This window comes from Oceanicaulis sp. HTCC2633, from assembly GCF_000152745.1.
Classification (GTDB): domain Bacteria; phylum Pseudomonadota; class Alphaproteobacteria; order Caulobacterales; family Maricaulaceae; genus Oceanicaulis.
Genome location: NZ_CH672428.1, coordinates 69,075 through 179,620 on the forward strand (window position 1 = coordinate 69,075; position 110,546 = coordinate 179,620).

General features: G+C 64.5%; 113 protein-coding genes and 2 tRNA genes (2 of these 115 cut by a window edge). 38 read left to right on the forward strand and 77 right to left on the reverse strand.

All coding sequences use genetic code 11. The features are described from left to right. On the forward strand, positions 1-137 hold the final stretch of the coding sequence (locus OA2633_RS00370; RefSeq protein WP_009800475.1) for a type 1 glutamine amidotransferase domain-containing protein. It extends 547 nt beyond the left edge of the window; only the last 137 of its 684 coding nucleotides appear in the window; its start codon lies beyond the left edge, outside the window; its stop codon occupies positions 135-137. Positions 138-245: 108 nt separating this feature from the next. After that, a complete protein-coding gene (locus tag OA2633_RS00375) occupies positions 246-749 on the forward strand; it encodes a hypothetical protein (protein WP_156776004.1) in 504 nt (167 codons plus the stop codon). Between the two features lie 57 nt (positions 750-806). Here the strand turns inward: OA2633_RS00375 and OA2633_RS00380 are convergent, their stop codons facing one another. From OA2633_RS00380 to guaA, 3 genes are read right to left on the reverse strand one after another with little or no spacing between them, the layout of a single operon-like run. Next, positions 807-1,007, reverse strand: a complete 201-nt coding sequence (locus OA2633_RS00380) for a SlyX family protein (RefSeq protein ID WP_009800477.1) — start codon at positions 1,005-1,007, stop codon at positions 807-809. Beyond that, positions 1,007-1,321 (reverse strand): cupin, encoded by a 315-nt coding sequence (locus tag OA2633_RS00385; RefSeq protein ID WP_009800478.1) that lies wholly within the window; start codon positions 1,319-1,321, stop codon positions 1,007-1,009. Before OA2633_RS00385 ends, OA2633_RS00380 begins: the two co-directional genes overlap by 1 nt. A 25-nt stretch (positions 1,322-1,346) precedes the next feature. After that, complete coding sequence (guaA, locus tag OA2633_RS00390; protein WP_009800479.1) at positions 1,347-2,915, reverse strand: glutamine-hydrolyzing GMP synthase; 1,569 nt, start codon at positions 2,913-2,915, stop codon at positions 1,347-1,349. Positions 2,916-3,025: 110 nt separating this feature from the next. On the opposite strand from guaA, the gene OA2633_RS00395 reads away from it, so the two are divergent. The 3 genes from OA2633_RS00395 (at position 3,026) to OA2633_RS00405 (ending at position 6,277) form a co-directional block, all read left to right on the forward strand. Then, the gene (locus tag OA2633_RS00395) at positions 3,026-3,421 is read left to right on the forward strand and encodes a hypothetical protein (RefSeq protein WP_156776006.1); all 396 of its coding nucleotides are present in this window, start codon (positions 3,026-3,028) and stop codon (positions 3,419-3,421) included. Between the two features lie 73 nt (positions 3,422-3,494). Then, on the forward strand, positions 3,495-5,483 hold the full coding sequence (locus tag OA2633_RS00400) for a copper resistance system multicopper oxidase (RefSeq protein ID WP_009800481.1): 1,989 nt from the start codon (positions 3,495-3,497) through the stop codon (positions 5,481-5,483). Beyond that, positions 5,480-6,277, forward strand: a complete 798-nt coding sequence (locus OA2633_RS00405; RefSeq protein ID WP_009800482.1) for a copper resistance protein B — start codon at positions 5,480-5,482, stop codon at positions 6,275-6,277. Before OA2633_RS00400 ends, OA2633_RS00405 begins: the two co-directional genes overlap by 4 nt. Positions 6,278-6,328: 51 nt before the next feature. On the opposite strand, the gene OA2633_RS00410 is transcribed toward OA2633_RS00405, so the two are convergent. Further along, positions 6,329-7,645, reverse strand: a complete 1,317-nt coding sequence (locus tag OA2633_RS00410; protein WP_009800483.1) for an RsmB/NOP family class I SAM-dependent RNA methyltransferase — start codon at positions 7,643-7,645, stop codon at positions 6,329-6,331. A 288-nt stretch (positions 7,646-7,933) separates the two neighbouring features. Here OA2633_RS00410 and OA2633_RS00415 point away from each other — a divergent pair, with 288 nt between their 5' ends. Continuing rightward, complete coding sequence (locus tag OA2633_RS00415) at positions 7,934-8,689, forward strand: isocitrate lyase/phosphoenolpyruvate mutase family protein (RefSeq protein ID WP_009800484.1); 756 nt, start codon at positions 7,934-7,936, stop codon at positions 8,687-8,689. 61 nt (positions 8,690-8,750) lie between these two features. Here the strand turns inward: OA2633_RS00415 and guaB are convergent, their stop codons facing one another. Next, a complete protein-coding gene (gene guaB, locus OA2633_RS00420) occupies positions 8,751-10,223 on the reverse strand; it encodes an IMP dehydrogenase (protein ID WP_009800485.1) in 1,473 nt (490 codons plus the stop codon). A 169-nt stretch (positions 10,224-10,392) separates the two neighbouring features. Here guaB and OA2633_RS00425 point away from each other — a divergent pair, with 169 nt between their 5' ends. Continuing rightward, positions 10,393-10,770, forward strand: coding sequence for a hypothetical protein (locus OA2633_RS00425; RefSeq protein WP_009800486.1), 378 nt, complete (start codon positions 10,393-10,395; stop codon positions 10,768-10,770). Between the two features lies 1 nt (position 10,771). Here OA2633_RS00425 and OA2633_RS00430 read toward each other — a convergent pair whose 3' ends face one another. The 3 genes from OA2633_RS00430 to OA2633_RS00440 all read right to left on the reverse strand — a co-directional run bounded on the left by OA2633_RS00430 (position 10,772) and on the right by OA2633_RS00440 (position 13,527). Further along, positions 10,772-11,542, reverse strand: a complete 771-nt coding sequence (locus tag OA2633_RS00430) for a Coq4 family protein (protein ID WP_009800487.1) — start codon at positions 11,540-11,542, stop codon at positions 10,772-10,774. Between the two features lie 88 nt (positions 11,543-11,630). Then, the gene (locus OA2633_RS00435; protein ID WP_009800488.1) at positions 11,631-12,392 is read right to left on the reverse strand and encodes an RlmE family RNA methyltransferase; all 762 of its coding nucleotides are present in this window, start codon (positions 12,390-12,392) and stop codon (positions 11,631-11,633) included. Further along, positions 12,379-13,527: a Ppx/GppA phosphatase family protein gene (locus OA2633_RS00440; RefSeq protein ID WP_009800489.1), complete on the reverse strand. Its 1,149-nt coding sequence runs from the start codon at positions 13,525-13,527 to the stop codon at positions 12,379-12,381. Before OA2633_RS00440 ends, OA2633_RS00435 begins: the two co-directional genes overlap by 14 nt. Positions 13,528-13,740: 213 nt before the next feature. Here OA2633_RS00440 and hspQ point away from each other — a divergent pair, with 213 nt between their 5' ends. After that, entirely contained in the window at positions 13,741-14,070 is a 330-nt protein-coding gene (gene hspQ, locus OA2633_RS00445) for a heat shock protein HspQ (RefSeq protein WP_009800490.1), read from the forward strand. An 89-nt stretch (positions 14,071-14,159) separates the two neighbouring features. On the opposite strand, the gene OA2633_RS00450 is transcribed toward hspQ, so the two are convergent. The 8 genes from OA2633_RS00450 to OA2633_RS00485 form a co-directional block, all read right to left on the reverse strand. Next, complete coding sequence (locus OA2633_RS00450) at positions 14,160-17,441, reverse strand: S41 family peptidase (RefSeq protein ID WP_009800491.1); 3,282 nt, start codon at positions 17,439-17,441, stop codon at positions 14,160-14,162. Positions 17,442-17,749: 308 nt separating this feature from the next. Further along, positions 17,750-18,763, reverse strand: a complete 1,014-nt coding sequence (locus OA2633_RS00455; RefSeq protein WP_009800492.1) for a fumarylacetoacetate hydrolase family protein — start codon at positions 18,761-18,763, stop codon at positions 17,750-17,752. 82 nt (positions 18,764-18,845) lie between these two features. Beyond that, the gene (locus tag OA2633_RS00460) at positions 18,846-19,985 is read right to left on the reverse strand and encodes a homogentisate 1,2-dioxygenase (RefSeq protein WP_009800493.1); all 1,140 of its coding nucleotides are present in this window, start codon (positions 19,983-19,985) and stop codon (positions 18,846-18,848) included. 56 nt (positions 19,986-20,041) lie between these two features. Further along, positions 20,042-20,443 carry a hypothetical protein gene (locus tag OA2633_RS15040; RefSeq protein WP_009800494.1) on the reverse strand — a complete coding sequence of 134 codons (402 nt, stop codon included), beginning with the start codon at positions 20,441-20,443 and terminating at the stop codon, positions 20,042-20,044. A 5-nt stretch (positions 20,444-20,448) separates the two neighbouring features. Next, complete coding sequence (locus tag OA2633_RS00470) at positions 20,449-21,498, reverse strand: isoaspartyl peptidase/L-asparaginase family protein (RefSeq protein ID WP_040612324.1); 1,050 nt, start codon at positions 21,496-21,498, stop codon at positions 20,449-20,451. A gap of 142 nt (positions 21,499-21,640) precedes the next feature. After that, a complete protein-coding gene (locus tag OA2633_RS00475) occupies positions 21,641-22,225 on the reverse strand; it encodes a cysteine hydrolase family protein (protein WP_083783153.1) in 585 nt (194 codons plus the stop codon). After that, positions 22,222-22,875, reverse strand: coding sequence for a GNAT family N-acetyltransferase (locus OA2633_RS00480; RefSeq protein WP_009800497.1), 654 nt, complete (start codon positions 22,873-22,875; stop codon positions 22,222-22,224). Before OA2633_RS00480 ends, OA2633_RS00475 begins: the two co-directional genes overlap by 4 nt. Before the next feature lie 14 nt (positions 22,876-22,889). Next, the gene (locus OA2633_RS00485) at positions 22,890-23,474 is read right to left on the reverse strand and encodes a hypothetical protein (protein ID WP_009800498.1); all 585 of its coding nucleotides are present in this window, start codon (positions 23,472-23,474) and stop codon (positions 22,890-22,892) included. 101 nt (positions 23,475-23,575) lie between these two features. On the opposite strand from OA2633_RS00485, the gene OA2633_RS00490 reads away from it, so the two are divergent. Next, on the forward strand, positions 23,576-24,565 hold the full coding sequence (locus tag OA2633_RS00490) for a LysR family transcriptional regulator (protein ID WP_009800499.1): 990 nt from the start codon (positions 23,576-23,578) through the stop codon (positions 24,563-24,565). Here the strand turns inward: OA2633_RS00490 and OA2633_RS00495 are convergent. The 3 genes from OA2633_RS00495 to OA2633_RS00505 all read right to left on the reverse strand — a co-directional run bounded on the left by OA2633_RS00495 (position 24,562) and on the right by OA2633_RS00505 (position 27,998). Next, the gene (locus tag OA2633_RS00495; RefSeq protein ID WP_009800500.1) at positions 24,562-25,950 is read right to left on the reverse strand and encodes a serine hydrolase; all 1,389 of its coding nucleotides are present in this window, start codon (positions 25,948-25,950) and stop codon (positions 24,562-24,564) included. The genes OA2633_RS00490 and OA2633_RS00495 overlap by 4 nt on opposite strands. A 129-nt stretch (positions 25,951-26,079) precedes the next feature. After that, positions 26,080-27,054, reverse strand: coding sequence for an NADPH:quinone oxidoreductase family protein (locus tag OA2633_RS00500; RefSeq protein ID WP_009800501.1), 975 nt, complete (start codon positions 27,052-27,054; stop codon positions 26,080-26,082). Positions 27,055-27,224: 170 nt separating this feature from the next. Beyond that, the gene (locus OA2633_RS00505; protein ID WP_009800502.1) at positions 27,225-27,998 is read right to left on the reverse strand and encodes an outer membrane protein; all 774 of its coding nucleotides are present in this window, start codon (positions 27,996-27,998) and stop codon (positions 27,225-27,227) included. Positions 27,999-28,162: 164 nt separating this feature from the next. On the opposite strand from OA2633_RS00505, the gene OA2633_RS00510 reads away from it, so the two are divergent. From OA2633_RS00510 to OA2633_RS00520, 3 genes are read left to right on the forward strand one after another with little or no spacing between them, the layout of a single operon-like run. Further along, positions 28,163-28,774: a TetR/AcrR family transcriptional regulator gene (locus OA2633_RS00510; RefSeq protein WP_009800503.1), complete on the forward strand. Its 612-nt coding sequence runs from the start codon at positions 28,163-28,165 to the stop codon at positions 28,772-28,774. Continuing rightward, entirely contained in the window at positions 28,771-30,075 is a 1,305-nt protein-coding gene (locus tag OA2633_RS00515) for a pyridoxal phosphate-dependent aminotransferase (protein WP_009800504.1), read from the forward strand. Before OA2633_RS00510 ends, OA2633_RS00515 begins: the two co-directional genes overlap by 4 nt. 18 nt (positions 30,076-30,093) lie before the next feature. After that, positions 30,094-30,408, forward strand: coding sequence for a hypothetical protein (locus tag OA2633_RS00520; protein ID WP_009800505.1), 315 nt, complete (start codon positions 30,094-30,096; stop codon positions 30,406-30,408). A 54-nt stretch (positions 30,409-30,462) separates the two neighbouring features. Here OA2633_RS00520 and msrA read toward each other — a convergent pair whose 3' ends face one another. The 7 genes from msrA to OA2633_RS00555 all read right to left on the reverse strand — a co-directional run bounded on the left by msrA (position 30,463) and on the right by OA2633_RS00555 (position 34,651). After that, positions 30,463-30,993, reverse strand: coding sequence for a peptide-methionine (S)-S-oxide reductase MsrA (gene msrA, locus OA2633_RS00525; protein WP_009800506.1), 531 nt, complete (start codon positions 30,991-30,993; stop codon positions 30,463-30,465). Then, positions 30,990-31,463: a peptide-methionine (R)-S-oxide reductase MsrB gene (gene msrB, locus OA2633_RS00530; RefSeq protein WP_040612821.1), complete on the reverse strand. Its 474-nt coding sequence runs from the start codon at positions 31,461-31,463 to the stop codon at positions 30,990-30,992. The genes msrA and msrB overlap by 4 nt, the downstream gene beginning before the upstream one ends. Positions 31,464-31,572: 109 nt before the next feature. Further along, entirely contained in the window at positions 31,573-32,013 is a 441-nt protein-coding gene (locus OA2633_RS00535) for a phosphoribosyltransferase (RefSeq protein WP_009800508.1), read from the reverse strand. Positions 32,014-32,042: 29 nt separating this feature from the next. Beyond that, positions 32,043-32,282: a hypothetical protein gene (locus OA2633_RS00540; protein WP_009800509.1), complete on the reverse strand. Its 240-nt coding sequence runs from the start codon at positions 32,280-32,282 to the stop codon at positions 32,043-32,045. Then, positions 32,263-33,540, reverse strand: coding sequence for a serine hydrolase (locus OA2633_RS00545; protein WP_009800510.1), 1,278 nt, complete (start codon positions 33,538-33,540; stop codon positions 32,263-32,265). Before OA2633_RS00545 ends, OA2633_RS00540 begins: the two co-directional genes overlap by 20 nt. Before the next feature lie 43 nt (positions 33,541-33,583). Continuing rightward, complete coding sequence (locus tag OA2633_RS00550; protein WP_009800511.1) at positions 33,584-34,306, reverse strand: helix-turn-helix domain-containing protein; 723 nt, start codon at positions 34,304-34,306, stop codon at positions 33,584-33,586. A 269-nt stretch (positions 34,307-34,575) separates the two neighbouring features. Beyond that, a tRNA-Phe gene (locus OA2633_RS00555) sits at positions 34,576-34,651 on the reverse strand. Between the two features lie 203 nt (positions 34,652-34,854). Between OA2633_RS00555 and OA2633_RS00560 the strand changes: the two genes are divergently transcribed. Continuing rightward, positions 34,855-37,521 (forward strand): TonB-dependent receptor domain-containing protein, encoded by a 2,667-nt coding sequence (locus OA2633_RS00560; RefSeq protein WP_009800512.1) that lies wholly within the window; start codon positions 34,855-34,857, stop codon positions 37,519-37,521. Between the two features lie 36 nt (positions 37,522-37,557). On the opposite strand, the gene OA2633_RS15975 is transcribed toward OA2633_RS00560, so the two are convergent. From OA2633_RS15975 to OA2633_RS16270, 10 genes are all read right to left on the reverse strand, one after another. Further along, positions 37,558-38,187: a hypothetical protein gene (locus OA2633_RS15975; RefSeq protein ID WP_156776008.1), complete on the reverse strand. Its 630-nt coding sequence runs from the start codon at positions 38,185-38,187 to the stop codon at positions 37,558-37,560. Between the two features lie 53 nt (positions 38,188-38,240). After that, on the reverse strand, positions 38,241-38,438 hold the full coding sequence (locus OA2633_RS00565) for a DNA gyrase inhibitor YacG (RefSeq protein WP_009800513.1): 198 nt from the start codon (positions 38,436-38,438) through the stop codon (positions 38,241-38,243). Next, a complete protein-coding gene (locus OA2633_RS00570) occupies positions 38,435-39,499 on the reverse strand; it encodes a ribonuclease E/G (protein ID WP_156776010.1) in 1,065 nt (354 codons plus the stop codon). Before OA2633_RS00570 ends, OA2633_RS00565 begins: the two co-directional genes overlap by 4 nt. Continuing rightward, entirely contained in the window at positions 39,496-40,080 is a 585-nt protein-coding gene (locus OA2633_RS00575) for a nucleoside triphosphate pyrophosphatase (protein ID WP_009800515.1), read from the reverse strand. Before OA2633_RS00575 ends, OA2633_RS00570 begins: the two co-directional genes overlap by 4 nt. Positions 40,081-40,087: 7 nt before the next feature. Beyond that, positions 40,088-40,306 (reverse strand): translation initiation factor IF-1, encoded by a 219-nt coding sequence (gene infA, locus OA2633_RS00580; RefSeq protein ID WP_009800516.1) that lies wholly within the window; start codon positions 40,304-40,306, stop codon positions 40,088-40,090. Positions 40,307-40,461: 155 nt separating this feature from the next. Further along, complete coding sequence (locus OA2633_RS00585; RefSeq protein ID WP_009800517.1) at positions 40,462-40,884, reverse strand: low molecular weight phosphatase family protein; 423 nt, start codon at positions 40,882-40,884, stop codon at positions 40,462-40,464. Between the two features lie 2 nt (positions 40,885-40,886). Next, positions 40,887-41,360 (reverse strand): UPF0262 family protein, encoded by a 474-nt coding sequence (locus tag OA2633_RS00590; RefSeq protein ID WP_009800518.1) that lies wholly within the window; start codon positions 41,358-41,360, stop codon positions 40,887-40,889. 28 nt (positions 41,361-41,388) lie between these two features. Then, positions 41,389-41,835 (reverse strand): DUF2948 family protein, encoded by a 447-nt coding sequence (locus OA2633_RS00595; protein WP_009800519.1) that lies wholly within the window; start codon positions 41,833-41,835, stop codon positions 41,389-41,391. Next, a complete protein-coding gene (murA, locus tag OA2633_RS00600; RefSeq protein WP_009800520.1) occupies positions 41,836-43,113 on the reverse strand; it encodes a UDP-N-acetylglucosamine 1-carboxyvinyltransferase in 1,278 nt (425 codons plus the stop codon). It abuts the gene before it with no gap. 153 nt (positions 43,114-43,266) lie between these two features. Continuing rightward, on the reverse strand, positions 43,267-43,416 hold the full coding sequence (locus tag OA2633_RS16270; RefSeq protein ID WP_009800521.1) for a hypothetical protein: 150 nt from the start codon (positions 43,414-43,416) through the stop codon (positions 43,267-43,269). 116 nt (positions 43,417-43,532) lie between these two features. Between OA2633_RS16270 and OA2633_RS00605 the strand changes: the two genes are divergently transcribed. Both OA2633_RS00605 and OA2633_RS00610 read left to right on the forward strand, forming a co-directional pair. Then, positions 43,533-43,607, forward strand: a tRNA-Thr gene (locus OA2633_RS00605). Between the two features lie 154 nt (positions 43,608-43,761). Next, on the forward strand, positions 43,762-45,144 hold the full coding sequence (locus OA2633_RS00610) for a sensor histidine kinase KdpD (RefSeq protein ID WP_009800522.1): 1,383 nt from the start codon (positions 43,762-43,764) through the stop codon (positions 45,142-45,144). Here the strand turns inward: OA2633_RS00610 and OA2633_RS00615 are convergent. Next, the gene (locus tag OA2633_RS00615) at positions 45,141-45,545 is read right to left on the reverse strand and encodes a response regulator (protein WP_009800523.1); all 405 of its coding nucleotides are present in this window, start codon (positions 45,543-45,545) and stop codon (positions 45,141-45,143) included. The genes OA2633_RS00610 and OA2633_RS00615 overlap by 4 nt on opposite strands. Before the next feature lie 254 nt (positions 45,546-45,799). Between OA2633_RS00615 and OA2633_RS00620 the strand changes: the two genes are divergently transcribed. Beyond that, entirely contained in the window at positions 45,800-46,813 is a 1,014-nt protein-coding gene (locus OA2633_RS00620; protein WP_009800524.1) for an alpha/beta fold hydrolase, read from the forward strand. Positions 46,814-46,849: 36 nt separating this feature from the next. On the opposite strand, the gene OA2633_RS00625 is transcribed toward OA2633_RS00620, so the two are convergent. Further along, complete coding sequence (locus OA2633_RS00625) at positions 46,850-47,671, reverse strand: DUF2793 domain-containing protein (protein WP_009800525.1); 822 nt, start codon at positions 47,669-47,671, stop codon at positions 46,850-46,852. Between the two features lie 142 nt (positions 47,672-47,813). Between OA2633_RS00625 and OA2633_RS15045 the strand changes: the two genes are divergently transcribed. From OA2633_RS15045 to meaB, 8 genes are all read left to right on the forward strand, one after another. Further along, complete coding sequence (locus OA2633_RS15045) at positions 47,814-49,781, forward strand: methylmalonyl-CoA mutase family protein (protein ID WP_009800526.1); 1,968 nt, start codon at positions 47,814-47,816, stop codon at positions 49,779-49,781. Next, positions 49,778-51,919 (forward strand): methylmalonyl-CoA mutase, encoded by a 2,142-nt coding sequence (gene scpA / locus OA2633_RS00635; protein ID WP_009800527.1) that lies wholly within the window; start codon positions 49,778-49,780, stop codon positions 51,917-51,919. Before OA2633_RS15045 ends, scpA begins: the two co-directional genes overlap by 4 nt. A gap of 75 nt (positions 51,920-51,994) precedes the next feature. Then, positions 51,995-52,315, forward strand: coding sequence for a heavy metal-binding domain-containing protein (locus tag OA2633_RS00640; protein ID WP_009800528.1), 321 nt, complete (start codon positions 51,995-51,997; stop codon positions 52,313-52,315). 163 nt (positions 52,316-52,478) lie between these two features. Then, the gene (locus OA2633_RS00645; RefSeq protein WP_009800529.1) at positions 52,479-52,721 is read left to right on the forward strand and encodes a GIY-YIG nuclease family protein; all 243 of its coding nucleotides are present in this window, start codon (positions 52,479-52,481) and stop codon (positions 52,719-52,721) included. Between the two features lie 276 nt (positions 52,722-52,997). After that, a complete protein-coding gene (locus OA2633_RS00650) occupies positions 52,998-53,429 on the forward strand; it encodes a hypothetical protein (protein ID WP_009800530.1) in 432 nt (143 codons plus the stop codon). A 132-nt stretch (positions 53,430-53,561) separates the two neighbouring features. After that, positions 53,562-54,077, forward strand: coding sequence for a hypothetical protein (locus tag OA2633_RS15050; RefSeq protein ID WP_009800531.1), 516 nt, complete (start codon positions 53,562-53,564; stop codon positions 54,075-54,077). 66 nt (positions 54,078-54,143) lie between these two features. Next, the gene (locus OA2633_RS00660; protein WP_156776012.1) at positions 54,144-54,662 is read left to right on the forward strand and encodes a hypothetical protein; all 519 of its coding nucleotides are present in this window, start codon (positions 54,144-54,146) and stop codon (positions 54,660-54,662) included. 59 nt (positions 54,663-54,721) lie between these two features. Further along, on the forward strand, positions 54,722-55,702 hold the full coding sequence (meaB, locus tag OA2633_RS00665; protein WP_009800533.1) for a methylmalonyl Co-A mutase-associated GTPase MeaB: 981 nt from the start codon (positions 54,722-54,724) through the stop codon (positions 55,700-55,702). Here meaB and OA2633_RS15055 read toward each other — a convergent pair. The 4 genes from OA2633_RS15055 to OA2633_RS00685 all read right to left on the reverse strand — a co-directional run bounded on the left by OA2633_RS15055 (position 55,699) and on the right by OA2633_RS00685 (position 59,182). Next, positions 55,699-56,274 carry a helix-hairpin-helix domain-containing protein gene (locus OA2633_RS15055; protein WP_009800534.1) on the reverse strand — a complete coding sequence of 192 codons (576 nt, stop codon included), beginning with the start codon at positions 56,272-56,274 and terminating at the stop codon, positions 55,699-55,701. The two genes, meaB and OA2633_RS15055, sit on opposite strands and share 4 nt — an antisense overlap. Then, entirely contained in the window at positions 56,274-57,356 is a 1,083-nt protein-coding gene (locus OA2633_RS00675) for a hypothetical protein (RefSeq protein ID WP_156776014.1), read from the reverse strand. The genes OA2633_RS15055 and OA2633_RS00675 overlap by 1 nt, the downstream gene beginning before the upstream one ends. A 147-nt stretch (positions 57,357-57,503) precedes the next feature. Continuing rightward, on the reverse strand, positions 57,504-57,761 hold the full coding sequence (locus OA2633_RS00680; RefSeq protein ID WP_009800536.1) for a hypothetical protein: 258 nt from the start codon (positions 57,759-57,761) through the stop codon (positions 57,504-57,506). 17 nt (positions 57,762-57,778) lie between these two features. After that, positions 57,779-59,182: a short-chain fatty acyl-CoA regulator family protein gene (locus OA2633_RS00685; protein ID WP_009800537.1), complete on the reverse strand. Its 1,404-nt coding sequence runs from the start codon at positions 59,180-59,182 to the stop codon at positions 57,779-57,781. 145 nt (positions 59,183-59,327) lie between these two features. On the opposite strand from OA2633_RS00685, the gene aceA reads away from it, so the two are divergent. The 3 genes from aceA to aceB all read left to right on the forward strand — a co-directional run bounded on the left by aceA (position 59,328) and on the right by aceB (position 62,878). Then, positions 59,328-60,623 (forward strand): isocitrate lyase, encoded by a 1,296-nt coding sequence (aceA, locus tag OA2633_RS00690; protein ID WP_009800538.1) that lies wholly within the window; start codon positions 59,328-59,330, stop codon positions 60,621-60,623. Between the two features lie 152 nt (positions 60,624-60,775). Next, positions 60,776-61,261, forward strand: coding sequence for a ribonuclease E activity regulator RraA (gene rraA / locus OA2633_RS00695; protein ID WP_009800539.1), 486 nt, complete (start codon positions 60,776-60,778; stop codon positions 61,259-61,261). Positions 61,262-61,279: 18 nt separating this feature from the next. Then, positions 61,280-62,878 (forward strand): malate synthase A, encoded by a 1,599-nt coding sequence (aceB, locus tag OA2633_RS00700; RefSeq protein WP_009800540.1) that lies wholly within the window; start codon positions 61,280-61,282, stop codon positions 62,876-62,878. A 150-nt stretch (positions 62,879-63,028) separates the two neighbouring features. Here aceB and OA2633_RS00705 read toward each other — a convergent pair whose 3' ends face one another. Then, the gene (locus OA2633_RS00705) at positions 63,029-65,575 is read right to left on the reverse strand and encodes a TonB-dependent receptor (RefSeq protein ID WP_009800541.1); all 2,547 of its coding nucleotides are present in this window, start codon (positions 65,573-65,575) and stop codon (positions 63,029-63,031) included. Positions 65,576-65,971: 396 nt separating this feature from the next. Beyond that, positions 65,972-68,524 carry a TonB-dependent receptor gene (locus OA2633_RS00710; protein ID WP_009800542.1) on the reverse strand — a complete coding sequence of 851 codons (2,553 nt, stop codon included), beginning with the start codon at positions 68,522-68,524 and terminating at the stop codon, positions 65,972-65,974. Between the two features lie 326 nt (positions 68,525-68,850). Between OA2633_RS00710 and OA2633_RS00715 the strand changes: the two genes are divergently transcribed. The 3 genes from OA2633_RS00715 to OA2633_RS00725 all read left to right on the forward strand — a co-directional run bounded on the left by OA2633_RS00715 (position 68,851) and on the right by OA2633_RS00725 (position 72,785). After that, positions 68,851-70,020, forward strand: a complete 1,170-nt coding sequence (locus tag OA2633_RS00715; protein ID WP_156776016.1) for a hypothetical protein — start codon at positions 68,851-68,853, stop codon at positions 70,018-70,020. A 66-nt stretch (positions 70,021-70,086) separates the two neighbouring features. Next, entirely contained in the window at positions 70,087-72,150 is a 2,064-nt protein-coding gene (locus tag OA2633_RS00720) for a S9 family peptidase (protein WP_009800544.1), read from the forward strand. Then, complete coding sequence (locus tag OA2633_RS00725) at positions 72,147-72,785, forward strand: class I SAM-dependent methyltransferase (protein WP_009800545.1); 639 nt, start codon at positions 72,147-72,149, stop codon at positions 72,783-72,785. The genes OA2633_RS00720 and OA2633_RS00725 overlap by 4 nt, the downstream gene beginning before the upstream one ends. On the opposite strand, the gene OA2633_RS00730 is transcribed toward OA2633_RS00725, so the two are convergent. Together OA2633_RS00730 and OA2633_RS00735 are read right to left on the reverse strand one after the other, a co-directional pair. Next, entirely contained in the window at positions 72,776-73,405 is a 630-nt protein-coding gene (locus OA2633_RS00730; RefSeq protein ID WP_009800546.1) for a glutathione S-transferase family protein, read from the reverse strand. The two genes, OA2633_RS00725 and OA2633_RS00730, sit on opposite strands and share 10 nt — an antisense overlap. A gap of 26 nt (positions 73,406-73,431) precedes the next feature. After that, positions 73,432-75,156 carry an amidase gene (locus tag OA2633_RS00735; RefSeq protein ID WP_009800547.1) on the reverse strand — a complete coding sequence of 575 codons (1,725 nt, stop codon included), beginning with the start codon at positions 75,154-75,156 and terminating at the stop codon, positions 73,432-73,434. 234 nt (positions 75,157-75,390) lie between these two features. Between OA2633_RS00735 and OA2633_RS00740 the strand changes: the two genes are divergently transcribed. Both OA2633_RS00740 and OA2633_RS00745 read left to right on the forward strand, forming a co-directional pair. Next, positions 75,391-76,434: a hypothetical protein gene (locus OA2633_RS00740; RefSeq protein ID WP_009800548.1), complete on the forward strand. Its 1,044-nt coding sequence runs from the start codon at positions 75,391-75,393 to the stop codon at positions 76,432-76,434. Between the two features lie 71 nt (positions 76,435-76,505). Further along, positions 76,506-77,294, forward strand: a complete 789-nt coding sequence (locus OA2633_RS00745; protein WP_009800549.1) for a hypothetical protein — start codon at positions 76,506-76,508, stop codon at positions 77,292-77,294. Between the two features lie 16 nt (positions 77,295-77,310). Here OA2633_RS00745 and OA2633_RS00750 read toward each other — a convergent pair whose 3' ends face one another. From OA2633_RS00750 to OA2633_RS00760, 3 genes are all read right to left on the reverse strand, one after another. After that, complete coding sequence (locus tag OA2633_RS00750; protein WP_009800550.1) at positions 77,311-77,922, reverse strand: FMN-dependent NADH-azoreductase; 612 nt, start codon at positions 77,920-77,922, stop codon at positions 77,311-77,313. Positions 77,923-78,022: 100 nt separating this feature from the next. Then, positions 78,023-78,637, reverse strand: coding sequence for an FMN-dependent NADH-azoreductase (locus OA2633_RS00755; protein ID WP_009800551.1), 615 nt, complete (start codon positions 78,635-78,637; stop codon positions 78,023-78,025). Positions 78,638-78,750: 113 nt separating this feature from the next. After that, on the reverse strand, positions 78,751-80,193 hold the full coding sequence (locus OA2633_RS00760; RefSeq protein WP_009800552.1) for a M20/M25/M40 family metallo-hydrolase: 1,443 nt from the start codon (positions 80,191-80,193) through the stop codon (positions 78,751-78,753). Between the two features lie 108 nt (positions 80,194-80,301). Between OA2633_RS00760 and OA2633_RS00765 the strand changes: the two genes are divergently transcribed. The 3 genes from OA2633_RS00765 to OA2633_RS00775 are packed head-to-tail and all read left to right on the forward strand — an operon-like array spanning position 80,302 to position 83,098. Further along, complete coding sequence (locus tag OA2633_RS00765) at positions 80,302-81,240, forward strand: FkbM family methyltransferase (protein ID WP_009800553.1); 939 nt, start codon at positions 80,302-80,304, stop codon at positions 81,238-81,240. Between the two features lie 23 nt (positions 81,241-81,263). Beyond that, a complete protein-coding gene (locus OA2633_RS00770; RefSeq protein WP_009800554.1) occupies positions 81,264-82,205 on the forward strand; it encodes a pirin family protein in 942 nt (313 codons plus the stop codon). 2 nt (positions 82,206-82,207) lie between these two features. Further along, positions 82,208-83,098 (forward strand): HEAT repeat domain-containing protein, encoded by an 891-nt coding sequence (locus OA2633_RS00775; protein ID WP_009800555.1) that lies wholly within the window; start codon positions 82,208-82,210, stop codon positions 83,096-83,098. A 3-nt stretch (positions 83,099-83,101) separates the two neighbouring features. Here OA2633_RS00775 and OA2633_RS00780 read toward each other — a convergent pair whose 3' ends face one another. The 3 genes from OA2633_RS00780 to OA2633_RS00790 form a co-directional block, all read right to left on the reverse strand. Continuing rightward, entirely contained in the window at positions 83,102-84,514 is a 1,413-nt protein-coding gene (locus tag OA2633_RS00780; RefSeq protein ID WP_009800556.1) for an amidohydrolase family protein, read from the reverse strand. Between the two features lie 73 nt (positions 84,515-84,587). Beyond that, positions 84,588-85,937 (reverse strand): DEAD/DEAH box helicase, encoded by a 1,350-nt coding sequence (locus tag OA2633_RS00785; RefSeq protein WP_040612842.1) that lies wholly within the window; start codon positions 85,935-85,937, stop codon positions 84,588-84,590. A 384-nt stretch (positions 85,938-86,321) separates the two neighbouring features. Beyond that, the gene (locus OA2633_RS00790; RefSeq protein WP_009800558.1) at positions 86,322-87,152 is read right to left on the reverse strand and encodes a DNA adenine methylase; all 831 of its coding nucleotides are present in this window, start codon (positions 87,150-87,152) and stop codon (positions 86,322-86,324) included. A gap of 428 nt (positions 87,153-87,580) precedes the next feature. Between OA2633_RS00790 and OA2633_RS15980 the strand changes: the two genes are divergently transcribed. From OA2633_RS15980 to OA2633_RS00800, 3 genes are all read left to right on the forward strand, one after another. After that, entirely contained in the window at positions 87,581-87,733 is a 153-nt protein-coding gene (locus OA2633_RS15980) for a hypothetical protein (RefSeq protein ID WP_009800559.1), read from the forward strand. Positions 87,734-88,091: 358 nt separating this feature from the next. Then, positions 88,092-88,391 carry a hypothetical protein gene (locus OA2633_RS00795; RefSeq protein ID WP_009800560.1) on the forward strand — a complete coding sequence of 100 codons (300 nt, stop codon included), beginning with the start codon at positions 88,092-88,094 and terminating at the stop codon, positions 88,389-88,391. A gap of 193 nt (positions 88,392-88,584) precedes the next feature. Then, a complete protein-coding gene (locus tag OA2633_RS00800) occupies positions 88,585-88,866 on the forward strand; it encodes a DUF3892 domain-containing protein (RefSeq protein WP_009800561.1) in 282 nt (93 codons plus the stop codon). 82 nt (positions 88,867-88,948) lie between these two features. On the opposite strand, the gene OA2633_RS15060 is transcribed toward OA2633_RS00800, so the two are convergent. From OA2633_RS15060 to OA2633_RS00925, 25 genes are all read right to left on the reverse strand, one after another. Further along, on the reverse strand, positions 88,949-89,314 hold the full coding sequence (locus OA2633_RS15060; RefSeq protein WP_009800562.1) for a hypothetical protein: 366 nt from the start codon (positions 89,312-89,314) through the stop codon (positions 88,949-88,951). 65 nt (positions 89,315-89,379) lie between these two features. Then, entirely contained in the window at positions 89,380-89,640 is a 261-nt protein-coding gene (locus OA2633_RS00810) for a hypothetical protein (RefSeq protein ID WP_009800563.1), read from the reverse strand. Then, a complete protein-coding gene (locus tag OA2633_RS00815; RefSeq protein ID WP_009800564.1) occupies positions 89,606-89,998 on the reverse strand; it encodes a hypothetical protein in 393 nt (130 codons plus the stop codon). The genes OA2633_RS00810 and OA2633_RS00815 overlap by 35 nt, the downstream gene beginning before the upstream one ends. Beyond that, positions 89,995-90,183, reverse strand: a complete 189-nt coding sequence (locus OA2633_RS00820) for a hypothetical protein (protein WP_009800565.1) — start codon at positions 90,181-90,183, stop codon at positions 89,995-89,997. The genes OA2633_RS00815 and OA2633_RS00820 overlap by 4 nt, the downstream gene beginning before the upstream one ends. A 49-nt stretch (positions 90,184-90,232) precedes the next feature. Then, positions 90,233-90,847, reverse strand: a complete 615-nt coding sequence (locus OA2633_RS00825; protein WP_009800566.1) for a TIGR02594 family protein — start codon at positions 90,845-90,847, stop codon at positions 90,233-90,235. Positions 90,848-90,849: 2 nt separating this feature from the next. Then, positions 90,850-91,449: a hypothetical protein gene (locus OA2633_RS00830; protein WP_009800567.1), complete on the reverse strand. Its 600-nt coding sequence runs from the start codon at positions 91,447-91,449 to the stop codon at positions 90,850-90,852. 387 nt (positions 91,450-91,836) lie between these two features. Continuing rightward, a complete protein-coding gene (locus OA2633_RS00835) occupies positions 91,837-92,070 on the reverse strand; it encodes a hypothetical protein (protein ID WP_009800569.1) in 234 nt (77 codons plus the stop codon). A 52-nt stretch (positions 92,071-92,122) separates the two neighbouring features. After that, the gene (locus OA2633_RS00840) at positions 92,123-92,641 is read right to left on the reverse strand and encodes a hypothetical protein (protein WP_156776020.1); all 519 of its coding nucleotides are present in this window, start codon (positions 92,639-92,641) and stop codon (positions 92,123-92,125) included. A 5-nt stretch (positions 92,642-92,646) separates the two neighbouring features. Next, the gene (locus OA2633_RS00845) at positions 92,647-93,801 is read right to left on the reverse strand and encodes a hypothetical protein (RefSeq protein WP_009800571.1); all 1,155 of its coding nucleotides are present in this window, start codon (positions 93,799-93,801) and stop codon (positions 92,647-92,649) included. Further along, positions 93,801-95,006, reverse strand: a complete 1,206-nt coding sequence (locus OA2633_RS00850; protein WP_009800572.1) for a hypothetical protein — start codon at positions 95,004-95,006, stop codon at positions 93,801-93,803. The genes OA2633_RS00845 and OA2633_RS00850 overlap by 1 nt, the downstream gene beginning before the upstream one ends. A 10-nt stretch (positions 95,007-95,016) precedes the next feature. Next, entirely contained in the window at positions 95,017-99,345 is a 4,329-nt protein-coding gene (locus tag OA2633_RS00855; protein ID WP_009800573.1) for a hypothetical protein, read from the reverse strand. Then, positions 99,338-99,742 (reverse strand): hypothetical protein, encoded by a 405-nt coding sequence (locus OA2633_RS00860; RefSeq protein ID WP_156776022.1) that lies wholly within the window; start codon positions 99,740-99,742, stop codon positions 99,338-99,340. Before OA2633_RS00860 ends, OA2633_RS00855 begins: the two co-directional genes overlap by 8 nt. After that, positions 99,739-100,347 (reverse strand): hypothetical protein, encoded by a 609-nt coding sequence (locus OA2633_RS00865; protein WP_009800575.1) that lies wholly within the window; start codon positions 100,345-100,347, stop codon positions 99,739-99,741. The genes OA2633_RS00860 and OA2633_RS00865 overlap by 4 nt, the downstream gene beginning before the upstream one ends. After that, complete coding sequence (locus OA2633_RS15065; RefSeq protein WP_009800576.1) at positions 100,334-100,966, reverse strand: hypothetical protein; 633 nt, start codon at positions 100,964-100,966, stop codon at positions 100,334-100,336. The genes OA2633_RS00865 and OA2633_RS15065 overlap by 14 nt, the downstream gene beginning before the upstream one ends. 10 nt (positions 100,967-100,976) lie before the next feature. Beyond that, positions 100,977-103,220 carry a hypothetical protein gene (locus OA2633_RS00875; protein ID WP_009800577.1) on the reverse strand — a complete coding sequence of 748 codons (2,244 nt, stop codon included), beginning with the start codon at positions 103,218-103,220 and terminating at the stop codon, positions 100,977-100,979. Beyond that, positions 103,210-103,542, reverse strand: coding sequence for a hypothetical protein (locus OA2633_RS00880; protein WP_009800578.1), 333 nt, complete (start codon positions 103,540-103,542; stop codon positions 103,210-103,212). Before OA2633_RS00880 ends, OA2633_RS00875 begins: the two co-directional genes overlap by 11 nt. Positions 103,543-103,601: 59 nt before the next feature. Beyond that, complete coding sequence (locus OA2633_RS00885) at positions 103,602-104,000, reverse strand: hypothetical protein (RefSeq protein ID WP_206740481.1); 399 nt, start codon at positions 103,998-104,000, stop codon at positions 103,602-103,604. A gap of 89 nt (positions 104,001-104,089) precedes the next feature. Continuing rightward, positions 104,090-105,061 carry a phage tail tube protein gene (locus OA2633_RS00890; RefSeq protein ID WP_009800580.1) on the reverse strand — a complete coding sequence of 324 codons (972 nt, stop codon included), beginning with the start codon at positions 105,059-105,061 and terminating at the stop codon, positions 104,090-104,092. 284 nt (positions 105,062-105,345) lie between these two features. Then, complete coding sequence (locus OA2633_RS00895; RefSeq protein ID WP_009800581.1) at positions 105,346-105,753, reverse strand: hypothetical protein; 408 nt, start codon at positions 105,751-105,753, stop codon at positions 105,346-105,348. Positions 105,754-105,869: 116 nt separating this feature from the next. After that, positions 105,870-106,331 carry a hypothetical protein gene (locus tag OA2633_RS00900; RefSeq protein WP_009800582.1) on the reverse strand — a complete coding sequence of 154 codons (462 nt, stop codon included), beginning with the start codon at positions 106,329-106,331 and terminating at the stop codon, positions 105,870-105,872. 265 nt (positions 106,332-106,596) lie between these two features. Further along, positions 106,597-107,304 (reverse strand): DUF6441 family protein, encoded by a 708-nt coding sequence (locus OA2633_RS00905; RefSeq protein WP_009800583.1) that lies wholly within the window; start codon positions 107,302-107,304, stop codon positions 106,597-106,599. 200 nt (positions 107,305-107,504) lie between these two features. Further along, on the reverse strand, positions 107,505-107,846 hold the full coding sequence (locus OA2633_RS00910) for a hypothetical protein (protein ID WP_009800584.1): 342 nt from the start codon (positions 107,844-107,846) through the stop codon (positions 107,505-107,507). A gap of 243 nt (positions 107,847-108,089) precedes the next feature. After that, positions 108,090-109,169 (reverse strand): major capsid protein, encoded by a 1,080-nt coding sequence (locus tag OA2633_RS00915; protein WP_009800585.1) that lies wholly within the window; start codon positions 109,167-109,169, stop codon positions 108,090-108,092. 112 nt (positions 109,170-109,281) lie between these two features. Further along, positions 109,282-109,968, reverse strand: a complete 687-nt coding sequence (locus tag OA2633_RS00920; protein WP_009800586.1) for a head decoration protein — start codon at positions 109,966-109,968, stop codon at positions 109,282-109,284. 81 nt (positions 109,969-110,049) lie between these two features. After that, on the reverse strand, positions 110,050-110,546 hold the 3' portion of the coding sequence (locus tag OA2633_RS00925; RefSeq protein WP_009800587.1) for a S49 family peptidase. It continues 1,168 nt past the right edge of the window; the window shows 497 of its 1,665 coding nt (coding positions 1,169-1,665); its start codon lies off the right edge, out of view; it ends in the stop codon at positions 110,050-110,052.

Sequence of the window (110,546 nt, forward strand, 5' to 3'; positions counted from 1 at the left end):
AGCTGGGCGGAGACTATCACAAAGGCGATGACTGGGCGCCCTTCGCCGTGTCCGACCACCGCCTGATCACCGGCCAGAACCCGGCCTCCTCCAAACCGGTCGCCGAAGCGCTGATGGCCCAGCTCAAGATCGGCTAGGCCTTCCAGTGAAAGCCCTGGGTCGCCGCCCGGGGCTTTTTTTGAGGTCTCGTTAAATCCCCTCAGGCGATACTGAGCGCCGCCCGGCACTGACCCATGGGGGAAATGATGCGCGCCCTGACCCTGGCGTTCCTGTTCGTACTCACCGCCTGTCAGGACGCCTCTGCTCCGCCCCCGCCGCCGGACAATCCCGCCCCCAACCACCAGATCGCTCGTCGCGCCTATATGGCGGCGCTCCAGTTCGACGGACATGACAATCTGGCCAGTGAGACCCGCGCCGAGCGCATGTCCGCCTTCCGCTATCAGCTGGAGGTGCAGGAGGCGCGCCGCGAACGCACCCGGGAGGACACGCTGGTGGCGCTGGAGGCCCTGCGCCGGGTCGATGTGGAGAACTGCGGCTGGCGACGGCTGACCCGTGAGGACCTGCCCGACTGGGCGCGGGACCGGGTGCAGACCTTGCCGGAGGCGGCCTATGAGTGCGCCTTCACCCTCTATTTCCAGCGCTCGGGCCCGCCGCCCGGCCCACGCATGAACGAGACGGCCACCGGCCTCTTCTTCATGCGCGACGGCGAGTGGATGTATATGGGCCGCATGCCCAATCCGTATAACTGACGCAAAACGGGCGGCCCGATGGGCCGCCCGTTTCTGTCAGGATCGAGAGAGTGCGCTTCAATAGTGCGGCGGCTTTTCATTGCCCGGCGCAGGCAGGCCCGCCTCCAGCTCCGCAATGCGGTTGTCGGAAGCAGAAAGCCGCGCCTTCAGCGCCTCGATCTCCTTGGTCTGACGGGTCAGAACCTCAGAGAGGTCATCGAGCATCTGCTGCTGCTCGGCGACATGGATTTCAAGACGGTCGAGTCTGTCATTGCTCATCACACACTCCCTGGTCTTTCAATAACAAGCACGCGCGTTTCGCCCTGCGGATGGGCGACATGGGCGTCACCGGATTCGGCGTGGAAGACATCGCCTTCTTCCATCGACAGGACCGAAACCTCACCGGCGGCGTTCTTGACGTGCATATCAAGTTTGCCCTTCAGAAGAACAAACACTTCCGGTCCGTCATTGACGTGCCATTTGTACGGCTGATCTGTCCAGTGCATCCGAACGGTCGCCGCCTCAAAGCGCTCCACGTCGAGAGCGTCCCAGGCACGCTCGCCAGTATAGCTTTCTGGCTTGATCAGTCGCATTGGCGGCTCCGGACGCTCTGTGGGCTTATTCCCACTCAATGGTTCCCGGCGGTTTGGAGGTGACGTCGTAGACGACCCGGTTCACGCCACGCACTTCGTTGATGATGCGGGTGGCGACGCGGCCCAGGAAGTCATGATCGAACGGGAAATAATCCGCCGTCATGCCATCGGTGGAGGTCACCGCCCGGAGGGCCAGCACATTGTCATAGGTGCGGGCATCGCCCATCACGCCGACCGTCTGGACCGGCAACAGCACGGCGAACGCCTGCCAGATGCTGTCGTAAAGCCCCGCCTTGCGGATCTCCTCGATATAGATCGAATCCGCCTTGCGCAGGATGTCGGCCTTGTCCTTGGTGACCTCGCCCGGAATACGGATGGCGAGGCCCGGCCCCGGGAAGGGGTGACGACCGATGAAGCTTTCGGGCAGGCCCAGCTCGCGCCCCAGCGCGCGGACCTCGTCCTTGAACAGTTCGCGCAGCGGTTCGACGAGCTTCATGTTCATGCGCTCTGGCAGACCGCCCACATTGTGGTGCGACTTGATGGTGACCGACGGGCCGCCGTCAAAGCTGACGCTTTCGATCACATCCGGATAAAGCGTGCCTTGCGCGAGGAAATCCGCGCCGCCCACGCCCTTGGCCTTGTCTTCAAAGACGTCGATGAAGAGCTTGCCGATGGTCTTGCGCTTCTTTTCCGGATCGCTTTCGCCCGCCAGCGCCGAGAGGAAGCGCTCTTCCTCGTCCGCAGCCACGAGCGGGATGTTGTAGTGCTCGCGGAACAGGGTCACGACCTGATCGGCCTCGCCCGAGCGCATCAGACCGGTATCCACGAACACGCAGGTGAGCTGGTCGCCAATGGCTTCGTGGATCAGGACGGCAGCGACCGAGCTGTCCACGCCGCCCGACAGACCACAGATCACCCGGCCCGAGCCGACCTGTTCGCGGATCTTGGCGATGGCCTCTTCCTTGAAGGCGGCCATTGTCCAGTCGCCCTTCATGCCCGCAATCTTGTGGGTGAAGTTGCGCAGGATCAGCGCGCCGCGCGGCGTGTTCACCACTTCGGGGTGGAACTGCACGCCGTAAAAGCGACGCCCCTCATCCGCAATGGCGGCGAAGGGCGCATGGGTTGTGGCGGCGATGGGATGGAAGCCCTGCGGGATCGCGTTCACACGGTCGCCATGGCTCATCCACACGCGTTCGAGATGGCCCACCTCGCCAATGCCGTCAAACAGGGGGCTGTCCGCGACGATCTCGATATCGGCGCGGCCGAACTCGCGTTCCTCCGCCGCTTCCACGCTGCCGCCCAGCTGGGCGCACATGGTCTGCTCGCCATAGCAGATGCCCAGCACCGGCAGGCCGCGCTCGAACACGCTCTGGGTCGCGCGCGGGGTGCCTTCGCCATGGACGGAATTGGGACCGCCAGACAGGATGATCGCCTTGGGCGCAAAGGCGTCCAGGAAGGCGTCGTCCACGCGGTTGAAGGGGTGAACCTCGCAATAGACGCCACTTTCGCGGAGTCGGCGAGCAATCAGCTGGGTGACCTGACTGCCAAAGTCGATCACCAGCGCTTTTTCATGGTGGGCCTGAATCTCGGTCATGGCTGCGCATAGCGCAGACCGCGCCGTTTCGCCAGAGGGGATAAGCACGCGAGCGCGACATGTTTGCGCGCGCGGTTTTCCTGAGCCCGCAGGAGCGCTATGTTGGCGCCATGACTCGACGCTTCGACACGCCCCTGCCCCAGATCCTGACCGCGATGATCTTCATCGCGTGCTGGACAATGCAGGTGTGTGCGCAGCCAATGACGCCCGCTGCGGCGGATCATGCCGATGCTCATGCGCATCATCAGACGAGCGCCCACGCCCATCACGGCGCTCCGAGCCAGCAAGCCGATCCCGAGTGCGAGGAGAACGCCCTGTGCGGAGCGCCGCTGGTGCTCAATGACGCGCCCCAGTTCGATCTGCCGGTCATCCTGCCCGAAGCGCCGAAGCCTGACCTCAAGGCGCTACGTCTGGTGGCGACAAAGGCTCCGGTCTTTGATCCGAACCGGCCACGACCGCCGCCCTGGCCGACCCCGGTCCAGCTCTTCACCGTTCAGCTCAACTAGGCCCGGACAGGCGCCCCGCCCCCCTTGGCGGACAATGAACCCTGTCTGTTTGATGAGCTGAACGAGCTGACTGATGATTACGAGACGATCCTGGCTGACCGGCGCCGGCGCGCTGACAGCCGCAAGCCTGACGCCCGGCTGGGCGCAGGCCAGCCGCGCGCTGACCCAGCGCGCCCCCGACGCCCTGACCGGTACGGTCTTCAATCTGGATATCGCCCGCACGCCCTTCCGCGTGGATGGCCGCCGCGATGAAGCGATCACGGTCAATGGCGGCGTGCCCGCCCCGCTCTTGCGCTGGCGCGAAGGCGATGAGGTGACGCTCAATGTCACCAACCATCTCGATGTGGACAGCTCCATTCACTGGCACGGCATTCTCTTGCCGTTTCAGATGGATGGCGTTCCGGGCGTGAGCTTTCCCGGCATCCGCCCCGGCGAGACCTTCACCTATCGCTTCCGCCTGCGTCAGTCGGGCACCTATTGGTATCACAGCCATTCCGGGCTGCAGGAACAGGAAGGGCTGTATGGTCCGATCATCGTCGATCCGGCCCATCATGATCCGGTCGGCTATGACCGCGAGCACGTGCTGGTGCTGAGCGACTGGACCTTCCTGTCGCCCGAGGCGCTGTTCAACCGGCTCAAGACCAATCCCGAAAGCCTGAACTATAATCACCGCACGCTGGGCGATCTGGTCCGCGACATGAGCGAGGATGGCGTGCGCGCCGCCCTGTCTGATCGCGCCATGTGGGGCCAGATGCGCATGAAGCCCACCGACATCTCCGATGTGGGCGGGGAGACCTATACCTATCTCGTCAACGGCAAGGGACCGGACAGCAACTGGACGGGCCTGTTCGAGCCGGGCGAGCGGGTGCGCCTGCGCATCATCAACGCCTCGGCCATGACGATCTTCAATCTGCGCATCCCGGGCCTCGCGATGAGCGTCGTGCAGGCGGATGGCCAGAATGTCCAGCCCGTCGAAACCGACGAGCTGCAGATCGGCGTGGCGGAAACCTATGACGTGGTGGTCACCCCGCGCGAGGACCGCGCCTTCACGATCATGGCTGAAAGCATTGAGCGACTGGGCTACGCCCGCGCCACTCTGGCCCCGCGCGAAGGCATGACGGCTGAGGTTCCCGAGCTGCGTCCCTCCCCGCTTCTGACCATGCGCGACATGGGCATGGATCACGGGTCGATGGGGCATGGTTCAATGAGCGGAGACGGCATGGACCACAGCGCCATGGGTCATGACGGCATGAACCACGGGTCTATGGATCACGGCCAGATGGATCATTCCGCGCATTCCGGTCATTCCGCCATGGCGATGGAGGACAGCGCGCCTGTCACCCACAACCATACTGAGGGGCCGGGCGTCGCCAATCTCAACATGGCGCCGATCAGTCGCCTCGATGAGCCGGGGATCGGGCTGGAAGATGTGGACCATCGCGTCCTCACCTATTCCCAGCTGCGCAGCCTGGACACCAATCCCGACCTCCGCGCGCCGGGGCGTGAGATGCAGATCCATCTCACCTCCAATATGGAGCGCTATATGTGGTCGTTTGACGGCGTGCGCTTCACCGAGATCGACGCGCCTATCATTTTCCATGAAGGCGAGCGCCTGCGGGTCTCTCTGGTGAACGACACCATGATGCCCCACCCGATCCACCTTCACGGCATGTTCTTCGAGCTGGTCAACGGTGGCGGCGATCACAAACCGCGCAAGCACACCGTGATCGTCAAACCGGGCGAGCGTCTGGCCTTTGACGTCACGGCAGACGAGCCGGGCGATTGGGCCTTCCACTGTCACCTGCTCTATCACATGCATGCTGGCATGATGCAGGTCGTCTCGGTGCGGCCCGGCCCGATGGATCCCTCAAGCCATCAGGATCATTCCGCCCATCAGAGCCATTCCGGGCATCACCAGAGGGAAGCCGCGCCGATGGATCATTCCAGCCATTCCGGACATGGCGGCGGTCATCAGGGCCATCACGCCCCCGCGTCAGAGCCTGAACCGGCGCCCGCGCACCATAACCACCACTCCGGTCACCATGGCGGAGGCGCCCAATGATCCGCTCATTCCTTCTGGGCGCAGCCTGCGCTCTTATCGCCGCCCCGGTCTTCGCTCAGTCTCACGACAGCGGCCATGACGAACCGCTCTGGAACGCCGCGGACCGGTATTTCGACGCCGATGTGATGGCGCAGGCGCGTCATGACGTGCTGCATCATTCGGGCGCCACGAAGCATTCCATGCTGATGCTAGATCGCTTTGAATGGCAGGACGCGGATGGCGAGACCAGCCTGAAATGGGAGGGCGGCGTCTGGACCGGCGGCGACATCAATCGCCTCGTCATGAACGTCAAGGGCGCGTATCTGCCTGACGAGGACAGCTTTGACGGCGGCGAGGTGGAGCTTCTCTACAGCCGCGCTGCGACCCGCTATTTCAACGTCCAGACCGGCCTGCGCCATGAGTTCGGCCCGGACGAAACCCAGGGCGTGATCGGGATCGAGGGGCTTGCCCCCTACTGGTTCGAGGTGAACGCCCACGCCTATCTGGGCGGAGAGGCGGGCGCCGCCATCGAGGCGGAATTGGAGTACGAAATCCTCTTCACCCAGCGCCTGATCCTGCAGCCGGTCGTCGAGACACGCTTTGCCTTCGGTGACGCGCCAACACTCGATCAGGGCACGGGATTTACCGATGTCGAGGCGGGGCTACGCCTGCGCTATGAAATCCGCCGCCAGTTCGCCCCTTATGTGGGCGTCAGCTGGGAGCGCAAGCTGGGCGAAACCGCCAGCCTCGCCCGCTCCATGGGCGATGAGGTGGAGGAAACCGCCCTCCTCGCTGGCGTGCGGATCTGGTTCTAACGCAAAAGGCCCCGGCAGCGCCGGGGCCTTTTCATGTCGTGAGGCCTGAGCCTACTTCGCCCGCTCCATCACGCAGACATAAAAGCCGTCCGTGCCGGTGCGGTGCGGGGTGAGCTGGATCGCGCCGAAGCGGCCCTCGAGGACTTTGAGGCGCTCTTGCGCGCCTTCGGCGAGGCGACCGGACTGGGCTATGGCGTCGCTCGCGGGCACGGGCGTGAATTTGGGGTGCGCCTCAAGGAAGGCCGCGACGCGGTCTTCGTTCTCTTCGGGCAGGACCGAGCAGGTCACATAGACAAGCCGCCCGCCCGGTTTGACGAAGCGCCAGGCCTTGGACAGAACCTCGTCCTGTTCGGACTGACGGCGTTTGAACGCCTCTTCCTTGAGACGCCATTTGCTGTCGGGACGGCGCCGCCAGGTGCCCGAACCCGAGCACGGCGCATCCATGAACACGCAATCAAGCTTGCCTTCGAGATCGCCCAGCGTTTCCGCTTCCTTGCCGTCGCGCACCTGTACATTGCGCGCGCCCGAGCGTTGCAGACGCGGCCAGATCGCGCGCAGGCGGCGTCCGTCATAATCCCAGGCGTAGAGCTGGCCGGTGTTTTCCATCAGCGCCGAAAGAGCCAAAGTCTTGCCGCCCGCGCCGGCGCAATAGTCAAGCACCTGCGCGCCCTTGATATCGCCCGCCGCCAGCGCGGCGAGTTGGGAGCCGATATCCTGCACCTCGACCCAGCCCTTGCCGAAAGCGGGGATGCTTTCCGCCCCCGGCGCCTTGGCGCGCGGATCGGTTTCGGGGATGCGCAAGCCATCAAGCGTCAGGTCCGAGACTTCAATGGTTTTGATCTTGGAGGACACCGCGCCGAAGGCCTTGTCCGGCTCGGCTTTCAGACGGTTGACCCTGAGATCCACCGGCGCCCGACCCGCCATGGCCTGACCTTCGGCGGCGGCATCCGCGCCATAGGCGCGCTCAAAACTCGGCCCCAGCCATTCAGGCACATCGGCGAGGATGTGAAGCGGCGTATCCTCAGGCGCGCCGTTTGACAGGCCCGCAATCTCGGCCTCGGTCAGCGGATCGGGCGCATGCTCATCGCCCTCAAAAGTCGCAGAGATGGCAGTTGCATCCATGCCCCAGGCATAGCTGAGCGCGCCCAGCACCAGCGCGCGCGGCGTATCCTCGCCCATCACATGGCGCAGAAAGCCCCGGCGGCGCAGCGCGTCCAGCACCAGGCCCGACATCCAGGCGCGATCGCCCGACCCCGCAAAGCGGTGCGCCTTGCCCCAGTCACGCAGGGCGTCCTTCACCGGCTGGTGCCGGTTCATGACCGCGTCGAGCACTTCAATGGCGCCGGCGATCCGTCCTGCGTCACGCATAGGGTAGTCTCTCTTTTCTTTGGCCCTGCGGGCCGTTGTCAGTTCGGCCTCGTCGGCCGGCGCGCGGTCGCGCTTGCGGAGCAAAGCTCCGGGGGAGCGCCCTGATACACAGGCGCGGCGCAAGTTTCACGCGCTTCCCTCATCACGTCAAAAGCCCGACGGCAAGGCCCGGCACGATCCCAAGGGAAGCTTTAACGCTGAACCTGTTCAAATTCAGACCTGAAAGACACATAATCGAGCGTGCCCGCCCCTCCCCCTGGCGAACGCGCTCAGGACGGAGACGAGACAATGCCCAAATACGCCGCCTTCGCCGCCCTCCACGCCCCCGGCTCTCCGCTTGTGCTGTTCAATGCCTGGGATGCAGGCAGCGCCCTCGCCATCGAGCGCTCCGGCGCCAAGGCCATCGCCACATCGAGCTGGGCGGTCGCCGCCGCGCTTGGTTTCGAGGACGGGGAATCCCTGCCGCTCGAATGGCTGGAACGGATCACCCGCCGCATGGCCAAGACCATCTCCGTACCGCTGACCGTCGACATCGAGACCGGCTATTCGGAAAACCCTGCCGAGGTGGCCGACCACGCCTTGCGCGTGCGCAATACCGGGGCTGTCGGCATCAATATCGAGGACCGGGATCGCAAGACCTCCAGCCCGGTTCTGATCGAGAAATTCACCGCCAAGCTGCGCGCCATTGTCAGCGCCCAGGCCTCAGAAGGCGAACCACTCTTCATCAACGCCCGCAGCGAAGTCTTCTTTGATCCAGAAGACCCCAGCCATCACAGCGAACGGATCCATCATGCGGTGGAGCGCGCCCACGCCTATGTGGATGCGGGCGCGGACGGGATTTTCTTCCCCGGTCTCAAGGATCCCGACCTCGTCGCGAAACTGGTCGAGCGGATCGGCGCGCCCATCAATGTCATGGTGGGCGATATGGATCAGCTCCGGATCATGAAAGAGGCCGGCGCGCGGCGCCTGAGCTTCGGCCCCGCCCCCTATATCGCGGCCATGGAGATGCTGACCGAGCGCTCTCGCACGGCGCTGGCGCTCTGAGCCCGAAACAAAAAAGCCCGGCGAACGCGCCGGGCTTTTTCGTTCGGGACCAGTCCCATGCCTAGGACGGCGTGGGATAGTTCGGCGCTTCGCGAGTAATCGTCACGTCATGCACGTGGCTTTCCTTCAGACCCGCATTGGTGATGCGCACGAACTCGGCCTTCTGCTGGAAGTCCTTGATCGTCCTGGCGCCGGTATAGCCCATGGCCGCGCGCAGACCGCCCACCATCTGGTGCAGGATCGGCGCGACAGGGCCCTTGTACGGCACCTGGCCTTCAATGCCTTCGGGCACCAGCTTCATGCGATCGGTGACTTCCTTCTGGAAATACCGGTCCGCCGAGCCGCGCGCCATGGCGCCGACAGAGCCCATGCCGCGATAGGATTTGTAGGCCCGCCCCTTGTAGAGGAACGTCTCGCCGGGCGCTTCCTCGGTGCCCGCGAGCATCGAGCCCATCATCACGCAATCGGCGCCCGCCGCGATGGCCTTGGCCAGGTCCCCGGAATACTTGATCCCGCCATCCGCGATGATCGAGCCGTCAAACCCGTCGGCTGCGCGGCGGCATTCCATGATCGCGGTCAGTTGGGGCACGCCCACGCCCGCGACAATGCGGGTGGTGCAGATCGAGCCCGGGCCGATGCCCACTTTCACCGTGTCCGCACCCACATCAAACAGGGCGCGCGCGCCGTCATAGGTGGCCACATTGCCCGCCACGACCTGGGTCGAGTTCGACGCGGCCTTGATGCGCCGAACCTGCTCGAGCACCGAGGCGGACATGCCATGCGCCGTGTCGATGACGACCGCGTCCACCCCCGCATCGATCAGCGCCTGGGCGCGTTCAAAGCCGGCGTCGCCGACCGTGGTGGCCGCGGCGACGCGCAGACGGCCGTGCTCGTCCTTGGCGGCGTTGGGATAGGCTTCGGCCTTGACCATGTCCTTGACGGTCATCAGACCGACGCAATGGCCCTCATCGTCCACAACCAGCAGGCGCTCGATGCGGTGCTTGTGCAGGAGACGACGGGCTTCGCCCTGATCCACGCCCGGCTTCACCGTCACCAGACCCTCATGGGTCATCAGCGAGGAGACCGGTTGGTTCATGTCATCGGCGAAGCGGACATCGCGGTTGGTGATGATGCCCACCAGCTTGCCGTTCACGCCCTCGCCGCCCTCGACGACCGGGATGCCGGAAATCTTGTGATGGTTCATCAGCGCCTGAAGCTCGGCCAGGGTCGCCTTGGGCGAGATGGTGATCGGATTGACCACCATGCCGCTTTCATACCGTTTGACCCGGCGGACTTCTTCGGCCTGCTCTTCATTGGTCAGATTGCGGTGGATCACGCCGAGACCGCCATCCTGGGCCATGGCGATCGCCAGACCGGCTTCGGTCACCGTATCCATGGCGGCCGAGAGGATGGGAATGTTCAGGGTGATGGACGGCGTCAGCCGGGTCTGCACCAAAGCGTCAGCGGGCAAAACCTCAGACGAACCGGGCTGCAAGAGCACGTCGTCAAAGGTAAGCCCCTCGCGAATCTGCATGGGGAGGCCTCCTTGTCTCTTGCGGGGCCGCTTTAGCAGGTTTGAGCCTGAGCGCAAGGCTGTTTAGCCGCATCCCACCATGGATTGCTCCATATCGCGCACGGCGTTATGGTAAACCAACCTGAGCGCGAAATTCGCGCATTCCCCTGTCAGGTATAAGGAATTTTGCATGCGACGCGTTGCGGTGATTGACGATGACCCGGTCGAGATGACAATTCTGTCAGGTCTCGCCGAGCACGTCCCCGGTTCTTTCGAGTTTGACCATTACAGTTCAGTCAACGCCTTCTGCGAAGACAGCAAGGCCTCCGGATACGACCTTGTCTTCCTGGACCGACGGGTTCCGCCCCATAGCGACTATGTGGAAAGCCTGCCGGTTCTGGAAGGGTGCGGCTTTGAAGGCATCGTGGTGATGCTCACCGCCCGTCGCCTCGGCCCGGGAAAGCCCAAAAGTCGGCTGCGCCTTCTGGGCCCCTATGAGAAGCTCGACATCCAGGACCCCGAGGTCATGGAATACCTGCTGAACGGTCGTCCGGCGCCAGGTCTGTAGACTAGGCTTTCGCGCTGACCGGTTCCGGCCCGGTCCACGTATCGCGCACCTCGCGATAGAGCGGGTCCGGCACAAGGTTCAGACGCGCCCGCGCCTCTTCCAGCGGCAGATGCAGATACTGGGTCAGGTCCGTGGTCACCAGGTCCCGGCTTTCCCGCGCCATGCGCCTGGCGTTTGCCATCATGCGCCCCACGGGCCATTGCCAGATCTCCGAGCGGATTCGCAACCCCGCGAACATGCCCAGAAGGCGGGAACCGCGTGTGCCGTTCTGATTGCCGTTGAAGGTCAGCAAGAGCGCTTCGCCCAGCGGGTCCCGACCATAGCCTGTGAGAACATGGTGCAGGTCATGCGCCAGATGCAGCGTGTAGGTCATCGACGCAAACTCGGGATACTCCGCCTCAAGCTGGGCATAGAGCTCCGGCGCATTCTCGACCGCCGCCTCGTGCACGCCGAGCGGATTGAGATTCTCGGTATCGAGATAATGCAGATAGGCAGCAGCAAACGTGCCGCGCCCATGGGATTCCAGCATCTTGCGATCCAGCATCACATCGGCGAACCGGGTCCGGTCCTCGATCTGGCTGCGACCGAAATCGGAATTGGCGAACCGGTTGACGATATGGCCCATGGAGCGCCCGTTCACCGCCCGGAAAAAGGCGAAGACATAGCGCGTGTCATCCCGGTCCCCGACCAGCCCCCAGAAGGCCTTCCAGGCGCGGATCGGGTTGAAGGGCTCCCACGGATAGGGCGGGCATGCCGTCTGCTGGTCTGTCATGTCGATCCTCCCGGCGGTCTTTTCCATACCGCCCTGCATGGGAGTATCCACATATGAATGAAAACGCCAAGTCAAAAGTGAACGGCGTTTACCTTTGTTCGGGCGCACCCTTGGTCTCAGGTCTGAAACCGGTGGCGAGCAGGAAGGTTTCCGCACTTTCCGACCGGCTGGCCGGCGGCTTGTAATGGCGCACCTTCTCGAACCGGTGCTTGAGAAGGTCCAGCAATTCACCCGTCGCGCCGCCCTGAAAGACCTTGGCGATGAACCCGCCGCCAGGCTTGAGCACATCCAGGGCGAAATACGCCGCCGTCTCCACCAGCGCGACAATGCGCAAATGGTCCGTGGACTTGTGCCCGGTCGTCCAGGGCGCAAGGTCGGAGATCACCAGATCGGCCGGCCCGCCCAGCGCGGCCTTCAGCTTGTCCTCGGCGCCCTCTTCGGTGAAATCGAGCTGCATCAGGATGGCGCCCGCGATCGGTTCGATCTCCAGAAGGTCAACGCCGGCGACATGTTCGGCGCCGCGCTTGAGCGCGACCTGAGTCCAGCCGCCCGGGGCCGCGCCCAGATCCGCCACCCGCATGCCGGGCTTGATGAGGCCGAACTTGTCATCGAGCTCGATCAGCTTGTAGGCCGCACGAGAGCGATACCCCTCCTGCTTGGCGCGCGCCACATAGGGGTCATTGAGCTGTCGCTCCAGCCAGAGCTTGGAGGAGTATTTGCGGCCCCTCGCGGTTTTTACGCGCGTTCGGAACTGCTTGGCCGAGCGGGCGTCCCCGCCCTTTGTGACAGGGCCGGACCGGCGGCGGCGACGTTCGGGTTCGCCCTCGCCGTTTTCGTCATCCTTGCTCATGGCCGTCTCTCTTCCCGGTTTCAGATGTGGCGGCGTCCGCCCGTTTGCCGGCGCCCCGGCGTCCGCGGCGACGCTTGGGACGCATCAGGTTCAGCAGCATGCCTTCGCGCAGTCCCCTGTCGCCCACCCGGACGCGTTCTGTGGGCCAGGCTTCCATCACCGCTTCATAGATGGCGCAGCCTGCGAGCACCAGATCAGCGCGGTCATGCCCGATGCAGCCCTCCCGCGAGCGGCCGGCGCGATCCTGCGTGGCGAGGCGCTGACAGGCGGCGTGGGCCTCTTCAGTGGTCATCCACATCCCGTCGACCCTGTCGCGCATATAGCGCGTCAGGTTCAGATGCACCCCCGCCACCGACGTGACCGTGCCGGACGTGCCCACCATGTGGGCGCGCCCTGCCTCGAAGACCGGCCGCAAGCGCCGCGCGCCCTTGGGCGGCTTGAGATGCTTGCGCGCATACGCCTTCATCTGGCCGTACCATTCAGCCCGGGCGGCGTCATCGGCCTTCCTGGGTTCGGGGAAGCGTTCAGACAGCGTCACCACGCCCAGCGGCATGGAGGACCAGCCGCGCAGCGGCGGACGTCCGCCGCTGTCATAGCCGCCTCGATTGCGCCACTCCGCCAGATCCACCCAGCACAGCTCGGTGGATCCGCCGCCAATATCGACGACGACGGCCGCATCCATGCTTTCATCAAGCAGGTCCAGACTGCCCTGGACTGCAAGACGCGCCTCTTCCTCCGGCCCGATGATCTCCATATCAAGACCGGTCTGGGACTTCACGCGCTCCAGGAAAAGCTCGCCATTCTTGGCCTGTCGACAGGCCTCGGTGGCGATGGCTCGCATCTTGGTGACATTGCGCCGCTTGATGCGTTCGGCGCAGACGCCCAGCGCCTCCACGGCGCGATCCATCGCCGCTTCGGAAAGCTCGCCTGACGCCGTGATCCCCTCGCCCAGACGGACAATGCGGGAATAGGCGTCAACGACGCGGAACCCGCCCCGCGTCCGCCGCGCCAACAACATGCGGCAATTATTCGTGCCCAGATCGATGGCCCCGTAGATCGGGTCCTGGCGGGCGGATTTCCGGCCTCGATTCGGGCGCTGGCGCGCTGGCTCCGAGCCGGCCGCGTCCTTCGCCATGGTTTTCGTCCTCATCGCGCCCGCGGCGATCCTGCAGCGCGCCGGTATGGGCGCCGGCTGACAGGCCTGAGGCGGGCGATACTTCAGTTTGACGTTAAGGATAGCTCGCCTTTCACGCTTGTGAAAGCGCAGAACCCGGCTCTGACAGCGTCAGGCACTGGAATTGCATGTGCTGGCTACTACATTGACGGTCCCGAATTCAGGAGGTCCGGCTTGCGTGAGGCCAAGTTCACAATCGGCGATGTGGTGCGCCACCGTCTGTTCCCGTTCCGGGGCGTGATATTTGACGTCGACCCGGTGTTTGCGAACACCGAGGACTGGTGGCTGTCGATCCCTGAATCGCTGCGACCGGACAAGGACCAGCCCTTCTATCACCTGCTGGCGGAAAACGAGGACGGCCATTACGAGGCCTATGTCTCTGAAGGCAATCTGCTGCCCGACGCCGAGAACGGCGCAGTGGGCCATCCTGACACGGTAGAGATCTTTGAAGGGTTCGACGGCCAGCGCTACACGCTGAAAACCGGCGGCTTCGCGCCCAACTGATCATGCCGCGGCCCATCGAAGGCGCGCGCGGCTCAAGAAAAAGGGGCGCCTGACAGCTCAGGCGCCCCTTCTTGCGTCGAGGTCGGGACCTACTGCCCGACGGTCTCGGGCGCGGCCGGCGCAGTCAGCGGGACCGACGGCGTGGTCTGGGCCGCCATCATGCGCTCCAGCTCGGCCAGCGCGCGCTCCAGCTGGTTGTCCCGTCCGGCATTGGTCGCCACCGGGTCGAGATGAATCTCGATATCCGGGGCAACGCCTTCATTCTCCACGCGCCACTCGCCGTCAGGCGTGTAGAAGCGGAAGTAAGGCACCACCAGCGAGCCGCCATCCACAAGGCCCGGATTGGTGGAGATGCCGATCAGGCCGCCCCAGGTCCGGGTGCCGATGAGCGGCCCGATCTCGCGACGGCGGAAGGAATACGGCAGGAAATCCCCGCCCGAACCCGCGTCCTGGTCGATCATCATGACCTTCGGGCCATAGTGAGCGCCGAACGGCGTGTTGTAGGGCAGTTGATCGCCCCGGCTGAGCCAGCCCGCCAGATGGAAGGGTGACAGCACGTCGGTGATGTAATCCGCCGCCTGGCCGCCGCCATTGGAGCGCTCATCAAAGATCAGCGCCTGCTTGTTGGCCTGGGCGTAGTACATGCGGTTGAAGAAGTCATAGCCGGCGCCTGCCGTATTGGGCAGGTAGATGTAGCCGACACGACCATCGGTCGCTTCGTCCACGGCCTGGCGGTTGGCCTCGATCCAGCCCCACAGACGCAGGGCGTTCTCGTTGCCCACCGGTTCGACAATGATGTCGCGCGCACTTCGACCATTCGCCGTATCCGCAACGGTCAGGGTGATCTGGTTATCCACCGTGCCTTGCAGCAGGGCATGAATGTTGTCCGACGCGGTCAGATCCTGTCCGTTGATGGCCAGGATGAAATCACCGGCCGAGACATCCAGACCCGGAGACGCCAGAGGCGCAGTCAGGAACGGATTCCAGGATTCGCCGGAATAGATCCGCGCAATGCGATACCGTCCGCCTTCCAACGTGAAATCAGCGCCGAGAAGTCCGCCGGGAACGCCCTGCTCACGATGGACGTCGCCGCCGCCGGTCCGGTTATGGCCAACCTGGAATTCGCCGATCATGTCGACCATCAGCGCGTTCAGGTCCTCACGACGGCCCACATGGGCCAGGAGCGGCTCATAGCGTTCGCGCACGCCCTGCCAGTCAAGACCGTGCAGGTCCGGATCGTAGAAATAGGCCGCTTCCATGCGCCAGACTTCATCGAAGATATGCGCCCATTCCGCGCGCGGATCGATGCGAAGACGCATACCCGAGGTGTTCAGCCCCTTCAGCTCGAGGCTCGCTCCGGTTTCAGAATGCGCCCAGCCGCCCTCATTGCGGTCGACCAGAATCGTGGAGCCATCCTGGCTGAGAATGAACTGGTTGACGCCGCTAGCGAGTTCGGAAGCTTCCTTTTCCTCGAAATCGAACCGCATCAGACGGTTCTGCGCGTTCGGGCTTTCTCCGGGCGGCGTGTATTCCGCACCCGGCTGGGCCAGATCGAGGAACAGCAGCGAGCCATCCTTGGCGACGCCGAGATTGGCGTAATTGCGCTCGGCCACCGGCAGCGCCACGATCCGGTCCGACAGGCCGGCCGCATCCACGCGCGTTGCGGCGGCGGCGTCCGAATCCTCGTCATCAGACCCGTTCGAGCCGTCATCGGCGTTTTCATCGCCCGTGCCCGGCAGGAGCGGCGAGTCGCCGTTCGCTGCAAGGACCGCCGCGTAGAGGCCGTAACGCACCGGGCGTTCGCGGGTTTGCATGTTCAGCCCGACCTGTTGCGGGCCCACATTCGTGGAGGCCGCGAAGTACAGATAGGCGCCATCGCGGGAGAAGGCCGGCGCGCCGACATCCGCCATGCCGTCAGACACGGTGATCCGGGTTCCGTCTTCCAGATTGTACAGCATGAGGTCGCGCAGGAAGTTGGCCTGCTCGAGCGTGTAGGCGAGCCAGCGCCCGTCCGGGCTGACGGCCGTCTCGAAGCCGGACCGGCGCACCTCGGTGGCCACTCGCGTCGAGCGACCGGTCTCAAGGTTCAGGACATAGAGGTTGAGCAGATGGTCGGTGTAGACAATCCGGTTCGTCTCCGGCGTCCATGACTGCAGGAAGTAGAAGGAATCCTCTGCACCGCCGAGCGAGAGCGTTCGCGGGCTCTCAAAGCCCCGCTGATCGACAACCGTGAGCTGCTGGGCGCCGCCGGCATCCGTGATGTACGCCACGCGATTGCCGTCCGGAGACCAGATGGCGGTGTATTCGCGTACGCCGGACGTGCTTGACACATTGCGGGTGGAGCCTTCGTCCAGCGGCACCGAGAACACCTCGCCGCGCGCCGTGATCAGCGCACGCTGACCGGTCGGCGACAGGGCTGCGGACTGGATGGTGCTGGCGGCGTTTTCCCAACGCGGCGCCAGCTGGGGCAGATCGGCGTTCAGGGATACGCGAATCTCGCTGACCTGACCGGTGGCGACATCATAGCGCTTGAGACGGCCGCCCGCCTCGAAGACCAGGGTCTGGCCGTCAGAATCCATCCAGCGGATGTCCCAGGGCGCCTCGTCATGCAGACGGGTGCGCTCACCGGTTTCGGGATCATAGCTGTAGAGAGCGAGCTGTTCGCCATCCACATCCGAGAGATAATAGACCAGGTCGCCGACCCAGATCGGGTAGAATTCATTGATCCGGTCGCTCTCCAGAAGCGTCGAGCTTTCCCGGTCGGCGGAGAGGATGCGGATGGTGCCGGTGGAGCCGCCGCGGTGGATCCGCCAGCCCGAGCCGCCATCTGTGAAGAAGGAATGGGCCAGACGCGTCGGGTGATAGGCCAGGCGGCCATCTGCGCTCATGTCGCCGATCACGAAACGGGCGTCCATTTCCTTGCGCGGATAGCCTTCGCCCGGCGCGATCGACCAGAGCTGGTCGGAGCGTCCGTGATTGACCTCGCGATGGGAGGCGAACAGGACGCGTCCGTCAGGCGACCAGCCCGTGACCTGGTCATTTCCCGGATGCCAGGTGAGCCGCTGGGGCTGACCGCCCGTGATCGGCATCACATAGACGTCCTGATTGTTCTCATAGTCGGCGGTGAACGCCACCATCGTCCCGTCGGGGGAGATGTGCGGCGAGCGCTCGTCGGCCGCATGGGAGGTCAGACGAACCGGATCACGTCCGTCCAGCCCGGATCGCCACAGATCGCCGGCGTAGACGAAGACCAGCGTGTCTCCGTGAACAGCTGGCATGCGCAGCATCAAGGTCTGATCGTCCTGGGCCGAGGCGGCGGACGCCGCAAGGCCCAGAGCAGCGGCGGCAACCCCGCCGATAAGATGTTTCATGGTGGTCTCCCCTAGCGCATATCGTTGGATGCACGCGATGCGCCGCCCTCTCAAGGCAGCCTTATGCGGCAAGTTTGCCCACGCCAATGGGGGACGCAAGGAAAGAAAGATGACCAAACAGAAAGGAAAAAAGTCCGTACAAGGCGCTGTCTTTCAGGATCGCGAACTCTGCAAACCCGCCCCTCAACCGCTGTGAATCCGGTGAAGACCGCCAAGGCCCGCTGCCGCAAGCCCATGCAAGAAGGGCCGCGCGCGAGCGTTCGCGGCGGCCCTGATCCTCACGACGTTCAGACTCGCGCCCGTCGCTTCTAGCCCTCGTAACGGACCACTTTCTGCTCGATCGCGCCGAAGATGGACTTGCCGTCCTTGTCCAGCATCTCGATGCGCACGGTGTCGCCCGGGGTCATGAACGGGGTCTTCGCGGCGCCGTCATAGATCGTCTCGATCATGCGGATCTCGGCAATGCAGGAATAGCCCTTGCCGCCTTCCGCGACCGGCTTGCCGGGACCGTCGTCCAGCTTGTTGGAGATGGTGCCCGACCCGACGATGGAGCCCGCCGACAGCGGACGGGTTTTCGCGGCGTGTGCGACCAGCTGGGCGAAGTCGAAGGTCATGTCGACGGCGCATTCGGGTTCACCGAACTTGTTTCCGTTCAGCCAGGAATGAAGCGGCAGGTGCACCTTGCGGCCATCCCAGGCGTCACCGAGCTCGTCCGGCGTCACCGCGACCGGGGAAAAGGCGCTCGGCGGCTTGGACTGGAAGAAACCAAAGCCCTTGGCGAGCTCGCCCGGGATCAGCCCGCGCAGGGACACGTCATTGACCAGCATGATCAGACGGATCTGCTTGGCGGCGTCGTCCGCGCTCAGCCCCGTCGGGCCGTCGCCGGTGATGACCGCGACTTCGGCTTCAAAGTCACAGCCCCAGCTGTCATCGCCCAGCGGAATATCCTGACGGGGCGCCAGGAACTTGTCCGAGCCGCCCTGATACATTAGCGGATCGGTCCAGAAGCTGTCGGGCAGCTCCGCGCCGCGCGCCTTGCGCACGAGTTCCACGTGATTGACGTAGGCCGAGCCGTCCGCCCACTGGAACGCCCGCGGCAGGGGCGACAGAGCTTCGCGCTCATGGAAGCGCTCGCGCGGGATGGATTCGCGCTCCAGCTCATCGGCCAGCGAGCGCAGGGCCGGCTCCTTGGTCTCCCACTCATCGAGCGCCGCCTGCAGGGTCGGCGCAATATGGCTGGCGTCCGCGCACCAGGCGAGGTCCTTGGAGACGACCACCAGGCGGCCGTCGCGTTTTCCATTGTTCAGCGTGGCGAGTTTCATGAGGGGAGCTCTCCGCTAGTGTTGCCGGCGACGCCACAGCGCCACCGGATGCAGTCATTCAGGTCAGGCCGGTGCGCGAAGCTTATTTCGCCTTCGGCTTCCAGCTGTTCACATAGTCCAGATTCTCGACACGCGATGCGCCCTCGCCCACATCCAGCGGGTCACGAGTGTCGATCATCACGGCGTATTCGTCGGTCGCCGGCTTCTTCTGCTCGAGCATGTTGGCCAGCGCCTTGGGGTGCGGGCCATGGGTGAAGCCCGCCGGGTGGAAGGTCATCATGCCCGCATCGATATTGTCGCGGCTGAAGAAGTCGCCGGCATGGTAGAACAGCACTTCATCATAATCGTCATTATTGTGGAAGAACGGCACTTTCAGCGCGCCCGGATCGGTCTCGAACGGACGCGGGGCGAAGGTGCAGACCACGAAGCGATCGGACAGGAAGGTGGTGTGCGCGCTCGGCGGCAGATGGTAGCGATGGCTCATCAGCGGCCGGATATGACGCACATTCAGGCGCACCGGATGCAATTCGCCATGCCAGCCCACCGCATCAAGCGGATTGTAGGGATAGGTGATGGTGGAGACCTGACCGCGTTTCTTGATCAGCACCTTCCACTCATGGTCCTCATCGGACTGTTGCGCCTTGAAGGCGTCATCCATGGCGGGCACGTCGAACATGGCCGGGTCGAACACGGCGTGCGGACCGACAAGGCCCTTGTCCGGCAGGGTGTAGTGGGTGTTGGTGGCTTCCACCATCAGCACCAGGGTCGGCTCTGACGGGGACAGGCGCCACAGCGTGCCGCGCGGCAGCACGATGTAATCGCCCGCCTCATACTCGAGATGACCGAAATCGCAGAACAGCGAGCCCGCGCCGCGATGGATGAACAGAAGCTGGTCGCCATCGGCGTTGCGCGCCAACGTGGTCATCGGCTCGGCAAGCGACCAGAACCGGATGTCCGTAGCGTTGTTGAACAGCACGGAGGCGGACTCCCACGGCGTGTTCTGCGCCGCGCCCAGCTTGTTCAGGTCAAAGGCGCGCGGCTGCAGCGGGCCCTCGAAATTGACCCAACCGGTGGGCGGACGCTTGTGGTGCAGGAAGGCGGCGGGGCCGAAGAACCCCTCCTTGCTCATCTCCCGCTCATAGGTGCCTTCGGGCATGTCGGCGTGAGCCTGACGCGAGGCGTTGCCTTCCACACGAGATGCGTAAATCCATTTGCGAGCCATGAGGCGCTCCCTGACTGGCGAAAACCGTATCTCCGACAAGATAGTTACATTTGAAACTAAATGGAAGGCGTTCGGCGGAGCTGAATCCATGGAAACAGTGCAAACAGGATTTGCCCGAACAGTCCGAGCGCTCCGGCCAGGCTTGTCCAACGGATCACCTGGTCGGTCAGGCTGCGGTCGAACGCCAGCTTGCCCAGAGCCAACTCCGCGATCATGAGACAGGTGAAGGCCACCGCGCCCATGACAAGACCTGCCGCCGGAGTGGCGGAAGGCATGCGCCGGGTCAGGGCATGTGAAGTCAGCCAGCACGCGCCAAGCATGACCGGCAGCTCGAGCAGCACCGCGCCCAGCTCACCCAGAACGGGGGAGACCAGAAGAACGCGGAGACTGCCCAGACCGAACCCGATCGCAAAGACGATCACAAAATAGACAAGACCGGCACGGACGGCCTGTCCCATCGCGCCTAGTCCTCATCCCCATAGACCGAGACCACGGGATCAGACCCGGGGGTCCAGCTGGCGCGATACATGCCGGACGTGTTGAAGGCCCAATGCGGGCCGTCATTGGCGAGGATCACCACCCCGCCATCACCACCCATGGCGGTCAGGTCCTGCATGATGACCGAATCGAGGGCGTCGTCCGCATCCTGCCCGCTCTCGATATAGGTGCAGATGCGGGCCGCCACATTCAGGCGGATGAAGTATTCGCCCGTACCGGTGGCCGAAACGCCGCACTGGGGCGTGGCGTAGGTGCCGGCGCCAATGATCGGGCTGTCGCCCACCCGGCCCCAGCGCTTGGCGGTGGTGCCGCCCGTGGACGTGCCCGCCACGATCTCGCCGGTCGCATCGCGCGCGACAACGCCCACAGTGCCGAAAGCGTGCTCACGCTCCATCAGATCAAGCGCGCCTTCCCGAATGGGTTCGGGATCCGGGGCGCCTTCGGGGCGGGGCGGAACAGGCAAGCCCAGCTGACGCACTGCGCGCACCATCGAGGCCCAGCGGCGCTCGGTGAAGAAATAGGAATTGTCGACCAGTTCGAGATCCTGGTCCGCGGCGAAGGCCTCTGCGCCCTCGCTCTGCAGCATCACATGCGGGCTGTTCTCGAGCACCGCACGGGCCAGCGAGATCGGGTGGCGCACATTGGTGACGCCAGCCACCGCGCCAGCCTGCATGTCCGAGCCGCGCATGATGGAGGAATCAAGTTCGTTGCGACCGCCGGATGTGAACACCGCGCCACGCCCGGCATTGAACTTGGGATCATCCTCAAGGGTATGGATGACCGCTTCGACCGCATCCATGGCGCTGGCGCCGTCAGCCAGCATCTCTCCGCCCAGCCGGATGGCCGCATCCAGCGCTTCGCGATAGGCGGCTTCGGTCTCTGCATCCATGTCGCCGCGCTCAATGACGCCAGCGCCGCCATGCAGCACGATCGCCCAGTCTTCCGCCTGGTCCTGCGCCATCGCCGCTCCGCTCGCCAGAACCCCAGCACATACGCTCATCAAAAGACGCCGCATCAGTCTCTCCCCGGTCTGTTTGACGCTGAGAGGACCAGCTTGTCTGACCGATGGCAAGCATTCTGCGCGCAAGCCGGGCTCAAAATACGAAAGGCGAGGTCCCCCGACCTCGCCTTTCTCCGCACGATCAAGCTGCTGCAGTCTAGCTTAGTCGTGGCTGGGTCAGCATGTTGATGCGGCCAAGCGCATACTGGGATTTCTCACCGAAGAGCGCGCTGCGCGAGACAAGGCGATTGAGCTTGGCCGCCGTATCCATGCACAGGGCGCGGGCGTGATCGGCGGACCATTCGCCGACTTCAGCCGACCCGACGGCTTCCTCGATCAGATTGAGTGGATGCATGCGCTCCTCGGCGTCATACATCGTGGCGGTCAGCGAGGTCGGTGCAGAGAAGCCCATCAGATAGGCGGGCGCGCCCATGGCGCCCTCGAGAATGCCTGCGAGATCGGGATGCGCGTAGGCGGACACGCCCGCACGTCGCAGCAGAATCTCGCCCGGACGCGGTTCGCAGCCCGGCGCCGGCTGGTGCAAGCCGTTATCGGACATGATCGGTCCGCCCGGATGAAGCTGGACATGCACGATCGACCAGTTCGCCGCGCGGGCTTCAGACAGGATGGATGCGCTGACCTGGGCAATGCGTTCACCCTGCGGATCCGTCCAGGGACGGCCCTCGGCCACGAACTCCATTTGCAAATCCAGGCAGACCAGTACGGGAACACCCAGGCTCATTTTGCTTTCTCCGTCTCCTTGAGCGCAGCCGCAGCCTTGGCGCCGCGTGCCGGCTCCCTCCCCTGTAGCGGCGACGCGCCGCGTTTCACCGATTTGTCGAGCGGACCGGGACGATCCCAATCCCCTTCCGGCCGATCCAGGATCAGCGGATCGGTATCAATGTGCAGCGCTTGGGGGTGAGGCGCCGGGCGCCCCTCCATTTCCGCATACGCCCTATCTGAAAATACGAAGACCCCGCGGTGCTCGCGATGTATGAAGCCGTAGCGCTTCCAGTACGGGATCAGGTGCTCCTGCACATGGCCCACGAATTTGCGGTAGCCCTTGCGCCGGATGATCTCCATGGCCTCGGTCATCATCTGTCGCGCGACCCGGCCCGAGCGGTGCCCCTTGCGCACGCAGACGCGTTCAATCTTGGCGAAATCCGCAAACCAGCGAATACGCAGGCAGCCCAGCGGCTCTCCGCCCGCCTCGCCCAGAAAATGGGTGGCGCCGGCGAGATCGTTGCCGTCAAACTCCTCGTCATACGGGCAGTCCTGTTCCGCCATGTAGACCAGGGCGCGAACCACAGCGATCCGCTGCATGTCTTCCAGGTTTCGCGCCACGCGAATGATCACGGGCGGTTCGAATTCCTCTACGCGTGTTCCGTCCATAGCCCCCTCCGACCCTAAGACTTGTTGCTATCGGCAGCCTGGGGCACCCACCCCAGCCAGGCTGCGCCTGACGACGGCGCATCGAGCGCCGCGGTCATCATGCGTCCCTCCCGGCTCATGGGCCGGGCGAACAAGGCCACGTGCGGGAAGGCCCGGCGTCGCGCTTCGGTCACGGCACGCACGACGGCGCGCTTGTCCGCTTCGCTGACGCCGGCCAGGCACCACACGTAAATCGCCGACGCGCGCTCATCGGGCGCGGTCAGCTGATCAAGGTCGGGATTGTCGGGCGACAGGCGCCCGTACATCAGCGCCTCAAAGCCCAGAGCGTTCAGGAACAGCAGGGCGATAAAGCCGCTGGCTTCGCCCGCTTCATTACGGCGGATGAAGAAACAGCGCCCAGTGCGCGCCTGACATCCCAGCACGATTTCGGCCGAGGCCAGCGCCCCGCCCAGTGCGGTGACGGCGACTGCAGAGGCGTCTGCTACATCCGAGGGCTCTTCAGAAGATGTAAAGCCATGCCGGGCGAAGATGCGCATGAGTTCAGCGGTCGCTGGCGCATCTGGCCCTTCCAGCCGGTGTTGCTTATCCTGATCGCGCATGAAGCCCCTCATCCAATATCAGGAATGTTACCGGTTCCCCTCCCTCCTGCGCTTCAGCGAAGACGACATGCCCCCTATTCATCCGCAAAGCGGACGCGTTCATGAGCACTAAGCCGCAACTGTTTGACTGGGACGATCTGCGTATTTTCCATGCGCTGGTCTCCTCGGGGTCCATGAGCAGCGCCGCTCGCAAGCTCGGCATCGGACAGCCAACCGTGAGTCGGCGTCTGGAGCAGCTTGAAACCCGGATCGGCGCCCGCCTTGTGACCCGTGGCGCGGAAGGCGTGGAGCTGACCGCCATCGGCGAGCGCATCTGGGCCCAGGTCCAGATCATGCAATCCACCGCCGGCGACATCGAACGCATCGCCCACCAGGCTGACCGCGCGGACGCTGGCACCGTTCACCTGGCCGCGCCCGAGGGGGTGGCGGGCTACTGGATCGCACGGCAACTGCCCAGCTTTGTCGAGGCGAACCCGGCCATCAATCTGGAGATCAACACGCGGGTGGATGGCGAGCTGGCGCTCGACCAGAGCGACATCTGCCTGCAGATGACCGAATCCAAGCGCATGAGCCATGTGGCGACCGAGCTGGGCACGCTGCATTATGTGCCGTTCGCGGCGCGGGCGTATCTGGACACCTATGGCGCGCCCAAGAGCGTGGCGGACGTGCTTAACCACCGCATCGCCGATCTGGTCAGTTATAGCGCCCAGCAAACGCACTGGCCCAAGGAAGCCAGCGCCATCAAGCAGATGATGAATCCGTCCCTGACGACGGACAACTCACTGGCGCTGGTGGAGGCCGTACGCGCCGGCACCGCGATCTCGATGATCCCGACCTATGCCGCCAAGGTGCAGCCCGAGCTGGTGCATGTGGATCTGGGGCTCGAGGTCCCGATCACCCTGTGGATGGTCTACCATCCCGACCAGCGTCGGGTGACGCGGGTGCGCAAGGTGCTCGACTGGCTGCGCGAGATTTTCGACGGCACGCGTTATCCCTGGTTCCGCAAGGACTATCTGCCGCCCAGCACCTTTTCCGATGTGGACGTCGTACATGTGCGTGGCGAACGCCCGCGGCCCAAGGCTCTGGACTAGGGTCTTGGCCCCGTATGCGCGATCACCAGGCGAAGCAACGCCCAGATCGCGCTGGTGATCACGCTGGCGTAGAGCAGGATCACCAGATCAGGCTGGTAGAGCGCCAGACCGCCCAGCGTCGTGCCGAACAGGCCGGGCACGACCCACAGCAGCACCAGCGCCAGCACGCCGGACATGGCCAGCGGCAGCCACAGGCTGATCTGGCCGAAAAGCCCGGATTTGGCCCGCAAACCGTCGCGCTGGACAAAGGCGCCAATGCTGGCCGCGAGATAGGCCGCCGGCATGAGCAGGAAGAGCAGATAGAGCGATTTCGCGCCCCAGTCCGCGCCAGCCCCCTCATAAGGCTCGCCCAGGGCCAGATTGGTGACGCCATAGAGCAGCGGATAGACTTCGCTGAACCCCATTCCGCCCGACGCATTGACGAGCACGACAACGCCGCGTTGTTGCGCAGGCTCCAGAACCGCAATCGCCTCAAAGCCCGGCGTGAGCCCCGTATGCAGCGCATAGCCGCCCTCGGGATCCAGCGCCCAGCCCAGTCCGTAATAGGGCGAAGCGTCGCTGGCCGGGCGCAGCATGTCGGCTTTCGCAGCCGCCGAGATTACATCGTCCTGACCGTTCAGCATCATCGACAGGTAAAGCGCCATGTCCCCGGCGCTTGAGATCACGCCGCCAGAGGGGGCGCTCGCCGCCTCGCCGCCGCTTGTCTGCACGGCGCGACGTCCGAAGAAGAAAGGCTGATGTCCGGTCGCCAGCCCTTCCACCGGCGCGTCGGTCTGGACACGGGTGCTGGTCATTCCGAGCGGGGACAGGATGTACGTGGTGACATAGTCGGCATACGCCTCCCCGCTGACCGCCTCGATCACCGCGCCGAGGATCTGATAGTTCGCATTGGAGTAGGCCCAGCCGGATCCGGGCGTCTGCGCCGGGCCGTCGGCGGCCAGCCGGGCTGCGCGCTGCGCCAGCGTCAGGCCATGGGCGGCCGAATTGCCCTGAACGGTGGAGTATCCGCTGGTATGGCTGAGCAGCTGGCGCAGCGAGATCGGCGCCTGACCCTCAAACGCAGACAGATGCACGGACACCGGGTCATCAAGGTCCAGCGCGCCTCGTTCTCCCAGCTGCACGATCGCGAGGGCAGTGAAGCTTTTCGAGACAGAGCCAATGCGGAACAGGGTCTGCGCGGTGACAGGCGTCTCGCCCCCGCTGCGCGTCATTCCGGCGCCCTCGGAGCGGCTTTCCGCACCGTCCACAACAGCATAGGCGAGCCCCGGCGCGTTCGAACGCTCCATCTGTCGCATGATGAAGCTGTCCAGCGCATCGGAAGTTTGCGCATGCGCTGTCATGCCCAGCGTCAGGACCGCCAGAACCGCCGTCAGAATATGCCGCATTACATCCCCCTGTCCGGCGTCATACTGCACCGCGTCGCCCCAATGGCCAATATCCGGGCGCCGATCATGAAAAACCCCCGGCCAGGGTCTCAGCCGGGGGTTTCAGGATCTAAGTCACACGATGTCGCCTTACGGCGTCAGGACGACCTTGCCCTTCACCCGGCGCTCGAGAAGATCCTCGAACGCCTTGGCGTAATCTTCCAGCTTGTAGCTGGCGGACACTTGCGGCTTGATCTTGCCCGCCTCGTAGAAGTCAAAGATTTCCTTGAGGTTCTTGGCATTGTCGCGCGGATTTTGTCCCGCCCAGGCGCCCCAGAAGACGCCCTGGATGTTGCGGCTGTTCAGCAGCGCGAGATTGAGCGGGATTTTCGGTATGGGGCCGGAGGCGAAGCCGATCACGAGATAGCGGCCATCCCAACCCGTCGCCCGCAGCGCGGGTTCGGCGTAATCACCGCCCACCGGGTCATACACCACGTCCACGCCCTTGCCGCCGGTCAGCTCCTTGACGCGCGCCTTGAGGTCTTCGGTCGTGTAGTTGATCGTCTCGTCCGCGCCATTGTCGCGACAGAACTGAAGCTTCTCGTCCGAGCTCGCCGCAGCGATCACCTTGGCGCCCATGGCCTTGGCAAGCTGCACGGTGGCGATGCCCACGCCACCGGCGGCGCCCAGCACCAGAACGGTCTCGCCTTCCTTCAGACGGGCGCGGTCCTTGAGCGCGTGATAGCTGGTGCCATAGATGGTGGTCAGCGCCGCGCCTTCCTCAAAGCTCATGCTTTCAGGCATGGGCACCACCTGGCTGAAATGCACCGGCACTTTTTCGGCGAAGGCGCCCAGCATGGTGGCGGCGATGACGCGATCGCCCTCCTTGACGCCCTGCACCTTCTCGCCGAGGCCGGAAATCACGCCGGCCGCTTCCATGCCCGGCACGAAAGGCGTCGGCGGCTTCATCTGGTAATTGCCCTCGACCAGCAGGATATCGGGGAAGTTCACCCCGGCCGCCTTCACGTCGAGCATCACCATGCCCTCGCCCAGAGGCGGTTCGGGCGCCTCTTCCACCGTGAGGTTCTTGTAAGGTGCGAAATCCTTGCAGACCAATGCGCGCATGAACGGCTCCTCCCTGACTCGTCTGTCTGTTCGAGGGCACGATAGAGCAGCAAGCGTGAGGCGCAAGCAACTCCTTAACCGCTAAAGCGACTGAGACATGTGCGGACCGCCCCATGCAGCGGCCCGCACACCGGCCTCAGACACACCCCCTCATGCGCGCTGAGGTCTGTCTAGAAGCTGTACCGCACGCCCAGCTCGAGGATATGGCTAGAATTCTCGACATCCAGAGAGGCCGGGATCAGCACAGAATCCGTCTCGGCATCCTTGTAGGCGCGATAGCGGTACCCGGCGTAGAAAGCGGTCGTATCGCTGATTGCGTAGGAGCCGCCCGCCATGGCCTGGAAGAAGGCGGACATTTCCTTGTCATCGACAATGGCGACGCCAGACGGCGAATAATCCACCTTCACTTCAGCAATGCCGACGCCGGCGCCCGCATAAAGCGCGAAGGGCGAGTTCTCGATCGGCAGATCATAATAGCCGTTGATGGCCAGACCGGTGGAGGTCAGGTCGCCCTGGCCGTCCGCCACCAGATCGGAGACGGTCACGCCCAGCGGGGACGAGCCCGTGATCAGCACGGCGGCGTCAGCCGCGCCCAGCGCGGAACCGCCGGCCTGGACGTCCGTGTGCGTGTCCACATCCGCGCCCTGATAGGACAGCTCGGCCTCCACGCGGAACATCTCGTTCAGGCGATAGCCGTATGCGGCGGAGACGAACAGGCCGGAATCAAACTCGGTCGTCCAGCCGACGCCCGTCCCGGCGGGCAGCACCGCGCCGGGCGGAACCGCAACGCCGTCGCCCGTGACGAAGTCACGCGAGAACGCGCCTTCATTATCGCTGTCGGTCTGCATGTTCAGACCAACAGAGCCAGACACGTATTGCTGGGCTGCGGCAGGCGCGGAGAGCGCAGCCAGGGCGGCGAATGACAGAAGCAGAGATTTGGTCATGGGTCATATCCTGTGTTGCGAGTGCCGATGCGATACCCGCAATGAGCTTTAGTATCGCATATACTATATACGATAGCGCTTGGGATTGGATCACACGGCGGTCTAAGGTTTCCGCAACCTGACTCGCGTCTTCTGGGCGCGGACGCCCTGAGTGAGACCTGCCTATGCCTGCCGCCGTGAAAGACCGCCGCCACGAATTGCTAAGCCTGCTGGCGCCCACAGCCATCGCCGAGCGTTCGGCCCCTGTGAGTCTGCGCCAGTTCGCCATCAAGGCGGGCGTATCCGAACCGACCCTGCGCCATTTCTTCACCGATCGTCAGGGCGTGGTGACAGCGTTGATCGGATTTTTCGCCGAGGGCGCGAAACACTTTCTGGAACAGAGCAGCCAGCCTGAAGCCTCCCTGCACGAGGCCGTGTCCGGCTATGGCCATCTGGCGCTGGCCGGCGCGCAAAGCCGCCTGTTCGCCCAGGCCCATGCCTTCGCCCTTGTGGAATCCATCCATGATCCGGAGGTGGCGCGCACCTATCTGCAGACGATCATCGAACCGTCCCTGCAGGCCCTGGAGCACCGTCTCGCTCCCAGCGTCGACCCTGAAGGCTCCAATCCCGACCGCGTCCGCCACGCCGCTCTGGCCCTGTACGGACCGACCCTGATTGCGATCCTGCACCAGCAGCTGCTCAAAGGGGATGAGATCCGGCCGCTCGACATGTCGGCCTTTGTCGCAGACCTGACAGCCCTTTTCACTGACGGCATGAAACCAGAGGCCAAGCCATGAGCCCCAGAGACATCCAGGCGCCCGAGATCTTCGCCCCCTCCGTCCAGCTCAATCTCAATATCCGGGGGCTGGGCCTGTCGGCCACGCTGGCCATCAATGAACGCTCCGCCGCCCTCATGAAGCAGGGGCGCAAGGTCTCGAAACTGGGGCTGGGCCAGTCTCCTTTCCCTGTTCCGGACGTGATGCAGAAAGCGCTGCGCGACAACGCTTTCCAGAAGGACTACCTGCCGGTTCAGGGCCTTTACGGGCTGCGCGAAAAGATCTGCGGCTATCTCAAGCGCACCCAGGGCCTCGATTTCGATCCCGAGGACATCCTCATCGGTCCGGGCAGCAAGGAGCTGATGTTCCTGCTGCAGCTTGTCTATTACGGCGACCTGCTGATCCCGACCCCGTCCTGGGTCAGCTATGCGCCGCAGGCCCAGATCATCGGCCGACCCATTCGCTGGCTGCCCACCGCGCCCGAAACCGGGCTGGGAGTCACGCCCGAGGTGCTGCACAAGGCCTGCCAACACGATCCCGACCGCCCGCGCCTTCTGATCCTGAACTCGCCGGGCAATCCCACGGGCACCGCCTACACGCCCGACCAGATGCTGGCCATCGCTGAAGCCGCGCGCGCGCATCGCCTTTTGCTTCTGTCGGACGAAATCTATGGCGGGGTGCAGTTTGATGGCCGACACCAGTCCGCGGCCCGCTATTACCGGGGCGGCACCATCATCTCCGACGGCATCTCCAAATGGGCGGGCGCCGGGGGCTGGCGGCTGGGCTTCTTCGCCTTCCCCAAATCCCTGAGCTGGCTCAAGGACGCCATGGCGGCGGCCGCGAGCGAGACCTACACCTCCGTGTCCGCGCCCATCCAGCACGCCGCCAAGGTCGCGTTCGAGGGCGGGCCGGAGATGGAGCTGTATCTGCACCGCTCGCGTCAGGTGCTCGAAGCGCTGGCGAACTTCGTCACGGAGCAGCTGACCGACGCCGGCGCCCGGGTCAATCCGATCCGGGGCGGCTTCTACGCCTTTCCCAATTTCGACCCGATCGCAGACGCCCTTCATGCTCGCGGCATCACCACCAGCAGCGAATTGTGCGAGCGCCTGCTGGAAGACACGGGCGTCGCCACCCTGCCCGGCTCCGCTTTCGGGCGCCCGGAGAGCGAATTGTCTCTGCGCCTCGCCTTCGTTGACTTTGATGGCGAGCTGGCCCTGCGCGCCCTGTCAGAGGGCGAAACGCTCGACGAAGCCTTCCTGAACCGGCATTGTTCCCGGGTAATGGAGGGGATCAGGGCCATGGCGCAATGGGCGCGCGGCTGATCCTGCGCTGGGCGGTCTATGGATCTCGACTGGAATGCGGTGATGGCCGCGGAAGGGTTCTCCACCTGGATCCGGATCATGGTCTGGGTTGGAGTGGCCTGCGCCTTCTGGGTTTTCGCCATGCTGTTGCGCGGCGGCTTTGACGACATGCTCGACGTGATCCGCTCGCCCTACGCCACGGCCGGCGAGCGCGGACGCATGATGATGCGTCTGCCCACGCGCTTTCTTCTGCTGGTGGTCGCGGCGCTGTTCGGCGCTGTGAGTTTCGCCATCCCGCTATTCCTTCAGGGCGCGGTCGTACTGTTCCTCTGGCGACAGGCGACAGGCGGCTAGACAAAACCCCGCCTCTAGAAGACGGGGTTTCATCAGCCTGATTGGGGTCCGCGCTTACGCTGCGCCGGCATTGCGCTTGGGCAGCACCCAGTCGGGGCGCGGGAAATGGCAGGTATAGCCGTTGGGATAGCGCTCGAGATAATCCTGATGGAAGTCCTCGGCGTCCCAGAACTCACCCGCCGGGGTCACCTCGGTGACCACCCTGCCCGGCCACAGGCCCGACGCATCCACATCCTGGATGGTGTCTTCGGCGACGGCCTTCTGGGTATCGTCCAAATAAAAGATCGCCGAGCGGTATTGCGTGCCGATATCATTGCCCTGACGGTCCAGGGTCGTGGGATCGTGGATCTGGAAGAACAGCTCCAGCATCTCGCGATAGCTCGTCACGGACGGATCAAAGACGATCTCGATGGATTCCGCATGGCCGGTCTTGCCGGTCTTCACCTGCTCATAGGTCGGGTTCTCGGTCGTCCCGCCGCTATAGCCCACACGGGTGGAGATGACGCCGGGACGGCGCCGGATCAGATCCTGCATGCCCCAGAAACAGCCGCCCGCCAGAAGGGCGCGTTCGGTCGTCTCACTCATTTTACGGCCTCCTTACGGCCTGCCTTCACGAAGTCGATATAGTCGCCATAACCTTCCGCCTCCATCTCTTCCAGCGGAATGAACCGCAAGGCGGCGGAGTTGATGCAATAGCGCAAACCGCCCTGATCGGGCGGCCCGTCCGGAAAGACATGACCCAGATGACTGTCGGCATGAGAGGAGCGGACCTCGGTGCGCACCATGCCATGGCTGTCATCGCGCAGTTCGGCCAGCGCCTCTTTCGTGATCGGGCGGGTAAAGCTGGGCCAGCCGCAGCCGGATTCATACTTGTCCGCCGAAGCGAACAAGGGTTCGCCCGACACCACGTCAACGAAGATGCCGTCGCGCTTTTCCTCGAGAAGCGCGCCCGTGAACGGACGTTCGGTGCCGTTCTCCTGGGTGACATAGCGCTCTTGGGGGCTGAGCCGGGCCAGCGCCTCGGGCGTACGCGCCCATTTGGGATCGGTGCTCATCTCGGCCTCCTTGCCTGTCACATCCATATGGGCCGGCAAGCGATATGCGCCAGTCCGCTCTCCTCAATGTGAGGCGACTAGGCGCTGAGACAAGGGCTGAAGGCGGGGCTCAGAGCGCGCCGATGGCTTCCCACGGGAACTCCACCCACTCGCCGGCCGGCGTCTGTTTGCCGGCGATGACGCCCGAGACGCCGCCGGTCTTGTCGATCAGCGCAGCGACAATGGCGTCGGGATAACGGGCGCGCACCTCTTCCAGCGTGCGCCCTGAATCGATGATGTCATCAATGACGATCGCAGCAGCGTCCGGCGCCGCGCCATAGGCCTGCATCCGTCCCTGCGCGCCCTCCACGCCGTCCGCATAGGACATCAGCCCCAGCGAGGTCATCTTGCGCAGGCCCAGCCGGTGCGCCACCAGGGCCGCCGGGATCAGCCCGCCTCGCGCCACGCCCACCAGCACCGTATCCGGATCAATCGGCCCATGCCGCTGCGCGACCTGGTCCGCGATCGAGGCGGAGAGGGTTTCGATATCCGTCCAGCTGAGTTTGAGCATGGCGATCTCCGTGTGTTGTCACGGCCAGTCTAGTTCAACCGCTCCAGCCCTGCACGGGCATTGGCGCACCAGTGACAGTCGGTTTGCGCTTCGCCCAGCGTGAGCGCGCGTTGATACTGCAAGCGCGCCAGATCGCTCCGCCCTGTAATTTCATAAGCATGAGCCAGGCTGTCAGCCAGATTGCCGTCATCAGGATAGAATTGCGCATTCAGCTCCAGCAGCGCGAGCGCCCAGTCCGGCTGACCGGCGTCAAGCTGATAGAGGCCCACCCGGTTCAGAACCCAGGGCGCGGGCCGCTCGCCCAGATGCGTCTCCAGATAAGCCGGGAGCGCATCTGCATCCTCGACCGGATGAACAGCCAAGAACCGCGAAACCAAGGGCACGGCGGGGCTGCGGGCGATAGGCCGGATCATCCATCATCCGCGCCACTTCATAGCCCATGCGGCCCACGTGTCCCCGCGCTGCATTCGTCATGTGCAGAATCAGCGTGTCGGACTGCGGGCCATACTGAACGCTGGTGAAGAACAAACCATTGCTGCCCGCATGGCTGATCCAGCGCTCGCCGAACGGACGCGCGCCCACGCCCCAGCCATAACTGTAATGGGTGAAGGTCGGCGGATAGAGACCATCAAGCGCCATGAGCGGCTGATAGAGCCTGACCAATGTGTCAGACCGTAGCACCTCTCCCCGGCTCAGCGCCGCCATCCAGCGCGCCATGTCTGCCGGCGTCGCATGCACACCGCCATTGCCCAGAAGGCGATAGGACACAGGCTCATCGCGCCAGCGCTCAAGATAGAACAGGCCCTGATCCGCGCGGTCGGGCGCGATCTGGCGGTCGTCATAGCCATGGGCGGCCTGCTCGGGCATCCAGTCCATCAGGCGGTAGCCCGTGGTGTGAAGCCCGGCCCGGTCCAGCGCCAGACGGCGCAGCGCCACTTCAAACGGCTCACCCGTCACCCGCTCGACGATGATGGCGAGAACCGAATAGCCTGCATTGGAATACTCATAGCCGCTGCCCGGTGTACGACTGAGCGGGCTCGTCCAGAGCGGCGCGAGAAACGCCTCGGCCGACACAAACGGATCCGCATCACGCCCCTCGAACCCGCCGGTTTCATCGGACAAGCCAGAGCTGTGGGTCAGCAGCTGCTCGATCGTGATGCCCGCCTTGTCCTCGGGGATGTCCTCGAAATTGGACGCTAGCGCGTCATCAAGGCTCAGCGCGCTCTCTTCCACGAGACGCAGCACGGTCGTCGCTGTGAACGACTTCGTCACCGAGCCGAGATCAAATAGGGTTTCAGCGTCAAATGAGCGGCCCGTTTTGCGGTCCGCCGCGCCCCGATAGCCCTCATAGACCACAACGCCGCCCTGAATGACCATGAGGACGCCGGGCGTGGCGCCGATCTCTTGCGAAGCACGGGCATAGGCGTCGATCCGCTCCGGCAGAGGCGGCGGCGCATAGCTGACGGACTGCGCGGCGGGGGCGAACATCAGCACGCACGCCGTCATGAGCCATTTCCACAGGACCATGGCGATCTCCAAGAATTTGAAATGTCAGAAAGAAGGCGTGCGGCTACTTCCAGCGGAAGCTGATGAAGAAGCAGCCCAGAGCACCCAGAAGGAACATCACCGCCGGCGCCAGGAACCAGCGCAATGGCGAGCGCTCCGTCACCAGTTCAGAATCCACCGGCTCGAAAAACCGGCGCCCGCCCTCTACCTGCTCCAAGAAGCCATTGGCGTGCATGTCGCGAGTGACCCGGGTTTGAGGATCAGCGCGTTCCATCATGGCGACCTGAAGGGCGCGCACGGCGGCCTCTTGAGGACGATCCTCGCCCAGATCGGGCCGCAAGCTGGCCTGCAGGACAGCGTAGGCGTTCAGGTCTTCGCCCGGCGCCAGCACGCCGGGGGAGGTGTAGTGGTAGACGGTGTATTCCTCATCCTCAGCCAGCGCATGCAGCCCGAGGCTCGCGCCGCCCAACATCAGACAGCCCAGCCCTGCGGCCAGCCAGCCACGCGTCAGCCGGGTGGCCTGCGCCTTCAGTGTCAGCACCGCCGCACGGACCTGGCCGATCTCGCGCAGCGCCGTGAGGTCATCTCCGCTGAGCGACCCGGCGACGGTTTCAGCGTCAAAGCCATAGGCCTCGGCCAGCCTCTCGAAGACCTCTTCAGAGGGAAAGGACTTCCCAGTCTCCAGCTTGGACAAATAGGATTGTTCGATCCGGGCCTTCGCCGCCGCCTCGGGCTGGGTCCAGCCCAGCGCCTCACGCCGGGCCTTCAGGAATGCGCCAAAACTCATCTGCTCTCTCCGCCTTCACCGCACGCCAATGTGCGATCCGGCGCCCAGTCTTTGAAAGTCGGGCGGCGACTGACAGATGAATATCAAGGACTGGGACAGGAATAACAGCCCATCCGCGCGAAAAGACGCCGCCACAATGATGACTGGCCCGAGCCGCCCCCAATCCCCCCACCCCGAACCCAAAGGGTTCGCAAGGGCGAACGCCCATCCGCAGCATCAGCGAGGATCGACCAAGCGGAGCGAGAGAGAACCAGCAAGAACGGGGAAAATGGTGCCCGGGGGCGGATTCGAACCACCGACACGCGGATTTTCAATCCGCTGCTCTACCAACTGAGCTACCCGGGCGAGCGGGGCGATCTGCAAGGTTCGCCGCGCTGAGGACGCGGTTTATAGGCAAGCGCGCGGAGGCTGTCCATGCCCTCAAATCAGTCTTGTGCAGTCCGATTGCAATTTGTCCGGTCTGCCTTCGGACTTGCCCGGGTATACAGAGGCCTGCTAACCGCTTCTGCGTTATATTCTCAAAACCTCCCCAACCTCCGAGGACTGCAATGAACCCCAAAGTCTGCGTCAGCGCCCTGGCCCTTCTGGCCATGCTGGGTGAAGGCGGTCTGGCGTCCGCCCAGACCGTTCAGGATGATGTCATCACCATCACCGCAGGCCGCGCGCCCGGCGCGCAATCGGGAGACCGCCCCGTGGTCACGCTGGATGCAGAAGCGCTCAGGGCGAGCGGCCTCTCGGACCTTGGGGATGCGCTGGCCTTCAGCCCCGCCATTGTCGGCTCGGAATTCAATGACGATCCGGGCACCCAGAACGACACTTCGGGCACCTCGAGCGTCAATCTGCGGGGGCTGGGGCTGGGAGCGACCCTGGTGCTGGTGAACGGCGTGCGTCAGGCGCCCGCCTCGGTGGCGTCCGATGATGGCGCGAGCTTTGTCGACATGAACGCGCTTGTGCCCGACATCGCCATCAGCCGGGTGGAGATCCTCAAGGACGGCGCTTCTCCGCTGCATGGATCGGATGCGGTCGCCGGCGTTGTGAACGTGATCACGGACGATCTGTTCGAAGGGGTCGAGGTCGCGCTCGAGGCGCGCGGTCCTGACGGATTCGAGGGCGCCGGCTTCACGTCGATCCTGTCCGCCCGCGCGGGCGAGACCTTCGGCGCATGGAGCGTCATGGGAGCGGTCAGCTATCGCGACACCGACGGCGTGGAAGGGTTCGAGACCGACTTCATCCCCGGCACCGGCCTGTCGGCGCTGGGCCAGCCCGGCGCCTATTACATCCAGGCGCCAGGCGGCGGGTTCGAGGTGACGACGCCGTCCGGCGGTCCGCAGGTCATCATTGATCGCGATTGCGCGGCCGCTGGCGGCCAGCCGCTGGTGCTGGGCGCCGACACCGCCTTCGGCACGCCGGGTTATTGCCGGCTCGATTACGGCCAGTTCTTCTCCCTGGTCCCGGATGAGACGCGGTTGAACGCCTATGGCGCGCTGACCGGCGATTTCGGCGATACGCGCGTGACCCTGCGCGCGGCCTGGGCCGATACGCAACTGACTCGCGGCAATTCCCCCTCCCTGCCCGCGCTTAGCTTTCCGACCATTCCGGTCGACAATCCGGGCAATTACTTCAATCGCGACGTGACCTGGAACGGACGCCCGCGCGGCGTATCCGCCGGGGCGGCGCGACGCAGCTTTGATCATGACACGTTGCGGCTCGAGGCCGGGCTGGCGCATGATTTTGACGCCTTCGGTCGCGACTGGACGGCGGAGGGCGTGCTGGCCTTTTCGCGCAACGAACTCGAAGCCACCATCACGGATCATATCGGCGACCGCCTCGACGCCGCGCTCAACGGGTTTGGCGGCGCGAACTGCCAGCCGGGCGCCAGCGCGGGCGATCAGAGCGCGGGGTGCTACTGGTTCAACCCGTTCGGCTCGGGCAGTCTCGTCACCGATCCCAATGACCCGCGTTACAATGATCCCGCCCTGCTCGCCTGGATGCTGGGCGAGGATGTGCGCACCTCGAGCTCGGAGCTGAGCAGCCTAGACGCCAGCCTGACGACGGCGCATCTGTTTGCCTTGCCTGCTGGCTCGGTTTCGCTGACCGTGGGCGCGCATCTGCGCAATGAGCGCCTCGACGTCGATCACGGCCAGACCTTCAATGATGACGCCTTCCTGTTCATCGTCGGCGGGCCGGACTATGCGGGCGAGCGCGATGTGGCGAGCCTTTATGCCGAGAGCGTCATTCCGCTGCACGCGCGTGCGCGGCTGACGCTGGCGGCCCGCCATGAGGATCTGGAAGACTTCTCCTCCACCGATCCCAAGGTCGGCCTCGCCGTAGATCTGACCGATGCGCTGACCCTGTCTGCGAACTGGGCGCAATCCTTCCGCGCGCCCTCACTGCATCAGCAGGTGAGCGCCACCACGACGCTGCAATCGCTGACCATCGGCAATCAGAGCCTGTTCCGCCCGGTGCGTACGGTCGGCTCACAAGATCTCGAGCCGGAAACCTCTGACAGCTACTCGCTGGGCCTGAGCTGGCGCCACGAAGGCTGGACCGCCCGTGTGGACGCCTGGCGGCTGGAAGTCGAGGATCTGATCATCGAGGAAAGCGCCAACGCCATTCTCGCCGCCGATATCGCCGATGACGGCCTCTACAATGATCCGCGCGTTGAGCTGTCCCAGGCGGGCGACGTGGTGCTGGTGCGCGCCAATTTCGTCAATGCGCCCCGCGTCGAGGCGCAGGGCGTGGACATCGCCTTTGGCCACGACAATATCGATCTGGGCCGGTTCGGCGTGATGACCGCCGGGCTCGAGACCGTCTATATCGACGAATTCACCCTCTACGATCCGGTGCTGAACACCGAGATCGACGCGGCGGGCAATCGCAACTTCACCAATTTTGCGCGCTCGCTGCCGCAATGGCGCACAAGCGTCCGCGCCGGCTGGATGAACGGGCCATGGAGCGTCAACGCCCAGGCGCGCTACATCTCGCCCTATGACGATGACGAGAACGCCGGCGCCGAGATCGACAGTTGGACCGCCTATGACCTTCAGGCGGGCTGGACGTCGAATGTGCGCGGCCACGCCCTCACGGCCAGCGTCGGCGCGCTCAACCTCTTCGATGAAGAGGCGCCGTTCGTGAACACGCCTCTGGGCTATGACACCAAGGTGCATGACGCCCGCAGCCGGGTGCTCTACGCGCGGATCAGCGTCCAGCGCTAAAGACAAAGCCCCGCAGCTAGACTGCGGGGCTTTTTTTCAATGTAAGACCCAGCGCCCGCCGCGGAGCATTAAATAATTGTCGAGAACTCTAAAGCCGAAAGCAGTATCAGGCAAACCCCTGCTTAAAGGAAGGGTCCGCCTTGACATTTCATCCCTTATGAAACTGCCAACATTGCTGCTCCAGCAATCAAATATGCGCAACATGTAATCACTGTATGTAGAAGCCTTAGGCTTGCCATCCCATGCTGCTAGCCCCTTAGATGCAAATTTATCATAAGCAACAAAGCGATCAGGGGCCACTATAGCGCAAACCTTCGACAAGCAAGATATAGATAATTTATAGGGAGCCTCAGCACTGATCGCCGCATCATCAATAGAATCATACCTTGAGTCAGATATAATAAGTGGAATTATTTTTGATATATAATTAAACCACTCATCTCGCGTCGCATACTTCTTATTTCTACTTTCAGATTCATTTTTCTCATTTAAACTGTGCCTCGCCAAGCCGTACCCCTTTAAAAAACGATCGAATGCTTGGCGGTCATTGAGCAGTTGAATCTTAGTCAAATCATCCTGTTCATAATCGCTTTGCAAAGCAGCCCAGTTGAGGCCAGCGGAGTGGAAGCAAAAATCAAATTCGCGCTTTCCAATAAGGCAAGTCATTCGAATCCTCCCAAAGGCCACAATCAAACGTACCATTTGGAAGCAGATTATGACTAGCGCTCGTCCTCGCCGCCCTCGCCGCGCGCTTCTGGCGGCAGGGCTTCGGGCGGGACAGGCTCGCCCGGCACGGCATAGGCGCCCGAGAACCAGCGACCCAGATCGGCGTCCGCGCAGCGGGCCGAGCAGAACGGCCTGTATCTGGGATCGACAGGCTTCTTGCAGATCGGACAACCGGGCTTGGATTTGCTCATAGCGGACGCACCTCGAAGTCGCGCGCGCCCCGGGCTTCATCCAGCACCAGTTCAAAGCGATCTCCGAGACGCGATTTCATCGCCTTGGACCATCCGATGGGATCTTTTTCAAGCCAGGCGTGAACCTCGGCCCCCGCCAGCAGGGCAAGACGCCCGCCGCGCTTCGCCTTGCCTTCCGCTTCAAGACGACGCAAGGCCGCCAAAGCGCGGGTTTCCACGCTCTCAACGCCGAAACGCTCCCAGCAGATTTCATGCAGGGCGCGGCCCAGACGCTGGCGGGAGAGTTCGACGATGGCGAAGCGGCTGGCCGGCGCCACATCGATCTTGGCCGGATCGCGCTTGAACGCGCCTTTCAGGCTCTGATCAAGCTGGCTCTGGTCCTGCTTTTTCTTCAGCGGCAGGAAGTCGATGGCGACCACGCCGCCAATGCCGCGCAACCGGATCTGGCGCGCGGTCTCACGCGCTGCGGTCTTGTTGAGATCAAGGGCCATTTTCGGCGAGCCGCCCTGGGACTGACGCCCGGCGGAGTCCACATCGATCACCGTCATCGCGGTGACCGGCTCGATCACCAGACGCCCGCCGCCCGGCAGCGACACAACGGCTTCCAGCGCCTCGTCGAACAATTGATCAAGTTCGACCTCCGCCTCCTTGGGCGTACGAACCGGCGCCTCGTACATCATGGACAGGCGCTCGGCGATCGGCGGCGCAGCCACCACGATTTCGGGCGCCTCGCCAGGTTCCACGTCAAACAGCGCGAGCGTCGGCCCCTTTTCCTGGAATTGTTCGCGCGCAATCTGCACGCCAATGGCCGCGCCCTCATGCAAGCCGTCCGGACGCCCGGCCTTGCCGAAGGGCAGAAAGCCTGCAGGTCCGCGACCGATATCGCAGAACGCGCCATTGATCGCATGGTCGATCTTGGTCACCCGGGCGCGATAGACCTCGCCGCGCCAGGCGCGTTTTCCGCGTTCGGACCAGCGCTCCACATGCAGCTCGACGGCGCGGTCGCCATCGATGACAGCGGCGCGGGTTTCCCCCACATGCTCAGCAGCGACGATTCTCAAAACACATATCCCAATCCGACCAGAAGCTGCCGCGCTTCATAGACCGGCAGTCCCATGACGCCGGTATACGAACCGATCAGCTTGCTGATGTAAGAGCCGGCCCGGCCCTGAATGCCATAGCCGCCCGCCTTGCCGTTCCATTCACCGCTCTCAAGATAGGCGGTGATCTCGTCCTCGCTCAGACGCTTGAAGGCGACGCGAGTTTCAACCACACGGCTCGCCTCGCGCCCGTCCGGCGCACGCACCGCGACACCGGTATAGACCCGGTGATTGCGACCGCTCAGAAGCCTCAGACAGGCGTCGGCGGTCTCGCGATCTTCCGATTTGGGCAGGATGCGACGTCCCACGCCGACCACCGTATCGCTCGCCAGCACATAGCAGCCAGGATGATTGGCCGCGGCCAGCTTCTCGACCGCCAGACGCAGCGCCAGATCACGCGGCAATTCGCCGGGGCGCTCGGTCTCGTCGATATCGGTCGGGGCGACCAGATCAGGCGGCGCGCCGATCCCGGTCAACAGGTCCCGGCGGCGCGGCGACGCGCTCGCCAGCACAAAGGGCGCGCGCGCAGCGTTCGGCGACACGCTCACCTTACTTGAAGCGATATGTGATGCGCCCCTTGGTCAGGTCGTAAGGCGTCATCTCGACCAGGACCTTGTCGCCCGCCAGCACGCGGATGCGGTTCTTGCGCATCTTGCCCGCGGTGTGCGCGATGATTTCGTGATCATTTTCCAGTTTGACCTTGAAGGTCGCGTTGGGCAGCAGTTCCACGACTTCGCCGGGAAACTCCAGCAGTTCTTCCTTCGCCATGCAGCTCCTCTTGATCAATGGCGTAAATTCAGACGCATAGACGTCAAAACGCAAAAACCCCGTACGCTTCGCGCATGAAGACTCATGCCAGCGTCGGGTGGTGTCGGGCGCTATATAAGCGTGATCGCCGCAATCGTCGAGCGTGGTTGTAAGGACTAGTCCGGATTATACGCCGAAATGCGGGCTTTTATGGCGTCCCGCGCCGTCCGGTAGGCGTCCAGACGCGCCTCCCGGCTGCCTTCCGCCTCCGCCGGATCGGGAATCGCCCAGAGCTGGTATTCGGCATCCCGCGCTTCTGCGAAGGCGCTCGCGGACGGATCCGCATCCGCCGCAAGACACACCACCAGCTCGACCGGATCATCAGCGGTGTCGGCCAGATCGCGGCACTCGAAATTCGACAGGTCGATGCCGGTCTCGTTCATCACCGAGATCATGAAGCCGTCCGGCCAGGGCGCGGGCTCGACCCCGCACGACCGCGCCAGACAGTCTGCACCGAAGCGATGCTTCCAGAAGGCTTCCGCCATGGGCGACCGCACCGCATTGCGGCCGCAGACAAAGACGACGGAGGGCGCGGCCATGATCAGGCGCCCCGCCGGTGCAGCGCGCAGATCAGGGTGAACAGGCGTCGCGCCGTGTCAAAATCCACCTCGATCTTGCCGTGAAGCCGTTCGCGCAGCAGTTCCGAACCTTCGTTATGGACCCCGCGCCGGCCCATATCGATCGCCTCGATCTGGCCCAGCGGCGCATTGCGCACGGCCGCGTAATAGCTTTCGCACATCAGGAAATAGTCCTTGATGATGCGGCGCAGCGGGCCCAGCGAGAACACGAACATGCGCACCGGGTCGCCATTCTCGCGCTTGATGTCGAACACCAGGCGCTGGTCCTCGATGGCCAGACGCAGGGCGTAGGGGCCGGCCTCGGAATCAGCCGGGACGAAGGTGTTGGAATCCAGAAGATCAGCAATGGCCACGCGGCGCTCATGCTCCACGGCCTCATCGGCCTTGCCGATGGTCAGTTGGTCAAGCTCGACCGCGACCAGTCGCTGATCGGTCATAAGGAACTCCAGTCAACCCGAATCCGGGTCATGCCTCGTCGTCTTCAGGATGGCTGGGTCGCGCCGCCGCCCGCCAGGGCTCGGACACGTCCGCAAACGCCATGTCGATGCATTCCACCTCAAGACGGAGCTCCCCGCCACCGGAAAAGGTGAAGCTGAGCACGCCGCCCGGCGCCTCGCCCGGCTCGAACGCCATCGTGAGCAGGCTGATCACCCCGTCCTCATGGCCCTGCTTGAGGCGTTTGGATTGCGCCTTCAGAACTGAGCCCACCTGCAGCGCGGCGCGCACGCGCTCGCCCTGCCCCCGGCTGGGGCCCTCCCAGCGGAACCGATTGAGCGCCAGGGTGAATTGTTGCGCCTTCGGTTCATACTGGAAATCGCCCAGCAGCCCCACGGCGTCCTGCAATGCGGCGGACAGAACCGCCAGATCCTCAGGCGATTGCGCCAGAAGGCGCATAGGCGTGTATCCGGCCATTCAGCCCTCCGCTTGTTCCGGAACGCGGCGAATATCGGCGCCACAGGCGGACAGCTTGTCCTCCAGGCGCTCAAAACCGCGATCAAGATGATAGATTCGGCTCACCCGGGTCTCACCTTCCGCGGCGAGACCGGCGATGACAAGGCTGACCGATGCGCGCAGGTCGGTCGCCATCACAGGCGCCCCCTTGAGCGCGCACGGACCGCGCACCACCGCCTCATTGCCGCGCACATCGATGCGCGCGCCCAGACGCGACAGCTCGGGCGCGTGCATGAAGCGGTTCTCGAAAATCGTCTCCCGGATCACCGACGCGCCGTCCGCCAGACTCATCAACGCCATGAATTGCGCCTGCAGATCGGTGGGAAAGCCCGGGAAGGGCGCCGTCTGCATATCGACCGCCTTGAGCGCGCCATTGCGTTTCACGCGCACGCCGCCAGTCTCGGCCTCGACCTCCACGCCGGCTTTTCTCAGGAGCGACCACAGGGCGCCGTTATGATCAAAGATCGCGTCTTTGAGCAGCACATCCCCGCCCGCAACGGCTGCAGCGGCCATGGCGTAGGTGCCCGTCTCGATCCGGTCAGGCACGACGGACCAGTCCGCGCCATGCAGCGTGTCCACGCCCTCAATGGTGATGGTGGCGGTCCCCGCCCCTTCCACCTTCGCGCCCATGGCGTTCAGGCAGCCGGCGAGGTCGGCGATCTCGGGCTCTCGGGCGCAATTCTCAAGCACGGTCTGCCCCTTGGCCAGAACCGCCGCCAGCATGGCGTGCTCGGTCGCGCCGACCGACACCATCGGAAAGGTGATGCGCGCGCCTTTCAGGCCGCCCGCCGGCGCCTTGGCGTTCACATAGCCTTCGGACAGCTCGATCTCCGCCCCCAGCGCTTCCAGCGCCTGAAGGTGCAGATCCACCGGACGCGCGCCTATGGCGCAGCCGCCGGGCAGTGACACGCGAGCATGGCCCACACGGGCGATCAGCGGGCCCAGCACATTGAAGCTCGCGCGCATTTTACGCACCAGGTCATAGGGCGCGAACGGCTCGCCCAGCCTGTCAGCCTGCATGAAGAGTTTGGCGCCCGCGCGCTCTTCCACAACGACGCCCAGACGCGCCAGCAAATGGCCCAGAAAGCGCGTATCGGCGAGGCGCGGCATGCGCGACAGCTCCAGCGGCCCGTCCGTCAGCAGGCAGGCGGCCATCAGTTTGAGCGCAGAATTTTTCGCGCCTGAAATCTCGATCTCGCCAACAAGCGGCGAGCCGCCGCGAATTAGAATGCTGTCCATACTGCCCTCATGGTCCTATTCAGCGCGCGCCGACGCCCAGCGCCCCACCCTTCAACGCCCACCTGTAAGGGCATTCGCACGATGACGAAATGAGGGCGTCACAGAGGCCATGATTTGTGGGTCTGTGCGCTCAGGCGCAAGACCGGCCCGGTCTCAGGACTCATCCTTGCCGGCAGACGTCTCGTCCTTGCGCGCGGCGGCCTTGCGTCGACGCAGATTGGCGCGCAGCGCCTGCGCCAGGCGCTGTTCGCGGTCGGACTGGGGGCTCTGGCCCTTTGCGGGCTTGCGATCTTGCGTGCTCATGAGCGTTCAACTGCCTTATATCTGCAAAAGAGGTCAAGCCCGGTCTTGGCGCGAGCAGAATCAGGCGCTATAAGCCCGGCTCCGACGACGCGAGAGCATGCTTTCGCACACCGGACGCCGCTATAGCTCAGGGGTAGAGCGTTCCCTTGGTAAGGGAGAGGTCGAGTGTTCAATTCACTCTAGCGGCACCATTCCTCATTCCAGACTGTCAGACCAGCAGAGCCGTGAGAGTTCGACGCGGGCCCATACCCGCCTTGAGCGCGTATGTGATTGCCCTACACTTGACCGGCGAGTCGCAACACAGTCGGCTGTCCTCGAACCAGCGGCTGGACGTCTGGGGGAAGCATGCACCGCAAGAAGGTCTTCGCGACCGCTCTGGTCGGACTTGTCGCGATCTCTGCGGCCGACATCTGGGTCAGCCATCAGGTCCGCCAGGAACGCAACACCCTGCTGGACACCGTCTCCTCGGCCCGACATGAAACAGCGAAGCTCTATGACGAGCTGGGCTTCGGCGGCCTGATCCACAGCTTCAAGAACTATGTCATACGCGGTGACGAAGCGTACCGGGACAGGGTTCGCACGACCGCCCACTCCATCCATATCCGGCTTGAACGCCTGGACGCCCATGGTCGCGCGCTCGGTCTCGAGCCGGACCTGAGCGCCGTTCGCGACACGGTCAGCGCCTATGAGGACCGCCTGGACACCGTCCGGCTCGGTTGGGCGGATTCGCTGCCGGTATCGGACATCGACGCCCTGGTGCGAGTGGATGATGCGCCAGCGCTTGAACAGCTGGCCGCAATCGAGGCGGGATTCGAATCCGTCACCCGCCAGCGGATGGCCCGTCTCAATCGGCTGAGCGGTTTTCAGAGCGTCCTTACCCCCACGTTACAGGCCCTGATGCTGGGCTTCATCATCTTCATCTGGATGCGCATGTACAAAACGCGCATCCAGGCGGGTCGGGAAGCGCGCGCCCAGATCCGCAACCTCAATGCCTCCCTCAGGGCCCAGACCCTCACCCTAGAGCGCATGCGCGAGAGCCACGCCGCGCTGGAAAACTTCACCTCCATGGTCGCTCATGATCTCAAGGCGCCGCTGCGGCAAGCCAGCATGTTGCTGCATCTGGCCAAACGTGCAGAGACGGAGGCCGACAGGGATGCGCACTGCGACAAGGTCAGGGAGAGCATCGAACGCGCCAACACCATTGTGGAAGGCTTCCTCAACCTGGCCCAGCTTGATGATCAGCCGCCGGAAACCTCGCTCGAGGATATCGGCGAGATTTTCAGACAGGCCGTCGATGAGCTGGCCCTTCTGCACCGCAAGGCCCCACGGCACATCCGGATTGATCCGCTCGGCGAAGCCTATTGTGATCGCGACCTGATCCGGCAGGTGGCGATCAATCTGCTGACCAACGCCTTGAAATACGCCCGCCCCGAGAAGACGCTCGACATCAGGGTCCGCGCCGTCCGCGGCGACACCATGCTGACCGTCTATGTCGAGGATAATGGCGTGGGGATTCCGCAGGAGCTGGCCGAACGCATATTCAGCCCGCATGTGCGCGGGGAGAGCCCTGAGCCGTCGGGAGCGGACGGTCGCGGACTGGGGCTGGCGCTATGCCGCACGATCATTGCGGCCCATGGCGGAGACATCCGGATGGCGCCCGGACGCTCGACCGGCGCCAGCATTCGCTTCACCCTTCCGCTGGCCCAGCCTGCCGCAAACACCCTCTAGGCGCCGCTTTCAGCCACGCTGAACCAGAAGCGCGAGATCTCGCTCAGCACCATCTGATAGCCATCAGGCGAATCCGGCTTGCGAATATATGCATTGCCCGCCTTGCCGTAGAACCGGCGCACATCCGAGCGATTGTTGGATGTGGAGAGCATCAGCACAGGAATGCCGCAATAGGATTCATCTGATTTGAGGGTTTGCGTCAGCTCCACCCCATCCATGCCTGGCATGGACAGGTCCGTCACGATCAGGTCAGGGGGCTCATGGGACCTGAGATACTCGAGCGCCTGCACTCCGTCTTCACAATAGGAGGCCTCAACATCCAGATTGCTGTCATCAAGACTGAGCTTGAGAAACATCCGATCAGTCGCATCGTCTTCCACAAACAGGATGGATTGCGTCATAGTGGACCTTACACCTGTGCCCGAAACTCATTTATACATATTTTGTACGCACTTTTCAGACTAGTCGAGAGTCCCGCCCCAAGCGCCAGCAATTCAAAGCTGTGGTTAACGATAGGTCAGAACGAACGCACGCGTCTACGATAAGCGTGTTGTTTTTTCGTCGCTTGGCGCGCAACCAGAGAATCCTAGTTTCCAAGGAACGCATCCTGTTCCCGACTTTCAATACCCAAATCCGGTCTCGCCGAATGCCCTTGATGACGCCCCTGTTTCCCGCTCTTGAGCCTTATGCGAGCGCGACCTTTTTCTCGGCTGAGGGGTATCGGATCTTCTATGAATGCTCGGGCAACGCCCAGTCGCCGACGGTCCTGTTCATCCATGGCGGCCCCGGCTCCGGCGCCAGTGCGCGTCACCGCCGCTATTTTAATCCTGGCAAGTGGAACATTGTCCTCTTTGATCAACGCGGTTGCGGTCGCTCGACACCCCTGTTCGAGCTGGAAACCAATACGCTGACCGCCCAGATCGATGACATGGAGCGCCTGCGTGAGGAGCTGGGCCTTGAGCGCTGGACCCTGTTCGGTCCTTCCTGGGGGTCGACGCTGGCGCTGGCCTACGCCCAGGCCTATCCCGAACGCGTGGACACCCTTGTCGTTGAGGGCGTCCTGCTGGGCGAACGCGAAGAGATCGACTGGTTTCACGATTGCGCGGGCGCCGGCGGGATATGGCCAGACGCGCAGCACAGGCTGATGATGGACACGCCCGAGGCGTTCAGGCGCCCCCCGGCGTTTCGCCAATGGGCGCTGGAGCGCATGCGCGAAGAGTTGGCGGAGGGGCGCCCCCATCTGGAGGGGCTTGAGGACCCGGACACGCCGATTGAAAGCCTGCGCCAGTCGATAATCTATCGCTGGAGCGAATATGAGGAAACCCTCGCCTGGCTGGACAAGTCCCCGGAAGATATCCGCGAGGATTTCGCCGAAAGGGGACGCGACTGGCTGACGGGACACTCCCTGCTCGAGGCCTGGTATTTCAGCCATGACTGTTTTCTCGAGCCTGGCCAGTTGTTGCGCGACGCCCACAGGCTGACCATGCCCATGCATGTGATCCAGAGCCGCTATGACCTGGTCTGCCCCGGCCGGGCCGCCTACAGGCTCGCCGAAGCGGCGCCCGATGCACGCCTGCACTGGGTGGAGCGCTCGGGCCATATCATGACCGCGCCGGTCCATCGTGAAGTGCGCACCTTGTTTGAGGCGCTGGCGGCCTCGCGCCGCTGACTTCGCCGCCCGGGCCATGAGGCGTGACTCACGACCTCACCAGTCGGCCAGTGCAGCGCGCCGCCATTGGTCGGGCGCAACGCAGATATAGACATGATCGGAATCCCAGCCCATCTGCCCGACCTGGCCCGGCGCGGACGCGCTCGCAGGCGTCAGGCTCCGGGTGAGCGTCAGGCGGTCGGAGCGCACGCTCAGTCCTTCAACCCGGATCTCGCCATCAAGCGGGTCCACGCGCATAGCTTCGCGCCAGGTGTTTCCATCTTCAGACACTTTGACGGTCAGGGCATCCTCGCCGGCCAGTCCGATCTCGGCGCGACCGGACCAGTCGGACTGGAACAACAGGCTAGCGGTGGCCGCGCTCCCCGCCTTGTTCATCGCAAGCCGCAGATCACCCGTCCCGCTTTCTTCCGCCGTCATCAGAACGCCCGACGACTTGATCACGACGCGGTTATAGGCGTCAGAAGCCGCGCCCACACCCAGCCCCTGTTGATGGTCAAGCTGGCGAATCTGGTCGTGAAGCGGCCCCCAGCCCGCCCCGTCATGGACAAGACTGACCCCTTCATCACGAACATATACGCCCAGCCCCGCCCAGGGCGGGATCGCCGTCCAGACGCCTTCGTGAAACACCATGAGCGTTCCCAACGGACGCGTTGACCAGTCCGCCCCCGTCGCATTCGACGGCAGGATGTACCCGTCCCCTTCTGAAGGCGTATCCGGCTGGTCGCCCAGCGCCCGGCTCAGCACGGCGGCCTGGACCAGAATATCGAGCCGGGCCAGCGCTTCGTTGACGGTGACATGCTTCTGCGCCTGGGCGGGCATCAGAAACGGCAGATCCAGGCGGGGCGTGCGTTCAGACATGAGATATCCCTTGCGCGTTTTGTGACTGTCAGAGCCTAGGGGCCGCCCTGGCGCAGGCGGATAGCGCAACCGGACTTCCGCACTGGCGAAACCGAGCAAAGGGCGGGTTTTCTAATCCGCGCGGGCGGTGTACCCACTGCGCATGACAGACTCTATCCGCTCCCTGGCCGAGGGATTTGAGGCCATAAGCGACGCGCAATGGCGCGCCCTGGCTGAAACCGCCCTCAAAGGCGCCCCGCTGGACCGGCTGGTGCGCAAGACGCTCGACGGCGTTGCGCGCGGCCCCCTGTTCACCCGTTCGGACCTTGAGAAGGTCGGCCCTCTGCCCGCGCCGGGCGCTGCGCCCTATCTGCGCGGCCTTGCGGCGGAGCGCGACCCGTACCTGCCCTGGGGCATCCGTCAGATCATCGACGACCCCGACCCCAAGGTCGCGAATGAAGCGCTGCGCGCGGATCTGTCCGGCGGGGTCAGCGAAGTGGCGCTGGCGCTGGATCCGACCGGCGCCAATGGCGTCGCCGTGCGCACGCTGGATGAGCTGAAGACCGTGCTGGACGGGGTCATGCTCGATCTCGCGCCGGTCTATCTGCAACCCTCGCGCATGGCGCCCCAATACGCCGCCCTCGCCCTCACCTACATGCAGGACCAAGGCCTGGACCTCAAAGCGCTCAGAGGCGGACTGGGCCTGTCCCCCATCGGCCAGAAATCCATGGCGGGCGGCGGGGCTGTGAACCTGCCCGAGCGCCTGCAGCGCACGGCCGAGGCCGCCAGCTGGTGCGCCGAGCATGCGCCGGGAATCAAGGTCGTCTCCATCACCGCAAACGCGCCGCATGAAGCGGGGGGCTCGGCAGTGCATGAACTGGCGTTCGCTTGCGCCGGCGGGGCGAGCTATATGCGCGCCTTCATTGATCACGGGCTAACGCCCGATCAGGCCGCCAATGCGCTGGAATTCAGCTTCGCCGCCGATGCGGACGTTCACCTGACCATCGCCAAGCTGCGCGCAGCGCGGCGGGTCTGGGCGCGGGTGGCGGACGCCTTCGGCTGTTCGCCCGAAGCGCAGGGCATGCGCATCTGCGCCATCACTTCGTCGCGCATGCTGACGGCGAGAGACGCCTGGAACAACCTGATCCGCAATGCCTGCGCCGGTCTGGGCGCGGCGGCGGGCGGCGCGGATTCGATAACCGTGTGCGCCTTCAACGAACCGCTGGGCGCCGCCACGCCCTTCGCCCGGCGCCTCGGCCGCAATCTGCAGATCATGCTGATGGAAGAGAGCCATCTGGGCGTGACGGCCGATCCGGCAGGCGGCAGCTATCTTCACGAGACGCTCGGCCATCGCCTGGCCCAGGCGGGCTGGGAGCTGTTCCAGCAGATCGAACGTCGCGGCGGCCTGTTTGAAACCGTCAAGGCGGGCTGGCTGCAGAATGAGGTCGGCAAGACGCGGGACGCCTATGTGGCGCAATACGCCGAAGGCCGCGAGGCGCTGATCGGGGTGACCCAGTTCGCCAATCTCGAGGAGCGTCCCGTCGAGGCCGGCAAGCGCGACTACACGCCGTCCAAGCTCGACGCCCCGACGCTGGAGCCCCAACCCTTCACCGGCAAACTTGAAGCCGCCAGAGCCGGGCACGCCATCCGCCTGCTCGATCTGCCCGAACAGGACTGGACGCCCTTGCGCTATATGCGCCTCGCCCAGCCATTCGAAGCGCTGCGGGATGCGGCGGACGCCCATGCGAAGAAGACCGGCAAGGCGCCGACCGCCTTTCTCGCCACGCTGGGCGCGCTCGCGGACTTCAACGCCCGCGCCAGCTTCGCCTCCAACCGCCTTGCGGTTGCGGGCGTGGAGACTGATCAGGCCAGCGAATACGCCGATATCGACGCCTGCGCGGACGCCTTCGCCCGATCAGGTTCGAAACTCGCCGTGATCTGCGGCACCGACGACGCCTATTCGGACATGGCCGAAGAGCTGGCCGAAGCCCTCAAGCAGGCCGGCGCCAGCGAGGTCTGGATCGCGGGCAAGCCGGGCCTCATCACCGGCGTGGACCACTTCATCCATATTCGCAGCCATAGTCTCGAAGATGGCGAACGCGCCCATAAGATTCTGGGAGTGAGCGCATGAGCAAGCATCCTGATTTCACCCAGATCGGCCTCGGCCAGCCCGACATCCAGCCCGGCCCCAGGGCCGAGCGTCCGCCCTTCATGACAGCCGAAGAGCTGCCGATCCAACCCGCCTATACCGCCGAGGATGTGGCCGGGCTCGATTTCATCGACGGCTATCCCGGCGCCGCGCCCTATCATCGCGGCCCCTACCCCACCATGTTCGTCCAGCGTCCCTGGACGATCCGGCAATATGCGGGCTTCTCCACGGCGGCGGAATCCAACGCCTTCTATCGCCGCAATCTCAAGGCCGGCCAGAAAGGCCTGTCGGTGGCGTTCGATCTGGCCACCCATCGTGGCTATGACAGCGACAATCCGCGCGTCATCGGCGATGTGGGCATGGCGGGCGTCGCCATCGATTCCATCCTGGACATGCGTCAGCTCTTTGATGGCATTCCGCTTGATCAGATGAGCGTGTCCATGACCATGAACGGCGCCGTGCTGCCGGTTCTGGCGCTCTATATCGTCGCCGCCGAGGAACAGGGCGTTTCGCACAAACAGCTTTCAGGAACGATCCAGAACGACATCCTGAAAGAGTTCATGGTGCGCAACACCTATATCTATCCGCCGCGCCCCTCCATGCGGATCATCTCCGACATTTTCGCTTTTACGGCCAGCGAGATGCCGCGTTTCAACTCTATCTCGATCTCCGGCTATCACATGCAGGAGGCGGGCGCCCCCGCCGATCTCGAGCTGGCCTACACCATCGCCGACGGGCTGGAATACATCCGCTCGGGCGTCGAGGCGGGGCTGGATGTGGACGCCTTCGCGCCGCGTCTGAGCTTCTTCTGGGGCGTGTCCATGAACTATTTCATGGAAGTGGCGAAGATGCGCGCCGCGCGCCTGATCTGGGCCAGCCTCGTCAAGGCGCGGTTCAACCCGAAAAACGCCAAATCCCTCGCCCTGCGCACGCACAGCCAGACCTCGGGCTGGTCCCTGACGGCTCAGGACGTGTTCAACAATGTGGGCCGCACGGCGGTCGAGGCGATGGCGGCGGTGGATGGCCACACCCAGTCGCTGCACACCAACTCGCTTGATGAAGCGCTGGCCTTGCCGACCGACTTCTCGGCCCGCATTGCGCGGAACACCCAGCTGGTGCTCGAGACCGAGGCGCATCTGACCGACGCCATCGATCCGTGGGGCGGCAGCTATTATGTCGAGCGGCTGACCCATGATCTGGCGGCCCGCGCGCTCGATCACATCGCCGAGGTGGACGAGCTGGGCGGCATGGCGAAAGCCATCGAGGAAGGCCTGCCCAAGCTGCGCATCGAGGAAGCGGCCGCCAAGACCCAGGCCAAGATCGATTCCGGCCTACAGACGATTGTCGGCGTGAACAAGTTCCGCCTCAACGAGCCCGAAGACATTCCGGTTCTGAAGGTGGACAACTCAAAAGTCCGCGCCGAACAGCTCGCCAAGCTCGAAACCCTGCGCAAAAATCGCGATCCCAAGGCGGTGGAAAGCGCGCTCGAAGCGCTGACCAACGCCGCCGAGCGCGGCGGCAACCTTCTGGAGCTGTCGGTGAAGGCCGCCCGCGCGCAGGCGACGGTCGGGGAAATCTCGGACGCCATGGAAAAGGTGTTCGGCCGTCACAAGGCGGAAATCAAATCGGTTCAGGGGGTGTTCTTGAAAGCCTCAGGAGATGACGCCAAGGTCAAGAAGGCGCTTCAAGCCTCTGACGCCTTTGCCGAAAACGAAGGGCGCCGCCCGCGCATCCTGATCGCGAAAATGGGCCAGGACGGTCATGATCGCGGTCAGAAGGTCGTCGCCTCCGCCTTCGCCGATCTGGGTTGGGACGTGGATATCGGCCCGCTCTTCCAGACGCCCGAGGAAGCCGCACGTCAGGCGGTGGAGAACGACGTCCATGTCGTCGCCGCGTCATCGCTCGCCGCCGGTCACCTCACCCTGGTGCCCGAGCTCAAGAAACAGCTCGCCGAAATGGGTCGCCCCGACATCACCATCATTGTCGGCGGCGTCATCCCGCCCGAAGACGTCCCGATCCTGAAGGATATGGGCGCCGCCGCGGTCTACCCGCCCGGCACGGTGATTGCGGACAGCGCGGTGGAGCTGATCGACATCGTCTCAAAGGCGAGCGCGGCCTAACCGGACCGTAAGGTGACATCCATGGTGTGAGGCTCCACGCTTGGTCTCAAAGACTTTAAGCGAAGGAGCCTCCCCATGATCGTCACTACCACCCCGTCCGTCGAAGGCCGTCATATCCACGACTACAAGGGCGTCGTCACCGGCGAAGCCATACTGGGCGCGCACCTGTTCCGCGATCTGTTTGCGGGCATTCGCGACATTGTCGGCGGCCGGTCGGGCTCCTACGAGAAATCCCTGCGCGAGGCGCGCCAGATCGCCCTGTCCGAACTGGAAGACGAAGCGCGCAAGCTCGGCGCGAACGCCGTTGTGGGCGTCGATCTCGACTATGAAGTGATCGGCGAGCAAGGCTCCATGCTGATGGTGTCAGCGTCCGGCACGGCGGTGGTTCTGGGCTGATCGCTTTCTGAAGCCCTGGAACAGCATCACCCGACCGGCATGGGTTCGCCGGACAAACCGTCGAATGACAATCTTGAACCCAAACACTTGTCATCCCCCGCTTTATGCGGGGGACCCATGCCGTGACATTGCCGAAAAACCCATCGGCGGCCATGCTGGCGACATGTACTTCGTCTATCTCATGGCCAGTCAGAGAAACGGTACGCTCTATTGCGGCGTCACCAACGATCTGCTGCGCCGGGCGTATGAGCACCGCGAAGGACTGGTTGAGGGCTTCACAGAGCGCCATGGCGTCAAACGGCTCGTCTGGTTCGAGCCTCATGACAGTATTGAACACGCCATTCAGCGCGAGAAACGCATCAAGAATTATCCACGTCAGTGGAAGGTCAATCTGATTGAGGCTTAAAATCCTGAATGGGCGGATCTCTGGAACTGTCTCTCCCTCTGAAAGCGACCGGCATGGATCCCCCGATTAAAGCGGGGGATGACAGGTTGAGAAGAACACACTTCGCCCAACCCCCTATGATTAACGTGAAATTTTCGTTGATTGCCGGAAATGCTCACCTTGCGTTCATGTTTGATGCCCCATGGTGCCCGGGCTGGGCGCATCCCCAATTCCAGGGATGTTCACGCAAACAGAACCGTTCTACTGAACCGTCTGCAACATCCTTTGGGGGACATCATGATCCGCACTCTTCTCACCGCTTCCGCGATCGCTGCGATCGCCAGCACCGCTTCTTTCGCTCAGGACTATTCCCTGAACCCGACCTACGGCACCTATTCGCTGAACGCCGGCTTCCTGCCGGACCCGTCCGAGCTGCAGATCACCGCAGGCGGCTCGCTTGACGCCTCCAGCGTCGGCTGCGCCGGCGCCATCGCCAACGCACCGGACGCGCGTCTGATGTGGGGCGGCGGCCGGATGACCATTGGCGCCACCTCCAACTCCGACACCACCCTGGTGGTGAACGGTCCGGACGGCCAGTGGTACTGCTCTGACGACGTGAACGGTCTGAACCCGGCCCTCGTCTTCAACCAGGCCGGTCAATACGACATCTGGGTCGGCGTCTATGCGGGCAGCACCGCCCCGGCGACCCTGTACGTCACCGAATACTAGAGTCCGGCCTCAGGCCTGACGGAAGAGCGGCGCCTTCGGGCGCCGCTTTTTTGTTGGCGCGATGAGACCGCCCCTGTTTCGCCACGCGTTTCAGGTTACCTTGTGCTGAAGCAGCTATTGGAGGCCTCCCACATGCGACGCGCCCTTCTTCTCAGCCTGACCGCCCTGAGCCTCGCAGCCTGCGCCTCCGGTCCGGGACCCGTCTACGGTCCGGCGAGCAGCTATTCGAACGGGACGGGCTATTCCGACTACCGGATCGAGAATGACCGCTGGCGCGTGCGCTATACCGGCGCCAACGGTCAGGATGAGGACGATGTGGAGCGGCTCGCCCTGCGTCGGGCGGGCGAGATCGCCCTGACCCACGGCTTTGACTGGTTCACGGTAGTCCACCGCCAGGTCGACACCGAAGGCGATGCGAACGAACGCCCGGTGCGGGTTGGCGGCTCGCTGGGCCAGACCTTCGGCTCGAGCGGTTTCCGCGGCTCCAGCGTCGGGGTCGGCATTGCGATCAATCCGGGCGCCGGCAAGACCCGGACAGAGATCAGCCTCGAAGTCATCGCGGGACGCGGAGAGCCGCGCCCGGATGGCGCCTATGACGCCGCCCGCATGGCCAACCCTGCAGGGGCTTACGCCGCCGGCACGCTCTAGTCCGGCTTGCAGCGCGGCGCGAACGGGGCGAGTCTCAGGGCTGTGGTATTCAGCAACGAGGCGGGCATGCGCGCGCACCTACTCACCGGATCAATGGCGCTCACCCTGCTCGCGGGCTGCGGGATCTCGACAACGACCTCCTTTGTCAGCCCGCCCCTGAGCGCTTACGGCCCCTCCAGCGCCAGCATGAGCGGCATGGGGTATGACGCGCTGCAGGTCGGTCCGCAGCAATGGCGCGTCTGGTATACCGGTCATGCCGGCGCCAGCGAACTACTGGTGGAGCAATACGCCTTGCGCCATGCCGCCGAAGTGGCCGCGACTGCAGGCTATGACTGGTTCCGCGTCACCTATGATGACAACACCCGGCATGCCAACGGCTATCGCCCCGTCAGCCGGACGGGTGAAATCACCCCCGCCTATATGGAGGAGGTCGAGCGCACCGGTCCGATGGGGATCGTTCGCAACTGGGTGTTCCGGGAAGGTCCGCAGGGGCAAATCACCGCCATTCTCGATATTGAAGCCGGACGGGGATCCCGTCCGGGCGGCGCCTATGATCCCGTCGCCATCCTCAGCTCCTACCCCTGATCTGATGATCGAGAACAAATCCGCTTGCCCCGCGCGCCGGCTCGCGTTTGAACACTGCCATGACTGATGCGCTCGCAGACAAGCTGATCGACGGGGACCGCGCCGCGCTCGCCCGCGGAATCACCCTGGTGGAGTCCACCCGCGCCGACCATCAGGCTCGGGCGCGCGAGCTGTTGACCGCGGTGATGGACCGGACCGGAAAGGCCTGGCGCATCGGGCTGACGGGCGTGCCGGGCGTGGGCAAGTCCACCCTGATCGAGCGCTTGGGCGGGCATCTGACCGATGCAGGCCGCAAGGTCGCCGTGCTGGCGGTAGACCCATCATCCTCGCGCACCAAGGGGTCGATCCTCGGGGACAAGACCCGCATGGGCGCCCTGGCGGTGGACCGCAACGCCTTCATCCGCCCCTCCCCCAGCGCCGGTTCGCTGGGCGGGGTCGCGCGCAAGACCCGCGAATCCATGCTGCTGTGTGAAGCGGCGGGCTATGACGTGGTGATCGTGGAGACCGTGGGCGTGGGCCAGTCCGAAACCGTGGTCGCGGACATGGTGGATGTCTTCGTCGCGCTGATGCTGCCCGGCGCCGGGGACGAGCTGCAGGGCATCAAGAAGGGCCTTCTGGAGCTGGCCGAGATTCTGTTCGTGAACAAGGCCGATGGCGAGAACGAGACCCGCGCCCGCCGCGCCCAGCGCGATCTGGAAGCCGCGCTGCATCTGTTCGCGCCCGTCAGTCCGCACTGGAACCCGGCTGTCCTGCGCGGTTCCGGCCTCACCGGTGAAGGCATCGAAGCGTTGTGGGATACGGTGATGAAACACCGCAAGGCGCTGGAGAGCGCGGGCGCGCTCGAGCAGAAGCGCTCCGGCCAGCAGGTGCGCTGGTTGTGGTCCATGGTGGAAGAGCGCGTCCTGCAGAGCTTCCACGCCGATCCCGAGATCCGGAAACTGGCGCCAGAGCTCGAACGCGCCGTGTCAGACGGGCGGCTGCCCGCCAGTGAAGCCGCAGAGCGGCTCTGGCGGGCCAATCGCCCGGCCAAGACCGACTAGTTCGACAGGGCTTTCGCCTGCTTCACCCACTCATCGCGCTCGATGCGGCCGCGGCCATTGATGGCCGCGTCCATGCGCGCCACGTCTTCATCACTCCAGTTGGCGATCTGCGCCAGAGACGTCACGCCCAGCTCGGCCAGGCTGGCCGCAGCCTTCGGGCCCAGCCCCTTGATCTTGGTCAGATCATCACTGACCGGCGCCGTCTCAGTTTCAGGCTCGGCCAAAGGCTCCTTGGGAGCCGCACTCGCCTTGGGCTTTGGCGCGGCTTTCTTCTCGACCTTCTCGGCCTTTGCAGGCGCCTCTGCCGGAGTCACAAGTTCCGGCGCCGCTTCCTGCAACAGATCCGCCGCACGCTTTTTCGGCGCAGCCGATTCCGCCTTGGGCTCAGCCTCGGCATCGACATCCAGGGTCGTGGTGGCGTGCGAGTGCGGCCCCTTGGCCGGCTCCAACAGCCCCTTGGGCCCGGATTTGGGCGCCTCGTCGGACTTGCCGTGCAGAATCCAGCCCGTCACGACGCCGCCAATGAAGGCCAGCAGCAACAGGATCCACATATTCCAGATCAGCCACATCATCAGCCTTGTTCCTCTTCAGTATCGGTCGTCGCAAGGTCCGGGACAGAGACCGGCGTCAGGGTGAATTGGATCGCCTCGGGCGCGCCCAGCGGCGCCGCCTGGGCCAGAAAACGCGCGCGTTCAACGCCGGCTTCCGCCATGGCGCTGGCGGCGGCCTCGCCGCGCATCAGGGCCAGGCTGGCGCCTTCATCGCCGGGCTCGTCCGCCCGCACCGCGATGATCAGATCGCCCGCCTCGACACAGGCGGCGTAGACTTCGCCCGCACGGCGCAACGCCGCCCGACTCTCCCCGGTCAGAATGCTGCGCCCCGGAGCAAAGGCGATCGGACGGCGTCCCAGCGCGCCCTTGATCAGAAGTTCGCACAGGCGCGGATCGGAGAGGCTCGCCTCATAGCTTTCGCCATCCGCCCGCACCAGCGCCGCCGCCGCGAAGCCGTCCGGCGCGGTTTCAAACATGCGGCGCACATCCCGCGCCGCCGCCGAGCTGGGCGCCAGTCCGGTCAGAGCCGCCCGGTCGCGGGTCACAAGGCCTGCGCCCGCATCCAGCTCGCCCAGCGCACGGATGGTTTCGGTCACCATGACCTCCCAGCCTGCGGGGGCGGCGCCAGGCGCCAGTCGGAAATCCGTATCCACGCGCCCCGAGCTGACATCCCCCGCCAGCCCGGCCAGGCGCTCACCGGTTTCCGCATCCGGAACAAGCCCACTCAGGCGCATCCGTCCGCCCGTCAGGTCCAGACGCAAGGCGAAGCTTTCCGCCTCGCCCGGCAAGCGGGTCTGATCGGTCACCCGGGTCACCCCGCCGGCCACGACGCCGCCCGCCCAGCTGGCGGTGGACACGGCCTGAAGCGCGCTTTGTCGCGCTTGCCGCGACGGGGCGAGCCCGCTCAGCGTCGCGGTCTGACCATTCATCTCCACACGAGCCCACTCATCCGCCCGGAGAGCGTAAAGCGCATCATCCGCCGCGCCCTGCAGCCGATCCTCCAGAACGCTGGCGGACATGGGGCTGGCGTGAATCGCGACGCCCCCCAGCACCAGGAAGACGGCGCCCGCTATGAGAGCGGTTTTTCGGCGTGGAGACAGCATGATCTGATCCCGTGAATCGGCGAATTCATCCGCCTCATCATACGCAATCGCGCGAAGCGGTCGAACTGGAAACTGCGCAGTTGCACAATCAGTTCCATACAGGGAGAGGATCATGGCGCTTTTATGCGCCACGATGGCGCCCCGCCCTCAATCGCTGAACGGACGCCCTGTCCTCTGCATCAGCGCGCGGCGTTCATCATAGGCCTGGCGCGCCGCATCCTCATCGTCAAAGGCGTACAGCTCGAACCGGTCATCCAGATCACAGCTCAGCCCCAGAACATAGAAGTCGGGCCATCGCTTGAGCGCCACCGCAGACTGTGTCGCGTCCCATTCGGCCTTGGCAAGCAGCGGCGGCTCTTCATCCCCCGCCGTAGTCCAGGCTTCGTCTTCACTGATCCTGCGCATCTGACGCCCCCGTCATTTCACTCATCCCCAAAGCTGAAGGGGGCCGCGCCCCGCAAGTGCGGATCGACCCGCAGGCTGCGCTGCATGGGCGGGAAAGCCCGCACGGGGCAGTCATTGCGGTCGCACAGGCGGCATGACAAGCCGATCGGCGTGAAGCGCTCGCCCGGATCATAGACAATGCGCTCCTGCGCGCTCACCTCGCATCCGACGGCCACGGCGTTGAGCGCCGCCGAACCATCCGCCAGGGGCCGCGTGACGGCGCGGGAAATGGAAATGAAGCGGCTGCCATCAGTCAGCTCCAGCCCCTGCACATGCAGGGTCTCGGGCGCGCGGAACACGTCATAGAGCCGCCAGCGGGCGCAACCGCCGCCCGAACGGGCGAACGCCAGCACCCCGCCCCCGAAGCGCTTGGTCACATTGCCCGCCTGGTCCGTGCGGATCATGAAGAAGGGCACGCCGCGGGCGCCGGGGCGATGCAGCGTGGTCAGCCTGTGGCAGACCTGCTCAAAGCTCACCTCGAACTTCCGGCGCAGGGCGTCGATATCGTATTTCGACCGCTCCGCCGCCTCGAAGAAGGGCTGATAGGGCATCATCAGCGCCGCGGCGGCGTAACTGGCGAGCGTGGAGCGCAGCATTGCCCGGGCGTCCTCACTCAATCCCGCCGCACGGTGGGCTTCCTGATCGAGCACATCGCCGAGTTCGAGATTGACCAGGGTCACCGCCAGATGAAAGACCCGGCCCGAGGGCTCGAGCAGATCGGACAGCAAGAGCTTGCGCGCGTGAAAGTCAAAGCGCCGCAAGGCCCCGCCCATCACGGCGTCATCATAGATCCGGACCGCCGCCCCGTGTGAGGATTTCAGGCGCGCTGTCAGCGCCGCGCCCAGATCGCCATGATCCTCAAGCCCGGCGCGGAACCGGTCGCAGGCGTCTTCGATCGACGGGAAATAGTTGGAGGCCGCATCCAGGGCGTCACGCACCTCTTCGAGCGGACTGAGGATCGCCCCGCCCTCTTCCCCCGTTGCCCGCAGGGCGAGGTCGGCGGCGGCGGCATTGCTCTCGCGATAGGCCTGGTGAAGCTTGGCCAGCGCCTCGGCGGCGCGGGGATGGGCGTCGGCCAGTTCCTGCACGTCGCGGGCATCGAGATCCGTGCTCTTGAGCACCGGGTCGGCGGCGGCCTCCTTGAGGTCGGCAAGCAATTGACGGTCGCTTTCCGCCGCAAAGGCGCGCACATCCACGTCAAAGGCTTCCGCCAGCGACAGCAGCACCCGCGCCGTCACCGGGCGCTGATTGCGCTCAAGAAGATTCAGATAGCTTGGTGAGACATTGAGGCTCTCGGCGAACTGGGCCTGGGTCTGCCCGAGCTCCTTGCGCAGGCGACGCAGGCGCGCTCCCGCGAAGAGCTTTTCCTGATTGGCGCTCATTTGTAAATCAGTTTACATCCATACAGACTTACAAGTATGTATCGTATACCTCGTATCCTCTTTTTATGCAATGGGGTGCTAGCCTCGCTGCAGCTGCGTTGTAAGGTCATTGACAACAAAGTTTGCAATTAAAGGGGCAACCCCGATGACCACGTTCTATGATCTGGTTCCCGCCGCCGCCAAAGGCCGCTTTGACGGCATCGAGCGCAACTACACGCCCGAAGACGTCCTGAAGCTGCGCGGTTCCGTGCAGATCCAGCACACCCTCGCCGAGCGCGGCGCAGCCAAGCTGTGGGAGCTGATCACCACCGAGCCCTATATCAACGCGCTGGGCGCGCTGTCCGGCAACCAGGCCATGCAGATGGTCCGCGCGGGCCTGAAAGCCATCTACCTGTCCGGTTGGCAGGTCGCGGCCGACGCCAACACCGCCGGCGCCATGTATCCCGACCAGTCGCTCTACCCGGCGAACTCGGCTCCGGAACTGGCCAAGAAGATCAACCGCACCCTGCAGCGCGCCGACCAGATCGAAGTCGCTGAAAAGGGCAAGGCCGAGCGCGACTGGTTCGCTCCGATCGTGGCGGACGCCGAAGCCGGCTTTGGCGGTACGCTGAACTGCTATGAGATCATGCGCGCCTTCATCGAGGCCGGCGCTTCGGGCGTTCACTTCGAAGACCAGGTCGCAGCTGAGAAGAAATGCGGACACCTGGGCGGCAAGGTTCTGATCCCGACCAGCCAGCACGAGCGCAACCTGAACGCTGCGCGCCTCGCCGCCGACGTCATGGGCGTCCCGACCCTGACCGTGGCCCGCACCGACGCGGAATCGGCGACCCTGATCAACTCTGACGTTGATGAGCGCGACCACGAATTCATCGATTATGACGCGGGCCGCACCGCGGAAGGCTTCTACCGTCTCAAGCCGGGCATGGGCGTGGATCACTGCATCAAGCGCGGTCTCGCCTACGCCAAGGTCGCCGACCTGCTGTGGTGGGAAACCTCCAAGCCGAACCTTGAAGAAGCCAAACGCTTCGCCGAGGCGATCCAGAAAGCCTATCCGGGCAAGATGATGGCGTACAACTGCTCGCCGTCCTTCAACTGGGAAGCCAATCTGGACAAGGCCACCATCGAGACCTACCAGCGTGAGCTGGGCGCGATGGGCTACAAGTTCCAGTTCGTGACGCTGGCGGGCTTCCACCAGCTCAACCACGGCATGTTCCAGCTGGCCTCGGGCTACCGCGATCGCGGCATGGGCGCCTATTCCGAACTGCAACAGGCCGAGTTCGCTTCGGAGAAGGATGGCTACACCGCCACCCGTCACCAGCGCGAAGTGGGCACCGGCTATTTCGATCTCGTGAACATGACCCTGTCGGGCGGCCAGGCCTCCACGACCGCCATGGGCGCGTCCACCGAGACCGACCAGTTCAAGACCGACGCAGCGGAGTAATCCGCTCGACGGAGCTCAGGGCTTGCGTTGGTGGACACGCGAGCCCTGACTGAGGGCGCTGAGGCGGACCGCTGGATGTCCGCCCGGCGCTCTCAAGCGTTTCCAGACCCCACTCTCCCGCCTGATCCCGACTGACCGACCAGGAGGCCTTCATGACCCCCGTTTGCGATTTGTGCGACGCGTTCCCCGAGCAGGTTCAAGTGCTCGAGCCCGTGCTGAAATCGTATGGCGGCGAGGCTGCCTTCTACGGACAGGTGGAAACCATCCGCACCCATGAAGACAATTCGCGGGTGCGCGAAGCGGTGTCCGAACCCGGTTCGGGCCGCGTGCTCGTCGTTGACGGTGGCGGATCGCTCAAACGATCACTCCTGGGAGGAGACCTCGCCGGCAAGGCCGCCGCAAATGGCTGGGCCGGCGTGATCGTCAACGGCGCCGTGCGCGATGTGGCCGAACTGGAAGCCGAAGCGCTGGGCGTGCTCGCCCTGGCGCTGATCCCGATGAAAACCGAAAAGCGCGACCTTGGCGTCCGCGGCGTTCCCGTCACCCTCGCAGGCGCTGTCGTGCGCCGCGGCGACTGGATCTATGCGGACCGGGACGGCGTCATCGTCTCCGCCGAGCCGCTGCACCTGCAAATCTGAACAAAGAAGGAGCGCCCCATGAGCGACGCCCCCAAAGGCCTAGTCATCCATGGCCCGATGAAGCCCGGTTTCGAGGAAATTCTCTCTTCCGAAGCCCTGAGCCTTCTGGCCGATGTGCACCGCCGCTTTGATGGCGAGCGCAAGCGCCTTCTGCAAGAGCGTCTCGACCGGCAGGCGCGCCTGGATGCGGGCGAGGAAATCCTGGACTTCCCCAGTGAGACCCAGGCCATCCGCAATGGCGAATGGACCGTACCGCCCGCCCCAGCAGACCTTCAGGACCGCCGCGTGGAGATTACCGGCCCGGTGGATCGCAAGATGGTCATCAATGCGCTCAATTCCGGCGCGAAATGCTTCATGGCCGATTTCGAGGACGCCTCCACCCCGTCCTGGGAGAACATGGTCGAGGGACAGATCAATCTGCGTGACGCCAATGCCCGCACGATCAACTTCACCGATGAGAAATCGGGCAAGTCCTACACACTCAGCGACACGCCCGCGACCCTGATCGCACGCGCCCGCGGCCTGCATCTGGATGAAGCCCATGTCACGGTCGATGGCGCGCCGGTGTCCGGCGGTTTCTTCGACTTCGTGCTCTACCTCTTCCACAATCACGCCAGCACGGCGAAGAACGGCTCCGGTCCGTATTTCTACATCCCGAAGCTCGAGACCCGGTTTGAAGCGCGGCTCTGGTCGCTGGTGATCCGTCATTGCGAAGAGGCGCTCGGCCTGAAACGCGGCACGGTGCGCATCACCGTGCTGATCGAGACCCTGCCCGCCACCTTCGAGCTCGATGAAATGCTCTACGAGCTGCGCGAGAACATCACGGCGTTCAACGCGGGCCGCTGGGACTATATTTTCAGCTTCATCAAGCGGCAGAAGACCGACGGCTCCAAAGTCCTGCCCGACCGCGCCCAGGTGACCATGACCGCCCCGTTCATGGCGGCCTATGCTGAGCGCGTGATTGCGGTCTGCCATCGTCGCGGAGCGCACGCCATGGGCGGCATGTCCGCCTTCATCCCGGTCAAGGGCGATGACGCGGCGAACGAAGCGGCCGTGGAAAAGGTGAAAGCGGACAAGACCCGCGAAGCCAGCATCGGCCATGACGGCGCCTGGGTGGCGCACCCGGCCCTGGTCCCGGTGGCGATCGAGGCGTTTGACAAGGTCATGCCGGGCCCGAACCAGCTCGACAAGAAGCCCGCCGTCAAGGAAGACCGCGAGGTGCTCACCTCGGCCTGCGAGGGCACGATCACCGAGGACGGTCTGTACGGCAACGCCGATGTGGCGATCCGCTATATCGCGAGCTGGCTGCAAGGCCGCGGCGCCGCGCCGATCCACAATCTGATGGAGGACGCGGCCACCGCCGAGATCTCCCGCGCCCAGCTCTGGCAATGGCGCACCCATGGCGCGAAGACCGATGATGGCCAGCTCATCGATGCGGATCGCGTGAAAGCGGTCATCGCCAAGGCGGCGGGCGCCATAAAGGCGGAAGTCGGCGACAATGCCTGGGCGGGCGGACGCTTCTCCGAAGCCGCCGACATCCTGACCGAGCTGGCGCTCAGCGAGAGCTTCGAGGAATTCCTGACCCTGCCCGCCTACGGCAAAATCCAGTCCCGATAGGGCAGATCGATTCTGATCAGGGGGCGGCCTTCGGGCCGCCCTTTTTATTGTCGGCTGAAGCAAGCAGTTGAAAAGACAAGGGCCGGAGCTTTCGCTCCGGCCCTCGCCATCCTCCCTGACTGGTCGTAGCGCCAATCAGTTTTTTGTAGTCTACCACTCCGTGCGCAAAGTGATACCCCAGGTCCTCGGAGCCGCCATGAAGGCGCCGAAGCCGCCCGACTGCGCGAACTGGTCAAAGGCGACCTGCGCATAGGCTTCATCGGTCAGGTTGCGGCCCCAGGCCTCGATCGACCACTGGCCATCAGCCTGGTTCAGGCCCACCCGGGCGTTGAGCAGGGTGAAGGCTTCCTGCAGCTTTTCCGGATCCAGGTCAGAGCCGGTGTTGTAATCGCTGACATAGCGGGCATCAAGGCTCGCCAGGCCCCAGATGTCACCCCAGAGCGGACGCTCATAGATGATCTGGGCCGTCAGGAAGTTCTCCGGCGAGAGCGAGATCTGCTTGCCGCGCAGATTCGGCGCTGTTGAGGCCTCATCACCATACTCGGCGTTCACATATGCATAGCCGCCGGTGATATCGAGACCATCGATCGGGGTGGCGTAGGCGAAGTCCACTTCAAGACCATAGCTCGTCACGCTCTCGATCGAGTTCACCACGAAGGAGATGCCGGTGAAGGTGTTGAGCTGGAAGTCCTCGACCTCCTGATAGAAGGCGTTGGCGTTCAGCTGCAGCACATTGCCGAAGAGCTGGGATTTGAAGCCCACTTCATAGGCGTCGATGATTTCCGGTGCGAAGCCGGAGTCCACATCGGTGTAGCCCAGCGCGCCATCGACCGGGCCGTTGAAGGAACGGTCAAGGTTGAAGCCGCCCGCCTTGAAGCCGCGCGAATAGCCGACATAACCCATCATGTCGTCGCTGAAGTCATAGGTCAGGCGGATGGTGCCCGAGACCTGCTCGTCCGTGCGCTCACGCTGGTAACCGGTCTGGTCCAGACCCGTCCGGGCATAGGGCAGACACATATTGCCGGCTGCCGTAGCCAGGCCGGAAATCGACGCCGCCGGCAGACCCGCAGCGGTCGCCGCTGCAATCAGGCCGGACACCGGATCGGGGCCGAACGCGGTTTCAAGCGCGCCGCAACCGGCCGGGCTGTTGGTGTCGAACGTCGCGAAGACATTCTTGGTTTCGTGCGTATAGCGCAGACCCGCGGTCAGGCTGAGATTGTCGGTCAGGCGATAGGTATTGTGCGTGAACAGAGCCCAGCTCTGCGCCGTCTGGTCATACACGTCCTGCGCCACGCCCGTCCCTTCGGGGAAAGCGGTGCCCGGAGCCGGAACCGGCAGGAAGCCCTGCGCGCCCGGAACGCCGATCAGCGCCGCGACCGGCGCCAGGGGCGCAATCTGCGACAGAACAGCGGAGACGCCGGCCGGCGTGCCCAGCGGCGGCACGGAGCCCGCCGTCAGAAGACGGCCCAGATAGGCTTCCCAGTCGTCGCCATAGCGGATGGCGTCGCCCAGTTCGAGTTCCTCATGAGAGAGGAAGCCGCCCACCAGCCAGTCCAGATCGCCCCAGATGCCTGTCAGGCGGACTTCCTGGGAGAAACGGTCAAGACGGGTATAGTTGCCGCTGCCGCGATAGGCGATGTCGGCGGTGGAATAGTCGATGTCCTGGGTGCGGTCATTGTCCCAGCGACGCAGGGCGGTGACCGAGGTCAGGGTGCCGATCGGCAGCTCGATGTCGAACTCTGCAGACACGCCCTGATCTTCGACTTCCTGCATGTATTCGCGGTTGGCGAAGGCGATGCGCGCTTCCGGGTCCGCCGGTGCGATCACCTGGCCGCCCACGGCATTCACGAAGAATTCCGGCGTCGCGGCGTAATCCCACTGGACCGCCGAGCAGCACAGCTCGTCACGGCTGGAATAATCATAGATCAGGCGCCCCTCGACGGAGTCGCTCGGCGTCCACAGCGCCTGGGCGCGGAAGGTGTAATAGTCCTGCGTTTCGGAATCACGCACTTCAGCCGGGCCATTGCCGTCATCAAGAACCAGCTGGGTGAAGCCGTCGCGTTCGCCCTTGGCGGCGAACAGACGGAAGGCCAGCACATCCTCAACGATCGGCCCCGTCAGCGAGCCGCTGTAACGATTGTAGCCATAATCGCCGAAGGTGGCTTCCAGAGAGCCGCCATACTCGTATTCGGGAGCGGCGGTGACGACATTGAGAACGCCGGCGGAGGTGTTCTTGCCGAACAGCGTGCCCTGCGGGCCGCGCAGCACCTCGATGCGTTCGATCTCGCCGAGATCGCCGAAGCCCACGCCGTTGCGGGACCGGAACACGCCGTCGATATACACGCCGACAGAGCTTTCCAGGCCGAAGTTGTCGCCCACGGTGCCGATGCCGCGAATACGCGCGGTCGTGATGGTCTCGGACTGGGTGGAGGTCACCATCAGGCCCGGCGCGATGGAAATCAGATCCTTGATATCCTTGACGCCGGCATTCTGAAGGGCGTCGGTGTCATAGGCGCCGATCGAGATCGGAACGTCCTGTGCGCTTTCCTCACGCTGCTGCGCGGTCACCGTGATGGTATCAATGGTGCGGCGCTCTCCGCCGCCGACTTGCTCGAACACCTGAGCCTGTGCCGCAGCGCCGAGAACCAGCGTGGATGCAGCCGCATACAAGGCGGTGCGCGTGAATGTCGACATCATGAATTAGTCTCCTCCCTACTCAGCGTGCCCGGTTGTCCCGGTTGACGGTCATGAAGCCGCCGGCCCCATGCATCACTGACTAATGTCCATACAAAGGTGACTTATTTTGCGGGCGCGTAAAGCACCCAATAGCGCTTAAGCATTCCCGGAATGCCCAAATCCGCTCATTTTGCGAATTTTGGTATACAACTGTTGCGAAGCTGTCACGATTACGTGCGCGTCAATCTATGCTGCATTTGCACAGTAGAATACGCATATTTCAAGAATTCACGCGCTGCAGTCGCAGCATGACTGCGCGAACAGCGCCCCTCCCGAATCGATTAAGCGCATAAAAGAAAAGGCCGCTTCCTGACGGAAGCGGCCTTTCGCAAGTGCAGCTAAGCTGTGGAGATCAGCTTACCACTCGGTGCGCAGCGTCACGCCCCAGGTGCGCGGTGCCCCCAGGAAGGCGGCGTAGCTGGCGCTGCCGCGGGCATCAAGCGAGGTGCCGGAGCCGGCGCGGCGGCCTTGCGCAAAGGCGTCGATGGCCACCTGGGCATAGGTCTCGTCGGTGAGGTTGCGGCCCCACAGCTCGACCGACCAGGCGCCGTCTTCACGACCCAGGCCAATGCGGGCGTTGACGGTGGTGAAGGCGTCCTGAACCTTTTCCGGGTCCAGGTCAGAGCCGGTGTTGTACTCCGACACCCAGCGCGCATCGAGGCTGGCCGTCGCAAGCAGGGTGTCAAAGACCGGACGCGAATAGATCACCTGGGTGGTGAAGGTCTGATCCGGCACCAGCGAGAAGTCCTGGCCCTGCAGCGCGTCCACGAGCGGGTCGCCCGTGTTCACTTCCGTGTACTCGGTATTGATGTAGGCATAGCCCGCCGACAGGTCGAGGCCATCGATCGGCGTGGCGTAGTAGAAGTCCAGCTCGGCGCCATAGCTTTCGGCCTCGTCGATGCTTTCCACCACGAAGGCGATGCCGTTGAAGGTGTTGAGCTGGAAGTCGCCGACCTGCTGATAGAAGACCGAACCGTTCAGCTGAACCACATTGCCGAACAGCTGCGACTTGAAGCCGAGCTCATAGGAATCAACGGTCTCGGGCGCAAAGGAATTGTCCGAATTGGTGTAGCCGTCCGGGCCGATCGGGCCATTCAGCTGACGGTCCAGGTTGAAGCCGCCCGCCTTGAAGCCGCGCGAGAAGCCGCCATAGATCATCGCGTCATCGCTGATGTCGTAGGTCAGACGGATCGTGCCGGACACTTCCTCATCGGTGCGCTCATTGTCATAGCCGTTCGCATCCAGACCCGAGCGGTGATACGGCAGACAGATATTGCCGATCGCGGTGGCGCCGCCGGAAATGGTGGACGCGGGCAGGTTCTGGGCGGTTGCGGCGGCAATGAAGCCGTTGATCGGATCAAAGCCGAACGCCTGTTCCAGCGCGGCGCAGGCCAGCGGCTGGTTGGTGTCGAAGGTGGCGTAGACGTCCTTGGTCTCGCGGGTGTAGCGCAGACCCGCCGTCACGGAGAGATTGTCCGTGATGCGGTAGGAATTGTGGGTGAAGACCGCCCAGCTGTCCGCCGTCTGGTCATACAGATCCTGGTTCACGCCCTGGCCGTCGATGAAGGCCATGCCCGGCGGAATGTTGATCAGACCGCCCGTCAGCTGGGACAGGACGACGCTGACGCCGGCCGGCGTGCCCAGCGGCGGCACGGAGCCCGCCGTCAGCGAGCGACCCAGGAAGGCCTCCCAGTCCTCGCCCACGCGGATGCCGTCGCCCAGCACCAGATCTTCATGGGAGTAGAACGCGCCCACGAGCCAGTCCAGATCGCCCCACTGACCGTTCAGACGGACTTCCTGGGACAGGCGCTCGATGTCGGTGAAGTTGTTGTCCTTGTCGCGGAAGGCGAGGTCGGCGCTGGTGTAGTCGATGTCCTGGCTGCGGGCGTTCTCCCAGTTGCGATAGGAGGTGACCGTGGTCAGCGTTCCGATCGGCATCTCGATGTCGAACTCGGCGGACACGCCCCAGTCCTCGACGATCTGATCGTATTCACGATTGGCGAACGCCACGCGCTCGGACGGGTCGGCCGGGAACAGGGTCTGACCGCCCACGGAATTGACCAGTGCGATGCCGGCGGCGGTGTAATCCCAGGATGCGGCGGAGCAGCAGACTTCATCACGCTCGGTGTAGTCGGCGATCAGCCGGCCGGTCACGGAAGCGCTCGGGGTCCATTCCAGCTGGCCGCGAACGGACCAGAAATCCTGGTCGTCAGAGTCCGTCTGGCGCAGCTGGCCATTATCGTCCTCGACATAAAGGTCCATATAGCCGTCGCGTTGCCCCTGCACCGCGAACAGGCGGCCGGCCAGAACGTCTTCCATGATCGGGCCGGTCACATGGGCGCTGATGCGCGAATAGCCGTAATCGCCGAACGTGGCTTCAATGGAGCCGCCCGGCTCGAATTCGGGGCCGGCGGTGACAATGTTCAGAACGCCGGCGGAGGTGTTCTTGCCGAACAGCGTGCCCTGCGGGCCGCGCAGCACCTCGATACGCTCCAGCTCGCCCAGATCGTTGAAGCCGACGCCGTTACGGGCGCGGAACACGCCATCGATATAGACGCCGACAGAGCTTTCGAGACCAAAGTTGTCGCCCACGGTGCCGATGCCGCGAATACGCGCGGTGGTAATGGTCTCGGACTGGGTCGAGGTGACGATCAGGCCCGGAGCGATGGCTTGCAGGTCTTTGATGTCGCGCACGCCGGCATTGGCCAGAGCTTCGGTGTCATAGGCGCCGATGGAGATCGGCACGTCCTGGGCGCTTTCCTCGCGCTGCTGCGCGGTCACCGTGATGACGTCCACGGTGCGGCGTTCGCCGCCGCCGACCTGATCGAAGACCTGCGCTTGAGACGCCGCGCCGAGCGTCACACTCGACACTGCGGCCAGCAAGGCGATCCGCTTGAAGGATGCTGCCATGAAAACTCTCCCTGAAATGGCGCAGCCTTTGATCTGACTGCTTGTGTTGTTGGTTCGGTCCGGGGACCGGTTGCGCGGACCATGACCGATTTGCGACGCAATATAAAGATGCTGCATGCGCGACATTCAAATCAGAATGCGGCGAAAAGCCCATTTTCTTTGAATAATTTATAACAGGTGCGGCGCAGCAACACACCGCAGCAACCCGCCCTGTCAGACGCCGGTGAATGCTCGCTCGACGCATCCGCTGAGACCGCGAAATCAGAGTTACGCTCTGACAACGCCTTCAGGGTTAAGATCAGGCCGGAGTGAGGAGGCGCACGCGCGTGAACGATGACGTAATGATTCAGCTCAAGCGCCATTTGGCGAGCGCTGAGCAGATTGACGTAAGCCGGTACCAGTTCTTGAACATGGACCGGGTCCGCGAAGCTGCGGGCCCGCGCTGGCCTGAACTGCGAGAGCGCGCCTTCATCGCGTCCCGCTCCATCATCGAACGCCGTGTGGCCGAGGATGATCTGATCATCCAGTGCGAGAGCGGCTATCTGGTGATCTTCAAGGCGCTCTCCGGGCGCCAGGCCCAGGCGCTGACCAACAAGGTCCGCAGCGAGCTCGAGGAGTTCTTCCTGGGCGAGGCTTTCATCAACCAGCTCGGCGTGGAGGCCAAGAGCGAGCAATTGAGCGTCGAGGAATTCGCCGCCACGCTCGCCTCCGCCGATGTGGACGAGCCGCGCCAGGCCAGGACCGTTCAGACCGAGCCGGATCAGAACAAGGCGTTCTCCCTGTTCTATCAACCGCTCTGGGACCAGAAGCGGGAAGCGGTGGCGAGCTATATCGTGCGCGCCGTCAATGCCGGCGTTGATCAGCCCTTTCAGGCGCGCAACACAGACCTCATGCTGACCGATCTCAAGCCTGACGCCCGGTGCGCTGTCGATCAGGCCGTCCTGGAAAGCGCAACCGAGGCGCTTGAAGAGCTCGTCCGCTCCGGCAGCCGGTGCGCCCTGATCGTGCCCGCGGGCTATACCTCGCTGAGCAATCCGCGCACGCGATCCACCTATGTCACCGCGCTGGCCGCCCTGCCCGCCCATTTGCGCCAGCTGATCTGGGTGCAGATCAAGGACGCGCCCTCCGATACGCCCCCCAACGTGCTGGACGAGACCTTGCGCATCCTGCATGCGCAATCGCCCAAGCTGTTCGTTCATGTCCGCACGGACTGGCCCTATTGGAGCCGCTTCGAGCATTCCGGCGTGGACGCGATCGGCGCCGATTTTCCCCAGCGCCTGACAGAATCCGACCGGCTGGATATCGAGCGGTTCATGGCCAGCGCGAAGCGTGGCGGCAGTCTTGTCTATTTCAACCGGGTTGAAACCTGGGAGAGCTTCCGGGCGGCGAGCCAGACCAGCGCCCACCTGTTCTCGGGCAAGGCCGTCGGACAGCTGCCCCACCCGGCTCCGCCCTACAGGTTGTCGCGGGCGCGCCTGTTGAACGGCGCCCTCTAACCCCGCCCTTGCCCTTAAGCGGTTCAGGGTTCTACGCTGACAGATCAGAGATTTGGAGCGTACTGGATGAACCGGATACTTTTTGCATCGCTCGCCCTGGCGATGGCGAGCCCCAGCGCCTTAGCGGCCTCCCAGGCGGAGGGCGGTCCCTTGCAGGCCGCCGATATTTTCAGCCTTGAGATGGCGCGCGATCCGCAGATCAGCCCTAATGGCCGTTGGGTCGCCTATCAACGGCGCTCCAATGACATCATGACCGACCAGACCCGGTCGGCCATCTGGACGGCGCCCTATGAGGGCGGCGCCAATCGGCCGCTGGTCACCGGCTCGGGCGATTATTCCTCACCGCGCTGGTCGCCCGATTCCAGCCAGATCGTGTTCATCGCCAACGAGAACGGCGAAAGCCTTCTGAAAAAGGTCTGGGTCGATAACGGCCGCAGCGCCACTCTGGCCCAGCTGCCCGGCGGCGCCGGAAATCTAAGCTGGTCTCCGGACGGGCGCTGGATCGCCTTCACCATGTTCATGCCCACCCCCGAACCGCAGGTGGACATCGGCATGCCCGACAAGCCGCGCGGCGCCGAGTGGGCGGCGCCCGCCCTGGTCGATGAGACCACGCGCTATGAATTCGATGGCGCGGGCGAACTGCCGTCGGGCTATTCTCAGATCTTCGTGGCGCCCGCTGATGGCGGCGCTCCGCGTCAACTGACCCATGTGACCGACGGCTCGATTTCAGGCGTCAGCTGGGGGCCGGACTCCCAGCGCCTCTATTACTCGCTCGGCGGGCGTGAGGCCGATGATTTCGATTTCCGCGAGGCGGATATCTACGCCATTGCGCTGGACGCCTCCGATCCGGTCCAGATCACGGACTTTCCGGGCGGAGAATCGAGCCCCCGCATTTCGCCTGATGGCGAGATGCTCGCCTACCTCTCCACCCCGCGTCGCGAAGAATCCAATGTGGACAACGACCTGAAGGTCATGAGCCTGTCCGGCGGCGAGCCGCGCGAATTGCTGGCGGATCTGGATCGCGGCTTCAATCAGGCCGAATGGGACGAACGCGGACGCGGCCTGTGGGTCAGTTTTGATGATCGCGGCCACACCGTGCTGGGCTATGCCGGCCTCAATGGCGGACTCGACCGGATTCGCGACGATCTGGGCGGCATGACCTTTGGCCGTCCCTACACGTCCGGCGCCTTCTCCGTATCCGGCAATGACCGCTGGGCCGCAACACTGGCCAGCGCCTATGATCTGGCCAATGTCGGCGTCGGCACGCGCCGGGGTCTGGCCAATCGCCTGACCGATGTGAATGCGGACGTTCTGGGCCTGCGAGATCTTGCGGAAGTTGAACGCTTCACCTGGGCCAGCTCGGCGGACGGTCAGGAGATCGAGGGCTGGATCGCCTATCCGCCCGGTTTTGATCCGAACCAGTCCTATCCGATGATCCTTGAAATCCATGGCGGCCCGCACACCGCCTATGGTCCGCAATTCTCCGCCGAGGTGCAGCTCTATGCCGCCGCCGGCTATGTGGTGCTCTACACCAATCCGCGCGGCTCGACCTCTTATGGCGAGGCCTTCTCCAACGAGATCGACAAGGATTACCCCGGTCAGGACGTGGACGACCTTCTGTCGGGCGTCGATGCCCTGATCGCGCGCGGCTTTGTGGACGAGGATCGACTGTTCGTCACTGGCGGCTCGGGCGGCGGCGTGCTGACCGCCCAGCTCATCGGGGTGACCGATCGCTTTGCGGCGGCCGCCGTGGGCAAGCCGGTCATCAACTGGGTCAGCTTCGCCCTCGCCGCCGATATCGGGCCGAGCATCTATCGCTACTGGTTCGGCGTGACGCCCTGGGATGACCCTGAGACCTACTGGCGCCGCAGCCCGCTCTCTCTGGTGGGCAATGTGGAAACGCCGGCCCTGGTCTTTGTCGGCGGCGAAGACCGCCGCACCCCTGTCTTCGAGGCCGAGCAATACTACAACGCCCTGCAGATCCGCGGCATTGAGAGCCGGCTGGTGCGCATTCCGGGCGCCTATCACGGCATCGCCGACAGCCGGCCCTCGCGCCTGCTGCAGAAAACCGGTCATGTGCTCGCCTGGTTCGAGCAATACGATCCGGCGAACGCCGCCGACGCTGAATGACCGATCGGGATCCCGAGGCGGAGGCGCGCGGCGCCTCCGCCATCGCGGACATTTATGAGCGTCACGCCGGGCGATTTGACGCCCGAAGACGCTCGGCCAAGACCTTCATGGAAGCGGGCTGGATGGCCCGCTTTCTGGCATTGGCGCCCTCTCAGGGGCGCATTCTTGATCTTGGCTGCGGATCGGGATTTCCCATTGCCGCGCATCTGATCGATCAGGGGCGACAGGTCGAAGGCGTGGATGTGGCCGGGGCCATGATCGCGCTCGCCCGCAAGGCCTGGCCTGATCAGCGCTGGCGTGTGGGCGACATGCGGACAATCGATCTCTCAGGCCCCTATGCCGGCGCCCTCGCCTGGCATTCGAGCTTTCACCTGCCGGGCCTGGATCAGGCGCAGCTGATCGCCCGAATAGGACCGGCGCTGGCGCCAGGCGCCCCGTTCATGTTCACCAGCGGGGATGGCGAGGGCGTCGCCTGGGGCGACATGTTCGGGGATCGCCTCTTTCATGCGAGCCTCGCCCCGACACAGTTTGAAACTGCGCTGGAAGACGCCGGCCTTGAGCTGGTCGATCAATGCTTCAATGATGAGACCTGCGGCGGCGCCGGCGTCTGGCTCGCGCGCAAGCGTCAGACCTGACCGCTGGGGCGCGCCTTGCAGGCGTCCCGCCATTTGGCCAGCGCCTCAAGCTCATCCCCCGGGATCATCTTCACCCAGGCCGCAAACTCGACAAACACGAAGGCGGTGATGTCGGCGAAGCTGAACGCATCCCCCGCCAGCCAGGGAGTATCGGACAGGCGTGTGTCCAGCGTCTTGAAGAAGCGCTGCCCCCGCATCATGCCGCGCTCGGCCAGCTCGGGGATCTGCGGCACCGGGTCCGGCCCCGGCAGCGCCCGGTCCTTCATGGCCTTGGACGTATTGCGCAGCACTTCCATGACGCTGATCAGCCCGTCGAACTCGGCCCGCCACACCCATTCGGCGACGCGCGCCTGCTCGATCGGACTTGTGCCCAGAAGCGGCGGATCGGGATAGAGCGCCTCGAGATACCGCACGATGGACGCGTTCTCGCACAGGCTCTCCCCGTCATCGGTGAGCAGGGCCGGCACGGTGCAGCCGGGATTGACCGTCCTGAAGTCCTCGCTGAACTGCTGGCCCGATCGCAGATCGATCTCGATGGTCTCCACATCGATCCGCTTTTCCGCAATCACCATGCGGGCGCGGCGCGGGCTGGGCGCAGTGGCGCAATCATAGAACTTCATGGACGGTCCTCCCGGTTTGACTGGCGTTACTCGGCGAACGCTTGCGGGCGAGTATCGGCCACGCCCAGACGCGCTTCAATCTGGGCGCCCAGCGCCAGGATCACGCCTTCGTCAAAGAGCGGCGCCCAGAGCGAGGTCGCATACGGCACCGAGAAGGTGTCACCGCTCTCATCCGCCGGAGCGCCGAAGATCGTCCGCGTGGGCTGATCGACAAAGCCCGAGCGGAAGGCGAGCTGGGGATGACCGGTATAGTTGGTGATCAGCAGCATGCCGCCTGCGAAGTTCGGGCCGATCATCGCGTCGATGCCCTCGAAGGTCTCCGCCATCATGGTCATGGCCTTGCGACGCAGGCGATCGGCATTGACCATGTCCACCGCACTCGCAAAGCGCGCCCGGCGGAAGGTGTTCGGCCAGGCCGCATCCACCTGCCAGCGCAGCTGATCGTCGAGATCCTCGAGCGTCATGGTCTCGAACGCCGCCGCCGCTTCGCATTCCAGCTGGATGAGCATGGCGTCCCAGGGCTGCTCCTCGAACTCCACGGGGACGAGCTCCACCCCCAGCGCCCGGGCGGCCTCGAGCGCCGCGCGATCCGGATCGGCCGCCTCCTCGAACCAGGTCGGGTTATAGCCCAGTCGCAGCCCGGACAGATCGCGGGAGAAGTCCGCCTCGAAGCCATGATCGAAAGAGGAGGCGTCTCCCGCATCCCCGCCATTGATCACGCCGAGCACCAGCGCCGCATCAGGCGTTGAGCGCACGATGGGACCGATCTTGTCGAGCGACCAGCACAGCGCCATGGCGCCGGTGCGCGCCACCCGCCCGAAGGTCGGGCGCAGCCCTGTCGTGCCGCACCGGTGGGACGGCGAGACGATGGAGCCCAGCGTTTCGGTGCCGATGGCGAAGCTGCACAGCGCCGCAGCCGTGGCCGAAGCGGGCCCGGCCGAGCTGCCCGAGCTGCCCTCGTTGGGGTTGAACGGATTGCGGGTCACCCCGTCAAACCAGATATCGCCATACGCCAGAGCGCCGGACGTGGCCTTGCCCAGCAGCACGGCGCCCGCCTCTTCGAGACGCTTGGCGACCACGGCCGTCTCCTCGGCGACGCGGTCCTGATAGAGAGTCGCACCCCAGGTCGCCCGGATATCGGCCACATCGATGATGTCCTTGAGAGCGTAAGGCACGCCGTGAAGCGGGCCGCGCACCTGTCCGCGCGCGCGTTCGGCATCCATCTGCGCCGCCTGACGCCGGGCCAGGTCGGCCGTGACGGTCACAAAGCACTCCAGCGCCTCGCCATGGCGGGCGATGCGATCAAGATAGATGTCGGTCAGCTGGACGCTGGTCAGCTCACCGGACGCCATCCAGGCGGCGTGCTTCCAGCTAGGAGCGAAGGCGATGTCGGCGGGATCGGACGGCGCCGGTCCGGCGTTGATGGGCAGGCCGGTGACAAAATTGTCCTGGGCGCGATAGGTCTTGCCCGGCAGGCGCGGATCAAAGGTCAGGGCCGGCGCCAGCTCGTTGGGCTTCTCCACCGCGCGCAGACGCTCGGCGCGGGACATCCAGGCCTCGATGCCGTTCAGCATCTGCTCGCGCTCGGACGGCGTGTAGCTCACGCCCATGAGCCGTTCAGCCCCGGAGAGCATCTCCGAGTTGACTGGCGTTTGCTGACGGGCGCCGGCGGCGGAGGCGGCGATGCCGCCCACTCCCGCTCCGGCCAGAAGCCCCAGCACCGTACGACGCGTATTGTTTGATCCCGTCATGATATCCCCTCGAACGTTCAGCTCCGGTTCAGGCCCGGATTGTTCATGTATGTTAACGGCGCAGAAGGCGCCTGACTCGTCCAAGTGGGAAACTAGGCCGAAGACCGCACCGAAAAAAGCCGAATTTCGCCACGTTTCCGCCTTGTTTTGTTTGATTTCGCCCAACTTAAGCTCGATTATCGGGACATGGTTAATGCTTGGGCGTTGTGAACAGTGAGCATAAGGGGCCGGACCATGCGTGATGCGATTGAGACCCAAGATCGGCCGATCTCGAACAATCTCCTGGGCTTGAACCGGGGCCGTTCAGAGGATTCGGACGACGCCATGGATACTGAAATCGACCGCAAGACCCACCAGATGTTTGATCGTCTGACCGATGCGTATTATCGCGCCTCGGCCTCTTTCGACGCCTATCTGCATTTCCGCCAGACGCGGGGCCGCATGTTCGAGGAGGCCCTGCCGCGCGACAAGTGGATCAACCGCTCGGCCACCTATCCGGACAGCCACATCATGCACTTCTCCATCCTCGCCGGGATGGTTCTGGTGGAAGGGCTGATCAACGCCTACTTCTTTTCCAAAAGCTCCGACCTGGGCCTTCTGGGCGGCTGGATCCAGGCCATCACCGTGGCCTTCACCAACGTCATCACCTCCTTCTTCCTGATCGGTTTTCTGGGGCTGCGCCTGCTGCAGAACCCGGACAGGCCCTTCTCCTTCGCCGCGGCCATTATCGGCACGCCCATGGCGGTCGGCTTCGTGGTGTTCCTGAACTATACCGCCGCGCTTTATCGCGACCTTCTTGAGCTGAACGCCGCCACACTGGCCCTGGGCGATCTGGCCGAACCCACCGGCGCCATCCTGGCCCCGGTCAGCTCGGCTTTCAGCCTGACCGGAATCCAGACGCTGGAAGGCCTTCTGCTGTTCGGGCTCGGCATCACCTTCGCCGCCATCGCCGCCTTCAAGGGCGCAACCTTTGACGACCGGCTGATCGGCTATGGCACCGCCCAGCGCCGCGCCATCAATGCAGCCGCCCATCTCTCCGCCGTGCTCAAACAATTGCCGCACACCCATCGCGAACATGCCCAGGACCCCGATGACATCGAGGCGAGCCTGAGCGCGCCGACACGCCGTGAGGCGATTGCGCTCAAGCGCAAGATCGACAAGTTCTTCGCGGCGGACAATTCGCGCTCCATCCAGCTCTACGAGCAGGCGCCGGACACCGATCTGACCGATAGCCGGGATGAGGCCAGCGCGGACAAACCGCCCTTCCCGGGCCGATAACGTCTAGCCATATGGCGGAGGGCGCCCCATGATGCGCTCCGCGAGCGGCTGGCAGAGGGGGCGTCAGACATATGCGCAGCAAGGATGTTCTCGGCATCGTCAACATTCTGATCGTGGCCGGGGTGCTCGGCGCGATCAGTTACGCTGCGCTTGTTCTTCAGCCGCCCGAATACGATCCCAACACGCTCTGCCTGAGTGGCGAGCAACCCGCTCACATGGCGCTGGTGATCGACAAGACCGATCTGTATTCCCCTGAACAGGCCCGGCGCATCGAAACGCTTGTGCTGGACAGCCGTGACCGGCTCGATATCGGCGAGCGCCTGTCGCTCTACGAACTCGACGCGCGCGGCGAGCTGATCAACACCAACAGCTTCTCACTGTGCAATCCCGGGCGCGGCGACCAGATCAATCCGCTCTACCGCAATCCCGCCCGTGTCGAAGCGCGCTATCAGGCGCTGTTTGAAGGTCCGCTGCAGAGCGCCCTCGCCGATCTTGTCGAACCCAAGGAAAGCCCGGCCAGCCCCATCATCGAGGCTCTGGCCGATCTGGCGCTGGAAGAGGAATTTGATCCCCGCACGCCGCGCCGCACCGTGGTTCTGGTCTCTGACATGCTGCAGAATTCACGCCTGTTCAGCGTGTATGGCCGGGCGCGGTCCGATCTTGCGAACCGCCTGCCCCCGCCCGCCCGCGTCGCGGCGCTGGTCGAGGACGAGTATGGCGATGTGCTAGCGGGCGTACGGATCGAGATCTACCTGATCGAACGCCGGGGCTGGAGCGCGGAAGACCGCGCCATCCTGCAGGCCTACTGGTCGGAAGTGTTCCGCCAGCTGGGCGTGCGCGAGGAGTGGCTGGCGCTCTAGCCGCCGTCTGTCAGACTCAGGCGCTGGCCGCCAGCGCTTTCAGCTCCTCACGCAGAGCGTCCTTGCGGGCGTCATCGAACTCACGCCAGCCCGCGGCGTCGATGAAGCGCACATCCTTCATGCCCATGAAGCCGAGCACGAATTTCAGATAGCCCGTGGCGTAATCGATCTCGGAACCCAGCGCCGTACCGCCGGTGGGCATGACGACCCAAACCGTCTTGTTCTTCACAAGGCCTTCCACATATGGATCGCCATGATCAAAGACATATCGGAAGGTCTCGTTTGCACGCGCGACCAGATCAATCCACGCCTTGAGCGCCGCCGGGATGGAATAATTGTACATCGGCGTCGCGATGACGACGTGATCCACGGCCATCAGCTCATCCATGACTTCGGTCGAGACGCGCAACGCCTCGATCTGAGCCTCAGTGCGCGTGGATGGCGGCGTGAAGGCGGCGTCGACAAAGGCCTCGTCCACAAAGGGCAGCGGGTTCGCCACCAGATCACGGGTCACGATGGCGTCCGCATCGCCGGCCAGCCCCCTGGACAATCGATCCGCCAGCTCACGGCTGGCGGACTGGGTGGTGCGACCGCTGGAATACAGGGTCAGGATGCGAGGCGCGGTCATGAAAACTCCTTGGGCCATCTGCAACGGAGGGCTCAAGACATGCCGACCGCGCCTCGCAAGCGCCAATCAAACGCCCACCACAATCTTGTGAGCGAGGCGGCTATTCCGCCGCCATCAGAGTCTCGGCGGTCGCCGTGCGCGCCAACTCGCGCACGGCGTGCTTCTGGTCGTCTTCCAGGAAGGGCCAGCCCATGCCGTCGATCACGCGCACATCGGTGATGCCCAGGAAGCCCAGGATGAAGCGAAGGTACGGTGTGGCGAAATCGGCTTCGGAATCCAGGCGCGCGCCGCCGGACGCCATGACAAGCCAGGCAGTCTTGCCCTTCAGCAGGCCCTCCGGGCCCGCTTCGCTATAACGGAAGGTTTCCCGCGCCCGGGCGACCTGATCGATCCAGGCCTTCAGCGAAGACGGAATGGAGAAATTGTACATCGCGACGCCGATGACGATGTGATCGGCGGCATGAAGCTCGGAGATCAGGGCATCAGAGCCTTTCAGCGTCTCGCGTTGCGCATCGGAGCGCTCGGACGGGTCGGTAAAATTGGCGCCGACCCAGTCCGCATCCACTTGCGGGACGGGACGGTCCGCCAGATCGCGAACCACAACATTGCCGGTCTCTCCGGCCAGCGCATCAGCCAGCAGGGACGACAGCTCACGGCTCAGGGAGCCGTCCTTGCGGGCGCTGGAATTGATGCGAAGGATATTGGGCGCAGACATAAGCCTCTCCATCAGTTTTGCGGCGGCGCCGCATCAGATGTCAGGGGATATGCCTACGCCCGAATTACCTGTGTAGACCGTGTTCTGGAAGCTTATTGCTTCCAGAACGGAAACTACTGGCTGGCCTCCGCCTGCTGCGCTTGCGGACGGAAATCCGTCTCGCTGTCCGCCAGCAGCCAGATCATCATGGTCCAGGCCGCCACGTTCTGCGCCATTTCCTCGGGCACGATCTTGTCGAACGTGTCGTTCGGCGTGTGATGGAACTCGAAATAGTCCTCGCCATTCTGCTCCAGCCGCACCATGGGAACGCCCATGTATTGCAGCGGGATCATGTCGGGGCCGCCGCCGCCTTCATTATCGCCGGGCACCACGCCAAGCGCCTGAAGTTCGCGATGGATGGCCGCGATTTCGGGCAGAGCGTGCTCGCCCACATTCGATCCCATGCGCCAGACTTCCCGGGCGCCGAAATCGGATTCAGACCCGATGATGTGATCACCGATCGTCCCGTCCTCCATGCGGGCGTTGGCGTAGGCGCGCGCGCCCACCAGCCCCACTTCCTCGGCGCCGAACAGCACCACGCGAATGGTGCGGCGCGGGCGGTGACCGCTGTCAGCGATCAGCTTGGCGGCCGCCGTGACAATGCCCACCCCGGCGCCATCGTCGAGCGCGCCGGTGCCAGTATCCCAGCTATCAAGGTGCGCGCCGATGATGACGATCTCCTCGGGCGCTTCAGAGCCCTCGATCTCGGCGATGACATTGCCGCTCATCGCCTGACCGCGCCAACCGGCGTAGGTGCGCATGGTGATGCGGATCGTCTCACCCATCTCGTGCAGGCGCTGGATCTGGTCCGCATCGGGCGCGGAGACCGCCAGCACCGGGATTTCCGGCTGACGTCCGTCAGGGAAGCTCATCATGCCGGTATGGGCGAAACGATTGGTGCTGGTGCCCACCGAGCGGATCAGAAGACCCGCCGCGCCCCGGTCCTCGGCCAGCACCCAGCCGTCGCGACGCTTGCGGTTGGCCCAGCCATAACCCTCGCCCGTCCGGCTGGCGACCATGCGGTCATTGACGAAGACCAGCTTGCCTTCAAGCGCATCTTCGGACGCGTCAGACGCCAGAAACGCGTCATAGCTGTCAAAGAAGACCACTTCAGCCTCGAGCCCGCCCTCGGGCGTGGCGGCCGCGCCGCCCAGAGAGATGGCGTAGACCGGCTGGGGATAGGGCGCGGTGATCGCCACTTCCTCATAGACCGAGCGTCCCCGGGTCCACAGATCGAGCTCGAACTCCTCAATGCGGACATTCTGGAAATCGAGGCGTTCGAACATCTCCACCGCCCAGTCCCGCGCGCGGGCTTCCTGCGGCGTGCCCGCCAGACGCGGACCGATCTCGGTGCTCAGCGATTCCGTGATCTCATAGGCAAGATCGCTCTCAAGCGCGGTCCGCCCCAGGCTCTGGGCGATCTCGCGCGTTTCCGCATCAAGCTCGTAAATGTTGGTCTGGGCCTGGGCCAGACCGGCGGTCGACGCCAGGGCGGCGACCATGACAGTGCGCAGCATTCTGTCTCTCCTCCTCCGATTTGCCGTGACCTTATAGGCCTCGGCGCGAAAGTGGAAACCTGATCTGATGGTATGCGGAGCCCTGCAAATCCGTTTATAAGAACTCCCATGACAGAGACGTCCTCCAATCCCGACCAAGCCGCGCTTGAAACTGACGAAACCCTGGCGATTCCGCCGGCTTCGGATGGCCTTGTCCGCTCCCGCGGCGGACCGGTCGCCCATGAGCCGCCCGCGCCGGACTATGGCGCCTATGCGCCCGGATTCGTCAGCCGGATCGGTCTCGCGATCGGCCGGGCGCTGCCCGCCTCGCGCGCCGGACTGCGCCTCGCAGGCGCGGCGCGCCCCCTCGCGCTGAATGGCGTGAAGGCCGGGGTCGCGGATGTGGAGGCGCTCGGGCTGAAACTGCGCCTGCACCCCACCGACAATCTGTCGGAAAAGCGCCTGTTCATGACGCCGCAATGCTTTGATCCAGCGGAACTGGCCGCCCTGCGCGGCACGATGGGACCGGGCAGGACCTTCATGGATATCGGCGCGAATGCCGGCGCCTATTCTCTGGTCGCCGCCAAGGCCGGCGGTGCGAAATCGCGCGTCATTGCCGTCGAACCCCAACGCGAAATGCGCCGCCGTCTCAGCTTCAACGCCCGTCAGAACGGGCTGGGCAATATCGAGATGGCCGGCGTCGCCCTGGCCGATTACGAGGGCGAGGAGGTCATGCGCATGATCTCGGGCAATCACGGGCAGGCGCGGCTCGGCGGATCGGAGGGCGAAGCGGTGCGCGTCACCACGCTCCTGACCCTGATGGACGAGTTGAAGCTGAAGAAAGCCCACGCCATGAAAGTGGATGTGGAGGGCGGCGAAGCGGCGATCCTGTCGCATTTCTTCGCCAAGGCGGACAAGGACCGCTGGCCGGACCTGCTCATTCTCGAGCGGGCGGACATGGCCGATGGGCGCGAGACGCAAGACGCGGCCGCCCTCGCCCTGCGCAAGGGCTATGCCGTGCGACAAAGCACCCGGATGAACGTCATTCTCGACCTCAAGACGCCCTGAGCGCTCGATACAAGGACACGCCCATGAGCTCGCTGGAACGCATTCTCGAAGGCAAGAGCAAGGATCTGGGCGGGTTTTCCGTCGCCCGCATTCTGCCGGTCGCACACCGCCGCCATGTAGGCCCCTTTGTGTTCTATGACCAGATGGGCCCGGCGCGCTTCAAGCCGGGCCAAGGCATTGATGTGCGCCCGCACCCGCATATCGGTCTCGCGACCGTCACCTATCTGTTTGACGGCGAGATGGATCACCGCGACTGCCTGGGCGTGCACGAGACGATCCGGCCCGGCGATGTGAACTGGATGACGGCCGGCAAGGGCGTGACCCATTCCGAGCGCACCGGCGAGGACGCCCGCGCCAGCGGCATGTTCATGCACGGCATCCAGGTCTGGGTCGCCCTGCCCGACGACAAGCAGGAGATCGACGCCGAGTTCCATCACCACGGCGCAGATGAACTCCCCGCCTTCGAGAAGGGCGGCGCGCAGTTTCGTCTGATCCTGGGCGAGGCCTATGGCCACACTTCGCCGGTCAAGGTCTATTCCCCAATCGTCTACGCCCATATCGAGGCGAAGGCCGGCGCCGAATTCGACCTGCCCGAAGGCCATGAAGAGTTGGCGATCCATGTGGTGTCCGGGACCATCACCACCGGCGCCGAAACCATCGCGGGCGGCCAGATGGCGATCTTCACGCCGGGCGCGGTGACCGGACGGGTCAGCGTCAGCGAGGACGCCCGCCTGATGCTTCTGGGCGGCCAGTCCCTGGGCGAACGCTTCATGGAATGGAATTTCGTCTCCACTACGCGCGAACGGATCGAGCAGGCCAAGAACGACTGGCGCGCCTCGATCGCGGCCGGGTTCAAGGACACCCCGTTCCGCATGCCTGTGGATGAAAACGAATACATTCCCCTGCCCGGCGATCCGGAACCGGGCGAACCGCCCGCCTGCACCGAAGACCATCCCACCAGCTAGTCATGGGGGAGGACGCGCTCACGCCGCAACTGGTGGCGCAGATCATCGAGCGCGGCCCGCTGGAGGATCTGCAAACCCTGCCCATCGCCCTGTCGCTGGGCCTGCCCGACGGCGTGGATGTTCAGGCGGTCTGCCTTGAGCTTGCCGAGCACGAGGATGAGTATGTGCGCGGCAACGCCGTGCTGGCGCTTGGGCACCTGGCGCGGCTGACGAGAGATCTGCATGAGAGCCGGGTGCGCAAGGTGCTGGGCGAAGCCCTTGAGGATGAGAGCGAGTTTGTTCGCGGCCAGGCCGACAGCGCGCGCAGCGATCTGCACATGTTCATGGGCTGGGACTTTGACGGCTATGCGCAGTCCCAGGCCGACATCGCACCGGTTTTTCCCGAAGCGCGCTATCAGCTTTACATCATCGTGGACGCCGAGAGCCGCGTTCTGATCGAGCGGGATCATCAGCCCGGCGAGATCGCGCCGTCCAAGCGCTTCGCCCCGGATCCGCGCGGCCTCAGCCACGGCCATGACTGGCGCCTGCCCGGCTTTGCGATGGATGCGCCGCTATCTAGCAGCGCCAAGGCCCTCAACGCCGCCTGGGATGCCCGCAAGGGCACGGCCTTCGTCAATGAAAGCAATGTCTTTGACGAGGCCGTTCTGGTTCAGGCCAGCCAGGACAGCCCCATCGGCGCCCACGCCCGCGGCGACTGGGTCTGGCTGAAACTCAGAGCCTATTATTGTAACGGCCCGTCCTCAGGCCTCTGGCCAGCCGCTCCCGGGATCGAGCAGCAATGGGTCGAGCCGTCCAAGGTGATGGCGGACCTGCCCGTGGGCGCCCATGACCGCTACGCGATCGCCTGTCTGGATGCGTTCTGGATGCAGCAAACGGGTGGGGCGTTCCTTTAAGCCCTATTGCAATCCCACCTGCCCTTCGAGCCCTTCCAGAAGCGCTGCCGGGTCAAACGCGCGGCCGTTCAGAAAGACCAGCACCGGGCGTGTGATGGCGTTAGGGTCGGTGAGCAAATCCCCCTCCAGCAGGACAAGGTCCGCGCGTTTGCCCATCTCCACAGAGCCCAGCTCGTCCTCGCGACCGATGACCCGCGCGCCGTTCAGCGTCATCACCTGCAAGGCCTCGATCGGGGAAAAGCCCGCTTCCAGAAACAATGCGTAATTTCGCTGATCGCCAAAGCCGGGCAGGTTGTGGCGACCCGGATCGAGACCCGCCGCCAGAAGCCCGCCCGCCTCGAAAAAGGCGCGCTCGAACGCCAGTGCATTCACAAAGGACGCATCCGGTTCGTTATCGCTCGCCTGAAGCTGCGCCTGACGCGCTTCATATCCCTCGCGAAAGGCGGGGGCGAGATACCGCACGATGCGCGCCTCGCCCTGATAGCGATGGGCGAACCGGCTTTCCACAATGGCGAGCGTGGAGACCAGCGCCGTTCCGTTCTCCACCAGTGTTGCGAAGACGCGCTGCGCGGCTTCACTGTCGGCCTCCACATGAGCCATGTTCGGGACTGTGCCGCCAATGCACTCGCCCTCGGGCTTGTCCGCGAGAAAGTCGCTCGCCGAGACAAGGCCGTGCTCGATCGTGTCGATGCCGAGCTCCGAAGCCTCTTCAAAGGTCAGGGAACACAAATGCCCGGCCACGCGCAGGCCGTGGGCATGGGCCTCGTCAATGACGGCGGCGGCGATATGGGGTTCGACCCGGCGATAGAGCTTGATCCAGCCCACGCCCGTCTCCGCCCAGCGACGCACGAAGGCCCTTGCCTCGTCTTCACTGGCGGGCTGCACCATGACCGGCGCATCTCCGGGACCGCTGACATAGGGCGCTGACGTGGCCACCCGCGGCGACAGGGCGCTGCCGGTTTCCGCCGCACGCGCCATGGCGAGATCGGCCATGGGCGAGGCCGCGCCCACCGTGCGGATCGAGGTGACGCCGCCCGCGAGATAAAGCCGGCTGGCCGCCCGCTGCAGCATGGGCGCGCCGGGCATGTGGGTGTGATCATGAGCCCCGACGAGGCCCGGGATGAGCGTACGCCCGGTTCCGTCAATGACCCGAACGCCCGCCGGCGCCTCGATCGCGCCTGATGGCGCCAGACGGACGATACGCCCGTCTTCAAGCCAAACGCTCATGCCTGATTGCGCAGGACCGCCTGCCCCATCCAGAACGAGTACATTGTCGATCAGGACCGGGCCGTCCTCGAAGGCGAGGTAAGGCTCGACCGGGTCGAGCCCGTCCGGCGCCGGCTGGACAGCCAGAGCGGTCCCGGCAGAGCCGAGACCGATGACACTGAGAACAACCGCAAACACAAGCTGATGCATCTCATCTCCCCTGAAGCTGGAGCTCAGGGTGATGAGACTCGCGCGTCTGGCAAGTTACGGTCTGGTTACGAGCCTATTCGGCTGCGCGCGGGGCGCCGGAACGGCGCTGGCCACCGCCCCCGCCGCCTCGACGATGACGCTGGGGCTTGCCGCCGCGCGGTCCGCCCTTTGAGCCTTCACCGCTCCGAGGGGCGCTCGCCTGAGCCTGGCCACCGCCGTCACCCTGCCCCTGGCCCTGACCACGACGCCCGCCGCGACGGCGACGCTTGGATTTCGCCGCTTCGCCCTTGGGCATGGGGGGCGCATCATTGAGGCCCTGAATGGTTACGCCCATGGTCTTCTCGATGTCCTTGAGCATCACGCGCTCATCGGGCGCACACAGCGCCACGGCCCGGCCGCTGGCGCCGGCGCGAGCCGTCCGACCGATACGGTGGACATAGTTCTCCGCCACATTGGGCAGCTCGTAATTGACCACCAGATCCACGCCGTCCACATCGATGCCGCGGGCGGCGATATCGGTCGCCACCAGGACCGGCGCCTCGCCGGACTTGAAGGCGTCGAGCGCGCGCGTGCGCTGGTTCTGGCTCTTGTCGCCATGAATGGCGTTGGCCTTGTGGCCGTATTTCACCAGACGCTTGGCCACCCGGTCCGCGCCATATTTGGTGCGGGTGAAGATGATCGCACGCTTGCCGGCCTCGGGCGCCATCAGATCGATCAGCGCATCGGGCTTGGCCGAGGCTTCGGTGTAGAACACCTTCTGATCGATCCGCTCCACAGGCTTGGAGGGCGGGGTCACCGCCACGGTTTCGGGATGATCGAGGAAGTCATCGGCCAGCTGGCGGATCGCCGGCGCCATGGTGGCGGAGAACATCAGCGTCTGACGCTCCTCGCCCACCATGCGCAAGAGCTTGCGGATCGCCGGGATGAAACCGAGATCCAGCATCTGGTCGGCCTCATCCAGAATGACGAACCGGGTGAGATCGAGCCGCGCCTTGCGCTCGCCCAGATGGTCCAGAAGACGGCCCGGCGTCGCGACAAGAATGTCCACGCCGCGCGCCAGCGCCTTGATCTGCGGGCCGGCCTTCACGCCGCCGAACACAACCGTGCTCGTCAGTTTCGTATGGGCGGTATAGGCCTTCACCTGCTCTTCGATCTGGGCGGCGAGCTCGCGCGTTGGCGCGAGAATCAGCGCCCGGCAGGAGCGGCCCGGGGCCTGCTTGTTCTCGGCCAGCAACTGGTGAACCAGCGGCAGCACGAAAGCGGCGGTCTTGCCGGTGCCGGTCTGCGCCAGACCGATCAGATCATGGCCTTTCATGACAGCGGGAATGGCGCGCGCCTGGATCGGCGTCGGCGTCTCATAGCCCTGTTCGGAAATGGCGGTGAGAATGGATGGATTGAGACCGAAGTCGGTAAATTTGGTCAAGATAACCTCAAAGGAGCGCTCGCGGACGATCTCCGGGCGCTGGATATTCATCAATGGGACAACTGGATCGTTCAGCCGCCGTACAAGGGCGAAACCCGCCCACGCCCGGACCTTCAAACGAGAGTGCTCTCACTCCGGCTGATCCGTCGCCGCGCAACCCGGCTTGTCCGGGGCGCGTGCTTGCGTAGCGCCTCCTTGCGCCCAATCGGACGGAAAGGCAAGGGCGCAGAACGGCTGTGACTTCGTTTATACTTGAGAGGGACTGAAGGCGCGACGCCTGACGCAGGTCCCAAACAGCAAAAAGCCCCGGCCAATGGCGCGGGGCTTTTGAACTTTGGGTGCGGGGGCTCGCACCTTGCAAAAGCGAACTTCAATGACAGTGCTTTACGCCGCCTGACTCCAAGTCCCGCCCTTGATGATCAGCTCTTTTGCGATCTGGGAATTGTCCCCGACCGAGTAGCGGACCTCGACCGGCTCGATCTCGGCCCAGTCGAACAGGAGCCGGATCTCGGGCACGTCATTGATGGACAGGATGAAGCGCCCCTTGATGCGGCGCAGCTGATCGGCCAGGCGCGAGAAGTCCGACCGCGAGAACAGACCTTTGCCGTAATCATTCTCGCCACCCCAATAGGGCGGGTCGAGATAGAACAGGGTCTCGGGCTTGTCGATCCGCTCGATAAAGCGGTCAAAGCACAGATTCTCGATGATCACCCCGGCGAGCCGGGCATGCAACGCCTCCAGCTTCTGCACCACCGTGTGCAGATTGAACCCGCCGCCCTTATAGAGGTCGAGCCCGAAGGAGCGCCGCCCGACATTGCCGCCAAAGGCGCAGGACTGCAGATAGAGAAAGCGCGCGGCTCGCTCGAGATCCGTCAGCGTGTCCGGATCCGTGCGCGACAGGCGCTCGAACTCGGCTCGGGTCGTGATCTGGAACTTCAGGATCTCCACGAACTGGGGATAGTGGCGCTGCAGGATACGAAAGAAGGTCGCCACATCGCGGCTGTAATCATTGATGACCTCGACGCGCGCCTGCACCTTGCGGCGCAGGAAGATGCCGCCCATGCCGATGAAGGGCTCGGCATAGATGCGCGCCCCGGCCCGGTCGATCATGGGCACAAGGGTCTTGGCGAGGCGCGACTTGCCGCCGAGATAGCCGACAGCGGGCTCGGTCGGCGACACGATCGTGTCGCCGAGCAGGTCTGATCTGGACTCCATTTGAGGATCACTCTCACATATCCGCGCCGGTCCGGCCGGCGGCGGGATCCTGGACGGTGCTAGCCCGTCCGGGGTGCGCGTTGCGGCGCGCGGCTTGGGGTGTTAGCGCACCCCGGCCCCCGCCTTTTCAGGCGAAGCTCAAAAGAAAAAAGGCCGCCCCGATATGGAGCGGCCTTAATCGCATCGGGATTACCGATCTAAAACTTGAGTTAGCGCAGGCGCTTAAATGAGTCGCCCTGAAATCAAGTTATTTTGCTTGTGGATGCAGGCGTTAATACACTGGAAACCAGCCTCATTGGACCACAACATGTGGCTGACGGTTTCTCAATGTCTGGGATGCTCGTCGCTATGAAGATGCAGCAACCCGGCAAATGTCATTGCCGTGAGATCGCCGGGTCGCTGCGAACCCCGTTCGGAGTACACCGACAATGAAACAAGCCTCTCCGCACTTCAAGCTCGATCTGACACTTGAGATCGGCCCGAATCTCAGTCGGGCACTGATCGCCGCAGCCAGCCTTGCAGCACGGCTGATGGTTGTGGCGCCCTTCTATCTGTTGCCGGGATCAACGCCTCTGCCTTAGCCTCACAACCCTGTGCCGGAACAAGCTTTCCAATGCCTGATCAGCAGCACCATATTGCGGGCTTCCGCCTAACTTGCGCTCAGGGCTGTATCAAGCCGCGATGGTTTGATGCAGGCCCGGGCGGCGGGAACGCCGTCACGGTCGAGGCGCAGGCCCGTTCACGGCGATGCCCCCGATGCCGGGAAGCGGTAACAGTCGAGATACTCCATGCCGATGAGACAGGTCGGATCCGGGCGGATGCGCCGAGGGATGTGCCCGGTCCAAGACGCAAAGCCTGAACGCGCTCACGATTCCCCCTAGACGCGAATAAAATATATCGTCATGGTTTATTCACACCTGTGAACAACCGGGGGAAACCATGTATTCTCTAACGCTTACGGATGAAGAGCGCGCCATAGCGCGCGAGATCCAGCCCAGGGCGGCGGCCTTGCGCCTTCTGGTCGAAGCCAATCTGGGCGCCGCCATCCGGCTCGAAGTCCTCGCCGCCTTCCTGCGCGCCGGGCGCGGGCAACCGAACATGCTCTATGCGCTCGCCCTGACCGATGAAGCCTATCAGGCGCTCACCGGGGCGCCCTTGCCCGAGGACATGGACACGCTTGATCGCGAGCTCATTGAGGAGTTCCGCGCAATCGCGGTGCAGCGGCTTGGGGATGGGTAAAGTCGCCGAGTACGCGAAAAAGACTCGCGCCCAGACTACGAATCGCTCTGAAATAATAGAATCCGCGCCTGGCAGGGCGCGGGTTCCTTAAACAGCCGAGCAGGGCTGCTTCGTGATCACGTCTCACCTTGTGCATAGATTCGCGAACACATGGCAACAGGCTCGGCCTATCTCCCCTAAGGAGGGCCATAGAATGACAGAGCTGACCGTTACTTGCCATACCCCAGACAATCTAGATGCAGATCGACGCATGCAAGGCATTGGGGGCATGAATGGCTTTCAACGGTGGTACCACCCCATCGACAATGTGATCGCCAACATCGAGTCCGGCTTTCACAGTTACTACGTCGGGCAAGGGCTTTTGCGCGTCCGCGTGCTCGTCAAAGTCAACGCGACATCAGGCCGGAAGTACATCACCACCGACCCGGATGGCCATCGGAACAACAACCTGTTGAGTCTGCCGCATTGTCCGTGACGCAAGTTTTCATGGTAATGAGCGCCTAACGAAAAAGGCCGCCCCAACCGGAGCGGCCTTTCTCTCATCGTGATCGTGAGGATCAGCCGGCCACGCCCATCGCTTCGGCTTCAGAGCGACAGTTCGCCGTCACGGCGCGCTCGAGGGCGTTCACTTCGCCCTTGGCCTGGGCCAGCTCGCCGGACACATCGCCGCCGAATACAGACCCGAGCGGCAGCAGCACCAGGAACACGCCCGCCGCATCCGCCGTCGCGGCATTGTTCTGGCGTCGGGCCAGAGCGTTCTCGCGTTGACGCGCCGCATCAAGCTCGCCCCGGGTGTCTTCACACGTCCAGCCTGCATACTCGGTCGATGAAACGGCGACAGGCGCAACAGAATTCGCGCGTCCGGCGCATGCGGTCAGAAGGGCGCAAGCCCCGATGAGTGCTGCATATTTAAGTGCTTTCATCACAGTCCCCCTGTTCTTTTAAAGCGCGTTTTAGCTCGCACTTTTTCCCGCATTACGCAAGTCGCTTATGACGCGTTTGTGTCAGCGCAACTCGCCTTCCGCGCGGCGGCGGCGACGGCCCAGCCCTCGATCCCCCAGGCGCGGTGACGCGCCAGAAAGGCGGTGAGCCGCGCCTCGGCGCGGATCTCCGCCGGCGTCACAGGCTCGGGATAGGCCGCGCCCTCGGGCGGCAAGGGTTCGGGCGCTGGATCCGCGCACACCTCGGGCGGCGGCGCGATCGGCGCGACCGCTTCAACCGTCCGCCAGCTCGGGCGGACGGGGCTCATACAGCCCGTGCACAGGGACAAGGCGGCGATCGACAGGGCAAGCGTTCTCAGTCCCGGCATAGCGGGCCTCCATCTGGTCAAGGGCGGTTTCATAGACGCGCGCCTGGGCGTCGAGCTGATCAGCGCACGCCGTGCGCTGGCCCGTCACCGAGGCGGCGGCCTGGATCTGTTCGGTCTTGCGGTTCTCCGCCTCGCCCTCGGCGCGGCCGGCCTGCGCCTGGGCGAGCCGGGACTCCTCATAGAGCCTGGCGTGCATGTTCAGGTAAGACGGGGCGAAGGGCGGCGCGCCGATGAACAGAAGCACCGCCGCGCCGGTGATGAAGCCGACGCCGCCGGCAAAGCCGAGGCCCCAGCTCATCCGAACACCCACTCTATGAGCGCCTCAAGACGCGCCCAGAGATAGGGGCGCAGGAACCAGAAGAGGGCGGCGAGGAGCGCCGTCAGCGCGATCGCCCAGCCGCCCCAGCCCAGAAGGGTGAAGAGGCAGGCGATGAAGAACAGAACGAGCAGGCTCTCGCCAACCCGGATCGCATGGCCAAGCATGGTCAGTCTCCTTTGATGTGAAGGGATGAGCGGACGGGCGCGGCGCGGCCTACGCCTCGTTCTCGGTATCGTCAGCGGCGCTGGCGGTAAGGATCATGGGGCGACCCCAGCCGGGATGCCCGCCGGCGACGGGGAGCGGACGGCGCACGCCGTCATAGAGCAGGCGCGCGCGCCGGATCCGCATGATCGAGACGGAATCGGACTGGTTGCCGCCGAGGACGTGGTAGTGGGTCGCGTCCTCGCCCACGTAAAAGCCCACATGCCCCGCCGTGCCGTTCGGGGATCCGCGCCAGAACACCAGCATGTCGCCCACCACGGGCTGGCCCGAGGCCACGCCCGTGCCGAACCGGCGCCAGGCGCGGGCCGACAGGAAGCTCGGTGCGATCTCTCGATGACCGGCGCGATGGGCGCAGATGGCGACAAACAAGCCGCACCAGGGCACGCCGTCATCAATGTAGACCTCACGCACCCAATCGAGATCCGGACGCGCCGTGATCAGCTCATCGCGCCAGGCAATAATCTCGGGATTACTCCCCGCCCCACTCACCTCTTGCACGCCATAAAGCGCCAGCGCCTCGCGCAAGATGGGCGGGCCGGGCACTGTGGCGAGCCAGCGATAATCGAGCGGCAGGCGCCCGGCGAGGGCGTGATCCATGACCGGCATGATCACCCCTCCCCGTTGGAATCAGAGGGCGGGGTCCGGGGCGCAGGGGGCGGCGCCGACGCCGGTGCCCGGGATCTCTGCGCAGCGCCGGCCCGGCGTTGCGCCCAGCCGATCACCAGCCCGGCGAAGGCTTCCTGAGAGCTGGCGCCCGACAGGATCCGGAACACGCCGCGAAAGCCGTCGATCACGGGAACCGCGATCAGCACCAGAAGGAAGTTCGCGACCGGGCCGAAGGCATGGCCGAGCTCGCCCCATTGCTCGAGGAACACATGTACGGGCAAGGAAAAGAACACCCCGCCCGCAAGCCCGATCGCGGCCAGGCCGAGGCGCGATTTCCACTCGCGCAACCGGCTGGCGCGCTGATCCGGCGGCAGCTTGGCATAGGCCCGCCCCCGCGAGTGCAGATCCCCGAATGATCCGCAGGCATAGGCGGCGAGCTCGAGCACCCACCACAGATTCAGCTCCTGCGCGATCGCGCCGACCGATTGCGCCGTGGCGAGCGCGCCCGCCGCCATGACAGCGACGTAAAAGATGACCGGCTCATAAAGCGCCACGATGAAGCGCCACGCGCTCTCCGCCGCATGAATAAAACGATGGGGCATGTCAGGTCCTTTTGACTGTGACGCAGGCATGAAAAAGCCCGCCTGAGCGGGCGGGCTAGACAAGGGATGTTCTCATGATGTTCACTCCCTGCCCCCGACAGAGGACGCGGCGATGAACTGGCGATCAGGATTGCAGTTGAGAGATCATGACCCAGCGGTGCAGGTGGAGCTGTCCTGCCCGCCGGGCGGGTGCGGCCGCCCTAGCCGCTCGATCCGCAGCCTCGCGAGCGGCCGCGATCTCAGCCTTGAGCTCGGCCATCAACTCGGCGTGTGTAAGGTCATCAGGCATAACGCCGGGCTCCCATTGCCATGACGCAGGCACAAAAAAACCCGCCAAGGGCGGGCGAACAAAAGGCTTAATGAGTGAAGGCGGGATGCCCTGACCCGCTACGCCTTGGCTTGAGCCGGCGCCTTGAATTCCAGCCCGAACGCATTGGCCAGCACTTGAGCATGAGCGCGGATCGTGGCGAGTTTCTTCACGCCTTCAGCGCCAACCGGGTCCAGATCATCGCGCTGCGCGGCGGCGATCAGGGGTTTCAAGGCGTCGATCAGCGGCGCCAGTTCTTCGGCGTCATGGGCGGCGGTCTGGGCTTTCAGGTCGGCTTTGGTTTTCTTGGTCATGGTCGTGTCCTTTCTTGGGACTTGGGTTGAATTAAGGGGTTAGAGCTTGGGATCAGGTCGGCTCGATCGCCGCCGCCACGCGATCCGCTTCCGCAATCGCGGCGAGCTGTTCAGGCGATGGCTCGCCGGTTCCGTCGAAATACGGCCCGAAAGCGCCTTCCACATACATGACGTAGAGCGCGGCTTGCGTGTCCGCGTGGTCCATCTCGACCGCTTGCGCAGCCGCAAAATGCTGATCAGCGGCGACAATCACGTCATCCATTGCGGTCACAGGGTCCGCCTCTAGCGCCGCCTTGACCCGGCGCCGCCAGCGCCCGGTTTGCACGGGGCGCAGGAGGCGCAGGAATTGCAGATGCGAGAGCGTCGGCAACCGCGCTGGCGGCGCCGTCCGCGTTGGGCGCGGGCCAGTCGCCCAGCTACTACCCAGCCAGATCACGACTTCGCCTTCGCCCGGCGTTGGGGGCGTCAGATCAGTCTGCACGGCTCTTTCGGGCAGAGGCTTGCGCAAATCGGTGATGACGTGCGGGCCGGAAACCAGCACGCCCATCGTATCGAGTTGATAATACTGCATCACGATCACTCCGCCTTGATGGCCAGTTGCAGGCCGTCATTGGTGTGCTGACGGGCGGGCAGGTGAAATTGAGTGGCGGGATTGTAGCTCTGGCGAGGCTGGGTCCAGATTTGCCCAGTGCTGCCGACAAGTATCCAGTATTCAGGGGTGATTGCCACGCCGCGACTTTGGGAACTCGTTGTCAGGGCTGAAACCGTCAGAGGGCTTGTGCGAACATCAGGGCCTACACGCACCTCATTCGATGCGTGGACCCAATATTCTGCATCGCCATCAAAGACGACCGAATTCACATTAGACTGAATGTTGACATTTAGGCCCGTGGTTTGGGCTATAGCCCACGTTCCAAACGGGTCGGTCGCGGTCGCATAATTCTGACCGTTAAACACAAACCACTGGCCATGGGCGTAATGCGGCTCGCCCCAATCGTTTGCTGTCGTCCCGACGCTTACATCAACCCAACCGGTGAAAAGATCATCGCTGACAAGAATTTTCCCGTCAAAGCCACAAACAACGATCTGTGCGCCATTTGTCCCGAGCGTCGCCACGTTGCCAGATGATACGCCACTAAAGGATAGCAATGTGGGCGTGATTTCCGGGCTCGTGGTATAATAAAGATAAGAGGTTGTGCCACTGTATCTGACCCACACAAGATAATCGCCAAACCTGATCCATTTCGTGAAAGAGTTTGACGTATACCCACTCTTCAGGGTCCAAGTGCCGGTTGGATCAGTCGCGTACCATATATTCGACGGTCCGTTAGCGATCCAGTATCCAGTCACCTCGTCATAAGCGACATATTCGAGGTTGTTGTTCATGAAGTCGGTCGCGTTGCGGGTCCAAGTGCCGGTTGGATCAGTCGCGTACCAAAGGTGTCCTTGATCGCCCACTGCGACGTAGTACCCATTGCCGTAACCAGCAGAATTAAGCGCAACGCTGAAAGAGCTTGAAACGCTGGTGTTTACCGTCCAGACGCCTGTCGGCGCATTGTTAGGCTTCAACCCGATCTGATCGAACAAATCCGGGTAAGCGGACTGCAACAGGGTTTGCGCCGTACCGCGACGGATAAAGCCGGGCGGCGCGGATGCGCCCTGCTCGATGCCAATATGAGCGCCGATGGGCAAGCCACCGCCAGCCCGGTATCCCAGATCAATCTCAGCCATTACAAAAACCTCTGAACAATGCCCGCGCCCGTGGCGAGCAGGGTGATGCGTGAACCGGCGAAGAGCACGGGCGTATCGGCGGCGGTGTCGATCACCTCACCATCAACGATCAGCGTGTTGTTACCGGGTGCGAGGATCACCTTGCCGCCGCCGACAAACAGGTCGCGCCGCCAGCCCGCAGGCCGGTCATCGGGCAAGGTGATCGTGATGGTGCTGTCTGTTGCGCCCGACGCATCCAGCCGCACCGGCAAGGCGGGCGGGGCGATCTCGGCGGTCAGGACCGTGTCAGACGTAAGGACGGTTTCGCCCTCGGCGTTATCGTCGCGCTTCAAAAGCACGTCCCAGGACGGCGACAACTCTTCTGGCGTCACCCCCACAAGGTTCGTAACGCCATCAGCGGCGATGTACGTTTCACCGAACAGGGTGACGATATCGCCCGCCTGATAGGTCGTGCTGGCGTCATAGACGCCCTTGAAGCTGTTCAGCACCGTCCCTGTCAGACCGCGCGGAATATCCAGCTCGAACACCGCATCGAACTCATCGCCAACATTGCGGATCGCCGGGGGCTGATCGGCGGCGATGATGGTGATGGCGCTGATCTGGATTGTGGCGCGGGCGCCTTTGTCGCCCTTATCACCGCGCGGGATTGTGATGCGCAGTTGGGCGGCTTGGGCCGTGCCGATATTCTCGATCACCACATCCGTGCCGGGATTGCCGGTGAGAACTTCGGCCACTTCCAGCGTGCCGGTGTCGCCTTTGTCGCCTTTCTCACCGCGCGGAATCCGAAACACCAATTCGGCCCGGCGCGTTGTGCCGTTGTTGATGACCTCGGGAGCCGCGCCGGGCGCAAGCATGACCACGTCAATCGACACGATTTCAGCGTCATCACCATCCAGAACAACAGACGGCTCGCCCCAGCCCGACGCGGTTTTCGGGCCATAGAACGCCCGTTCATCCACACTAAAGGCCAGCGCCCCCACCCGGCCCTCATCCGCCAGAGGCGGGCCGGATTTGATCAACGCGCCCTCGATCCGCGCGAGGAAATCCACCACGCGAGAGGAGAGTTGTGGGTTGCTGACAGACAGGCCGATCAGGGCGTTGGTCAGCGACAGGATTTCGGTTTCGGCCTCAGCCTCGGTCAACGCGCCCGACGCCACGCCGGACACGACTGCGGCAAGGCCAGATGCAAAGGTTTCATTGCTCATGTCTAATCCTCTAGGCCGTTTCGAACGGGCCGGATGCGTCGGCTCTGATCTTGAGATTGACGCCAACGAGCTGCAGGAATGACCGCATCAGCGTGTCGTTCGGGCTCTCAACAGCGTATCCATTGCTCATCGCGCCGCGGGCGCTGATGACGACCCTGGCGCGGATCGTCTGGGACAGGTCCGCCGTCCATGGCAGGGATTGGGCTGCGTCTTCATCCAGCGGCTCATTGGCGCCATAGGTGTTCGGCACGGCGCCCACATTGCCCGTGGCGCGATGGACGCGATTGGCCTTGTCAAAGACGATATGTGTTTGCCAGATCGAGCCGTTGAACCACTCAATCGCCAACTGATCCTGAAAGAAGAAATAGGCGAAGGTGTTGTTTACGGCGCGGCAGCGATAGCTCAGATCAATATCGACCTCATCGCCAGACAAGACCGTGACGCCCGGCGTCGTCAGCGTCAGGGTGTTGAACTGGGCGGGCGTGCGGGCGCTGACCCCGCTCGACACCAGATCATGCGCCGCCACATAGGCCCGACGCCGACCGCCCAGCTCGCCCGGCGCGATACCGTTGCGGAACAAACCCAGCTCGGTGTCAAACTGCATCTGCCCGTTCGACTTGCGGAAATAGCCGCGCCCATTGTTGGCGAAATCCACCTCGAACGTACGCACATCGCCCGCCGCGTTCGTGGCGTAGAGCACGTTATTGACCGCATCGATAAAGAAGCGCGGATCGTCGATCGTCAGACCCCAGGCGAAACGCTGGGCGTAGTGGCGAATTTCCGAGGCGGCGACGCCGTTGATATCCGAAGCCGCGATCTGCACGCCCGCAGCGCCCGCGCCTGCCGCGACGCCGAGCAACCGCGTGGCCAGCTTGGTGGCGATTTCCGACTGCACTAGCGCCAGATCAGTTGAAACCGCATCAATCTGACCATCCAGCCCGGCTTCCAGCGTGGCGAGCGCCGAGGCCCGCGCCGCGCCAATCGCCGCCTCGACCGCATCCACATAGGTGATCGTGGCGTAGGCGGACAGGTCCGGCGCATCGTCATTGATCTGATCGATCTGTGCTTGCAGGCCCGACACCGCCGTCGCTGAGGCTTGCTGCAAGCTGACTGCGACTGCATCCACGTAAGTGATCGTCGCATAGGCGCTCAGGTCCGGGCCTTCGCCGGTCGGGTCCAGGGCGTCGATCTGGGCTTGCAACTGAGCGACTGCCGTGGCGCTCGCAGCCTGCAATCCCGCCTCGACCGTGTCCACATAATTGATCGTCGCATAGGCGCTCAGGTCCGGGCCGGTGCCGTCCGGGTCGAGCGCGTTGATCTGCGCTTGCAGGCTGTTGATATCAACCGCAATAGCGCTGTTGGCGTCTGCGATGGCCTGCGTCAGTTCGGTCTTGCTGGCATAGCTTGTCAGCTCAGCCGCGAACCCCGCCTCGATCTGGGTTCGTTGCGTGGCGCTCGCCGCCTGCAGGCTCGCCTCCACATTGTCCACATAGGTGATCGTGGCATAAGCGGAGAGGTCCGGGCCGGTGCCGTCCGGGTCGAGCGCGTTGATCTGCGCTTGCAATTGAGCAACCGCACTGGCCCGCGTCAGGGCCTCACTGGCGACGGTCTGCTGCACATAGGTGATCGTGGCCAGCCCCGACAGCGACGGGATGGAATTGCGCACCACGTTGATCTCGGACGACAAGGCGCTGGTGACAGTCTGACGCGCGACCCGTTCGTCATCGATCAGGGCCGTGACCTGGGAGAGCGTTGCGCGGGTCTCAAGCTCGGTGCGGATCGCCGCATCTTCAGCGGCATAATTCGCCGTGACCGCGTCCACGTCGGTCGCCAGTTGCGCCAGAGCGTCAGACAACAGCTCATCCGCACGACCGCGCGCCTGATTGACCGCTGTCAGCACCCCGCCCAGAGACGCGGCGATCTGCACAAGCGCATCATCCGCCCGCCGCTCACGCTCCTCTTGCGCATCCAGCGCCAGCGACATGAGCGCCTCGGCGAGCCGGTTGGCGTCATTAAGAGCGCCCTGCACCACTGACGCCGGGATGCCGCCGACGCTGTCAGCAGATGAGGCGACCATGACACCCGGGATCGCCACACCTTCGACCACCGTCCAGCCGGACGGCTCGCGCCATTGCGCCCAGGTCTGAAGGCCCACATCCACCGTCCGGCCATAAGGGATGGTGTAGATCGTCTTGCCGCCGAGGCGCGGCTCGATCGCGTCGATCTGGGCGAAGCTTGAGTCCGGATCCCCGGCGGGCTTGATGGCGACCAGCACCATCTGGGCCTCGGGGCTGGTGATGGCGTCAAAGCTGACGGTCAGCGCCGGGCGCTTCACCCCGCCTTCGCTTTCCTCGAGCGCCGCGCTCGCCGTGACATTGGAGGGCGCGGCCAGCGCCGGGGCAGTCGCCGCCTCCACATCCACCTGCACGGAGTCCGACCAGTCGCCCTGGTCATCGCGCGGGCCGACCGCGGCGATCTGGAGATCGAGCGCAGCACGGGGCAGATCCGGCGTGCGCAGTCGCACGGTCCAGCCCTCGACTTCATCGCCTTCGATCACATCGCCGCTGATCGCGCTTTCGGTCCAGCCGCCATCAGGCCGGATCCGCCAGCGCACGCGCCAGCCCAGATCCGTGCGCGGCACATCGACCGAGCCCGCCCCGGCGATATCGTATGAGCGAACGGGCGCCGAGAAAGTCAGCACCGCCACCGCCTGACGCTGGCCGCCGAAGCGGGATTCAGTCTCCACCGCGGCGCTGACATCACCCGTGTCGATCACGGGCGGGGTGGACAGTTCACTCTCGGACGGCGCAGGCGGGGCGGCGCCCTCTTCGGCGTCGGGATCGAACGCATCCGCATCCGTGTCATAGAGCGCCCAGTCGATGATGACCGCGCCGCCATCAGAGAAATCAATCTCCAGCGCCTCGACTTCCACGATCTTGCCGCGCAGGAACTCCGAGTTGGGATAGTCCGCCGGGAATTTCAGCCAGCGTTCGCCCATCAGGTCGAGCGCCGGCAGGGACAGGCGCAAGGTTCCGCGCGCCTCGGCATTGCGGCGCAGGGCGATGCGTTTGAGCAGGCGCGTCAGCTGGCCATGGGACTGGACCTGCGTCATGGGCACGCGCTCATAGCGGCGCTTGCCGGTCAGCGCGATCGAGCCCTGATCGTACCAGGGCGCGCCCTCGACCTGGCTGAATTTCTTGTCCGGGTCGGTGTAGAAGCCGACAAAGACATTCTTCAGCTGTTCATCGGGAACGCCGCGATTGATGGCGTGAGCGATCACCCAATCCGAATTGATCTCCACCGCCGAGCCGTCATAGGCGCCGACCTTGATGGTCAGGGCGCCGTCGCCAGTTTCCGACAGCCAGCCATCGCAGGACGCCAGAAAACGCGCGATCGTGTCCGCCGGCTCCTCACCCACGAAATACTCGAAATCGCACTGATAGCGCGGCTCTGTCCCGCCGCCCTTTTTCGGGACGAGTTGGTCACAGGCATTGGCGGCGGCCATCCAGGCGTCCAGATGGGGCGCAATCTCGGTGTCGAAATCCATGCCCAGACCCAAAGCGCGATCCGGTTCTGACGGATCGGGAACCGCCGGATTGCACAGATAGGTGACCATCTGCAGGACCGGATTGCGCGAACCCGGGCTCCAGCCGCGCCAGTTCTCGACCGACTGGCCGGACTGGCGGACGTCGAAACAATACTGGGCGCGATAGACAACCGAGGGGCGCGGCAGGCCCAGCGGATAAACCTTGGGCAGGCGCTCCTTTTTCGGGCCGAGACACAACAGCTCCAGCGCCGCGACGCCGTCCATGCAGTGCTGGGATGACCATTCACCCGGAACCTTGCCCGCCGCCCGGGTGAAGGCGGTCTGGTTCGCGGTCCCCAGACGGGTGTCGATATAGATCGCCTCGAAATACTGCCCCGAGCGCGAATCCCCCTGCACAAAGCCCGCGCCCAGAGGGCCGGTTCCCAGCGACACCGGATCATCATGAAGATAGATCTGGTCGATCCCGGCGATGCGGCCGTCATGAAAAGCCAGCACGTCGATGGAATCCCCGCCCGAGGTGGAATAGAGCGTATAGGCCCCCGCCGAGCGAACCCGGCCAAAGGCGGCGGTGCGCTCGGGCGTGGGCTGGCGCTGCGCGATCCGGCTGTCGGGCGTGCTGACACGGGGCGCGAAGGCGGCATTGAGGGCGGCGCTGGCGCCAACTGTCAGGCCAACCTTGGCGGCGAACACCGCGCTTTTCGCCAGGAAGGCCGCAGCCGCCTTGGAGGCGCCCGCCTTGAGCGCGGTGGAGGCGACGACCTTGAAGATATAGGCGGCGGCGGTTTCAGCCATGAACAACCCTCCACACCTTCAGCGCTTCCACATGCGTGATCACCAGCCCATCCCGGCCCATCCACAGCGCCCATCCGCCGGCGGGCGCGCGCACGGCGCAGACCCGGTTCCGGCGTCCGTCCTGATCGCGTGTCAGCACAAGCCCGACATCGCCGGGGCGCGCCTTGGCGCAGGCAACCACCCGGGCGCCGCAGCCTGCGGCGACGTCCGCCATGACGCGGCGCATGCCGCCGCGTTGCGCCAGCGCAGCGCGCCAGCCCTGTTCAGGGAGTTCGCGCACCCAGGGCGCGGGATGCGCGCCCGTCGCCATTTCCACCCAGTCGGCGGCGAAGGCGGCGCAATTGGCGAAGCGCGCGCCGGCGGCGTGATCGAGCCAGCGCGCGAGATCCGCGCTCACGCCTTGGGCCATTTCTTTTCGACGCCTTCAGACAGCGCCGCCACATTGTCGAAACCGCGATCGCCGGGTGCATCGAGCGCCTGATCGTTCGGGGTCCAGAAAAACGCCTTGCCCTGACGGCGCCCGGTAAAGCGCGAGCCGATGGAGATCGAGACCGTCGAGGTCGGACGCGCCGGATCCCTTCCGTCCTGCTGCACAGACGTGCCGTGCGACACCCCGCGCCGGATCCAGCGAACAGCGCCCACAGGCTGCCAGTGCTTGTCCAGCGGCCAGAGCCCAAAGACGGCCTGACGATTGCGCGCAGAAACGGCTTCGGACTCCGCGAGCGCCGCCAGACGGCCATCTTCATCAGGGGCGCTCAGGGACAGCTCGATCCGGCTGGCCGTGCCGTTGAACAAAGATTCCAGCGTCGGCAGGTCCGGCAAGGCCCCAAGGCCCTGATAGAGCGCGCCATCCACCGTCTCGACCGTATCTGACGGGACGGGCAATTCGCCCGGGCCCGACCAGATCCGGACCGGGTTCGGCGTCGCCAGCCGGAACAGCAGCGCGAAACGATTGCCCGCCTCTCGCATGGCCGTGCGCTGCGCATCGCTAAACAGCGCCATTGATCCGCTCCATATGCTCGCGCCATTCAACGGTCCGGCTCTGGATCACCGTCTCGCCATCCTCTTCCACGGTCGCGGCGTCAGGATTGGCGAGGACCATCACGCAACGCGGATCCGCGATATCAAGCGCGGTTCCGGATGCGGCCGCTTCGCGCAAGGGCGGGCGCACGCTGATCGACCAGACGCCGCCCGATTGCCCCGTCGCGGACTGGATCCGGTAAAAGCGCGCCCCCCAGCCGGGATGATCGATCGTGAAGACATGGCCGCGCTTGAGCGTCCCGCCGCCGGTCACCAGCACGCTCAGCGCCGTGGCGCGGGCGACCGCATCCGTAGACAGGGCGATCGCACTGACACCTTCGGGCGTGGTGATGCGCTTTTTCAGGGGCACGATTACGGGCGTCGAGCCGCCATCGCAGCCATCGATGAAACCGTTCCAGTCGAGCTTCACGGCGTCAGTGCGCAGCGAACACTCTTCCCGCGCGGTCCAGAAGCCGCCGCCCGAGAAATTCGCTGTGGCGATGACACCCGATTTTGACCGCCCGCCAATCACTGCCGCACCGACCAGCGTCGCGCCATGACGTTTGCGTCGCCCGACAAAGGGCCAGACCTCCAGAGCCATGATCCCCCCCCTAGCCTTTCAGGGCGTTGTATTGGGCGAGCGTCTGGCTCACCCCGCTTTGTGTCTGTTTGGCGGCGGCGGCGGAGACCTCGACAGCGGTGTTCGCCGCCGTCTCGCGCACCATCTCCAGAATGACATCCAGCTCCAGCCCGTTCGCGCCCTGGCGTTTCTCGACGCGGGCGCCGCCCGGCGCACCGATCACATTGACGGTGACGTTCGGCTGGGCGCGCTGGCCCAGGCTGGGGCCGATCATCAGGTTTTCACCGTCCGACACGCGGGCGAAGGGGCGGCCATTGAGCGCCAGCACATTGTTATCAATGCCCGGATTGCCCCGGATCATGCCCTCAAAGCCGCGATCAAAACCGGGGAGCCCCTTGGCCCCGCCCGCGCCTGTGAAGCCTTGATTGAACAGGCCTTCCAGAGGGCCAAACAGCGCGCCCGCAATCGGGCCGAGCACGAAACGCTGCATAGCCAGCTCGAGCATGATGCCGAGCATGCGACGGCCCATATTCTCGAAAGCCTCGCCTGCAGACTGGGCGTTCTCGGCGACCAGGCGCAGCTCCCCGCCCATAATGCGCAGGGCGCCGGTCGACAGGTCATCGATCTGGCCGGCGGTGTCCTGCGCCTCTTCGGCCATGCGGCGCAAGCCGCCCAGCGCCCGGCCCGATTGGGCCTGGGCGATCTCATAGGCGCGCTCCTTCGCCTTGTCGGCTTCGGTATTGATCACCGGATTGTCCGCGCCGCCCGGATCGGACGGATCGCCGGGCGCCTTGCCCGGGCGCAGGCGCGGAACCACCCCCGACATGTCGAGCAGGTCCTGCCGCAGGCGCAGTTCACGCTCGAGCGCCGTGACAACGCCCAGCCGGGCGCGTTCCTGCGCCAGAATGGCGGCGATCTGGTCGCCGCTGATCTCCAGCCCCGCCCGGCGAGCGGCGTTGAGATCGCTTTCCAGCTCGGTTAGTTGCTGGACCGGCGTCATCAGGCCGCGGATCCGGGTCTCGATCAGCGCCTCCAGCTCGAGGCGACGCTCGGCGGAGAGATTGGCGTCGTTGTCATTGGATGCGCCGGGCATTTCGGACGGGGCCCGGACATAACTGACGGCGAGATCGGACTCGGCGCGGGCCGTCAGCTCCACTATGCGCTGACGTTCGGCCAAGGCCTCGTTTATCCGCCCCAGACGGTCTTCCATGCGTTCGAGTTCAACGACCGCCATGCGTTGTTCACGCACCAGCTGGGCGCCATCGCCAAGAATGTTGCGATACCGGGTGATCTGCTCTTGCAGCACGTCCGCCTGCAGCTCGAGCTGGGACAGGGTGCGGTCTTCCAGTGCAACCCGGGACAGCAAAAGCGCCGCTTTCTGCTCTTCAAACCGGGCCAGCGCGGTCTGGCGGGCCTCTTCGGCGCCCAGCAGCGCTTGGGACTGGATCTGGCGGGCGCGTTCTTGTCGCAGTTCCGCCGCGGCAATCCGGTCCGCCGCCTCGGCGAAGCGCGAGAGCGCGCCATCGGTCAGCGCCTGATTGGCCAGCTCCGCCTGTTCGCGGATCCGGCTGATCTCATCGCCCGTGCGCTGCAGCAAGGGCGCGGCGTCGCGCAGACCCAGCTTGTCCGCGAGCGCCAGACGACGCGCCGGATCCTCGATCTCGGCCAGACGCTCGAGCACGCGATCGAGCGCCTGTTCGACAGGCAAATCGCTGGCGCCCAGCGCTTCCAGCCCCAGGGCGGACAGACCCTCGCGCGCCTCGCCCGTGCCGAGCGTGCGAAACTCGCCCAGGCGCTTGGCGAATTCTTCCAGCGCGCGATCCGCCTGTCCGGCATCGCCGCGCACCAGACGCAGAGAATCGCGGAAAACCAGCACGCTCTCGGCGCTGACACCCGCAACCCGGGATACATTGGTGATGGACGCAGCAAAGTCCGTGGTCTGGTTGGCGCGCTCCATCAGGACCAGCGCCTCCCGGATCGCCGCCGCCACCACACCGACGCCCGCCGCCGCCGCCAGACCGTATGGCCCCAGCGAACCGAGGATCCGCCCAAAAGGCCCGGCCTCAGAGGCGGCGTCCTTCACCGCATCGCCCAGCTCGACAATGGTCGCCTTGGCGAGCTTGCCCTCGCGCTTGATGGGCTGCATGGCTCGGGACAGATCCCGCCCGACACGCTCGCCCGCCGGGCCAAGCGCATCCAGACGGCGCATCAGCTCTTCCTGACCGCGCAGATCGAGCCGGATGACGACAGACCCGGCCTTTTGATTACGAGCCATCCGCGCCTCCTTTCCCGTCCTGTCGCTCACGCCGCAGGGCGAGGCCTGCCAACAGGCCCGCCTCGGCGGCGTCGATCAGGTCATTGAGTTCGTGGTCGGGCACGTCGGGCAGACGCCGGCGGGCCTCTTCCATGTCGATCCCGTCCACCCCGGCGAAGCCGCGGCGCAGGATGGTTTCGCGCTTGATCAGATCGAGCAGGCGTTGACCGGCCCAGCTATGCGGGGCGTGCTCGACCTGCGGGCAGAGATGGCTGGGCGGATCATCCGGGCCGTCACAGCGCGGATCGCGCACCCGCCCGCCGCTGGCGCAGGCCTCGCCCATTGCGGCGCAGTCGCGGCAATTCTCATCGCCCCCTGCAAACAGGTATTTGCAAAGGGCGCTCAGCCGTTTCCCTCCTGAACCATCGGCCCTACGACCGAGCTGGCCCAGCTCTCAAACCTTGCCGCGACATAAGGGTCGCGCATCGCCGCGCGGATTGCGGGCAAGGTCGGCTCCAGAGCTTCCTGGGTTTCTTCATCGACAAAGCCCGACCAGTCGATCAAAAGCGCCGCCGCATGAGCGGTAAGAGCGATCGCTTCCAGAGCGCCTTCGAGCCGGTCCTGAAGATCGAGGCGGCCCTCCGGCATATCGGCGCCGTAAGCGGCCAGAGTTTCCCGCAGGCGCTCGATATACTCATCTTCGCTTTCCCCTTCGTCACGCCCCGGTACAGCTCGACGCGCCTGCGCCCAAGCCGCGCGATAGCTGGCCGTGGTTGGACGTGAGAGCCTGAAGACAGGCAAACGCCTATCTTTCCCCTTGCCCTCCGCGACGGCGGGGAAGTCCAGCTCTTTAAAGACGCCACGCTTTTGGGTTTTTAGGTTCAAACGCATCACGCACCCGCCGGATAGCTGGCGATGCTGTTGGTCAGCGTCGCGGTGAGGACCGGGGCCGAGGCGGTCTGTTCGCCCCGGAAGGCGTAGGATTCGGTGCGCAGGCCCTCGCCCTCGACCGCGCGCTCGGTGGGCTCGAACCGCATGGCGGGACAGGCCAGCACCAGCTTGGCGTTTGCGCCGAGCTCATACTCGATGGAGAGCGCCGCCGCCGTTTTGGCCCGGGCGATCTCATAGAAGGCGTTGTCCTTCACCCGCAGATCCAGCGTGCCGGTGAAATTGCCGCCAACCTCGGGCGTGAACTCCGCCACCGTGCGGGAGGCGCGCCCGGACGGACGGAAGGGCGTCAGGGTGCGCTGATACCGCACCGTGCCGCCCGTGACATTGGCCATGACCGTGCCGCCATAGCGCAGCACCGCGCCCGGCCCCGCCGGCATGATGGCGCGGGTCAGGGCGTCGAGCGCCGTGCCCAGCGGGCTGGAGGTGAGATCGTCGATATCCGAGCACGGGCCGGAGAAGGTGACCTGACGGCGCCCGGATTCCGGCGCGACGCCGATCTCCATGCTCTGCAGCGCCCAGGTGTGCGCCCTGCGCCATTTCGCGCCCTCGGCCCAGATGATGCTGGCGCCTGGAACCTCACGCTGGCCCGAGGTGAAGACATGCTCATACGGCCCCGAGCCGGAGGGCGCGGCGGCGCCGAGCAGATGCGGCAGATAAAGGCCGAGCTGGCTCATGCACAGCGGCACGGCGAGATCGAGCGACGCCTCGACCAGACCCTCCGCCGGGGCCTGCGCATCCATCACATTGTGAAGGTCCGAGCCGATGATGGGATCATCCACCAGCGGGTCATTCCGCCGGGGCGTCAGCCGGTAATAATCCATCGGCTGATGATCGCCATCAGCGGGAGTGCCCGCCACGGCCTGGGCCAGAATATGGGCGAGCGACAGCCGCCCGACGAGTTGAGCCGTCATGGTGTGTGTCCTTCTAATTTTTGAAGCTTCGCTTTGCTCGACCCGTCCGGGTCTGCGCTTCCTCGGCCTCCGGCCTGCGGTTCCGCGCACGAGCGCGGGCGGCCTTTGGCCTTGCGGGCCGCTGGCGCGGCCCGGTGTAGGTGATGAGCCCTCGGCGGATTTATCCGCCGCTAGCGCGACCGCGCGCCCGCAGCGTTAGCGAGGACCGCAGGCCGGAGGCCGAGGAACTAAAACCCCGGAACCTGCAGGCCCGGACGGGCCGAAGGAGTCAGGGAATGAGAAAACTAACCCCCGATTGCGAGTTCGAGGGCGGTCGGGGCGCGGAAGTCTTCGCCCTCTTTCAGGCCGAGATCGGCGATCTTGCGGTGCGTCAGGCGCACGACCTTGCCGACAGGGCCCAGACCGGAGGCCTTGAGCAGGTAGATATGACGCACGCCGGTCGCCGCCGGGACCGTCCCGGAGGCGGCTTTGTCCGCCTCTTGTTCCGGTTTTGACGGCTCAGAAGCTGAAATGGTTTCAGTTTCTCTGGACGCTTCCGGCTCTGACGCGCCGGTTTCGGGCGCTTCAGACGCGGTCGGCTCGGCTGAAGTTGAAACGGTTTCAGCTTCAGAGGCCGTGTTGTCGAGATCCAGCGCCGGATCAGCGGCAGGCTTGGCGGTGGGTTTAGGCGTGGTGGTTTTCTTTGCGGGCATGGTGATGTCCTTTCGGTTTTGTGTTCCTCGGCCCGTCCGGGCCTGCGGTTCCGGCCATCAGGCCGGGCGGGCGGTCGCCCTTGCGGGGCGCCCTTGCGCCCCGGTTCCCTCACCCCTCACCCCAACCTTGTCAGGCTGTCGAACTCGACCTCGATGGCGATGTCGAGCAGGTTTTCGGGGGCGAAGCCGGACTGCTTGTCCGTATCGCTTTCTAGCGCGGTGACCTGCGCGAAGCTGGCGACGCCGCCCAGAGACCAGTCTGCGGTGATGGCCGCATCAATGGCGCGGGCCATGTCAGACATGAGCGCACGGCGCGCTGCGTCATCCTTCCCGACGCCATGCAGGCCGAGCGCAAAGCTGGCATCGACAAAAAAGGGCGGCGGGGTGGCCAGCTGATCATTGGCGGGCGCGCGGCCCGTGGACATCAGCACCACCCGGAAACGGTTATCACCTTGCGGGTCCGGATCCGCGAGGCTCGGCTCGTCATACTCCAGCGCAGGCGCACCCTCGACGGTCGCCAGGGCGGTGGAGATGACGGACTTCAGGGCCTCGACAATGTCGTCATGGGTAGTGGTCATTTCTTGCTGTCCTTCCTCGCGTCCGCTCGGTCGGTTCCGCGCACGAGCGCGGGCGCGCGGTCGCGCTTGCGGCGGATAAATCCGCCGAGAGGAGATCACTCACACCGGGTCGCGTCAGCGGCCCGCAAGGCCAAAGGCCGCCCGCGCATATGCGCGGAACCGCAGGGGCGGACGCCCCGAGGAACTAAAAACCACGGAACCGCAGGCCCGGACGGGCCGATGAACTAAAATCCCGGAACCTGCAGGCCCGGATGGGCCGAAGGAGTCAGGAAAATCGACGAGAGGTGATCTCTTCGAACGCCCGGGCGAAGCGGGAGAGGCCTTCGCGCCCGATCGCGTCGGCGACGCTGTCCGGGTCGATCCGTTTGGGGATCCGCACTTGCGGGACCAGCACGAACATGACGACGCCGTTCTCGAAGTCGCCGCGCTTGCGGGCGGCGTCAGAGGCGGTGCGATAGCGCGGGTTCTTGCCCCCGCCCATACGGACCCGATCAGCGACCAACAGGGCGAGCTTGCGCCCCGGGATCGCCACATAGCGCAGCTTGCCGAAGCGGCGCTCGGCTTCCGTGATGGCGTGCTTGCGCGCCTGGCGCAGGCGCCCGCTGGTTCCAAAGGACCGGCCCGCCTGCGGCGCGTTCTCGGTCGGGATCGCCAGCCAGAAGCCGGACTCCGACCGCAGGGTCACCCCCTCGGAGAAGGCGCGGATGATATGGGGCGCATTGCTCCACCAGCTGATGGTCGGCGTCAGGGATGCGCCCCGCCGGGGGAAAACCCGCGAGCGCCACGCCTTGGAGACCTTGTCGCCGAGAGCGGGTTCCGTGTCGGCGCGCAGCCGGGTCTTGCCCCAGTCCGCGACCGCGTCCGCCGTCGCCATCGCCGCTTCGGCCAGTTCCTCGACTGTGGCGTCGATGTCGGCAGCCAGCGCCTCGGTGACAGAGACGTCTAAGGAGAACTCGTCAGCGTCGAGACGCATATTGTTGTCTCCTCGGGGCTCCGCCCCTGCGGTCCTCGCTAAAGCTGCGGGCGGCGCTTGGCCTTGCGGGCCGCTGGCGCAGCCCGGTGTAAGTGATCTCACCTCGGCGGATCTATCCGCCGCAAGGGCGAACGCCCGCCCGGCCCGATGGCCGGAACTTGCAGGCCCGGACGGGCCGAAGGAGTCAGGAAAGAACGGCGCTACGCGCCAAAATCGAAGCTGTACTGGCCGACGCTGTCGGGACCAGTCGGGGCTTCGGAGAGGGTCAGGACCGCGCCCGAGGACCGGGTGAAGGTTCCGCCCTTCACGGGCTCGACGCCGGCGGCGAGGAAGGGCTTGCGGAAGGCCGTGCCGGTGCGGCGCGGCGCGCGCATGGCGCCGAAGCCGGAGCCTGCATCCAGCGGTTCCGTCGTGTCATCGAGGATCACCGGGACCGCCAGCACGACGGGAGCACCGCCCGGGCCGGCATAGTCCATCGGCTCGCCAAAGGTCGCGCCCGAGGCCTCGCCGAAGGCGGTTTCAAAATCTTGATCGAAGCTCATTATCTCTGTCCTTCCTCGCGTCCGCTCGGTCGGTTCCGCGCAGGGGCGCGGGCGGCCTTTGGCCTTGCGGGCCGCTAAGGCGACCCGGTGTGAGTGATCACCCCTCGGCGGGCGAAGTCCGCCGCAAGCGCGACCGCGCGCCCGCAGCGAAGCGAGGACCGCAGGCCCGGACGGGCCGAGGAACGGGAAAAGGCGATCAGCCCCCGGGCAAACCCGGGAGCTGATCAGGCTGGGGAGGAGCGGTTAGCCCGGATCGGCGGAGGCGCTGACCTTGACCAGGACCTTGGGCTGTTTGCAGAGCGGCAGGAAGTTGGATTCCGACCACAGCTCCACGCCCTTGCCGTGCTTCATCAATTCGGCGGACATGAAGATCGGCAGGGCGAAGCGACCCGCATCATCGCCCAGATCCATGTCGATGATCGACGGCAGATCATTGAGCTCGGACAGAGTGTCCGCCGGAGCCGCAAAGGTGGCGAAGGTTTCGGTCGTGCCCACGGGGTAGGCATGACCCTCGCCCGCTGCAATGAAGCGTTCGATGCCGCCCCTGACCGGCGCCGAACCCCGGTTCTCGATATAGGTGACCGTGCCGAACGGGTTGAACATCCGGCCCGTCTGACCCGCATCACGATAGCGCGGCAAATCACGCAGCTCACGCTTGTCCTGCGCTTCATAAAGCTTCGCCACCTTCGGGTGCTCGGCCAGACTGCCGAAAAATTCAGGTGACACCTGAACCTCAACACCGTCCAGCATTTCGCCCAGAAGATTGTCTTCGATATAGCCGCGCAGCGCTTCATCCGCGCCGCGGATATCGGCGTTCTCATTCGAAAGATCGAAATAGACAGTGTGGGGGCTGACGCCGAAATCGGTGAAGAGGTTCGACAGGGTCGTGCCGTCACCATCCTTGATGATGCCCTTGAGCGCCTGAACCCGCAGATACTCCGCCGTGATGGCGTGCTTGCGCGCAATCGTGCGCTGTTTCTTCGCCAGTTCCATGGGCAGGTTGGCTCGCACCTCCTTGCCCTCGACCACAATCGTGCGGTCCTGAAGATCACTGGCGAGGATCTGATCTTCCACCGGGAAGTGCGGCACCTTGAAGATCTTCAGGTTTTGCTTGCCGGTGTCGGACTTCTGACCCGGCGCGCCGCGCTCTTTGGCGCCCAGCACCTGCAGAACGCCATTGTCCTCGGTGACCTGCACGAAGGTGGAGTCAATCGGCTCCAGCGGGAAAATGTTGAGCGCTGAAACCAGACCGCCGCGTTTGGGGTGCTTGCGCACCTCCATGGTCATGGAGCGGGCGGAAAACGGGAAGTTGAACTTAGTCATAGGGGGCTCCCTGACGGCGTCGCGCTGCGGCGCCGTATCCATGTGAAGACAGCGCCGCAGCGGCGCCGTGAGGGATTGAAAGAGATCAGGGCAGCGCGCCGCCCTGTTCAGATCAGACCGCGTCCACGACCTTGATCTGGCGAGCCAGCAGGGCCGCATCGATGGCGGCTTTCTGGGCATCGGTCGCGCCTGAGGGGTAGATCAGATGCTTGCGAACCACGATGGCCAGACCGTTCTCCAGCACCAGCCCGGTCGCATCCGCGCCATCGGGCACGGTCAGATCGACCAGGGCGATGCCCGCCACGGTCTGGGCGCCATCGACCGCGCTGAGATCGAGCGGGGCATACTTGCCCGCGCCAGTTTCGGACACGGTGATCGAGAAGCCGTCGCCAACCACGAAATCGGTCGCACCATCGGCGATGGCGAAGGCGATCTGGCCATTGTCATAGGGCGTGCCCGTAACCGCATCCGCCAGACGATTGCCAGACGGATCGAACACCGCGAAGGTGGCGGTGTTGGAGCCCGCCGAGATCGCCTCGACACTGTAAACGCCCGGCTGGGCCTTGGCGCCCAGGGCGACGCCAGAGATCGCGCCATCGCCGGTATTGCCGCCATCCGCCGCAGCAGCGATGGACAGGGCGCCCGACAGGCCAAGGATCAGCCCCAAGGCGATGGACACCGCCGCGCCGGACCCTTGCTTGAACAGGCCAGACGTGCGGGTGAAGGACTGATGGGATTCATATTTGACCACATCAGAGGGGGCTTTCGGCTCAGCCCCGGTAGACACCATGAGAGACATTGTTCCCTCTTCCTTTCGTGATGGTGGGTGCGAGGGCCTTTATGGCCGCCCCCGCGAGGGCCGAGCAGGCGAAACCGCCCGCTAGTTCCGGAAGGCTGACAGGCTTTTGTGCGCCTGAGACAGCAGCGCATCAGCGCCCGACGCTTTCGGCGTGGATGAGGCCCCCGACCCCGGCTTCGCCGCTTTCGGCGTGAAGGCGCTGGCGGATTTGCGGAAGTTGCTCTCGCCCTTGGGCGAGGTCTTCAGCATGTCGAGGGCTTCGGCAGGGGTGAGCTTGCCGCCCGCCACCTTGACCGCGAGCTTGCCGGCCAGGGCTTCGCGGCCCTTGGCCTCGGCTGAATTGAGGATCTTGTCGGCGCGGGCTTCCGCATCGTCATCCTCGCCATCTTCGGCGTCGGCGGCGTCTTCATCTTCGCCTTCGGCGTTGGCGGCGTCATCGTCCTCGCCATCAGCGGCTTCGGCGTCGTCTTCGCCCTCGCCTTCGCTGTTGGCGGCGTCATCGTCTTCACCGTCCGCCGCTTCGGCGTCGTCTTCGGTTTCGGCGCTGGCGGCGATCATCTTGCGGATGTCGTCGAGTT

What these genes read in the sequence shown, in the direction of transcription:
- OA2633_RS00620 (WP_009800524.1), top strand. Translation starts at nt 45,800, where the DNA reads ATGACGCCCCTGTTTCCCGCTCTTGAGCCTTATGCGAGCGCGACCTTT.
- OA2633_RS00410 (WP_009800483.1), bottom strand. Translation starts at nt 7,645, where the DNA reads ATGCGTGACGCAGGACGGATCGCCGGCGCCATTGAAGTGCTCGACGCG.
- OA2633_RS00905 (WP_009800583.1), bottom strand. Translation starts at nt 107,304, where the DNA reads ATGCGTCTCGACGCTGACGAGTTCTCCTTAGACGTCTCTGTCACCGAG.
- OA2633_RS00755 (WP_009800551.1), bottom strand. Translation starts at nt 78,637, where the DNA reads ATGTCTGCGCCCAATATCCTTCGCATCAATTCCAGCGCCCGCAAGGAC.
- OA2633_RS00850 (WP_009800572.1), bottom strand. Translation starts at nt 95,006, where the DNA reads ATGAGCAATGAAACCTTTGCATCTGGCCTTGCCGCAGTCGTGTCCGGC.
- OA2633_RS00650 (WP_009800530.1), top strand. Translation starts at nt 52,998, where the DNA reads ATGATCCGCACTCTTCTCACCGCTTCCGCGATCGCTGCGATCGCCAGC.
- OA2633_RS00765 (WP_009800553.1), top strand. Translation starts at nt 80,302, where the DNA reads ATGACAGAGACGTCCTCCAATCCCGACCAAGCCGCGCTTGAAACTGAC.
- OA2633_RS00520 (WP_009800505.1), top strand. Translation starts at nt 30,094, where the DNA reads ATGGATCTCGACTGGAATGCGGTGATGGCCGCGGAAGGGTTCTCCACC.
- OA2633_RS00470 (WP_040612324.1), bottom strand. Translation starts at nt 21,498, where the DNA reads ATGCGGCGTCTTTTGATGAGCGTATGTGCTGGGGTTCTGGCGAGCGGA.
- OA2633_RS00380 (WP_009800477.1), bottom strand. Translation starts at nt 1,007, where the DNA reads ATGAGCAATGACAGACTCGACCGTCTTGAAATCCATGTCGCCGAGCAG.
- OA2633_RS15975 (WP_156776008.1), bottom strand. Translation starts at nt 38,187, where the DNA reads ATGACTTGCCTTATTGGAAAGCGCGAATTTGATTTTTGCTTCCACTCC.
- OA2633_RS15045 (WP_009800526.1), top strand. Translation starts at nt 47,814, where the DNA reads ATGACAGACTCTATCCGCTCCCTGGCCGAGGGATTTGAGGCCATAAGC.
- OA2633_RS00760 (WP_009800552.1), bottom strand. Translation starts at nt 80,193, where the DNA reads ATGCTGCGCACTGTCATGGTCGCCGCCCTGGCGTCGACCGCCGGTCTG.
- OA2633_RS00395 (WP_156776006.1), top strand. Translation starts at nt 3,026, where the DNA reads ATGACTCGACGCTTCGACACGCCCCTGCCCCAGATCCTGACCGCGATG.
- OA2633_RS00440 (WP_009800489.1), bottom strand. Translation starts at nt 13,527, where the DNA reads ATGGCGAAGGACGCGGCCGGCTCGGAGCCAGCGCGCCAGCGCCCGAAT.
- OA2633_RS00900 (WP_009800582.1), bottom strand. Translation starts at nt 106,331, where the DNA reads ATGACCACTACCCATGACGACATTGTCGAGGCCCTGAAGTCCGTCATC.
- OA2633_RS00740 (WP_009800548.1), top strand. Translation starts at nt 75,391, where the DNA reads ATGCGTGATGCGATTGAGACCCAAGATCGGCCGATCTCGAACAATCTC.
- OA2633_RS00430 (WP_009800487.1), bottom strand. Translation starts at nt 11,542, where the DNA reads ATGACAGACCAGCAGACGGCATGCCCGCCCTATCCGTGGGAGCCCTTC.
- OA2633_RS15050 (WP_009800531.1), top strand. Translation starts at nt 53,562, where the DNA reads ATGCGACGCGCCCTTCTTCTCAGCCTGACCGCCCTGAGCCTCGCAGCC.
- OA2633_RS00550 (WP_009800511.1), bottom strand. Translation starts at nt 34,306, where the DNA reads ATGAGTTTTGGCGCATTCCTGAAGGCCCGGCGTGAGGCGCTGGGCTGG.
- OA2633_RS00735 (WP_009800547.1), bottom strand. Translation starts at nt 75,156, where the DNA reads ATGACGGGATCAAACAATACGCGTCGTACGGTGCTGGGGCTTCTGGCC.
- OA2633_RS00595 (WP_009800519.1), bottom strand. Translation starts at nt 41,835, where the DNA reads ATGGCCGGATACACGCCTATGCGCCTTCTGGCGCAATCGCCTGAGGAT.
- OA2633_RS00455 (WP_009800492.1), bottom strand. Translation starts at nt 18,763, where the DNA reads ATGAAACTCGCCACGCTGAACAATGGAAAACGCGACGGCCGCCTGGTG.
- guaA (WP_009800479.1), bottom strand. Translation starts at nt 2,915, where the DNA reads ATGACCGAGATTCAGGCCCACCATGAAAAAGCGCTGGTGATCGACTTT.
- OA2633_RS00425 (WP_009800486.1), top strand. Translation starts at nt 10,393, where the DNA reads ATGCGACGCGTTGCGGTGATTGACGATGACCCGGTCGAGATGACAATT.
- OA2633_RS00775 (WP_009800555.1), top strand. Translation starts at nt 82,208, where the DNA reads ATGGGGGAGGACGCGCTCACGCCGCAACTGGTGGCGCAGATCATCGAG.
- OA2633_RS00460 (WP_009800493.1), bottom strand. Translation starts at nt 19,985, where the DNA reads ATGGCTCGCAAATGGATTTACGCATCTCGTGTGGAAGGCAACGCCTCG.
- OA2633_RS00640 (WP_009800528.1), top strand. Translation starts at nt 51,995, where the DNA reads ATGATCGTCACTACCACCCCGTCCGTCGAAGGCCGTCATATCCACGAC.
- meaB (WP_009800533.1), top strand. Translation starts at nt 54,722, where the DNA reads ATGACTGATGCGCTCGCAGACAAGCTGATCGACGGGGACCGCGCCGCG.
- OA2633_RS00480 (WP_009800497.1), bottom strand. Translation starts at nt 22,875, where the DNA reads ATGGACGGAACACGCGTAGAGGAATTCGAACCGCCCGTGATCATTCGC.
- OA2633_RS00865 (WP_009800575.1), bottom strand. Translation starts at nt 100,347, where the DNA reads ATGGCGCTGTTTAGCGATGCGCAGCGCACGGCCATGCGAGAGGCGGGC.
- OA2633_RS15040 (WP_009800494.1), bottom strand. Translation starts at nt 20,443, where the DNA reads ATGGGACAGGCCGTCCGTGCCGGTCTTGTCTATTTTGTGATCGTCTTT.
- OA2633_RS00535 (WP_009800508.1), bottom strand. Translation starts at nt 32,013, where the DNA reads ATGCTCAAACTCAGCTGGACGGATATCGAAACCCTCTCCGCCTCGATC.
- OA2633_RS00780 (WP_009800556.1), bottom strand. Translation starts at nt 84,514, where the DNA reads ATGCATCAGCTTGTGTTTGCGGTTGTTCTCAGTGTCATCGGTCTCGGC.
- OA2633_RS00750 (WP_009800550.1), bottom strand. Translation starts at nt 77,922, where the DNA reads ATGACCGCGCCTCGCATCCTGACCCTGTATTCCAGCGGTCGCACCACC.
- OA2633_RS00725 (WP_009800545.1), top strand. Translation starts at nt 72,147, where the DNA reads ATGACCGATCGGGATCCCGAGGCGGAGGCGCGCGGCGCCTCCGCCATC.
- OA2633_RS00435 (WP_009800488.1), bottom strand. Translation starts at nt 12,392, where the DNA reads ATGAGCAAGGATGACGAAAACGGCGAGGGCGAACCCGAACGTCGCCGC.
- OA2633_RS00710 (WP_009800542.1), bottom strand. Translation starts at nt 68,524, where the DNA reads ATGGCAGCATCCTTCAAGCGGATCGCCTTGCTGGCCGCAGTGTCGAGT.
- OA2633_RS00875 (WP_009800577.1), bottom strand. Translation starts at nt 103,220, where the DNA reads ATGGCTCGTAATCAAAAGGCCGGGTCTGTCGTCATCCGGCTCGATCTG.
- OA2633_RS15060 (WP_009800562.1), bottom strand. Translation starts at nt 89,314, where the DNA reads ATGAAAGCACTTAAATATGCAGCACTCATCGGGGCTTGCGCCCTTCTG.
- OA2633_RS00745 (WP_009800549.1), top strand. Translation starts at nt 76,506, where the DNA reads ATGCGCAGCAAGGATGTTCTCGGCATCGTCAACATTCTGATCGTGGCC.
- OA2633_RS00660 (WP_156776012.1), top strand. Translation starts at nt 54,144, where the DNA reads ATGCGCGCGCACCTACTCACCGGATCAATGGCGCTCACCCTGCTCGCG.
- OA2633_RS00835 (WP_009800569.1), bottom strand. Translation starts at nt 92,070, where the DNA reads ATGACCAAGAAAACCAAAGCCGACCTGAAAGCCCAGACCGCCGCCCAT.
- OA2633_RS00895 (WP_009800581.1), bottom strand. Translation starts at nt 105,753, where the DNA reads ATGCCCGCAAAGAAAACCACCACGCCTAAACCCACCGCCAAGCCTGCC.
- OA2633_RS00815 (WP_009800564.1), bottom strand. Translation starts at nt 89,998, where the DNA reads ATGAGCTGGGGCCTCGGCTTTGCCGGCGGCGTCGGCTTCATCACCGGC.
- OA2633_RS00625 (WP_009800525.1), bottom strand. Translation starts at nt 47,671, where the DNA reads ATGTCTGAACGCACGCCCCGCCTGGATCTGCCGTTTCTGATGCCCGCC.
- guaB (WP_009800485.1), bottom strand. Translation starts at nt 10,223, where the DNA reads ATGCAGATTCGCGAGGGGCTTACCTTTGACGACGTGCTCTTGCAGCCC.
- OA2633_RS00790 (WP_009800558.1), bottom strand. Translation starts at nt 87,152, where the DNA reads ATGGAGTCCAGATCAGACCTGCTCGGCGACACGATCGTGTCGCCGACC.
- scpA (WP_009800527.1), top strand. Translation starts at nt 49,778, where the DNA reads ATGAGCAAGCATCCTGATTTCACCCAGATCGGCCTCGGCCAGCCCGAC.
- aceA (WP_009800538.1), top strand. Translation starts at nt 59,328, where the DNA reads ATGACCACGTTCTATGATCTGGTTCCCGCCGCCGCCAAAGGCCGCTTT.
- OA2633_RS00565 (WP_009800513.1), bottom strand. Translation starts at nt 38,438, where the DNA reads ATGAGCAAATCCAAGCCCGGTTGTCCGATCTGCAAGAAGCCTGTCGAT.
- OA2633_RS00685 (WP_009800537.1), bottom strand. Translation starts at nt 59,182, where the DNA reads ATGAGCGCCAATCAGGAAAAGCTCTTCGCGGGAGCGCGCCTGCGTCGC.
- OA2633_RS00495 (WP_009800500.1), bottom strand. Translation starts at nt 25,950, where the DNA reads ATGCGGCATATTCTGACGGCGGTTCTGGCGGTCCTGACGCTGGGCATG.
- OA2633_RS00450 (WP_009800491.1), bottom strand. Translation starts at nt 17,441, where the DNA reads ATGAAACATCTTATCGGCGGGGTTGCCGCCGCTGCTCTGGGCCTTGCG.
- OA2633_RS00720 (WP_009800544.1), top strand. Translation starts at nt 70,087, where the DNA reads ATGAACCGGATACTTTTTGCATCGCTCGCCCTGGCGATGGCGAGCCCC.
- rraA (WP_009800539.1), top strand. Translation starts at nt 60,776, where the DNA reads ATGACCCCCGTTTGCGATTTGTGCGACGCGTTCCCCGAGCAGGTTCAA.
- OA2633_RS15055 (WP_009800534.1), bottom strand. Translation starts at nt 56,274, where the DNA reads ATGATGTGGCTGATCTGGAATATGTGGATCCTGTTGCTGCTGGCCTTC.
- OA2633_RS00880 (WP_009800578.1), bottom strand. Translation starts at nt 103,542, where the DNA reads ATGGGCGAGGCCTGCGCCAGCGGCGGGCGGGTGCGCGATCCGCGCTGT.
- OA2633_RS00890 (WP_009800580.1), bottom strand. Translation starts at nt 105,061, where the DNA reads ATGACGGCTCAACTCGTCGGGCGGCTGTCGCTCGCCCATATTCTGGCC.
- OA2633_RS00610 (WP_009800522.1), top strand. Translation starts at nt 43,762, where the DNA reads ATGCACCGCAAGAAGGTCTTCGCGACCGCTCTGGTCGGACTTGTCGCG.
- OA2633_RS00845 (WP_009800571.1), bottom strand. Translation starts at nt 93,801, where the DNA reads ATGGCTGAGATTGATCTGGGATACCGGGCTGGCGGTGGCTTGCCCATC.
- OA2633_RS00705 (WP_009800541.1), bottom strand. Translation starts at nt 65,575, where the DNA reads ATGATGTCGACATTCACGCGCACCGCCTTGTATGCGGCTGCATCCACG.
- OA2633_RS00400 (WP_009800481.1), top strand. Translation starts at nt 3,495, where the DNA reads ATGATTACGAGACGATCCTGGCTGACCGGCGCCGGCGCGCTGACAGCC.
- OA2633_RS00855 (WP_009800573.1), bottom strand. Translation starts at nt 99,345, where the DNA reads ATGGCTGAAACCGCCGCCGCCTATATCTTCAAGGTCGTCGCCTCCACC.
- OA2633_RS00800 (WP_009800561.1), top strand. Translation starts at nt 88,585, where the DNA reads ATGACAGAGCTGACCGTTACTTGCCATACCCCAGACAATCTAGATGCA.
- OA2633_RS00585 (WP_009800517.1), bottom strand. Translation starts at nt 40,884, where the DNA reads ATGGCCGCGCCCTCCGTCGTCTTTGTCTGCGGCCGCAATGCGGTGCGG.
- msrB (WP_040612821.1), bottom strand. Translation starts at nt 31,463, where the DNA reads ATGAGCACCGATCCCAAATGGGCGCGTACGCCCGAGGCGCTGGCCCGG.
- OA2633_RS00405 (WP_009800482.1), top strand. Translation starts at nt 5,480, where the DNA reads ATGATCCGCTCATTCCTTCTGGGCGCAGCCTGCGCTCTTATCGCCGCC.
- msrA (WP_009800506.1), bottom strand. Translation starts at nt 30,993, where the DNA reads ATGAGTGAGACGACCGAACGCGCCCTTCTGGCGGGCGGCTGTTTCTGG.
- OA2633_RS00820 (WP_009800565.1), bottom strand. Translation starts at nt 90,183, where the DNA reads ATGCTTGGCCATGCGATCCGGGTTGGCGAGAGCCTGCTCGTTCTGTTC.
- OA2633_RS00415 (WP_009800484.1), top strand. Translation starts at nt 7,934, where the DNA reads ATGCCCAAATACGCCGCCTTCGCCGCCCTCCACGCCCCCGGCTCTCCG.
- OA2633_RS00485 (WP_009800498.1), bottom strand. Translation starts at nt 23,474, where the DNA reads ATGCGCGATCAGGATAAGCAACACCGGCTGGAAGGGCCAGATGCGCCA.
- OA2633_RS00645 (WP_009800529.1), top strand. Translation starts at nt 52,479, where the DNA reads ATGTACTTCGTCTATCTCATGGCCAGTCAGAGAAACGGTACGCTCTAT.
- OA2633_RS00680 (WP_009800536.1), bottom strand. Translation starts at nt 57,761, where the DNA reads ATGCGCAGGATCAGTGAAGACGAAGCCTGGACTACGGCGGGGGATGAA.
- OA2633_RS15065 (WP_009800576.1), bottom strand. Translation starts at nt 100,966, where the DNA reads ATGGCTCTGGAGGTCTGGCCCTTTGTCGGGCGACGCAAACGTCATGGC.
- OA2633_RS00615 (WP_009800523.1), bottom strand. Translation starts at nt 45,545, where the DNA reads ATGACGCAATCCATCCTGTTTGTGGAAGACGATGCGACTGATCGGATG.
- OA2633_RS00675 (WP_156776014.1), bottom strand. Translation starts at nt 57,356, where the DNA reads ATGCTGTCTCCACGCCGAAAAACCGCTCTCATAGCGGGCGCCGTCTTC.
- OA2633_RS00770 (WP_009800554.1), top strand. Translation starts at nt 81,264, where the DNA reads ATGAGCTCGCTGGAACGCATTCTCGAAGGCAAGAGCAAGGATCTGGGC.
- OA2633_RS00915 (WP_009800585.1), bottom strand. Translation starts at nt 109,169, where the DNA reads ATGACTAAGTTCAACTTCCCGTTTTCCGCCCGCTCCATGACCATGGAG.
- OA2633_RS00500 (WP_009800501.1), bottom strand. Translation starts at nt 27,054, where the DNA reads ATGCGCGCATTGGTCTGCAAGGATTTCGCACCTTACAAGAACCTCACG.
- OA2633_RS00515 (WP_009800504.1), top strand. Translation starts at nt 28,771, where the DNA reads ATGAGCCCCAGAGACATCCAGGCGCCCGAGATCTTCGCCCCCTCCGTC.
- OA2633_RS00840 (WP_156776020.1), bottom strand. Translation starts at nt 92,641, where the DNA reads ATGCAGTATTATCAACTCGATACGATGGGCGTGCTGGTTTCCGGCCCG.
- OA2633_RS15980 (WP_009800559.1), top strand. Translation starts at nt 87,581, where the DNA reads ATGAAACAAGCCTCTCCGCACTTCAAGCTCGATCTGACACTTGAGATC.
- OA2633_RS00490 (WP_009800499.1), top strand. Translation starts at nt 23,576, where the DNA reads ATGAGCACTAAGCCGCAACTGTTTGACTGGGACGATCTGCGTATTTTC.
- aceB (WP_009800540.1), top strand. Translation starts at nt 61,280, where the DNA reads ATGAGCGACGCCCCCAAAGGCCTAGTCATCCATGGCCCGATGAAGCCC.
- OA2633_RS00795 (WP_009800560.1), top strand. Translation starts at nt 88,092, where the DNA reads ATGTATTCTCTAACGCTTACGGATGAAGAGCGCGCCATAGCGCGCGAG.
- OA2633_RS00910 (WP_009800584.1), bottom strand. Translation starts at nt 107,846, where the DNA reads ATGAGCTTCGATCAAGATTTTGAAACCGCCTTCGGCGAGGCCTCGGGC.
- OA2633_RS00920 (WP_009800586.1), bottom strand. Translation starts at nt 109,968, where the DNA reads ATGTCTCTCATGGTGTCTACCGGGGCTGAGCCGAAAGCCCCCTCTGAT.
- OA2633_RS00475 (WP_083783153.1), bottom strand. Translation starts at nt 22,225, where the DNA reads ATGAGCCTGGGTGTTCCCGTACTGGTCTGCCTGGATTTGCAAATGGAG.
- OA2633_RS00510 (WP_009800503.1), top strand. Translation starts at nt 28,163, where the DNA reads ATGCCTGCCGCCGTGAAAGACCGCCGCCACGAATTGCTAAGCCTGCTG.
- OA2633_RS00385 (WP_009800478.1), bottom strand. Translation starts at nt 1,321, where the DNA reads ATGCGACTGATCAAGCCAGAAAGCTATACTGGCGAGCGTGCCTGGGAC.
- infA (WP_009800516.1), bottom strand. Translation starts at nt 40,306, where the DNA reads ATGGCGAAGGAAGAACTGCTGGAGTTTCCCGGCGAAGTCGTGGAACTG.
- OA2633_RS00810 (WP_009800563.1), bottom strand. Translation starts at nt 89,640, where the DNA reads ATGAGCCCCGTCCGCCCGAGCTGGCGGACGGTTGAAGCGGTCGCGCCG.
- OA2633_RS00505 (WP_009800502.1), bottom strand. Translation starts at nt 27,998, where the DNA reads ATGACCAAATCTCTGCTTCTGTCATTCGCCGCCCTGGCTGCGCTCTCC.
- murA (WP_009800520.1), bottom strand. Translation starts at nt 43,113, where the DNA reads ATGGACAGCATTCTAATTCGCGGCGGCTCGCCGCTTGTTGGCGAGATC.
- OA2633_RS00825 (WP_009800566.1), bottom strand. Translation starts at nt 90,847, where the DNA reads ATGCCGGTCATGGATCACGCCCTCGCCGGGCGCCTGCCGCTCGATTAT.
- OA2633_RS00545 (WP_009800510.1), bottom strand. Translation starts at nt 33,540, where the DNA reads ATGGTCCTGTGGAAATGGCTCATGACGGCGTGCGTGCTGATGTTCGCC.
- OA2633_RS00590 (WP_009800518.1), bottom strand. Translation starts at nt 41,360, where the DNA reads ATGACCGATCAGCGACTGGTCGCGGTCGAGCTTGACCAACTGACCATC.
- OA2633_RS00375 (WP_156776004.1), top strand. Translation starts at nt 246, where the DNA reads ATGCGCGCCCTGACCCTGGCGTTCCTGTTCGTACTCACCGCCTGTCAG.
- OA2633_RS16270 (WP_009800521.1), bottom strand. Translation starts at nt 43,416, where the DNA reads ATGAGCACGCAAGATCGCAAGCCCGCAAAGGGCCAGAGCCCCCAGTCC.
- OA2633_RS00730 (WP_009800546.1), bottom strand. Translation starts at nt 73,405, where the DNA reads ATGAAGTTCTATGATTGCGCCACTGCGCCCAGCCCGCGCCGCGCCCGC.
- OA2633_RS00830 (WP_009800567.1), bottom strand. Translation starts at nt 91,449, where the DNA reads ATGCCCCATCGTTTTATTCATGCGGCGGAGAGCGCGTGGCGCTTCATC.
- OA2633_RS00560 (WP_009800512.1), top strand. Translation starts at nt 34,855, where the DNA reads ATGAACCCCAAAGTCTGCGTCAGCGCCCTGGCCCTTCTGGCCATGCTG.